The sequence below is a fragment of the Leptospira bouyouniensis genome (genome assembly GCF_004769525.1).
GTDB lineage: Bacteria > Spirochaetota > Leptospiria > Leptospirales > Leptospiraceae > Leptospira_A > Leptospira_A bouyouniensis.
On sequence record NZ_RQFT01000003.1, the window covers coordinates 805,736 to 921,078 of the forward strand.

Genomic DNA, 115,343 nt, shown 5'->3' on the forward strand with positions numbered 1-115,343 from the left:
TCCTGAAAGACTCCTTGATTCTTTACAGGAATTTTTTAGACGAGCCATTCGCATATAAACGCTAAATTGCTTATGAAAGTTTTCCATCTGGCCGTTTCGAAAAAAGGATTTTCGAATATTGAATCAAAAATAGTAAAAAACAAATCATCCAGCCAATCCCTGATATATAATATGCATATTTAAATTGATGGAACAATGGTAAAATTACTCTGATAAGAACGGATAGATTGAGTAATACATATGCAAAAACTGTTAAAGGTGAAGCGACAATCGATCTACCTGTATGGCCCAAACTCACTCTTGTGATCATCCCATAAATGAAAACTCCAAGTCCGCCAACAGTGAGGCTATGAATTGCAGAAGACACTGGAAATAAATTAATGCCTGAAAGACTATACAATAAAAATCCAATACATACCCAAAAGTATCCAAGATACAAAATCCAAAGGATTGGTTTTTTGTAAGATTTCCATGGTTTCCAAGAAAGATAACGAATGGTATTAGCAACAAATAATAAAAAACAAACAATAGATGAAACCAAAATGAATATTTGGAAATCTCGTTTATGGAAAAATGGTATACTACCCCAATTTGTATTTCCAAAATAACCTTGTATTAGTTTTGCGAAATAAAATAGAAACGGTAAATAAACTAGAAGTGTTTCTATTTTTGGCATACGTTTGAAAGTATATCCTTGGATCACAACTCCAGAAAAAAAAGGAACCACACGTCCACCTATGATGAGAATTAGAAATAAAACAACGAAGATACTAAGATGTATATAGAGTAGGGTATGTTCAGAATATAGAATTGAATACGCCGATAATGTACTCAAAATATGAAAGACAGTGAAAACTACATAATGGTATAAAATGGGCCGGTTGTGTTTCTGGGTAGGAACGATTAATTTCGGAAGAAGTAAATATATAACTAAGATGTCTGAACAAATATCAAATCCAAAGGATAAGTATCCAAAAATTCCAAATGAATAAAAAGAAAACCTTCCTAATAACCAAAACATAACTAGATAAAAAAGGTTTTCACCTTTTAATATCGTAGTATTTGTCCAATTTTGAACTGCAGTGAATAAAAAACCCAAAACAATTGCTTTGGTAAAACCAAAAACCATTTCATACGAATGCCAGTAGATTGAATTAATTTGAATTGGATTTGTAATTATATTCGAAAGTACGAATAACCATAAGCCAAGAATGAGGGTTCCATATACGGAACCAAACCAAAAGAAAGGACGAAATGCAGTGTTCCAAAAGCTGAATTGAAAAAAAGAATTCTTCATACTTCGATACTAATCAAAATTAGTATCATTTCCTTGATGCAAATCAATTACTATGCTAAAATTTTCAATAGACCTTCTTTATCGAGGATTTTAATTTCCCCTCTTTGAGTATCAACCAAACCTTGGTCTTTAAGCTGTTTCAAGATCCTAGAAAAAGTTTCAGGTCTAAGGTATAATAATGAAGCCATTTGAGTTTGTTTTAAGGCGAGAGAATCTGGAGTTCCATAAAATAAAAAATGAGCTACTCGTTGCATGGCATCCATGGTCAACCCACGATTGATTGCCAGGTTTAAAGTTTCAATTTTATTCATCAAGGAGTGCATTAGAATATGGTTAAGTTCAATATTCGAGTTTAATCGAGTTTGAACTTCAATAAGCGGCATTCTAATGATTGTACTTGTTTTTGTAAATCTGGCAGATGCAGGGTAAGGAATCCCTTGGATGACAGCCCATTCAGCTATGATACTCACTGGTCTAAAAAAAGTTAATGTTACTTCATTCAAATTTCCATCATATTTAAAAACCTGAAGATCACCATTTACTAAAAGATCCATATAGGCAACATCATCACCTGAATGGAATAAAAATTCGTCCTTTTCGAATGATAGTTCTTTGCATCCAGAAAATGCTTTTAGCAATGATTCTGGACTAGGATTTGTAATATATTTTTTGATCATTGAAGAGATTAAGATATTTACTTTTTCTTTTTAAAGTTTGGAATTTTAATTTCAGTTTCTTTTAAAAATTTCCAAATGCGTTTTAAAGTGACTCTCCAATCTTCTTTTTCTGATTTTTTCGAATTGATATTCGGATTTGATGCGATTTTAGATTCTTGAATAGGTTGTAATTCTGAGACAGGTACAATTGCTGCTATTCCTAAATCAATTTTTAAATACTTTTTTTTGATAATTTTGAAATCAATTTTAGCACCTAACAAACGCACAATTTCTAAGATAATTGCCCACTTAACTTTGATAGGTGTTAATTGATTGTAATTTTCAGATAATTCGTTAAATAACTTTTGCGCAACTTTTGAATTGTTATGAAAAAGTAAAAAACGGAAATGAACATTGCCTTTTAAGTCCTGAGTTATAATTAAGTCATTATGATTGAATTCTTTGAACGGTGGAAAATCTACGAGACGTACGACTACAGAATTGATTAAATCTAAACTATTATGAATTTCGGTTTCAGGATTTACTTTGATTGAGTAAGTAATATCATCTTCAGGGATTACATCATTGATAAATGAAATAAAGTTCACCTGTTCTTTAAATGGAACTTCTTTCAATACTTCTAATCTGGAAAGTTCGATAATATCATCCATCACATTGTCTATCGACGATTGGACTTCAATTACTTCTTTTACAAGGTTTTTATCTTTTGTTTTTTGGTTGGACTCTCTGTAGGCTGCAAGTTTTTCCTTCATTAACTTCAGTGGCCCTGAAATCATCGCATCCATATAAAAAAATATTTTTTCTCTAAGTGAATCTGCTTCTTTTAATCTTTCATATCGATTCTGAAGTTTTCGTTTCATCATCAAAAATTGAAAACGAAGTGCTAAGGTCATCAAAATCAAATACACTAAAAAGCTGGTTTCAAGCGAAGATGGAGAATTTAAATAACCTCTTTCAATTAGAATTTCTTTTAGAATTGAATAAAGTAAGTATACTAGAGCCAACAAATGGATCGTAGATCCTCTTTTTTGTTCTCGAAACTTTATAATGGTTACGTAAATCGCATAACCGATCACAGCAAGTAGATGGATATCCCAATATCCAATAAAATTATACCAAAACACTGGGTTTTGAATGATCAGAAATACAGCGATAAAGAAAAACTGAAACAATAAGTAGATTCTTTGGTATTTGAATAGTTTTAATTCAAAAAAATCTTGGATAAATTGAATAAAACCATACGGTAGTATTAATAAAAACGAATATTCCAGAAATTTTAAAACGGCGAAATGATTAAAAATTAAAAATCGGACTTCGTTTTTGCAAAGTTCATAACCGGAAAAGATAAGTGCTAAAACACTGAAACTAAGGTATTCTTTTTTATCTCGTAAGTTAAAGAAATTGATAAAGAAAAATAATGCGATGAATAAATAGAATCCAACAAATATGAGTTCTACCAATGAATCATATAAGTTACCATTTAGGGCTTCTTCATATGTAAGAATTCGAATTGGGCCAGTGATGATACCTGCTGATGTGGATAATGAAGAATCAATTTTAATAATAAGAACATTTTCACCTTCGAGCAATAAATCGTGAGGGATTGGATAAATTCGAGGTCTACCAAAAGCATATTCTTCTGGGTCTTTACCGAAAGCAGAGTTATTTTTGCCAATGAGAACTCCATTCACAAAAACTTCATCGGATTGGTATACTTTTCCCAATTGAAGTGCTAATGATTTTTGGTGTTGTTCCGTGGTAATTTCAAAACTTTTTCTTATCCAAATGGATCCTCTATAAGATTTGTTTATGTTGCGAAAATTATTAGGAACCGTTATGATATCTAAATTATTCGGATTGAATTCTGGATTTAGAAGATCTGCATTATCATTGAAATAAATTCCCCAGTCTTCTCCGTCTAGCCTTAGTACGACGGTGTTTTCGTCTGTTGTACGAGAACAATTGAACGAAATCAAAAATAGAAAAAATAAGAGAATACGATAGAATGGTAAGGATTTCATTTTTTTGGCTTTTCTGGGATACGAATTGTAAACTTAGCTCCCATTCCTTCGCTTGATTTTAAACTAACAGTACCCGATAAAAAGTTTGTAGAAGCTTCAACTAAAGTTAAACCAATTCCTGCTCCTGGAATTTCATTTTTTTTGTCTCGGTATCCTCTGACAAATTTTTGGAAAATTGTTTCCATTTCCAATTGGCTAAGACCCATACCTTCATCCATTACAATCAATTGATGAAAGCCATCTCGATTATAAAACTCTATATGAATATCAGTTTTGGGATCAGTGTATTGGTATGCGTTTTCGACTAAATTTCTTAAAATACAGAAAAATAATTCTTTTGGAAAATAAATTTCCAAATCATTTGGTCTCACATCAATAAAAGCATTTTTTCTATGTTGACCTAGATGATTTTCAACACTAGCAACGCAATTTTTAATCAATTCAGAAACAGAAAAAGTTTCATAAAAAGGAATATATGTTTTTTCCTCTAGTCGCCTGAGTAATATTGCTTCTTCGACCATATAACTCATGTATGATATGTGGTCTTCAGCTTGTTTGATCGGATCTCCACTTTGTTTTGGAGTAGAAACAGTTTTACTTTTTTTCTTAGCAGCTTTTTTGGTAGATGGTTTTGTTGCTTCTTTAACTTGCGATTTACCCTGATTGGTTGTAATATTATCAATCGCAGTTTTGATTTTTTCCATTCCGGATTTAAATTCTGAAGACAAGTTGATGAGAAAGCCAGTTTTTACCCTTTCCATTTGGATGAGTTCTTTTTCTTGGCCTATATAGTTTTCCAATCCTAGAACGATATCATTCGACAATTGAATCGAAATCATAACTAAGAATATTAAGAATCCTAAGTATAAAGTTCCTGGCATCGAAATAATAATCTCTAGTGCAGAAAGACTATCTATTAAGATCGTAGGTAATAAACATGCGATTCCAATTAAAATAAATTTTACTTTTTTAATATTTCTAGTTCCGTTTTTAACAAACAAATAAATCACAAGTCCCATTGCAATCGGTAAGGCATAATTGAAGAGTGCAATGACTAATATCCATGTCTTAGGATTTCTAAAGAATAAAGTGATGATAAATAAAACTGAAAGGAATATTTCATATACAAGTAATACCATATTTCGTTTCATTTTTAGGTATTGGTGCATAAAGTTGATGAAAAAAACAGGTAAACATATGAGAACTAAGAGCTCTACAACATAAGACCATGTAAAACTTTGGAATAATATATCTCGGTGCTGGGTTCGAATGAGAACATAAATACCCATAAAAATGGAAAAGAGTGCAAAAAAGAAATTTTCACCGGCTCTACCGCGAACAATGGAACCTACTAAAAAGTAAATTCCCATAAAAATAAAAACATACCCACATACCATAGCAAACAGTTCTTTTGAGAAAACTGATTCACGTAACAAACGTTCTTTGGCTATTGTAGGTGCTTCTTTTAGCCCATTCAAATTGGTAGCAGCATAAATCCGAATTGCCATTACATTTAAACCAGGTTTTAGTAAATGGGTTGGCAGAGAATAGATTCTAATCTTTTGAAAATCAACTTCCATTCTAGGAAGTACAGATCCAGTTTTATCAATCAAAGTTCCATTGAGGTAAAATTCATCAATATCACGAATTCGCCCTAATTGGATAGCAATTGGTTCGACTGGAGTTGTATAATTGTCAGGTAAATAAAATGAACAGCGATACCAATGATATCCTGTTAGGTTCTCGGTTTTAGATATGCCGTAATCTGGGACAGATCGTTTTACCCAAAATGTTTCCTCAACTGACTCATCACGCCAATCTAAATTGTCACCTTTGCGAAAATACCAATCTGATTTTAGAACTATAGGTTTTTCAAAAGAGGAAATCATGGTTCCACAAGGTTCAGCCACCAAACTGAAAACAGTTGGTGAAAAAAACAAAGAGAACCCAAATAAAAATTGGAATAAACGGGCTTTCGAAATCATATTGGTTCTACGTTTCGAATTGCCTCTTCGATTTCTTTGAGCTGAGTAGAAATCCTTGCGTCGATAGCTCCCACATCTGTTTCGATGATCACACCACCACGATCCACTCTTGAATCTTCGTAGATATTTACCTTTCTGAGTGATTCCATTAATTTGATGAGTTCATCTTTATGAGCAGTTGTCAGTTCAAGGTCAGCGAAGTTCACACGAATATCGATACGATCTCGATCTTTAATTCGTTTCATCGCCTCTCGAATATTATTGAGTACAATTTCTTTACGTTCAATGATTTCGTCTTTGATTACTTTTCTAGCAATCACAAGAATCATCTCTACCATTTGTTTTTCGGAAGCAGCAATCATTTCTTCACGAATATCAATTGCCTTTCCTATGATGGTTCCCAATCGGTCAATAAGTCGTCTCACTTCCCCTTGGCCTTTTTTGAATCCAACTTCACGACCTGCATCATACCCTTTTTGGTATGCCTCGTGTTCGATCTCAGCCTGTTTCATTTCAGCTTCTTTGATCATACGTTCGACTTCCATCTTCGCACGATCTAAGATTTGTTCCGCTTTAGCACGACCAGAGTCTTCTTCTAGTTTGATTTTTTCTTTAGAATCTTGGACCATTTGGAAGGCTTTGGTCCTTCCTTCTTCTTCAATGGCCTTCGCTTGTTTTTTTGCGTCTTCTAATAATTGGCGTACTTGTTCTTCAGTTTCTTGGCGATACCTTTGGAGCTCCGCTTCGATCTCTTCAATCGATGGACCTTGGTATTGTTCGATGATATTCCCTTCTTGGTCTATCTCGAAGTCTTCTTGTTCATCAGTTTTATGAAATTTTTTGTACTTATCAGGAAGTTGGATTTCAACTTCTTCTTGTAAGTCGGCAATTTGAATGGGTTTAAAAACTAGTTTTGCCATATCCTTACTTCAATCTCCAAAGTTTCACTTTGCCTTCATCCATTGCTTCCCGCAAACGATCCAAGATTCCCTTTTGGGCTTCTTCAATCTCTGCTAGTGAAACAGGACCTAACGAATCCCATTCGATCTTTATCTCTTTCACAAGCCAAGATTCCAAATTGGAATATACCTGGTCACGAAATTCAGTCTCTACCCCTTTTAGCGCACATGCAATGACAAGAGGGTGGATCTCGGAAAAAAATCGAGTGAGACTTGTCCTTCCTAAATGAAGGAGGTCTTCCAAACGAAAGTAGTGTTCTACTATAGTTTCGGCATATTCTGGGCTTTTTTTCTGAATTCGTTCAATTAAATTTTGAGATGGCAAAAAAGGAAGTCTTGTCAGGATTTCACCGGCGGTTTTGGCTTTCCGGCTTCGGATTTTGGAGACCGGCATTTTTTTCTCGATCAGTTCCATTTTGAATCGTAGGAAACGTTCTAATTGGTCCCTTTCTCTGTCGGAATGGAAATCGATTCCAGCGAGTGCCAAAATGACTTCTTCGCGGAGGGATTCTGGGTATTCCGCTAGCACTTCCGATGCGGTTTCTGGATCCGAAAAACTCAGAACTCTTGCCACCACCTCTGGTGATTCATCTGAACTTAGGTTTCGTAACATCTCCGTTGAAAACTTTGGGAGTTCTGCCCAAATTGGTCCAACCCGCTTGGCATCTTCTTCTTTTAGAATTTCTTCAATTAATGAGTACAGTTCATTCGATTCCGGCGGTTCTTGTGCACTGTTGGCTCCATTCGGCATTTCAAGATTGCGGGAAACATTGTAAACATTCCCATTTCCACCAGTGATTGGTGTTTTTCCTTGGGAAAACTCGGTTTTCATACCATTTTCATTTGGATATCCGTGGGATGTGGGATTCCCATAAGGAATCGAAGTAGAAACAGTGCTACCCATGCCGCGAACCGCTGGGTTTGGTTTCCTTTGGTTTGACTGGATTCCTTTTTTTTGAAGGAAATTGGTGAAAGATAATAAGATGTCTTTTTCTTGGCCTTTGGTTGGTGAAGGGTTCGTTTCCACTTTCAACAACAAGGATTCAATTTCGGAATCTGTTAAATGGGCGAACACTTCATCCGGTAGGTACTGGCCTAAAATTTGGTATGCAAGCGCAGCTTTGTTGGGTCCGGAAGAAGATGCCATTTAGGAGACATAATAGCTTAAGGAGTACTTCGTACAAACTAAAAAATATTATTTTTTTCATTTTGAAAACTTCCTTTCCAAATAACCGTCGGAAATGTCTCTGAAGGTTAGGGATGACCCTTCAGAATCGCATCACTCTTTGTCTCGTTTTTCTAACCATGTCATGCCAACTTGTGTCTCCATCCCAGGAGATAACATCTGGAACGTTGGACCTCCGGTTGTTCCCATGGAAAACGGGAAAGGCAATCACACTCCATGGAGAGTGGAAATTTTATCCAAATGAATTAGGGGAGATTGCACCTGATGCGAATTATACTTTTTTGCCTGTGCCAGCACTTTGGAATGAAGTGCCACTTCGTTCCGGGCTAATAGATGGCAAAGGTTATGGTACGTATGTATTAGATATTCTTCTTCCGAGTGATTTGCAGATTTATTCTTTGTATTTACCAGAAGTGAGAACAAGTTTTCGAGTAACTGCTGCTAATCGAACATTACTGTCGGGCCTACCTGGCAAAGATAAAAGCTCAACGATTCCAAGTGCACAAGGACAAAGTTTTACTTTTGTCACAAAGGATCACATCCAAATCAAAATTGAAGTCAGCAATTTTCATCACAAGGAAGGTGGGCTACCGAACGTTCCCATTTTTGGAACAGCAGAAACTGTTCAAAACTATATTTTGGCAGAAAGTACGGTAGACATAGCCCTTACAGGTGCCTTGTTTATGTTTGGTTTGTATCATTTTATTTTGTTTTTCTATCGTAACAAACAAAGAGAAGCATTCTATTTTGGATTCTTTTGTTTGGTATTTGCGATACGTTTACCATTTATAGGAAGTAAAACCATCTATGCAATGTTTCCCAATATCCCTTGGGAACTTGTGATTTATGTAGAATATGCTTCCGTTTTTGTTTTGGGAATTTTGTTTTTGTGGTTTGTTGATGGTCTGTTTCCTCGTTTCATCGAAACCAAAATCATTCGATACTTTAGTGCCTTTGTTCAATTCATTCTAGCATATGGACTTATCATCAAACCTGAATTTTATACTGAGTTTGAAGTTGTATTCCAAGTATTGGGAATAGTATTCGCAGTATTTTTAGGAATACGTTTGTACCAGATGGTGGTGAAGGGATTACCTGATTCACATATATTCTTTTTGGGATATCTGATATTGTTTTTTGGATTTGCGTATGATGTATTCCTTGCGTATGCAGGTGAAGGTGAATCATCCTTATCCCAAATTGCTGTGTTTTTGTTCTTTGGTGTACAATCCACAATAGTTACACTACGTACGGAAAGGACCTTCCGAAAAAAAGTACTTTTGAAAGAAGAGTTCGAATCGATCAACGAACAATTCATCCTTACAAATAGATTCTTCGCAAAATTCATTCCAAGAGATTTTTTAACCCATTTAGGAAAAGAAAGTATCGAGGAAGTGAAGTTAGGTGACAGTAGTGAAAGGGAAATGACCGTTTTGTTTGCGGACATTTGGGAATATTGGGATATCATTTACTCCATTCCTCTCGAAAATCGAATTTTGTTTACCAACTCCTATTTAGGTAGAATCGGACCTTGTGTAAGAAAAAACAATGGTTTCATTGATAAATACATCGGTAGTGCTGTGATGGCACTCTTCGATGGTGGAATCCAAAATTCGATCAAAGCTGCCGAAGACATTCAGTGGGAATTGGAAAAATACAATGAGAGGCGAAGGGGATTTGGTTATTTGCCATTACATGCAGGCATTGGAATCCATTCAGGCGATACTATGCTTGGGATTTTAGGGGAAGAAGAAAGATTAGAGTCCACAGTTATTTCCGATACAGTGAATTTAGCCAGTCGTATCCAAGGATTAACAAAAAAATATAATGCAAGAATTCTTGTGAGTTTAACCTCACTCATGTTACATGAAGATTTGGATACAATTCCCTATCGAATTTTAGATTTTGTTCGAGTCAAAGGCAAACAAGAAACTGTGATGATTGCTGAAGTTTTAATTCCAGGAATTGACTCTATTTCCGATCAGAAAATTGCTTACAGAGAACAATTTGAAGCGGCCATATTTGATTATGAGAGAGCAGATTTTGTTTCAGCTTTAAATGGATTTCGAGAAGTACATACAAACAATCCGGAAGACATAGCCGCTCAAATTTATATCGAAAGGTGTGAATATTACCAAACAGCTGGAGTTGGACAAGATTGGGATGGGGTTTCTGCATGGGAAAAATAAAACCACTCCAATCATTTCTTTTGATTGTAATTTCTATTTTATTTTTTGGTAATTCTTGTGATTTTAAGAAAGCGAAGGATGCAGAAAAAGGATATTTTGAAATTCCAGATTCCTATATTCAAAAACATAAAAAAATATCATTAAATGGAGAGTGGGAATACTATTGGAACGAATTGTATGGAGAGTCTTTATTTCAAAAAATAGAAGAGAATAAACGAGCCTATGTTAAGGTTCCATCTTCATGGAACTCCAGTCGACCTGAAGGTGAGGGAGGGGATGGGTATGCTAGCTTTCGTTTGGTAGTGAAAGTTCCAGATCCTAACATTCGTTATTATTTAAGAGTACAACCTGCAACAAGCGCTTATGAGTTGTACATCAATCGCCAAAAAATTGCTTATTCAGGTGTTGTTGGTACAGACGAACTGTCTGCAAAACCAAAATACCAAATCCAGTATGTATCTTTTCAACCAGAATCTTATGAGCAAGAAATCATATATGTTGTGAGTAATTTTCACCATGCTCGAGGTGGATATCGCAAACCCATTGAAATGGGTACCAAAGAAGTCATCCAAAATGAATCATTAATGTATTCCGCTGGTGAAGTTTTTGTTTTTGGTGCGATGCTTACAATGGCACTTTACCAACTCACTGTGTTTTTCTTTCGTCGTCAGGAGAAAAGTTCGTTATTCTTTGCTTTTTTTTGTTTATTCACAGGAATAAGATTAGTTGTCTTAGATAATTTTTATATTATCTATGCTTTTCCAGATTTTTCTTGGAATTGGATGCAAGTATTGGATTATACTTCTGCTCCACTTCTTGTTTGTTTTTTCTTAAGTTATTTAAGAAGTTTATTCCCTGGTAAATCAGAAGTGCCGGATTGGATGTTAAAATTTTGTTGGAGTTTTAGCATTGTATATGTTTTGTTTGTGATACTCACCGATCCAAAACTCTTTACTACAACGAATATTATCTCACAAGTTTTTATTTTATTTTTTAGTGTTTGTTCCTTTTACGTAATTCTCAGGATATACCGTCAGAGAAAACGTGATAGTAGTTTGGTTTTTTACGGATCTCTCATATTGATGTTAGGATCAACTCACGATTTGATGGCTGGTAATTATTGGTTCCAAGCACAACCTCTAATGCCTTTTTCATTGTTTGTATTTTTTCTGTTCCAAAGTATTTTACTCGCAAGAAGGAATGCTCGTTTTTATTCCTCAATGGACACTTTGACGACTGAACTCATTGAAGTGAACAATCGACTTGAATCATCTAACCAAGTTTACTCAAAATTCGTTCCTTTGCGACTCATCCAATTGTTTTCTAAAAAAGATGAATCAAAGGTAAAACGCGGTGACTTCATTGTTAAACATATGTCTGTTTTATCTTCTGATATTCGCGATTTTACTGCGATATCAGAAACACTGAGTCCTGAAGAAACTTTTTTATTTTTGAACGATTATCTCAGACAAGTTGGTCCTATCATTCGCTCTCACAATGGTTTTATTGAAAAATATGTTGGAGACGCCATCTTTGCTTTGTTTGAGAAGCAACCAGAGGATGCCCTCTCTGCCGCAATACAAATGCACAAAACTATCGATAAGTGGAATAAGGCTAAGCATAACCATCGTGTTGGTGAAATTCAAATTGGTGTTGGAATTCATTTTGGCGAATTGATGTTAGGAATTGTTGGAGAAGAACAACGAATTGAATCGGCTGTATTATCTGATTCCATGGGTGTCGCCAATTCCTTGGAATCAATGACCAAAAAATATGGGGCTAAGATTATTTTAAGTTTGGATGCACTTTTGGAATTGAAAGAACCAGATTCTTATCCGCATCGATTATTGGATTTTATAAAAATACCAGCCAAACAGAAGTTAATTGGTATTGCTCAAGTTTTGGTAGAAGGTGTGGAAGAATCCTTTTCCTTAAAAATCCAAACCAAAGAACAATTTGAGGAAAGTGTCAATTTGTTTTGGGATGGAGACTTTGGTGCTGCGGAACTTGGATTTTCTAAGGTACTAGAGAGGGATCCATCCGACAAAGCCGCTCTACTTTATTTGGAACGAGCCAAACTTTACGTGCAAAATGGCCCTCCCCCAGGGTTCGGGAAGGGTTTTTTGGCATAAAAAAGACATAGAATCGCCTAGAATCTCGAAAAAGTTCTTGAATTCCCTCTCTAACTGAACGAGAGTCAGTAATACGGAGATTCCCATGACCCAAGCTACTCTTTCTTCGGCAAATGTTAGTAACACAGCCGTCATCCAAACCAAAAGTTTTACTCCCAAAGACATCGATAGAATTTTTAAAGCACAAAAGAAAAAAGCTCTCGAACTTCGTTTGACGAATTTCAAAACACGAATTCAAAAACTAAAGAAACTAAAAGACGTTGTTTTAAAATACCAAACAGAAATACAAAAAGCTCTCCATTCTGATTTTAAAAAATCTGCAGGGGAAGTGGATATCACAGAAATTTTACCTACAATTGCTGAAATCAACGATGCAATTCGACACATCAAACATTGGATGCGCCCAAAGAATGTGATGACACCTCCGACACTTCTTGGTGCCACAAGTAGAATTGTGTACGAACCAAAGGGTGTTTGTCTCATCATTGCTCCTTGGAACTACCCATTCCATTTAGCCATTGCACCTCTTGCTGCAGCGATTGCTGCTGGAAACACAGTGATGTTAAAACCATCAGAATTTACACCTAATACAGCGAATGTAATCAATTCAATGTTAGGTGAGATTTTTTCAGAAGAGGAAGTTGCAGTTTTTGAAGGGGATGTTAGCGTTGCGACTGCTCTTCTAGAGATTCCCTTTGATCACATTTTTTTCACAGGTTCCACTCCTGTTGGTAAAATTGTAATGGCTGCAGCCGCAAAAAACCTTACGAGCGTTACCCTTGAGTTAGGTGGAAAATCTCCTTCAATAATTGCTGAAGATGCAGATCTAAAAGTAGCGGCTGAAAGAATTATGTGGGGAAAGTTTTTAAATGCTGGGCAAACTTGTGTAGCACCTGATTACCTACTCATTCCGGAATCGAAAGTAGAAGAGTTTGTAAAACACGCAAAAGATACAACGGAAAGTTTCTTTAAATCAAAACCTGAGAATTTTGCGGCTAGTACAGATTTTTGCCGGATTGTGAATGCAAAAAACTTTTCGAGAGTTTCTTCCTATATTGATGATGCTGTGAAAAAAGGAGCAAAAATTGCTTATGGTGGTGAGGTAAGAAGTTCTGATAACTTTATTGCACCAACTATCCTAAATCACGTTCCTCTTGATTCAAAAATCATGGAAGATGAAATTTTTGGACCATTGCTCCCTATTGTCACCTATAAATCGTTAGATGATGCAATACATATCATCAATGAAAGACCAAAACCATTGGCATTGTACATATTTACTAAAAAAAGGAGCACTTCTAAATATGTACTTCGAAGAACAAGTTCAGGTGGTGCAGTGATTAACGATGTGATTTTACACCTTGTGAATCCAAATTTACCATTTGGTGGAGTAAACCATTCTGGGCATGGTAGTTATCATGGAATTTTTGGATTTAAAACTTTTTCTCATGAAAGATCTGTTTTACAAACACCAAAAGCATCCATTGCAAAATTGATGTATCCACCTTACTCTGGTTTTGTGAGATTGATGGTTAAATTAACAACTAAATTTTTTGTTTAATAACGATTAAACTCCTTCAAAATCCAATCACTCCCGGGGAACTCTCGGGGGTGACTTCCTAAAAATCACTACAATACTAAATTAAAAACTCTTTGGTAAAAAGATATTTTGTTTGATTCTAATTCACTGATAAATATCAACCTGGGTTTTTCCTCAATTGGTGTGACAATACCGGTGAGCCTTTTTTTGTGGAATCATGCAAAAGGATTCTTCCGCACATTTAGATTCTCTTCGAATCACATGGTTAAGTGAACCATTTCACCTTGGAATTCCCATCATTGACCTCCAACATGTGTGGCTTGTTCATATCATATTGGAATTAGAAGAGGAGATAGTAGATGCAGAAAAAAATGATACAGATGTGGAAGTCCATTCTTCATTTCGAAAGGCACTAGATTACGTTGCTGAACACTTTGCTCTCGAAGAAGATATATTAGAACATTTTAATTACCCTAATTTTAAAGAACATGTACAAGGTCATAGAAAATTTGTAGAAAAACTCACAGAAAAATACTATGAAGCTAAAAATAGCCAAATGGCTGCCCTTGGGATTTTGCAAATTTTAAAAAAATGGTTATTCCAACATATCTTACATGATGATACAGATTATGCTGAATTTTTTAAAGCGTCAAATGTTGATTTGAAATCATATTGCAACCAAATATTGAAATCAGGTAAATATCCAATTTCAAAAGAACAACTTTTGATTTATCAAAATATTGTTCAAATGGATACAACAACTATATCACTACATGAACAATCAATTGATACAATCCAAGAAATTAGAAACATTTGGAAAACATATAATTTATCGACTGGAATTCCCATTATCGATTTGCAACATATCTGGTTGTTAAAGATGATTGTAGAACTTGATCACTCATTAAAGTTAGGTGATGGATCAAGCGAAACATTCCATAAGGTGATCGCAGAAGCGATAGAGTATACTAAAGATCATTTTAGTGTGGAAGATAAAATTATGCGATATTTTCGGTATACTGATGTTGTCCAACATATGAACCAACACAAACGGTTTATTGAATTTATCAAAATGAGAAATGATGAATACAAATTAGGAAATCCAAGGGTGGGATTACATTTAGTGCAGGATCTTAGGAATTGGTTACTTTCTCACATTGCTTTAGAAGATAAAAAAATTGGGATAGCATTTGAGGCGAGAGTGCGGGAACTTTCCGAGTTCACAAAAAAACTCCATCAAACTGGCGAAATTGGCATCTCTCGTGAGCAAAAAAATCTCTACAAATTGGTTTTACAATCAGCCCCAGACCCACTGGATTAAAATCTGACGGAATTTGAATTGCCAGGTTCATTTTCTGTGAAAATCCTGTTATCATACCATGGAATACGAAGTCATCATCGGTCTGGAAGTCCACGTCCAGCTCAATACCAATTCAAAAATATTTTCCACTGCCACAAACGAATTTGGTGGTAGCCCCAATACTCATATTTCGCCATTATGTGTTGCACTTCCCGGCACCTTGCCAGTGTTAAATGAAGTGGTACTTGAAAAAGCCGTGAGAGCTGGTGTAGCTCTTGGATGTGAAATCACACAGTTTACAAAATTTGACCGTAAAAATTACTTTTATCCTGACTTACCTAAAGGGTATCAAATTTCGCAATTTGATAAACCGTATGCTACTAAAGGTGGAATTCATATCCAATTGAAAGGTGAGAAAGAAGAAAAGTTTCTTCCTCTCACACGGATCCATATGGAAGAGGATGCGGGTAAACTCATCCATTCACATGATCCTTCTATCAATCGTTCGTATGTGGATTACAACCGAGCCGGAACACCTCTCATTGAAATCGTTTCCGAACCAGACCTTCGTTCATCAGATGAAGCATATGTTTACTTAAATGAATTAAAAACCATTCTCCGTTACATTCAAGTTTCCGATTGTAATATGGAAGAAGGGTCCCTCCGTTGTGATGCAAACGTATCCATTCGTCCAAAAGGAGAAAAAGGATTTCGCACACGAGTTGAGATTAAAAACTTAAACTCATTCAAAGCCGTAAAACAAGCGATTGATTATGAAGTTGAATGGCAAAAAGATGTGTATTCTCGCGGAGAGTCATTCAAACAAATGACAAAACTTTGGGATGCAACCTTACTCAAAACTATTCCAATGCGCTCAAAAGAAATGAGCCATGATTACCGATATTTTCCTGAACCAGATCTACCTACGATTCAAATTTCGGATTCTTTTATTGAAGAGATCCGAAAAACTCTTCCTGAACTCCCTAGACAAAAAAAAGAACGTTATAAAACTGAACTTGGACTTCCGGAGTATGATGCAGAAGTTTTAACAAGTGAACGTGAAATTGCAGAATACTTTGAAGAGGCATTGGTCATATCAGGTGATGCAAAAAAAACTTCGAATTGGGTCAAAGATGAAATATTAGGGATTGTGAATAAAGAAAATATCTCAATCCAAGAATTTGCAATTGATCCTGTTCGAATTGGTAAACTTGTGAAACTCATTAACTCTGGTGAAATCACAGGAAAAATTGCCAAAACTATTTTTGAAGATATGTTAACTTCAAAAGACCAACCAGAAACTATCGTTGAGAAAAAAGGTCTGAAAGTGGTACGTGATGACAAAGCCCTCGAAGAAATTGTCATACGTGTGATAGAGTCACAACCCGAATCTGTGGAAAGTTGGAAAAATGGAAAAGACCGAGTCCTCGGTGCCATCGTTGGTGGAGTGATGAAGGAAACAAAAGGGAAAGCCGATCCAAAACTTGTAAACGAATTGATTCTTGCCAAGTTAGGCCCGTTAGGTGAAAAAAAGAAGGTGTAAACCTTCTTAGATTTCTAGTTTATGAACAGATCCAAATTCCACTGGGGATTTAAATGCTTCCTCATGTGGAATTCCTTGAAGCCGACAAAACATTGCCCGAATGGGTCCTGAATGACAAACAACAATCAACACATTTAATTTTTGTTTGTTTGTCTCTTCCCATCTTTGTCGTAAGATTCCATTTTCTTTCCAATCATCCAAAAACAAGTCCACTCGGTGGATGAGGTCAGTAAAGGCTTCTCCATTTGGTGTTCTGGCATTCACAAAATCCTTCATCCAGGGAACGGTTTCTTTTCTGGGAATTTCTTCCCAAAGTTTTCCATCCCAATCACCGAAATTCATTTCTAACAATCGTTCATCGGTGTGAATCTCTATGACTGATCGGTTTTGTTCAAGATAGTATTTGTTGTAGAGGGCATTTGCCAGTTTTAAAGCGCGTGGGGCGGGGCTAGTAATAAAATGATTAAAGTTAGGTGGCAGATAAGAGAAGGTAACATCTGCCGTGTCTTCTACTGGGTATTTGAGTGGGAAATCAGTTCTACCATAACAAGTTCCTTTTGGGGCAATGGTTTCTGGATGGCGAACTAGATAGAGGTCCATAAAAACACTCCTGAAATCCAAATACAAGTTTCAATCACTTGTTGGACAGCACCCAAACAATCTCCTGTAAACCCTTGGATCCATCTTTTCATCAACGAAAACATATATACATAACTTGGAATGATACAAAATAAACTGAATAAAAAATTGGGATGTAAATACACTAAAGTCAAATATGGGATCACTCCAAATAGACTTGCAAAGAGGATTTGTGGCCAAGTGATTTCCTTTGCCATCGGTTTTGCATACCCTTCTTCCTTTGCATATGGTAATAATTTCATCATAAACACAGATAAAAATCGACTGAAACTATGTGCAGATACAAAATACAACCAAACACTGAGCAATTGAAATTGAATTTTGGCATTCAACATAAAGTTAAATCCATTTTTTTCATACAACTGAAACGATTCTGAAACTCCCAATACTTTTAACAATACAAGGAGTGAGATTCCAACAGCGCCAAAACTACCCACACGACTGTCTTTCATGATCCTTAGGATATCTTCACGTTTCCATCCACCACCAATCCCATCACAAAAATCAGAAAAACCATCTTCATGAAAGGCACCGGTTAGGATTAGCAAAAAACCAACCGAAATCGTAAATGAAATCGTTGTTCCAAATAAAAATTGGAATATTAAAAAAACAAACAACTGTAAGCTGCCAAGTAAAATGCCAACAGTAGGTGAATATTTAATCGATTGGTGTAACCATTCTTCCTTAAAACCTACCCAACCTGGTGAAGGGATTCTTGTGAGAAAAGACATACAAACAAAAAACAATCGAATTTCTAAAAGGATGAAATTCATTTTAGATTAAGCCTTTGTATCAGAATCACTAACTCCCGCGTCGGCAAAGGATGCCATTTCATTCAAAAATTTAACACTAAGTTCAATAAGTGGGTAAGCGGCCAAAGCACCACTCCCTTCCCCTAATCTTAAATTGAGTGTTAGAAGTGGCCTAATTTGATAATGATTTAAGACAATGATATGACCTTCTTCATCTGATACATGAGAAAAGATTGCATAGTCTTTCACAGTAGGGCTTAGATGATATGCTAGTAAATAGGCAGCTGTCGTAATGAATCCATCTACGATAAAAAGATTTTGTTTGGATGCGGCTCCGAGCATAGCACCTGCCATCATGCCAATTTCAAAACCACCAAACTCTGAGAGGATTTCTAATGGATCACTTAGTTTTCCTGTTCTTTGGTATGCTTTTTCTAAAATTTGGAGTTTGATGTTTTTTCCTTCAGGATTGAGACCAGTTCCTTTGCCCACCAATTTTGAAAGTGGAATTCCTGTTAGATGAGATAAAATTAATGAGGCAGAGGATGTATTGCCTATCCCCATTTCTCCAAATAAAAATACATTGGTATCATTGTATTTTTTATCAGAAATTAAATTGATACCGTTTTGCAAAGATTGTGAAGCTTCTTCTTTAGTCATTGCAGAAGTTTTTAAAAAATTAGAAGTACCGTTTCTGATTTTTATTTGGATCAACTGATTCGTTACATCATCCCAATCATGATCCACTCCCGCATCAACCACTTCTACATCGATATCACTGTGTTTGGCAAAGACATTGGCACAAGCACCACCACGCAAAAAATTAAACACCATTTGCCACGTAACATCTTTAGGATAAAGTGATACAGGTTCCTCCGTGATTCCATGGTCACCAGCAAACAAAATGAGTTTCGGATTTTGTAATTTTGGAGTCATGGTGTTTTGGATTTCTGCGATTTGTTGTGCTACTGATTCCAAAGCGCCCAAAGAACCTAATGGTTTTGTTTTGGTATTGATTTTTACACGAATTTGGTCTCGCAAAACGGGAGTTACTGGGGAAATTTTTGGTAGGGAAAATAAGGACATAGACAAAACCAGTTTATCGATTGGGTCTATGGCTTCCATCGTTTTTGGGCTTGGATGGATTTGGCAGGTTTGGGAATTGGCATTTTGGGCTGAAAAAAATCGAAAATCCTTCCCTTCGGGCGCTTTACGTACGAAGGCATCGGCTTTACTATGTCACCAAGCCATGGAAGATTTTGCCCACCTGCATCTACACACTACTTATTCCATGTTGGATGGTGCCATCAGAATCAGTGATTTGATGAAACGAGTGAAAGAACTTGGCATGAGTTCTGTCGCCATCACAGACCACGGGAACATGTATGGTGCGATCGAGTTTTACAAAGAGGCAGTCAAACACGAAGTAAAACCTATCATTGGTTGTGAGTTTTATGTAACACCATCTCGAAGTGCAGAAACAGAGTTAGATGAAATTGCAGATGGAGGTGCTTACCATATCATTCTCTTATGCAAAAATGAAGTTGGATACCAAAACATCATCAAACTGGCAAGTCGTTCTTTCACAGAAGGATTTTATCGTAAACCACGAATTGATTATGATCTGTTAGAAAGACATAGCGATGGACTTGTTTGTTTGACGGCATGCCTTGCCGGTGAAGTCAATAGAAAAATCCTAGAAGGAAAAGAAGACAAAGCGTATGCGTTAGCTGGTCGTTTGCACGAAATCTTTCGCAGAGAAGATTTTTATATGGAAATCCAAGACCACGGAATTCCAGAACAAAAAATTGTCGCAGAAGCTGTCATTGGATTTTCGAAACGAACTGGTATCCCACTAGTCCTTACCAACGATTCTCACTTTTTAACAAAAGATGATAGAGAAGCTCAAGACATCCTATTACGCATCGGAATGAGAAAAAACATTGATGATGAAATGCGATTTGGGTTCAATCAAAACTTCTATGTGAAATCTCCTGCTGAGATGAAAGAACTTTTTCCCAATCACCTTGATGCATTTTATAATACACTTGCAATTCGCGATAAATGTTCTCTCAATTTTCAATTTGGAAATCCTTTACTACCTGCTTTTGAAGTTCCTCCCGGTTATGATACAGACAGTTACTTAGAAAAACTGGTTTGGGAAGGGATTGTAGAAAAATACAAAGAGATTACCCCAATTGTCAAAGAAAGAACCGAATTTGAAATGCAAACCATTCGGAATATGCATTTCGCAGGTTATTTTCTCATTGTACAAGATTATATCAATTTTGCAAGGCGAACGGGAATCCCTGTAGGACCTGGTCGTGGTTCGGCAGCTGGTTCGATCATCGCTTACGCTCTTGGAATCACAAACGTAGATCCAATTCGTTACAATTTGCTCTTCGAACGATTTCTAAATCCAGACCGAAAGGATATGCCTGATATCGATACAGATTTTTGTGTCGAACGCCGAGAAGAAGTGATCAACTACATCAAACACCGGTATGGTGAAAATCGAGTAGGGCAGATCATTACCTTTGGATCACTTGCAGCAAAAGCAGCTATCAAAGACGTAGCACGTGTTTTTAATGTTCCTTTTTCAGAAGTTAACGAGATGAGTAAATTGTTCCCGAAAAAATTGGGAATCACAATCCAAGAAGCAGTAGAAACTTCAAAAGACCTGCGTGATATTGCTGAAAAATCAGAATTAAACAAAAAAGTATTCTCCATTGCCCAAAAACTTGAGGGTAACTATCGTCAGGTGGGAAGACATGCTGCTGGTGTTGTCATTGCACCAACTGCTTTGGAAGAAATTGTTCCGCTATCAACTGTTAGTGAGCCGGGAAGAGATGGTCGCTCCATTGTCACTCAGTACGACAAAAATATGTCGGAACAAGTGGGTCTCATTAAAATGGATATTTTAGGTCTAAAAAACTTAACAACAATCCATCACGCTACTCAACTCATTCAAAAACGCCATGGCATTTTACTTGATTTGGATAAAATTCCTTTAGATGACCCGGCTACTTTTAGTTTATTGCGGAAAGCAAATGTTCTCGGTATATTCCAGTTAGATTCTTCCTCAGGGATCCGTGATTTATTTGCGAAAGCTCAAGTGCAAAAATTTGAAGAAATTGCCGCCTTGCTTGCGTTATACCGACCTGGACCGATGGGATCCGGGATGTTGGATGATTATTTAGATCGTAAGAACGGTAAGAAAAAAGTAGTATTCCCTCATGAAAGTTTAGCGGAAGTCTTAGGTGAAACTTATGGTGTCATCGTTTACCAAGAACAAGTAATGGGTATTTCAAGAATCATGGGTGGATTTTCCGTCGGAGATTCGGATGTTCTTCGTAAGGCGATGGCAAAAAAAGACAAATCCAAACTGCCAGCCTTAAAAGAAAAATTTGTTAAAGGTGCCGTCGAAAAAAAGATTAACGAAAAGTTAGCAACCGAACTCTTCGAACAATTAGAGAAATTTGGTGAGTACGGATTTAATAAGTCCCACTCGGTAGCTTATGCATTTGTAACTTACCAAACAGCATACCTAAAAGCAAATTATTCGATCGAATATTTAACTGCTTTGTTGTCAGGGGATCATTCCAAAATCACTGATGTAGTAAAATACATTAACAACGCCAAAGAGATGGGAATTCGAATCCTCGGTCCTGATTTACGTGAATCAGGAATTTCCTTTGAAATCACTGACGACAAAACGGTTCGTTTTGGATTATCATCAATTAAAGGTGTTGGGGAACTGGCCGCTCAAAATATCATCCACAATCGAAATGAACTTGGTGGTTATAAACAACTGAGTGATTTTACAAAAAAATTGGATACTCGTTTGGCCAATAAAAAAGTTTTAGAGTCACTAGCACAAGGTGGTGCATTTGATTCTTTTGGTTATTCGAGAAAAACAATTTTTGAATCTACAGATATTATTCTAAATTATGCGAACAAAAAACAGGCAGAAGAAAAAGAAGGTCAATTTTCTTTGTTTGGTGGTGCCAATGGTGGCACTGAAGAAAACTTAAATTTACCAAAAGATGGAATCGAATGGAGTGGAGACGAACTTCTTAGAAGAGAGAAGGAAACAACAGGTTTATATTTATCTGGCCACCCATTGGATAAATTTACTGAACAATTAAAAACACTTAATCCAACTTCCATCGAAAACTTAGAAGAAGTCCGACCAAAATCAAAAGTTGAAATTGCAGGTGTCCTTTCTAAGAAAGTAGTCAAACTCACTAAGAAAAAGGAAGAGTTTGTAAACTTCATGTTGGAAGACCAAACTGGTGAGATAGAATGTGTTGCCTTCCCAAAAACCTATGCAGAATTCAAACATCTGTTTACCGAAGACAATACAGTTTTTATCAAAGGAATTCTGGAGCGAATAGATGCCGACGAATCTGAGTTAAAAGGTCAGATCATCGTCAATAAACTTGAAGAATTAAACTCTGTAACCATTGAGAAGAAAATGGAAAAAACACTCCATTTGACGATCAATATGAAAGAGGATAAAAACAGAGATGTGATTTTAAAACTTCAGGACATCCTTTCTGTTCATAGAGGTGCTTCATCGGTATTTTTTCATTTGGTTGGAAACGGAGATGAAAAAAAAGTCATACGTGCTCATGATCATTTCTCCATCGAGATCACATCTGATCTTATGAAAATGTTAACCGATATTTTAGGGAAAGGTGCTGTTCGTTATACAGTAGGGGAAGAAGTGAGAGTATACGGGTAAATTCTGTGGAAACAGAATCGATATCACTAAATGTATTATTTGAGTTTTTATGGATGGGCTCTGGAGCAATTTTTTGCATCATTTGGTCTTTATCTAATTTAGTCAACAATCACAAAAAATCAGACCTAATTTGGTCATTCATTTTATTTTCTACAGGCTTATGGCTGTTAACTGGTGCATTTATGTTTACCGGATTTTATTTATTTTTACCTTCAGTAGTATTTATTCATATTCCTTTCATATTTTTGTCTGCTTCGTTTTTATATTATTATCTAGAATATTTATTTTTAGAAAAAGAGATTCGATTCCATTGGATAGGGTTTCTCCCGTCCTTACTTGCAATCGGATTATTATTTCCATATTATTTAGAATCAGAGGAAGGAAAGATTCAAATCTTAAACACAATTCAAGTTTCAGAATATGGATCTATCTTAAGCGGACTTAATTTAGGGATCAAACTCTCTATCCTTTTGTCAGTGGGTATTTTTCTCATACGAGAATGGATTCCCAATGTGATGTTATCCATTTTTTTTACCAAAAAAGCAATATATTCCCTCGTTTTTATCCTTTTGGTTTGGATTGATTTATTTATTGGTAGTATTGGGTTTAGTTTACAAATTCCATTCTTTCGAAAGTTAAGTGCTTACCTATTACCAATTCTTATGTACTTTTATTACTTCACCCGTGAGTTGTGGGAACCTTTTGTATCTGATGTTAGAGATAATATACAAAAAAACAAATATGAAAAATCCAAGTTGGTTTCCGTCCCGCTAGAGACAATCGATCAGAAATTGTATGAATTGATGATAGAAAAAGTTTATTGTGACGAAGACTTAAATTTGTCCAAACTTGCGGATATGGTTGGAGTAAAGTCAGGACAATTATCTGAATACTTTCACAAGCGATATGGTTTTGGATTTTATCACTATATTAACCAATACAGAATTGAAGAAGCAAAACGTTATTTATTGGAACCAACAGAACGAACCATTCTTTCCATAGCAGATGCAGTGGGCTTCAATTCAAAATCCACATTCAATCGTGTGTTTTTAGAAAAGGTGGGAATCACTCCTACTGATTTTCGCAAACAATCAAAATTATCTTAACGCGAAGTCTCAAAGAATTCTAGGGGACGACAAAAGAATTTCTATCGGTTACCCTTTGTCCTAAAGAGGAACTTAAATGCGAACCATGATAGATTTTTATTTAGATCTCCCCAAAAAATTTGGGCACAAAAATGCATTTGCAACACGAGTGGGGTCTGGTGTTTACCAATTCAAAACTTATGAAGAATTGTTAACAGATGCAAAAAATTTGGCATATGGACTTTCTGAATTTTTATCAGAAAGAGATAAAGTTGCCATCTTTGCCGACAATTCTTACAATTGGATCCAAACGAGTATAGCCACAACTTTACTTGGTGCAGTGGATGTACCACGTGCATCTGATGTTACTGACCAAGACATTTTATATATTCTCAATCATTCCGAATCGAAAGTATTGTTTGTAGAAAATGATTCTGTTTTTGAAAAAGTCATTCGATTGGAAAAAGATTTGGAATATCTTAAAGAAATCATTTTGTTTGAACCACCCAAATCAAGTAAAGTACTCAAAGCCAAAAAAGTCAGAATTTTTACCTTTCAAGAGTTAATCACGAAAGGGATACAAAAATCAAAAGAAGATCCAACCGATTTTTTATTCGAAAACAATACCATCAAGGAATCTGATTTATTCACAATGATTTATACTTCCGGTACAACTGGCACACCCAAAGGTGTTATGCTTACTCACGGAAACATTTTATTCCAATTGAATCACCTCCCATTGAGTTTGAAAAAAGGAGATAAAACTTTATCGATTTTGCCGATTTGGCATATCTTTGAACGAATTTTTGAAATTTTTAGTTTGTCCTATGGAGCATGTACATATTACAGCAGTGTCCGTACACTCAAAGAAGATCTAAAGTTTGTTAGACCCAACTTTATGGCATCAGCTCCTAGGTTATGGGAAAGTATTTACTCAGGTATATTAGGTACACTGAATAAATCAAGTAAGGTGAAACAGAAGATGTTTCAAATCTCAATGTTTTTTGCCGATAAATTTTTCAATTCCAGACAAATCATTACAGGGAATGTATTGGATATCCATCCCATTATGTTATGGAAACAAATGATTCGGTATTTATACCATTTGGTTCGATTCTTTATCGTTTGTATTCCCTATCTAATTTTAGATTTTTTAGTATTGTCAAAAATTAGAAAAGCAACTGGTGGGGAGTTACGAGGTTCTGTTTCGGGTGGAGGTGCCCTTCCGTTTCATGTCGATGAATTTTTTAACATGATTGGCATACCTGTACTCGAAGGGTATGGGATGACAGAAACTGCGCCAGTTCTAGCAATGCGAACTTTTGAAGAAATCATCCCAGGATCCGTTGGAAGGATATTTCCGAATACACAACTTCGACTTGTTGATTTACATACTGGAGAAGTGTTTCTAGATACCGAACTAGGTAAGTTTGTTTATGGAAGGAAAGGGGAGATCCATGTAAAAGGAAAACAAGTAATGGCTGGTTATTATAAAAATCCTGATGCAACTAACAAAGTGTTGGTGAATGGATGGTTGAATACTGGTGATTTAGGTATTTATACTTCCAATCACCATTTAAGAATTGTTGGTCGATCCAAAGAAACCATTGTTCTCCTTGGTGGAGAAAACGTGGAACCTGTTCCAATCGAATCAAAAATTTTAGAATCGGAATGGATTGACCAATGTATGGTGGTTGGTCAAGACCAAAAGTATCTTAGTGCACTTGTGTATCCCAACTTAAATCGTTTTGAAGGAATTTCCCAAACTGATTTTTACAAACAAAAAGAAGTGATTCAAAAAATGGAATCGGAAATCAAATCAAAGATTAATGCACAAACTGGATTCAAATCATTCGAACGAGTAGTAGGTGTGATTGTGATTCCAAAAGCGTTTGAAGTAGGAGATGAACTCACGGCAAAGTTGTCGCTCAAGCGACATGTGATCACTGACAAATACAAAAATGAAATCAAATCACTTTATGAGAATCAATAGTATCCTTTCGTGGTAAATTTACTTTGGATTGGTAGTGGAATTAATTTCCACCACTAATCCTTGTAATGTTGATACTAAAGTTTCTTTCTGACTCATGCCCGGAAAAATCTTTGGTTTGCACTTTAATCGTATTTTCTCCGGCTTTTAGATTTAGAACTCCTACAAGATAACGGTCTTTGAAAAATAAGTCATCAAAACTATGCCCGTCCTTAGTTTTCCATTTAGAACCATCAAATTGTAAAGACTCAAAATTAGCTTTTTTATAAACCTCGCCATTGAAGAAATATTTTACGTCTCTAATCCCTCTCCGTTGGCTATTTTTGATTCCACCATCTAAGATACTCACAGTCAATGGAAAGGCTTTGGAAACATTGATATTATCACCATCATTCAGGTTAGTATAGTTTTCTCCCACATGGATGAATAAATTGGCGATTTGTGGAGGCATTGTATCCTCAACCGGTGGCAAATTGGAAAGAGGATCAAGTAAGGTTTTCCCATAATCTTTTCCAAGTACAAAATGTAAGTGTCCACCTGTAGAATGCCCAGTATTTCCAGAAATTCCAATGGCATCACCTGCTTTCACGGGTTTATGATTTTTGACTAGTTCATTTCTTGTACCACCTAAGTGGTAATATCCGCTCACATAACCATTTTTATGTGCAACCCATACAATATTCCCGGAACCCCTTTCTTCTTCAAACGGGTTATCTTCCGCATAACGAGAGTATAAAATGAAACCGTCGCCCATGGATCTGACGGGTTGCAAAACAGAAGATATATCTAATCCATTGTGGAAATGGTCTTTTCTGGATTCGCCGAAGGTACTCGTGATTAGGGAGGAAAGTTCCAATCCTTGGATCGGCCAAACAAATTCAAGTTTCCCTTCGGACTTCTGTCCTTCCGCTAAAATAAAACTTGCCAGAAGAGTCAAAATCACAACAATACGTTTCATGTTATTAGAAGTCTCTTTGTGGGTTCTTTTTTAGGAAAGTAGTTTATGAATCAGACTTCTTATTCAACTGAAGAAATTTTAGAACTTGTCAAAGAATGTGGGACAGGAAGCCAAAAAGCGCTACAACAGTTTTTTGACCACTACTCTCAAGATATTTATAATTTCCCCATTCGTGTCTTCCATCTAACGGAAGATGATGCTTCTGATTATTATATTTACGCCTTTGAACGTTTAAAATCTGGCAAACGTTTCAAAAGTTTCGTTGGAAAATCCAGTTTTAAAACATGGTTTTTTTCCGTATTACGGAATCTACTCATCGATTGGCAACGGACCAAACGAGAAGTCAAAACCCAGACTATTTCCAAGGTCAACCAGGAAGGTAAAGAATACAGCACCATTGAAGACGAACCTGACAAACGAGCCGATGCTTTGGCTATTGCCCTTGATGTCACTGACCAATTCCAATCCGTACTTTCCACAATCAAATTGGAAAACAGGATTGTTTTTAAATTGTCCTTTGTGTATTACCTGCATCTCGATCCCGAAGAATTACAGTACATAGCAGCCAAAACAAATCGCCCAGAAATTGAAATTCGCGATGAAATTTTAAAACTTAGGGAGGAATTATCCAACAGAGAAGAGGAAAATCTCAAAATGGAGGACAAAATCACTTCCTTGTATTTGAATATTCTCGATTTGAAGGAACAAAAAAAACAAAAAGCGCAAGGGGATTCGGTAGAAGCACAATATTATAAAGAACGATTGGACCATGCACTTGCGAAGAAGTACGAACAACGAAAAAAACTCATCGAGAAAAAACAAAAAGGCCACTTCCTCGTTCGCACCCCTTACCGTGAAATTGCCAGAATCTTAGGGATTTCCGAAGGTGGAGTGAGCGTAACCTTGCTCCGGGTACTCGAAAAAATACAAAAAAAAATGAATTCTGTAGCAGAAGAGTCGTGATTTCCTTCGTCATACAGTATACAGTGGAGGGGCCACATGGAAAATCAGGACTTTAACGCAGAATCATTAGAATTGGCTCGGGATTTATTCCTTAAGGGCGAATATCCTAGTGAGGCTGAGTTGCAAGATCACCCACAACTTTGGGAGGCCTATTTATATTGTGAAGAGACTTTCTTCCATCAATTACGCAAGGAGGCAATCAAAGACAATTCCCTTGCGGAAAGATTTGCCCTCCAAAAGGCAGAATCCACACTCCACCGTGCCCAATTGCCCTTCCCAGGTTTCTTAAAAGAATACACAAAGAATAACCTCAATTCACCAGAAAAGAAAGACAGTCTCATTGTCCGCCTAACCCAGTCGGGGATACGGGTAATCGACAGCCTCATCGAATCTTTCCAAATCCATGAGAGTTTGGAGCTTGCTCCATCACTTCGGTCTGCTTCTGCTGAAGTTCGTTCGGATGACACGAGTTCTGTTATCTTCGAAGAGACGACAAAAGAAAACCAAAAGTTCTATTACCAAATTGTGAAGGAAAACGAAGGTGAAGTTTACCTTTCCGTAAAGGCTGAAGGAATTCACGGGTTCCAGCAGGTGAATTTACGAAGGGATGGAAGGTTCATTCTCTCTAACAAAATCAATTTGGACGGCAGTGCTAGTTTTTCAGGGTTAACCCCAGGCAGTTATACCATCGAGTTTGTAGGACCCAACCATTCAAAATCGTTTGACTTGTCTATTCTCCTAGGATAGCATTCATGAGAGAATGCTTTCTCTCATCATTGATCGTGTAGGCAATGTAAATATCTTCAATGTTTTGGAAGATAATTTACCTGTAGAAGAATCGCATATCCAATCTACGTTAGATGATGATTTAATTTTGGAATACTTGGGAGAGGTAGAACGACTTGTCCATGTATCACAATCCGTTTTATCAAAACCAAACCAGATTTTAAATGCAGATATATTACAAGACTTAAAGGTGTTAGGTGAGACCTTTTATCAACAGTTTTTCCCTACTTCCATCATTGAAAAATTAAAAAATACAAACAAACATAGCATCCATTTTAATATTGATCCCACACTTGCCCTTGTACCTTGGGAACTCTTACATGACGGAACTAGATTCCTTTCGGATAAATTTCGTGTAGGAAAAACGATCCGAGGTGGATTACATAGATCCACACACCATGAAAACCGAAAGATCAAAATGCTTATCATCGCTGATCCAACAGAAGACTTACCACATGCCCAAAAGGAAGGGGAGGTGTTGTTCTCTGTACTGAGTCAAAAAGTACCAAACCATCTTTTAGAATTAGAGTTTATCGGTGGCAAACAGGTCACAAAACTTAAGTTACTTTCACTTATCAAGGACAAACACATCATCCATTATTCCGGACACCTACATTTTTCAGATGACTCACTTGAAAATGGATGGTTATTGTCTGATGGAAAAGTTTTAAAAGCAAGAGAAATTAAATCTACAGGAATTGATACAGATTTAGTATTCTCTAACTCTTGTATGTCGGCAAAATCAGCAGGCAAAAAATTAAACACCAATATTCTAAATCAATACGCAGGTGCTTTTTTAACAGCTGGGATCAAAACGTTTGTTGGAACCAATTGGGAAATCTTAGACAATGAAAGGACAATAGATTTTACTGTACGATTTTATACTTATTTGTTTTCCGATAAATCAGTAGGTGAGTCCCTATTTCTTTCCAAGGAATTCGCACGAAGGAATTATCATGCCAACGATTTGACTTGGGCAAATTATTCATTATATGGAAATCCAGACTTTTCGATGTTTGTGAAAGATAGAAGGAATTTCCATTCAGCAAAGATTCTAAATCCAACTGCAGTCTTAGAATTTTATCCAACACCTATCTCGCTTGCGTATTCTAAATGTGCAAATTTAAACAAATCCAAAACAACTGATAAATCAAATCTTTTAAATTTGATTCGTTTGTTCGAAGCAATCAGTCAAGTAGTCGGAATGATTATTTTTAGTGATCATACTTCCCATGCAATGAACAAATCTATCCCAAATAATTTAGATGATGCGGTCACACTTAGAAAGTGGTGGGAGCTTGTTTATAGTTGTGTTTGGGATTTTCAAAAGTTAAAAATCACAAGTATATTTGATACTGCTCTTCCTGTTTTACATGAACAAAAAGAAACAATTTTTAAAATACTTGGATGGATGGAGGTTTGGGAACAAGCGGACATCAATTCCGAAGAGTTGGAGTCCTACCAAATCATTCTTCAATTTTTCTTAGAAAATATGTTACTCGAATTTGCTGAATTGGAACGAATTAGCATTTTACTAGTATCTGAAAACAACAATCCACATTTTTATTTTAAAGGGATCAAACCTTCTTATCTATTCCCTGTTTCTCATGGTTCCAAAGAAAAGATACTAGATCAGTTGTCTCATCAAAAAGGAAATTTGGTTTTGTTACACGAAAGTCGTAAAATGGTAATCCCTTTCCAAACTTATTTCAAAGAAAAAAAAGAAACTGGTGATTTGGAACTTGTGTTCAATGGACTCATCCCATTTGTGTTAGGAGCTAAGCAGAGTTGAGTTTATGCCATCCGGAAAAAGGGAATGTTTCCTGTGGCGCTTGTTGTGGACTTTTCAATTTAAAACTCACAACCAAAGAATATACAAACTTACTCTTAGAGCGAACCAACGAATTTAAAAAAACTGTCGATTTTAGTATTCGGCATAGTTTTCCCATTTATCGAAAGGATAGAGAAACAAAAGAAGGTTCCATTCCAAAAAAAGATGAGATGACTTATAATTGTCCATTTTTGGGTTATGTTGATGAAACCAAACATAGAATAGGTTGTATGATCCATCCTATCTTTACAGGTGATCCTAAAAGCCAAAATTTTTCTTTTTACGGAACGTCAATTTGCCAAGCATATGATTGTAAAACAAAAGAAGGTGCCCTTGCCGATTTATGGGAGGATTTGTTTGTTGAAATTGCAAAAGATTCAATTGAATTTTCTTTTTTATCAGCAGATCACATTTTTACATATGCTGTGGAAAAGTTTTTTGCACATTCGTTACTCAATACAGAAACCATGTTCCATTTAAACAGATTGGAGCTTATGGAATTATTTCGGATACGCTTAGAAACTTCTGCTTCAAAAAATTTTACATCATTTGAAATCAATTATGATATTTTTTTAACTTTGGAATCGGTAGAAAGGTATTTGTCTTCAGAACTTGGTTCGGAATGGAATCAGTGGAAATTAGAGTGGGAAAAGAAAAACCCGAATAGAGGTGAAGTATCCGGGTCTTTTGATAAGTGATTTGGATTATGCTTTTGATGTAACAGTTGCTACTTTTGCTTTTGCATCTGCTACGACAGTGTTTGCTTTTCCAATGATGGTTTCTACTTGAGAAAGTCCTTCTTGAACGTATTTTCTAAGGTTAACAGAAACTTCACTTTGGTCTTGAGCACCTTTCGCTGCTAAGTTTTGGAATTCTGCATTGATTGTAGAGAAAGCCTTTTCAGCCTCTACTTTTGCAGTATTCACTGCGCCTAAGATAAAGTTTAATCCGTCTTTTACTTGTTGTTCCATTTTCATTTCTCCTTTTTTCGGTTTTCTGTTGTGCAATGCACTATTCTTTTTTGTGCGATGCACATCAATCCGTCAACCTGTTTTTTCATTTTTTTCCCGCACCGCACAAAAAAAATGGAAAGATGTCCCAACCGGAATTTTTACCCATTCAGTGGAAATCCACATTTCTCTCCCTTCTCGACCAAAGGGCCCTCCCTGGGAAAAAGGAATTTTTGCAAATCCATACAGTTGAAGATACAATTGATGCGATTCGTGATATGGCTGTTAGGGGAGCGCCCGCCATTGCCATTTCAGGAATCTTTGGACTCACATTGGGTGCGAAAAAAAAATCTGGGAACATAATTCCGGAAGAAATTGATTCACTGATCAATCAAGTGTTTGAATCAAGGCCAACGGCAGTGAACTTAAGCTTTGCACTCCAAGAAGCAAAAAAACGGGTAGGGGAGGAAACTGATTGGGAATCAATCGCCAAAATTTGGGAATCATTTGCGTTGGAGATGATGGTTGATGACCTGAAAGCGAATCAGGCATTAGGACAAAATGGAGCAGAATTATTCCCCAAAGACCAAAATCAAATTCATATCATCACTCATTGTAATACGGGTGCATTAGCGACCGCAGGTCATGGTACAGCCCTTGGAGTGATCCGAAGTCTCCGCGACCAAGGAAAAAAAGTTGTGGTGTATGCAGATGAGACGCGGCCTTTCCTTCAGGGCTCAAGGCTCACCGCATTTGAGATGTTAGAAGAAGGCATTGAATGTTATATCATCACTGATGGAATGTCTGGATGGTTAATGAACCATCGAAAAATCGATGCCGTTCTTGTTGGATGTGATCGAGTTGCTGCAAATGGCGATACTGCAAATAAAATTGGGACTTACAATCTTGCGATAGTCGCACATGAACACAATGTACCATTTTATGTTTGTGCGACAAAGGATAGTTTTGATTTGAATTTAAAAACGGGTGATGAAATCCCTATCGAAATGCGAAAAGAATCAGAAGTTACACAATTTGATTTTTTAAAAACTGCCGATGGAAAGTATTTATTGCCTGAAGGAAAAACCTCACCCATAGGTGCAAGGGCTCTTAATCCTTCTTTTGACATAACAAAAGCAAAATTTATCAAAAACTTTATCACAGAAATGGGATGTTTTGTACCTGGGGAGATTTTAGTTCGTCTAAAAAGTGTATGACGGAAAATGCGATTTTAGGTGGTGGCTGTTTTTGGTGTACGGAGGCAGTTTATCTACGAATTCCAGGAATTAGTTCTGTAGTCTCTGGTTACGCGGGAGGAACAACACCTAATCCAAGTTATAAAGAAATTTGTACAGGTACTACTGGTCATGCAGAAGTAATCAAAATTGAATACAACCCCGAGATTATATCTTTCTCAAAAATTCTCGAGATTTTTTGGGCATCCCACGATCCTACTACCCTCAACAAACAAGGGAATGATGTTGGGACACAATATAGGTCTGTGATTTTTTATTTAAACGAGAAACAAAAAGAATTAGCTGTCGATTCAAAACGCAAACATGCGTATTTATTTCCAGATCCTATTGTCACGGAAATCTCACCTGCTCCGACTTTTTATCCAGCAGAAGATTACCACCAAAATTATTTTACACTAAACCCACAGAACCCGTATTGCCACTACGTGATTTTTCCAAAATTAAAGAAATTGGGATTAAAGTTAAATTAAACTTTGGCTAACGATGAGTTAGCCAATTTGTTATTTGCCTTTGAAGGCAGTGAGCATTGCTTTATCTTGGTTTGGAAAAAAATTCATGACAAACGAAGATTGAGCTTTTGTGATTTTTTCCACTTGCCTACGGTATTTGATGACTGCGCCGGGATGGGCGGTGTTTCGTACGACAACCTTCACGTTGTCTTGGTTGTAACGAGCACCTTTGAGTTCTTCAATTTTCGATTTTAATAATTCGACAGTTTTGTTTTTTTTCTGATACGCATCAAAGATCTCTTTGAATTTTTCTTTTCGTGCATCATCTATTTTTCCACGTGAACGTTGCACAACTTCTTTAATTTTTTGGATTTCGGGGACAAGGGCTTCTAATTCTTTTTCCATTTCAGCAAGACGTGAACTTCCTTCTGTGAGGAGCCTATCGTTTTTGTAATGGAAACCAACTTCAACAACTGTATCCATTTGTGCAGATGAACCCAAAGAAGAGACCGTGATGCCTTGGTACGATATAAGATCACTTCCAATGATGGAGGAAGATTCTCCCGTTAAAATAATGTTCCCAAGGCAAAGGATACGACTTCCTAAAATGAAGTTTTCAATGATACAATCACCATCAATTTCAAGGTTTGCATTTTCTACGAATTTGGCACGAAGATCACCTTTGATTCGGATAACACCTTTTCCTTTTGCTTTGACTCCACCCTTCACTTCTAAGTCTTCGCCTACAACAACATCTGAAGACTCCACGTTTCCATCTAAATAAAGAGAACCTTGGCATTTGACGATGGCGCCTTCTTCGATTGTACCTTTTACGCGAATGGTCCCTTCGAAATTAATATTCCCAGTTCCAAGCCCGATGTTACTTTCGATATTAAGTTCTGGAGATACTGTGAGCGATGTGTCAGTTGAAAATACAACTCCACTGAGAGAGGCAAAGTATTCCTTTAGTTGCCTTCCAGGTTTTTCAGGGTCATCAATAGTTTTTGGTAATACATTTTTACCTAGGGTGAGTCTTGGTCTATCAATTGGATTGGGGTAAATCGGATTCCCTAAAACATCTGTACCTTGTTCGCCGGCCACTCCTTCAAATAAGGTAGCAAGTTTTTCACCCTCTTTGACATGTACATATTTATTAATGTTACGAAAATCAGCGGATCCATCCTCTTTTAAAACAACACGTTGTGCTCTAGGGAAATAAAATTTAACCCAACCACTTTCCCCTTGTTTGGCGGGGATTCCCTTACCTACTACGAATGTGAATTCTTCTTTTACTTTTGTTGGATCTTTTAATATTTTATCAATTTCTTGAGCCGCTTGGTCCACATCTTTCATCAAAATGCGATCACGGTGAATGGACATGTTGTCAAGGGCTTCATAAATGAGTATATTGCTCATCGAACCTCCTAACAACCAAATCGGTTTTGCTACCAAAGTTGCTGTTAAACGATCCTCGGAGATTTGGATCTTAAGTCCCCGTTCCGGATTGAAGTCCGGTGCATTTTTTACGTCCATTCTGACTATAGTATCGGCAGTTTTTTTAGGAGAAACGACAATTTCTGTAGCGTTATTGGTCAAGCCAGTGTAGAAAACTTCCAAAAGTTTGGAGTAGGGCTGGGACTCCGAAGATTTGGGAGTGGAGGGGGAGGCTGTCACCGTGGGTGAGGGCGGTGGACGTCCTATGGACAAAAGGGATTCCTTTGCCTTTTAAGAGTTTGGCTAGTTTTTCGGATTCTGTTGCTGAGATAACAGGGTCCGTTTTTCCATGGAGCAGGGATACCGGTCCTGCCAAAGTTTCCAATTGGTAATAGGGAGACAGTTTTTCCGGTAATTTTTCTGGAACCGTATCGAGAACTTTTTTTGCCAAGCCGATCCTGAAATTCCTGTCGGCCTCTACTTGGTGAAAAAACTCTTGTGCTTGTTTTGATGATCGATTTAAGGAATCAACAGATTTGGCATCATTTCCCATTCGTTTGAGACCATTGTCAAGTGCTGCTTCATAATAAACGATTTCTAGTTCTTCCGCAAGATTTGGTTCAAACCGATGGAGCATATTGTATAAAATCACAAACACTGCATAGGGATCCATTTCATAGTGAGAGAAAACAAATGGAACTGCATCGAAAAAATTACAGTATCCTCCGATGAGCATACTGGTTTTGATTTTGTTTCGTGTATTCGACCTTGATGCAGCAATAAGACCCATACCAGCAGAAAAACTTGCAGATAAATATCCTAAATTTTCTCCATCAAACAATTGTTTGTTTTCATATATTTCCAACATCAGGTTTTGAATATTAAAAATGGTTTGTTCTTCAATTTTTAAACCTTTGACTTCTGGTAACTCGGGTAAGATCACACTGTGACCAGTATTAGCTATATTTTCAGCTAAATCAATGATCCTAGGATCATCAATTCCCATTGCACTCATTCCATGTTGGATATAAACACCAGGCAAAGACTTTGGATCTTGATCCTTTGGATAAAAAAGAAAACTGCGACGACCTGTTTTAGAAAAGGTAAATTCTTTTCTAGTGAGGGATTGTTTCTGTTTTAGTCCGGCATAACTCAGAATGAGTGGGAGTGCTAAAACATAGGGTTTCATTCGACATTAGTTTTTGGGAGTAGGGAATTTTTCCAACAATAAAATGAGATACAACCTTCCCATATATTCATCCCCTCGCCGATCCTTTAAGTTAAAGATAAGGATGTATTGGCGGAAGTGTTCAAGAGAAATGGGAACAAGTTTATGATTTAAATTTTCGGGTGGTAAGATATCAATTTCGTAACGACCCAGACGCATCTCTGTAATCAATTTCCCTGAAATTTGATTGGCAAATTCCATCATGATAGATGATGAATGGGCTCTTGAGGTGGGATCAATCTGGAATGCTTTGGCTATTTTTGGAAGAAGTTTTAATTTGGTATATCCATCAAGTGCTAAATAAAGTTTTCCATTAATATCTCCCACAAATTCCACGAGGGTGCAATTTTCGAAACAAAGCCCCTCATTCTTGGAAGGTCCATAGGCTTCTCTTTCGGCAAAAACAAGTAAGGTTTTGTAAAAATGTTCCGGTAAAACCTGCGAAACCGTTAGGATAAATTTTTCATCGATCAGTGGATCCATTTAAGCTGCGTGGTAGAGAATACTCTCTTCCAGAGATGTATAGGCTCTTTTGATCCAACTATCAAATTTTAAATCTGGAATAGATTGATTGGAATAACCAAGTGCGACTTCTGAAGGATAACCCAACAAATCGAGCTCTTCTATGAATTGTTGGAAAAAGGATGAAAAGTTATCAAGTCGTTCATTTGGAATGAGAGCTGCATAAAGGTTATCTTCCAATTGGAATAAACCAAGTCCAATGACTGTTTGTTTGATGCCAAGATGGTGGAGACCAATGGCAAGTTCTGATTGAAAATTCGTATCGATGAACTTAAACAAAACAAGAGTTTTGTTTTCAGAAGCTTCGAATGACGATTTTGCGATTTGATAAAAGTGAGAGACAGTAAATAACTTCGTGAATGGGTGTTTTGTTACTTTTGCGTATTCTCTTTTTGCCAAAATTTTTTCTGACAAATTGGTTGATTCATCCCAAAAAACTTGAACTTCTTCCTCTAACCAACTTTCCTTGGTAGCAAAACACAAAAAACCGAACAAATTTGCATTGATTGTGAGCGGTACATATAACTTACGTTTGTTTTTTGATATCACAGGCAGTGATTCTCTAATTCGACTTTCTTCCCAATCATTCCATTCTACTGGGTTATCATCTGTTTCGACGAGCATCTCTGATTTTTGCCAAAAACATTCTTTGAAATCTTTTCCATCAAAATATACATATTGAATCGAAGAAAGTTTGGGGCTTGTAAAAGAAAAAGGGAATTCCTTCACCGTATCACAAAAAAGATTTCGTTCTTCCAGTCTTACAGATTCTCGAGCGAACAAAATCGGATCAATTTTCCAAATGATTTCTTTTGTTTGTGTTTCTTGTTCGTTGGCAATGGAAAGATCTGGTGCTGTTGTCTGATTGGTATCAAATAAGGCATCTGGTTCCGATTGAATTTGGTGTTCTTTCAATGGATCAACATCATTGTTTGTAATCGAATCTTCTTTTGAAAGATTTGGATTGGAAACATTTGGTAAGGATTGTAAATCCAAACTATATAAAAAAAGTGTGAGCAATAAAGATGAAACGGCGAGTAGGGTAAAACTTACCCAAGAAAAATAGAAGAGAAATTGTAAGGTCACACCAATCGTAAAAAAAATTGTAGGAATTGTATATCGTTTCATGGTAGCTTGGCCGTTACTTAATATAACGGGTAAAATGGGGATTCTCTGAAATGATTTTCCTATTCCGCTAGGAGCAAATGAAACTCTATTCCGAATTAGCAGAATACTATTTTACCATTGAAGAACCTGGACGTAAGTTTTCCGAAGAAATCCTCTTCCTCAGGGAAACATTTAAGCGACATAAAATACATACTGTCTTAGACATCGGTTGCGGAACCGGCGAACACATCAAAGAATTACAAGGAATGGGATTCAAACCACTTGGTGTGGATGGATCACCTCGAATGTTGGAAATTGCAAAAGTTCGATTCCCACATTGTTCATTCGAAGTTGGGAAAATGGAAAATTACATCGCTAAACAACCTGTAGATGCTGTAATTTGTTTGTATGGAACGTTTAATTATTTGGTGAATGACGATTTAGTACAAAATTTTCTTAGAAATTGTCAAAAAAACTTAAAACAAGCAGGTCTTCTTGTTTTGGAAATATGGAATGCAGATCCTATCCATAGAATCAAACGTAAACCCATTACTACCGTAAGCAATGTAAGACAAGGTACAACCTCCATTCGCAGGAACCGTGGATTTCGGTTAACAAGAGCAGATGACGTGGCCATTGTAGAAGTAAATTATGTTTATAATTTAAACCAAAAAGATTTAAAAGACAAACATACGATGAGAGTTTTTCATTTTCCTCAAGTGAGAAATTTCTTAGACGAAAACAAATTTGACATCTTACATGTTTATAGCAATTACGATGGTGAAAAATACATCAAAACTGGTGCAAGGATGCTCATCGTAGCCAAAAAGAGGTCTTGACTTTCTTTTTTTGTACGTTATCTCATTCTATCGGGAGAACGTATGTCCAATTCAAACCATTTCCAAGTGATCGTGATTGGAGGAGGGCCTGGTGGTTATGTCGCAGCCATTCGTGCAGCCCAACTCGGCTTACAAACATGTGTCGTAGAACGAGATAAATTAGGTGGAGTTTGTTTGAATTGGGGATGTATTCCCACCAAAGCTCTGTTAGAAAGCGCCCATGTTTTAGAGCATCTCAAAGAAGCTTCGAAATTTGGTATCTCTGCTGAAAATATCAAGGTGGATTTTGAAGCCGTGATCAAACGGTCACGTTCTGTAGCCGATCAAATGGCAAAGGGTGTGGAGTTTTTAATGAAAAAAAACAAGGTCACTGTGGTGAATGGTGATGCTAAATTTTTAAACTCCAAAACAATCGAAGTGAAATCAAATACTGGCGAAATTTCTTCGTTGTCTGCAGATTATTTTATTTTAGCAGTTGGAGCCAAAAACAAAGCTCTTCCTTTTTTACCTTTTGACGGCAAACGTGTGTTATCAGCAAGAGAGGCGATGATAGAGCCAAAAGCCATAACCAATTTAGCGATCATTGGTGCAGGTGCCATTGGTGTAGAATTTGCGGATTTTTATGCTAGTATGGGATCAAAAGTCACCATCATTGAATACCAAGACCACCTTCTTCCTAATGAAGACAAAGAAATCTCAGCAATTTTGGAACGAAGTTTTAAAAAACGAGGGATTGAGCAGTATTTGAGTTATGGTGTGGAAACAGCGTCTGTTTCAGACAAAGGTGTGGAACTTACGTTACTCGACAGAAATTCTGCCAAAAAAGAAAAATTAAACTTTGATAAAGTGATAGTTGGTGTTGGGATCTCACCCAATACAAGTTTGATTGGCCTAGATGAAATTGGAATTAAGTTAAAAAATGGATTTGTTGAATTTTCGGGTAACTACCGTTCTACTGTTGATCATATCTATGCTATAGGTGATTGTATTCCGACTCCTTCACTTGCTCATGTTGCAAGTGCCGAAGGGATTCGGGCAGCAGAAGACATTTCGGTTCGATTGGGAAATCCTCATCATATCCAAATCCATTCCCTTAATTATGCATATATTCCAGGTTGTACTTATTGCCATCCAGAAGTGGCAAGTGTGGGCCTTAGTGAAGACAAAGCAAAAGCGATGGGTCATGAAATCAAAGTGGGAAAATTTCCTTTTTCAGCTAGTGGTCGAGCACAAGCGCAAGGGGACACAACGGGTATGGTGAAAATCATTTCCGATGCCAAACATGGTGAAATTTTAGGAGCTCATATCATTGGCCCTGGTGCTACTGAACTGATCGCTGAGCTTACATTAGGTGCCAATATGGAAATTACAGTGAAGGAACTCGCAAATACCATACATGCACACCCTACGCTGGCAGAAGGGATTATGGAAAGTGCTGCAGCTGTTCTCGGTGAGGCAATCAATATTTAAGCGAGTGGTCCAAGTATGGGAATACAAAAGTTTCTGAGTTCTAATCGAACTTTGCCTATCAAGGTGTATTCTCATATAGATTCTAGCGATTGTTAGATTCATTATCTGATGAAAGAACCTATTGAGACTATCTTAGATACGATTGAACATCGTCCTTGGCCGATACCGAAGCATCCATGGTTTTGGTACCAAGAATGGAATGACGCTATTTTTTTACACTACCAAGTGGAACCAAGTAAACTTCGTTCCTTAGTTCCAATGCATTTGGAATTGGATCAAATTAACGGGGAACATTGGATTTCTGTCGTTGCCTTTACAATGGACAATGTGCATCCAAGGCACTGTTTCCCCTTCCATTTCCTTTCTACCTTCCACGAAGTGAATTTACGCACCTATGTGAAAAAAGACGGCAAAGTGGGTGTGTATTTTTTGAGTATCGAAGCAGAGAAATGGATCCCAACTCAATTTGCAAGGATGACATCAGGATTACCTTATCGGCATTCAAAAATCCAACGAGCAAAGAATTTGGTCCAGCTGGATGGGAAACGGTGTCGGATTGAAATGAATTTTCAAGTGATTCATCCAATCAAACATCCAAACCAAAAAGAACTTTGGCTGACAGAACGTTACTCATTGTATCGAGGGAAGGAGGTGAAGGAAAGTGCAATGGATGTGCACCACAAACCTTGGGAATTGTTTCAGGTGGAGATCCAGAAACTAAATATTGGTTATACGAAGTTTGTTGGTCTTACTGATTTTTTAAAGCCAGATCTAACTCATTATTCGCCTGGTGTGCAGGTGCTTGCTTGGTTGTAAGAGAGGAATTTGAGTAAAGTATAATTAATATAAATCAATTGGAATAAACTGACTCATCATTTTGAAATGTTTGTCCATAGTGAATAAGCAGGATTTGTTTTGAATCACATTTTGAAGTATAATTAAATCTGGAATTCCAACATGATTAATTCCATTTTTAAGATTGAGTATTTGAATTTCTCTCAATTGTTTCCAATCAATATTCATTTTGAAAGATTCTATGGTTTCTAATAGATGAATCAATTCAGACTTTTTTTTGATTTTTATGAACGGAATTAGCTCTGTCAAAATGATTTCGTTCGTATAAATATTTCCATTGTCTATGAGGCTATCTATTTCTTCTGAGATCTTTGAATTTGAATTTCGAAAGTATTCAATCCAAATCGATGAATCGATAAGAACAAAACTCATCTTTTTCTGAGTTGGTTTAAGTTGATTTCGAGATCAAGATTCCCTCTGAAATTTTTTAATTTTTTTAATTTTTCTTTTCGAATTAGCATTTTTAACCCTTCTTTGATCACATCTGTTTTTGTTTTTGAGTGGGTCAGTTTCATAGCCTCTGCAACCAATTCTTCAGGAATATCAATTGTAGTTCTCATTCTATGCATAAATTAGTTCCTTTCTATGCATAAGTCAATTTTTTTTTACGGATTCTGTCTCATTTTTTGAATCGTCTGGATCCATCAGGATTCAATCGTTTCCGTAAACAATCAAATCCTGATTCGGAGTGTTGAAATGTGAAAAGAGAGTTTGTTCGTTTACGTAACTTACTGTTCTACACAAACAATTTTCTTTGCAATATTACACGTGTCAGTTGTGGTTTCAACAAGTGTTGTTGTACTCGCACCCACAACTCCTGTGACTCCACTCACTCCCACATTGGAACTAGTCCAATTCGTACAATTCACATCATTGGCTAAGTTTCCACCGGTAATCGTCATTCCTGTCCAAAAGCGAGTGCCATTCGTACCGAGGGCAAAGTTCATTTGCATGGTGGTATTGGAATCTCTAAAGATTCTGTTGGAAGTGGTTGTTGCACCCGTAGTATTCAAAGTGTCAGTACTATTCGAATAGAAGGTATTGGCTTTGAATACCCAATCGGTATACGTCATTGTTCCAGTCGGATTTCCCAATGCCTCTCTCACACCGGGGATGGAAATCATTGCTTTATATGTTTTGCCACGAACTCGATCAGTGTCACCATTACATGATGCATCAGCACCGACAATCCCACCGCTTCCAATGAAACCACTTCGTGATGAACTAGTTAAATATATATGACACCTTGTGGAACAAGGAGCGGTAGCCGTTTGTGCGAGGAGGAGAGCGAGTAAGGTGGTGTCGTCGTTATTATCTTTCGAAGTTTTGCAAGCACCTAAGAGAGCACTAAAAAAAACAAGAAATACCAAGAAATACCGTTAGGTCTCATTTGTTTGCCGTGTTTCATAGGATCAAATTTGGAAGATGAATTTTACAGTGGCAAGAAGGAATTGAAGGTAATGGGAAGTGGCAAACGAAAAAATTTGGAAGTGGGGAGGGGGAGATTTACAAGCTTGGATGCAAGTGGGATTGATATCCACCTAATGTCTGTCCGAGGAAGGGGGTGAAAAATCCCCTGTGACTAAAAACATAGAAGTGTTACCAATCTGTCTCCTACAAAGTGACTTATTGTGCCGAAGCGATGCGGTAAGCCGAATTGAGTCACATTAGTTTACTTTAAAATTATTTTTCAAAGCAACTTCCTTTAATTTCTCATCCAAGGTGCAGAAAATCAAATCTTCAGATATCAACTTCTTCACATACATCGCTGTCGATAAATGGATCGCATCTAGTGATTTTAACTCAGAAATATTCTTTTGTTTTTTGAATTCATTTTTTATATCTGAATCAATATTTTTGAGGTTTATATTTGAAATTAATGTTTCAATGAAATTGTGAGTCTCCTGATACCAGGTATTCTCTAGATATTTTTTGTTTTGGTTAAAAGTATAATTTAAGCTTCGAAAGGCTTCGATTTCGATTAAAATGGAACTAAAGAGATGATTCGATTTATTTATTTTTTCTAAATTTTTTTCAAAACCATTTTCTGAATAAACGATATTGAGTAGAAAACTAGTATCAATGTAAAGTGCCAAACTATTCTCGATCCTCTAGATAAGCCTTCTTCCATGATTTTGAGATTGCATCTTTATGTTTTTCATTTAGACGCAATGATTTAGGAACATTGATAATGCTTCTTTCTTTTGCTGGTATCAGGGAATTGTTAGCAATCGATTCTTCTATGAAGGCCTGAGTTAAATTTTGAGATTTACTCAATTTTTTCAATTCTGCAATGGGAGTATTTCTATCCATTACGATAATCGTTTCGCCATTACGGACAAAATCCAAATAATTGCTTAGGTTGTTTTTTAAATCCTTGATACCCACTGATTTCATGTTTAAATAGTGGCCATTATAGCTACTTAGTCAATTCAAAATTTCTAACTTTTTATATCTTCTTTTCATTTTTAAACAATGTAATCTAAGGAATATTGACTTCTTGATCAAGGATTCTTTAAAATCAAAATCAAATACCGGATTTGATTGATCATGAATAGTATTTTGAGAATGCCACCTTACCTCTATTTGCTGAAATTCAATTTTCTATTGCGCCAGCGATTGCTGCGGAAATCCTTTCGCAACGCGAAAGATTGGAGCATAAAGCGCGGTCGCTTTTCGAATTGGAGTAACGTACACCAAACAAGTGCGAGGCGCCCTATCTCTTTCTTAAAATTGTCATTTCAATCTATGATTCAATTGATTTCTAAACTTTGTTTCATCCAGTTCCAAGTTTCTTCTGGTCGTTCGAAGGGAAAAAAATGTGTAAAACCAGGAAAGATGTTTACACTTGATTTGGGATGGACCTTCGCAAGTAAGTTGGCATACTTTGGACTGCAGACTTCGAATTTTTCAGGAATGGCAATGTGATTTTCAGTTTTGATACCGTAAAAATTTTTAAAAACATGGAAGTGGGCATGCCCAAAAATTTGTGCTTCGACTCTTGGGTCACAACAAAGTTTCACTTCGTTTTCATGACCTGTTTGAACAAAACAAGAGTTTAAATAATCTTCGAAGATTGAAGGTTCAAAGTTTGCAAAGGCAGGGAATTTACGAAAAGTCCGCCTAACAAGATCTATGGATTTGAAATGAGTTCTTCTTTTTTTTGCACCCTTTGCAAGTGGGTTCTCTAAAAATTTGGAGAGTAGGATGAGTTTCCAACCAAGGATCACAGGGTCCATCGCTAACACTTTCGCAAATCGTTCGGGTTCTTTTTTTGCGGCAAGAAGTGAGGATGCTCCTCCAAGGGAGTGTCCGATGATGGTTGTGTTTGTGATCGATTCATGGTCGAGTAGTGAAAGGATTTGGTCACGGAATACATTCCAATTCTTGAATTGCAAAGTGAATTCGGAACGACCATGACCTACAAAGTCTGGTGCGATGACTCGGAAGTGTTTTTTTAATCTTTCAAAATAATACTGATAACAACCGGCGCTATAACCATTAGCATGACAAAAGATGAGTGTGGGCCCACTTGTTTCTGAATCTAAATAAGCGGTTTCCCAATTTTTGTAGCGAAAGGATTTTGATTTCATTTTTCTATTTGACCCTTCCCGAATTCTATCGGATTTTGTCTCTATCCCATGCAATTCCAAGTCATCCTCTTCTTCTGTATAGCTGTATTCTTCAATGCATTGGCGAATATTTTAATCAAAACTTCTTCCATGCAGGACAAACAAGTTGTACCTGGAGAAGGGTTTTGGAAACTGGTATTTACTGTATTCAATCCTTATTTCATCGCAGGGCTTGCCAGTTTCGGCTTGGCATTGTTAGGTTATCGATATGTTTTAGGAAAGGGTCTAAAGCTATCACTTGCCTACCCAGTTTTCACTTCGAGTGGATTTATCATAGTCCTGATTGCCTCTTCTATATTTTTCAAAGAACGATTAAACTTTACCCAATGGCTTGGAATTTCCTTTATTTTAGTGGGTGTGTGGCTCACCGCCTTGCAAATGTTTGACGTTAACTCTTGAACCCAAGCCGTTTTTTTAGAACTCTATCTACATTAAATCGCTTTCAGTCTCTTTTTGTTTTTATCCTATTTGTATTCGTTTTCATTACTTTTTGCAAAAAAGAAAATTCTGTTTCGGAATCGAATTTGGAACAGGGAAAGTATGAACCAGAAACTAAGGGAAAGATAACAAAAAATCTTCCCCAATCAAAACCAAATGTCATATGGATTGTGATTGATAGCCTGAGGGGTGATATCATTGGAAATTATAATGTTACACCTAACTTAGATTTGTTTGCAAAAGAAGGAGTTACATTTAAATACCATTTAGTGAATGCTGCCTGGACGAGACCTTCCACTCTTGTTTTTTTTACGGGAAAATTTGCATCTGCAAATCCAGTTAATTTTTGGGATTATCCTACAACTAAATCGGAAGTGGAAGCCTTTTATCGATCAGAAAAAAAACCACTACCAAAACTTTTAAAAGGAGCTTTATATTCTACTTATATGGTGGGAAATAATCCATTTCTCACAGATAAGTTTGGTCTTGGTGTGGATGTTGGATTTGATTTTTTATATGATTTTTCCAATTATACTGAAGATACAAAAAAAATCACAAAAAAAACGTTGGAAGTTATCGATGAAATTTCTTCTCAAGAAAATCCTTTCTTTTTGTTTTTAAATTATAACGACCCACACAAACCGTATACCCCACCACCAGGATTCACAAGTCGCATACAAACAAAGGAAAACTTAGACGAACGAAAGTTAAACTATCTTGGTGAAGTAGCCTTTGTGGATGAAGAACTGGGAAAAGTTTTTGAAATCATAAAATCAAAAGGACTTTGGGACAACTCCCTCATCCTCATTACTGCAGATCATGGGGAAGTGATGCATACCTCACATGCAATTTCACCTTTCACCGGAACCAATACCTATTATGGACATGGTCAGGATTTGTTTTTAGAAAACATCCATGTGCCACTTCTAATCAAATTACCAAATTCCAAAATACAAAAAGCAGTACAATCTATGACTCGTTCTATTGATTTGTATCCGACTATCCTTGATTATATTGGAATTCCAATACCTAAATCCATTCATGGGTTGTCTCTACGACCAATTTTAGAAGGTTTAGAGACCACCAAACGAACATACTATGGAGAAACTCGCTTTACGCAAGGGTATGGTGAAGGGAATGAATTTTTATTACAAAGGTCTTACCGGTTTCATGAATTGGGAAAATTTTGGCAAGGGTCAGTCGGAAAGGAATTTTATTTGTATTTTGATACAAGGACCGATCCAAACCAAGAACATCCCATTCGGATCAACCAAATGGAATCTATCAGTGAACTGAAGTTAAATGCCACATTGGAAAAAAAAATCCAACGCTTTTGGAAACAAATACGTTCGATGGAACCAAAACTTCCATTATACCATCTTTGGATCAACCCAAGTCAAACAGAAACAGAAATTCAAATCACAATTCCGAATGGCATCATCCGCTTGGCGGCACTTCCATCGACCGTGGCGGTAGAAGAAAAAGGAAAATCAGTAAAACTCAAATCTAAGGAGAAAGTTCCCTTCCAGATTAGTTTTGAAGTATATCCTGATGTAAGTTTTCCTGAATTTAAAGTTTGGATGGGTACAAACCAACTAACAAAATCAGAGATCCTTGTTGGGTATTTTGGAGTGAATCTTTCTGCTTGCTCAAAAGACTGTGATTTGTTATACGAATCACAATCCTTTCGCCCTATCATAAACCCACATACAAAGGTACATTTTTGGAAGGAAGGTGGACAAAAAAAATCTTATGAAAACAAACAAGAATTGGGAACTGATGCACTTGATATCTTAAAAAAACAAGGGTACGTCCAATAATCAAACGATTAAAAGAAGTCTGTATTTCACAAGATTTTCTAATCGTTATCCAGGTTAGTGACAGAAAGATTGGGTAAAGTTTCCCCATTAAAACCAGTCCCACCACCGGAAAGAGATCCAAACAAAATCGAATAAATTGTATTTCCATCCATGATACCTTCATCCACTCCTGTGATCACAATATTTTGGAAGGTGTTCCAATCGGTGGAAGTAAAAGTGAAACTTGGGACAGAAGTAGTTCCCTCTGAAACATTTGAGCTTGTTACATTGATTGTCACATTTGAAGTTGGTCGTGCTCGTAATCGGACTTGGAATCTAGACTGGCCACCAGATTCCGTTGTGATTAAGTTAGGTGAAGTGACAAGCCCACCTGAAACATTTGGTGACGTCCCACAAGCAACCATAGGATTTGGATCTGTACAGGGAACGATATCATATAAATTGTAAATGTGGACACCTGGAATGGGACTAGGTGAGAGTGCACTGTAAATGGTGGATGGTGAAAATCCTGTCCCTGTTTCGCTTGATGTGATTTGTGGTGTGATGTTATAGTTAACATCCAATACATCAGAAGTGTTTTGGCCAACAATCGTAACCAATTGACCTGTTCCAAAATTAGTGGGAGTAAAAGTCAAAGGCGCTGTAGGAAATGAGACAAGCCCACCCGGTGTAGCTGCAAAATTAATTGTCACATCAGTTGTTGGTTGTGAATTGAGATGGATATAAAATTCAGAACTTGCTCCAGATTGAGATGTGATCACTGTGGTCGGAGAAAATCCCGAGGTGGTGAGTCCAGAAGCATCGTTGTCATTTAATGTGAGTTCAGGGTAATTTGACGAGGGATAAGGATTCACACCATTATAAAATCCATCAGTCGAAGAAAGAACACCTACCTCAATTGGGCAAACTACATTCCCATCATCGACAGAATCATCATATGGTGTGACGGTGATTGTGTTGTGCGATCCGATCGTATTCCAATTGGCATTTGTGATGGTCAGAGTGTTAGTTGATATTGTGTACTGTGTAACTGTCGGTCCTGTAAATAAAGTACACGGAAAACTTGATGGAATCGAAATTGGTACCGTAACATCATCAGTAGGGGCTTGGCTGAGTAAGATATAAATGGAAAATGATGCGGCATTTTCTGCTCGAACCATAGACTGTGGAGTGATAACGGTTACAGGATTTTCTGAGACACTATAGTTAATTAAGTTAGCGGTAGTACCATTGCTTCCTACAAAACTATCATACCAAGCGGGAAAGGATCCCGTTTCGGCTCCTGAAACGGTAATATTATAATTTATATTTCCGTCGCTTAATATGTCCGATACTCCAACAATTTCCACAGGAACAGATGTGCTCCAATTGGTTTCATTAAAGACAAATTGTTTCGAACTAACAGGTGTACCACTGTCATTGATCATCCCTTCAGTTGAGTCAGATGTCGTTAAGGTCACGGTGACAGAATTTCCTGAGACAGGCCTGCTCCCTAAGCGCAAACTATAAAAAGTAGAAAAACCAGATTCTGTTGTAAAGTAAGGCTGTCCTGTATCCAAGGTGAATAAAATTTTAGGAGATGGATTGTCGTTATCAGTGATGTTGATAGTAACATCATTTGGATTTAGACCTTCATAGTCTGTCCCCGAACCAGAAATAGCACCTAATGTAAGTGTATGGGTCCTTGTGTTGGATTCATTAATGGAATCGTTGACCACAGAAATTGTCACCGTTTGTGGTGTTGCATAATTTGTATGTGTGAAAGTAAGATTTGTTGGGGAAACTGTATATTGAGTGGAATCGGGTAAGGAAAATGTCTCAGCTGAAATCGGGATGGTAATAGAACCACTTGCACACGATGCCAAGTTCCCTGGAGTATCACAGGGCGCTGCATTCAATCGAACGGTAAATGTTCCATCGGCATCACCTTCTGTTAGGTTCATTGTGTTAGTAGAAAAAGTAAATCCTTTTGTATCATTGTCTGTTATTGTGACCACCAAATTTCCGTTTGTGTCTGTATAACCTGGAACTGCCCCTGTGGGATACAATCCAGTAAAATAAGAACCACTTGCCTGTGGGATATGGATCGTCACTGGGATATCTCCATCATCAAAAGAGTCAGTTACTGACCTGATCGTTATGGTTTGAGGGACGTCCCAACCACTTTCACTATTGTTTCCCGTATAACTTCCCACTTGTCCATTAGTAGGTGTGAATGTGAGTGTACGGGAAGCAGCCACTCCTGATGAGCTATTGAGTAATACAGCTTCGGTACCATCAGAAGAGGTAATAGGACCAATAACGACGTTAGCATTTGGTTTTAAAGATAATCGTAATTCAAATGTGATGGTTGATGTTCCATTTTCAACAATAGAAGATGCAGATAAGTTTTGTATTCGCACTAAAGGTTCGTTACTATCAGTATTTATCGCTGTTACTGCAGGAATCGATATGGAATTGTATTTAGGATCGGTAGAGGATGAATTCGAGAAATTGATATTTACATTCTGATCTCCATCATCAATTCCATCTAACACCGAAGTGATGGTGACGGTTTGAGGAGTATTCCAATTTGCAGTCGTGAAAGACAACGAAGTAGGGGAGACTGTGATTTCTGAAGTGTTACTAGATGAAATTGTTGGAATGGAGACAGTTTGTGTTGGTTGTGAATTTAAAACCACTGTAAATGTCTCGGTATAAGGAGTTCCATTTTCATGTACAACAAGTCCTCCAATCGGTGTGACTGTAATCCCTGCAGTATCATCATCTGTGACTGAGAAACTTACTTGTGTAGGTGGAGTGATCGCATTGTATACTGGATCAGCACTTCCTCCTGTATCCACAGATCCAAATTGTAAAGTTACAGTCCTTGTATCTTCATCAGTATAGTTATTGTTAGTTGTCACTTGTACTAATTGGTCAATATTCCAATTGGCATTCGTAAACACTAATGTATTTGTATTTACATTAGTGATCGTATTGTTTTCGTTTATACCCGTTAAAGTAACCGTAGATCCAGGAGGCGGTTGGGAAGAAAGACGAATCGTAAAATTAAGGATCCCTCCATTTTCAGAAATAGTCAGACTCCCAGGGGAGGTGAGTATAAATCCTGGGACATCGTTGTCTGTATTGGTAATAGATGGAAAAACGGGGCCCGCCAAACCGTTGTAATCTGTATCGGCAGAAGTTGCGGCACTTGAAACGATAGATACCGTTTGCGGCCCATCTGCAATATACTCATCCACTCCAGTGACAGTTACGATTTTTGGGGTGAACCATTCCGCTGGTGCAAATGTAAGTGTATTTGGACTTGTAGTTGCCTCAGTACTTGGAGTTGCAAGAATCGAAGGAATGGTAACTGCATTTGTGGGGAGTGTATTCAATACAATACCAAAACTGATCGCTCCACCTGCTTCCGTCGTAGTGAGTCCTGAAAGATTAACAACGGTAAAACCCGCGATGTCATTGTCTACATTGGTTCCTGTGATGACAGGTACAACCTTTCCTAAATATGCTGGGTCCATAGATATTGTTGCATCAGCAGAGATTTGAAAAGTACTATTATCAACACTAAAGTCGTCAACACCAGTGACGGTCACAGATTGTGGCACATCCCAGTTGTTAGGTGTAAAAACTAACTCTATGGATTCGACCGTAGCTTCTGTTGTATCATTGGAAACAAAATTACGGATGTAAACATCTTGCATAGGTCGTGTTTGTAAAACATAAGAAATTTGACCTGTTTCGCCAGTCTCTGAAGTGAGAAGTCCAAAAGATGGGCTTGCAGCAACTCCTGAAGATTCATTATCTGTATTTACCAAAAGGAGCACAGGTAGACTCCCTGCGGAAAAGCGTATATCTGATGTTAAAATATTTCCAAGCTGCACTCGATAATTTTGATTTCCATCAGATAAAATATCATCTACACCCGCCAAACGTACGATATGTGGAGAATCCCAATCATCTTCCGTAAAATTGATAAAAGTATCAGACAATAGTACACCCTCTGTTGGGTCGGAGATGGTAATTGGTCCAATTCTCACTGAACTGTTTGGTTCGATGTTCAAACGAAGTATGAATTCTGCTTGTTTTCCATTTTCACTCGTGAATAAAAAATTGGGAGCTTCGTATATGACAGAACCTTGTGCGGCGGCCGAAACAAAAAAAGATCCGAACAACATCTGTAAATTAACAGGAGTTACCGATTGGCAGGAGACGAAAGTCGTGGAGAGTAAGAGGAGGATATGAAAGAATCTATGTTTGAACAGCAATCCGAATTGTCCTCTAATGAATCCCATTTAGGGTTCTCCCTCTATATTCTACGAGAAAAAAGCCCCGATTTAGAAAAAAATTTCCAGGATATGCAATAAAACATGAAACAACAAATTGAGAATTCGAATTCCAAAGGACCACTTTCAGGAGTGAAAGTAGTGGACTTGTCTTTACTCCTTCCAGGTCCACTTTGTTCCCAACACCTTGCTGATATGGGGGCAGAGGTTATCAAAATTGAAAACCCGCGTGCCTATGACGGTTCGAGAGCCATGTTCAAAGGGAAAACAGGTTACCCTGCACTCTTTATGATGCTTAACCGAAACAAAAAAGCGATCACGTTGAACTTAAAACGAGAACAAGCCAAAGAGATTTTATTCAAACTATTAGAAGACGCTGATATTCTTTTAGAAGGATTTCGTCCAGATGGAATGGATAAAATGGGAATTGGATATGATGTGTTAAAAGAAAAATTCCCACGTTTGATTTACTGTGGAATTTCTGGCTACGGGATAAGTGGCAAGTACGTAGACTTTGCAGGACATGATTTGAATTATTTGGCCATCTCTGGAGTATTAGACCAAACAGGAAATCCTCCAAGACCTGCAGGATTCCAAATGGCAGATGTTGGAGGTGGAACACTCACTGCACTTTCGGCGATCCTTGCGGCATTATACTACCGAGAGAAAACAGGCAAAGGACAACGCATCGACATTTCCATGACAGATGCATCTGTCCAATTCATCTCACTTTATGGTGGAATATTATCAGCATCTGGTGTTTCTCCAGAGGCAGGAAATGATATCCTTTCTGGTAAATTACCAAATTATAATGTATATGAAACAAAAGAAGGTCGTTATGTTGCACTCGGTGCTTTGGAAGATATGTTTTTCCAAACTTTTTTACGTGCAGCGGGGATGGAAAATTTAACAAAGGAACATCCGATGGTTGAGGAAAATCTTTCAATCATTAAACAAAAGTTAACTGATTATTTTAAATCCAAAACTTTTGCCGATTTACAACCTATTTTTGATAATACGGATGCTTGTCTTTCTCCGATTTTGAATATGAAAGAAGTGTCAGAAGATCCACATATGAAAGAGAGAGGGATGGTGCTAGAAAGGAATCATCCTAAATACGGACCGATTCTACAATTTGGATCGCCATTTCATTTTTCAGAAACTCCTTTTGTGTACCGAAATGACCCACCAGAACATGGAGAACATACGGAGGAAATTTTAATGCAATTAGGGTTTTCAAAAGACAGTATTTCAGGTTTCAAAAAAGACAGAGTCATTTAACCGGGTCTTGCTTTTTTTTGCGAACTTCTGTACTTTGTCCTAGGGGAGAGGTATACTCTCCCTTACACGAAGCTATATGAAATTCTTACAAGTATCTGACCTACATCTTTCCATTTCCACAAAAAAAGAAGAAATTTATTCCTTAGCGGTTCTAAATGAGATTGTTGAAACTGCCGAGTCCAATGGGGTTCAAAAAATTTTCATTTGTGGGGATTTGTTCAATACCTTCCCTGATTTGGAAGCTCTCCGTGCACCTTTTTTAAAAGTTGTGTCAAATTACTCTGGCACTGTCTATTTTTTACCAGGGAACCATGAAATCTTAGATAAAAAAGGAAATAACAATGCTTATGCGGCCTACGACTGGTCAAAGAAAGTGATTGTTTTGGACTCTACTCCCTTTACATTATGGGAAGAAGATGGAATTGAATTTGTAGCCATCCCACACCAAGATAACTATTCTGAAATTTTATTAAACCCACCTTTACCCAAAAAAACCGCACTCCGAATTGGATTTGCACATGGAACCGTTTCGGGAATGAGTTTCACTGGATTGCAAGAAGAAGAGGAAGAAGGTGGATCTTACTTAGATCCCAATTTGTTACAAAGTTTGGATTTGGATTATTTAGCCATAGGACATTTACATCGTCACCGTATGGGGACTGTAGGAAAATGTAATGTGGGTTATGCGGGGTCTTCACGAGTTTGGCGAAAAGGTGAGTTTGGTCCAAGAGGTGGAATCTTCATCGAGATCGAGAAGGGAAATGTTCGAACAGAATTTGTTACTTGGAAGTCAGCAGGCCAGTACCGTGAGATTATTGTTTCTTTAGATACAGATGGAAATCCAGATCTAAGTGTAGATGAGTATTTGAAAGACACATCTCCCAATGATTGGATATGTTTTCGATTTGTTGGTTACGTCGATTCAATGGACGGCAAACAAAAATTCCAAGAAATCATAAACCAGAATTGGAAACACAAATTTCGGATTTGTGAATTTGATCCTGATGAATCTCAAATTGTTGTTATCCATCATATCTCTGAAAATCAATTCATCAAACAATTTCTTGATAAAATGAACGAAAGAAAAAACCATATGGATCCTGATCTCTGGCGACACACTCGGGTCACAGGCATTCGATTTATCTTGGATGGGGGGAAAGTGAAATGAAGTTAAAAATTGAAAACTTTGGAATTTTTAGCTCAAAAGAATTTCCCATTCAAAAAATCACCGTATTTACAGGGCCAAACGAATCAGGAAAAACTACCATTTTGGATGCCTTTGTTTCTGCTCTTGTAAAAGTCACTGGTACAAAAAAGTACGGAAAACTATTAAATGAAAGATACCAAGAAAATAGAAATTCAGATTTGGGGATCGAAAAACAAAATTTAGCACCGAATTTATTTTTAAATTCATTAGTGATTCGTGAAGGGAATATGGAAGTTGGTTCAGATAGTGAACTGACATCGGTCATTGAACAATCAATCTTTGACAGTGGTTACAATCCAAACCACCTAAAGGAAATGGCAGAACAACAAGTTTCAAAAACTGGTGTGCGAAAGGTGGCAAAGGATTGGAATTTGACCTTATCTGAGTTAGATGCCGCCAAACGAAAACTCGATGAATCAGAAAGAAACTTAAATCAAATTTCAAACCAATTTGCTGAACTTCCTATTTGGGAATTGGATAGGCAAAACAAAAAAGTTGAAATTGAAAATTTTGTATCTGAAAAAATCAAACTACAAAAACAATTCGAAGAGTTAAAACAAAAAGAACAACATGCAGAAGCAGATCGAGTTTATCATCAGATTTTACAATGGGAGATGTTGTCCCTAGAGAAAAAAAACGATTCAAAATTTTTACAAAATGATTCTGAAAAACAAACAAAACAACTCGAAGAATCCATTCGGTCTAGTAATCAAAAAATTGTTTCGACAAAAGAAAGGATAGGAGAATTAGAAGAAAGGAAAACTGCTTCTAAATTGAATTTGTCTAGTTTAGAATCTAAATTCCTAAAACTAGAATCATACTTTCCATTTTTTGAAACTTGGAAAGAAGGTTTGCGTAAATTCCAGGAGGATTTCCCTGTCATACCACGAACCATTTGGAATCCGTTATACAGAAGTTTGGCGATTATATCGTTTTTTATAACTCTTATCACAATGATTGTGATACTTTTTTCTGATTTAGGGTCTTGGTTTTATATTCCACTTGGTTTATTTTTTGGATTATCATTGTTTTTTGGTATGAAGATGAAAGAAACGATACTGGAAAAGGATGAATCCAAATGGAATGAAATGATCCGTCGAATCGCCAGTGAAATGGAAACCAAAACATTAGGAGAATGGAAACCTGATTCTCTTCATTTGGATTCTTTGTTTTTATCATTCCAAAGGTATGAAAGAGAATACACAAAACTGAAATTTGAATTACAGAATTTAGCAGACATGGTATCCAAATTCGATGCGGAATTACAAATCCACGAAAACCAATTCAAAAAAGAAAAAGATATTTTGGAAGTAAAGGAAAAAGAACTTTCCTCCCTCTTTCAAAAATTAGGTGTGAACTCATTAACAGAACTCAGTGAATCATTGGTTCAAATCCGTTTGAAAACGGATAAAATCAAAACTATAGAAGACACACTTAACCTGGAAGTTAAAAAATGGGAAACTGAAGGGATCGAATCACTCAAACTCAAACTAAAAGATAAAATGAGTGATTGGGAGAAAAATGGAATTGGTAAACAATTCCAACCAGAAGACCGAACCACCAAACAACGAATCGAAAATCGTATTGGAGAACTATCCGAATCGATTCGTAGTTTGGAAGTTAAGATTATTGATCTAGAAAAAAAATTGGATACTGGGAAAGCCGTATTAGAATCCCAAATGGTTCCCGGCCAAAAAGAATGGGAAAACGCTAAAAAAAATCTAGAGTCCAAAGAAATAAAGAAAGTTGAGTTGGAAAAAAATTTCCAAGCCTTTGAAATTCTCATCGATATTTTTGCCGAGATGCAAGCTGAGAGTACAGATAAAATGTCTTCATTAGTTCGTTCCCTTCAAGAGAGAATGGATTCTATCAAAGGTACATTACCATCAAAACAAATTCAATGGAATGGTTTTTCAGATGAAATACAAGTCACAACTGATCCGAGAGAAGGACAATTTTCGTTTAGTCAATTGTCAACGGGAACGAAAGAACAAATTTCTTTTGTATTAAGATTGGAATATGCGTTTCGGATTGGAAATCAGTTCAATATCCCTTATTTATTGTTAGATGAGCCATTTAGACATATGGATGTGGCAAGAAGAGATGTAGCTTTGGAATACACATTACAATGCATTTTGAACGCAGATAATGATTGGCATGTTGTATTTTTTAGTTTTGATGAGGATTTGGTTTCAAAAATCAAAATATTGGCAGAAAAGTTAAACCTTCCCTGCCAAATCAATACGCTAGTTAAACCAGTTTCTTAGCTTCAGCTAGTACGGTATCATAGTTTGGTTCACTTCCAATTTCTGGAACTAACTCTGAATATCGTACGACGTCATCTTTATCCACGACAAACACAGCTCTTGCGGAAAGTCCAGCGAGTGGTCCTCCAGAGATATGAGTTCCATAGTTTTTGGAAAAAGAAAAGTCTTTGAACTGAGAACCTGTGATGAGATTATCAGAGTTAATCCCTTCTGTTGTACAAAATCGTTTCATCGCAAATGGTAAATCACCTGAGACGATGAGCGTTGTGATTCCATTTTCCTTTGCGACTTTTTCATTGAATTTTTTGGTTTCAATGGCACAAACGGGAGTGTCGAGGCTTGGAACCGCCACAAGGATTTTTACCTTTCCTGCTAAATCTTTTAATGTAATATCACTTAAATCTTGTTTGGCGACCCTAAAATCAGGTGCTTTGTCTCCTGGTTTTGGGATCGATCCTTCGAGAGGAACTGGGTTTCCTTTGAGTGTTACTTGTGCCATATTTTCTCCTATGTTTCTTTTAGACTGGGATTCATTCTCTTAAGTGTTTCTTTCTTGTGGAAGGATTTTTTCCATCCAAAGGAAAGATTCTGCCAGTTCTCCCTTTTGGATGGTTTCGCTTAAATGTCTTACCTGGGTAAGAATGGTAGCTGGAGATAGGTGGGTGAGCTCGCTAAAAGCATGTAATTCTTCTTCGTTCAATTTTCCATCAAAGGAAGAACAGATTGCAAATACAGAAATCGGCCATTTTTTTTCCTTTTCATTTAACAGTAAAAAGGATCCTACAAATGATTCCCAATCATCCAAGTTTTGTAGGTGTTCTTTATTTTTCAAAAGGCTAAGTAAACCGAAGAGTAAATATTCAAAATTTGGATGGAAGGTTTTGGTATACACAATCGAAAGTGCAACCGACCGAAGCACAGATTCAATTAGTTTTGGATTTCTATCTTCTGATTTGATTTGATGTAATATTGAATCTGCAAGTTTTCTTGTGATGATTCGTTTTCTGAGTTCAAATAGTATAAGATAGGTTGTAACACTATCCCATAAACCTGTAATGGGTCCTGAAATGTATTCAATCAAAAAACGTAAACTTGTCCTTCCCAAAATTACCTTTAACAAAAGTTTTGCGATAATATTTGACAAAAATACCTTACTTTTATAAAGTATGGTCCTAAAAAATAATGCCCTCTCATTTAAATGTTTATACGGATCAATTCCATACAAACGGATCCTTGGGTCGGGGATTTCCAAGACTAGTCTTGCCATCATACCAGGGATTGGTGTGATGAGTTCTGGTTCGTCAGCCAGTTCCACATCGGCAGCCTTTGCCATTTGATACGACAAATAAAACCCCAATCGAAATAGTAAGTAAAATTCCAGTACAGTAACAATTGTTAGCAGAGAAAGAAACCCAAACAAACCTTGGTAGGATAAGGAAGGAAACGAACTAAATGAAAAAGCTGGTAAATAAAGGGAAAGATACACAAAGGTGATGGAAGGAAAAAAACCAATCCAAAAAGACCAAAACCAACCATGGAAAAGGATTTTTCTGGAAGTTTGGGAAAAGCTGACAGGTTTTTGTCTTTCTTGTTTCGCGTTTGTACGCAAGGAAATGAGGACACGGCGTCCCCATTGCTCTAAAATTCCCGGTTTGTAACGATCTGTACTCATTTTTTTGCAACCAGAATCCCCGATAAGGACTCAAATTCCATGGAACAGGAATTTTCTATGACGACACAAGCTGAATTCAAAGTCAAAAACCCAATAGATTGGGTCACGACCATATTTTTACTCACTTCCCCACTCGTTGGTATTTTCGGAACTTTGTATGTTTACCTTTACGATACAATCCACTTAGGCACTTGGGCTCTCTTTTTGTTTTATTTTTTTGCAACCGGAATGGGGATTACTGTAGGTTACCATAGACTATTTTCTCATAAAGCCTATGAAGCAAAAGCTCCCATCAAACTTTTGTTATTGTTGTTTGGTGCTGCTGCTTTCCAATCCACAGCACTTGAATGGAGTGAAGACCATAGAATCCACCATAAATTTGTAGATACAGATAAAGATCCATATTCTATCAAAAAAGGATTTTGGTATGCACATATTGGTTGGTTGTTTCGTAAACGTAACTATGTCCAACATGGTGTCCAAGATTTAGTAAATGATCCTTTGGTACTTTGGCAACATAAACATTTTTATACAATTTCTATCTTTATGTGTTTTATCCTACCAGGACTCATCACAATGTTGTGGGGAAGTTTTTTAGAAGGATTCTTTGTTGCTGGTTTTTTACGATTATTCGTTGTCCATCAATTTACATTTTTTATCAATAGCGCATGCCATGTTTGGGGAGAAAGAACATTTTCCAAAGAACAAACTGCTCGTGACAACTGGATCATCGCATTTTTTACGTTTGGTGAGGGATACCATAACTTCCATCATGAATTCCAAATGGATTATCGCAACGGGATTCGATGGTATGATTATGATCCATCCAAATGGATGATCAAATTCCTTTCTTATTTTGGTCTTACCTATAACTTAAAAAAAGTTTCAGAAGAAAAAATCTTACAAAAGACAATGTTCATCAAAGAAAAAGAAACCATTCGTTTGTATGCAAATCTCGGGGAAGAAAAACTAAAATCTTGGTCCGAACAATTGGCACATTTAAGAGAAACTGCAATCGCTGAATTCCAAAAATGGTCAAAAGCAAAACAAACTGCAAATGAAACAGAAGCTGGAGTATCGAAACAGAAGTTTGAATCTACAAAAGAAAACTGGGAAAAACTTTTAAGTAGACCACTTTATTACTAATCTTTATCCTCTTACCTCCCTAAATATTTCTTTAGGGAGATTTGGTACATCACCTGGACCAACTAACGGTAAGTACACCATAAATAAAGTTCGACCAGGTGTAGATTCTACTTCGATCCTACCTTTATGTTTTTCGATGATCCCTTTTACGATCCCAAGTCCAAGCCCAGTTCCCTCACCTTGGTCTTTTGTTGTAAAAAACGGATCCCAAATTTTATCCTTAATTTCATTGGGGATACCCGATCCATTGTCTTCAAAACTAACCAGCACATATTCCTCTCCAATCCTACTTGAGGAAATGATAAGTTTTGGATGTTCAGTTTTTTTCATCGCATGGATAGCATTTGTGATCAGGTTTGTCCAAACTTGGTTTAGTTCATCCAAATTACAACGAACAGGTGGAATGCTACCATAATTACGTTCAATTTCCACACCATGTTTGATTTGGTTTTGCATGATGACCAATGTATTCTCTAACCCTTCATGAAGGTCAGCAACTTCATATGAATTTTGACCTAAGTGGGAGTAGTATTTCAAAGCCTTTACAATTCTAACGATATTACGAATCGCATATTTGATATTTTTTATATTTCGTTGTAAACTTAATGTATTTTTTAACATCTCAAATGTTTCTTTTCCACCAGATTTCCAGATCCTTAAGAGTTCTTCTTGCATATGCATCAAATGTTGGTCTATGAGAAAAGTAGCAAGATCGGTGGCATCATTTTCTGGCATACCATCTTGGATGAATTTTAGTTTTGTTTCTCGTTTTAATTTAAATTTGTCTTTGGGATCGATTTTTGTCGTTGGATCTTCTTTTACAAAACTAAATAAAATATCCAAATAAAGAGATCGAAAATCTGGATTTTGGATGAGGTGAGTGATGTCACCTAAGTGAGATAATACGAAAACTAAATTGGCATCCAAATTATCAGCTGCACCGTTGATGACTGCTGCTGGTGTATTGATTTCGTGAGCAATCCCTGCTACCATCACCCCAAGTGATGCCATTTTTTCGGATTGAACCAGATGGGCTTGTGTTTCTTCCAATTCCTTGGTACGTTCTCTCACTTTTGCTTCAAGTGTTTCAGTTAAATTTAATAACTGTTGGTAAATCATGGAATTGGAAAGTGACATGAGAGAAACCGACAGAATTTCTAATATGATTTCAATTTCTTCTAAGTCGTAAACTTTTCCTTCCTTGTGTTTTCCAAGTAAAATAAATCCGACTAAACTAGATTTGATTGAAAGTGTAGCAACTAACTCCGATTTCGTGTCTGAAAAAAAATGTAAGGCTTCTTTTGCGATTCTTTCATGATTGGAGGACACAAAATTGATAAAATTTTCTTTGATATGGATTCCTTCTCTTTCAGATAACCATAACAAAAATGGATTGAACACTGGGATCGAAGGTAAGTCAGAATGTTTTTGGTTTTTGGATTCGAGGAATGGCCTAGGTCGGAATTGGCCTTCTTTTTCATCCCATGTGTACACTTGTACAAACTCGGCAGGAATTTTTGAGGCTAAAAATTGGCTGATCGTTTCGCTGATTTGGTCAGGGTCATTAAACGATATGAGTTCTTCTTTGAACTTTTCAAGGGCAAAGAGGTTTTGTAATAATTCATCTCTTTTTTTGGGTTTTTCTTCGGTCACGATTTGCCCTTTGGGAAGGTGGAAAAGGAAGAGTGATAAAGTAATAAATCCCATCATTAAGACAGAAACTGTGAATAAATAGGAAACTTGAAATAAAATCAGTCCGTAAGCAATTGCAAACCAACCAAAAGAAGAAAGTAGAATGATACTATTACGAAAGAAAACTTGTATTTGCATGTGGATTGTATACAATGTAAGAACTAGATAATTTTGGTGCAGATTCCACTTGGGTAAAGAACTATTTACAATCGCTCGTATCTTCGGTGCTTATTACGAGATTTATTCGGAAGAGACATCGTATGCCAGGGCTGTACTCAAAGGCAAACTCCGCCTTAAAAATTCAAACGAACGCCATCCGTTTGTGGTGGGTGATCTTGTTCGTGCGGAAAAATCTTCTGGAGAAGAGTGGGTCATTTCAGAACGTTTGGAGCGAAAAAATTATCTCACTCGTAAAAGTGACAAAGGCGACAGTCATGTGTTATGTGCAAACCTTGACCAAGTTGCCATTCTTGCCTCTTGTAAAGACCCAGAAACCAAACCTGGATTTATTGACCGGTTGCTTGCTGCTTCCTACCAGACAGATATTCCTCCCCTTATCATCTTTACCAAAAAAGATTTGGTAGACGAAGAGGAAATCGAAGACAGGGAAACCTACTATAGTCAGTTAGGTTATGATGTCATGAGTGTATCTCTCCTCTCAGAAGAATCTATCCTACCACTTTGGGAAAAAATTAAAGGCAAACGTACCTTTCTTTGCGGAAATTCCGGTGTTGGAAAATCCACTTTGATGAACCACCTTCACAAAAAAACGGTGCAAAGGACAAATTTAGTCAGTGGATCAACAAAAAAAGGAAAACATACCACTACCAATTCATTTGCACTTTTTTTAGAAGGAAATACGGTCCTAATCGATTCCCCAGGGGTCAAAGAATGGGGCATCCTCCATCTGTCTCCCATTGAACTTTGGGAAAGTTTTCCCGAATTGAGAAAAGTTAGGGAAACATGTCAGGAAATTTATTGCTGTGAACTCGGTTCTGAATGTCCAATGCGTAAATGTATGAACGAATCTATGGATGAAACCCGTAGAAAGAGCCTTGAATCCATGATCGAAAGTTTGGAGAATCCTTACCGGGTCACCCGCAGGGACCATTGGACAAAAGCAGTCACAAAAAGATATTAGGGAAAAGAGTTGCCAAGGCTTCAGTTGTTATCTATTTTAAGAAAGTTATTTCCGGAGGAAGGAATATGAAACGTACAATCATACAAAAATTGTCGGTTTTGGGATTTGTGGCGATTTTTGCCATGTTTGCCGCAGCTTGCCAAAAAGACTCAAAAGAGACTGTAACAACAGTTACAGATAAAAACCAACCAGCCAGTAATGTCGTCATCGCTTTCGTAAAAGGGGATGTGGTAGTTTTAAGAGAAAATGGTCAAATCAAACCAAGTTTAGGTGATACCTTAACTTCTCAAGATACAATTGTGACTGGTCAAAACGGATCGGTTGAACTTTTGGTGGGAGAAGATGGTGTTCTCAAACTCAACAAAAATACATCACTTAGCGTAAGCCAAGCGTTTGCCGCAAACGATGGATCACGTGAAACAGAAGTGAACATGCAATACGGAAAACTCGTGACTGTTCTTCGCAAAGAAAGAAAAACAGAATCGTTTAGTGTTGTGACTCCAACTTCCATCGCGGGTGTTCGTGGAACCATTTTCCTAACCAATGTAGAAAACCCTTCTGCTAAAGGTGGAAACGTAGCATGTGGATCTTCAAACTGTGTTGTAAAATACACTGTACTTGACGGAGCCGTTGCTATCCGTAAATCGAACTCTGATAATGAAATCGTAGTCGACAAACAAAAGTCAGCTGAAGTATCTACTGACACAAAACTTTCTGACAAAATGATCAAACCGATGGACAAACAATCCTTAGGTGAAATGAAAGAAATGTTAGTGTTTGAAAATACAAAAATGTTACAATTTGAGTCCCTTGCAAACGAACTCAAGTCTAACAACGAAGAACTTCAAAAGATGAACCTTGGTTCTTCTGTAGAGGAATTAGAGAAAGCTGCAAAAACACGTGAAATCACCAAATCAAAGTCAGACGAAGTGATCACAACAGCAAAATCAATTGAAGATTCTAAATACATTAAAAAAGATGTGCAAAAAGATTCACTAAAATTAGCTCCAAAAGAGAGTTTTGATAAGACGAAATGAGATATGTTTATTTACCGGTCCTTTGTTTTTTAGTCGGTTATTGTTCTTCGGTCACAAAGATCGAAACACTCAATCGAAGTTTTACAAAACCTAAGTTTGTCACTCCAGATCTTGGAGAGTCTGAACCCCTTCCTTCGGGTAGAGATTACAGAGAACGACTGGTAAATAAACCCACCCCAAGTTTCACTCTCCTCTGGAAACAAATTCCAGAGGGGTTTTCTACTTCAGATTTAGCCCTCATTGAGGAAAAAATACTTTTTCCACACTCAAAATTAGGAGTGTACCAAAAATCACCGCCTAAACCCGATGCTAAATTTTTCGAGTCAAACGATATCGATTTAGTGTTGGAACTCAGATTGTCAAAAGCATTAGAACGTTTGACCGTAGATATCCAATACAAAGACCCAGTTCTCTCACAAAACTTCGGTAAGGCTGTTTTTGTATACCAAGAAGAAAAAGAGCCAAAGTCCAAATCCATAAAGTCATTTGATGTTTTTCATGGTAAAAAACACCTGCTTCCATTAACAGAGTTCGTACCTTCATACTTTTTAGAAATTTCCTCTCCATCTAACGATGATTTGCGGTCTTATTTTACTTCTTCCTTACAAGGTAAGGTGTCTGTTTTTTCAACATCCCCCGGAACGATCATATACCTCGACGGAGTGGAAGTGGGAAAGGCTCCCCTTTTAAATTATTCGCTAATCAATGGTAAACATACTTTATCTTTTGCCAAACCAGGTAAAGACCAAGTGAAACGAAACATTTTGATCCGTGCTGGAAAAACAACAAGAGTGTTCCAAGAATGGAATGATGATATTTCGCAAGGAACCGTTGTGGTATCTAGTTTCCCTCCAGGTTTAGATGTTGTGATTGCTGGTCAAAAAAAGGGAAAAACACAATATGCCGAATCCGGCGTACCTTATGGTAGTTATCCGATCCAATTCATTCGAACAACACCTGATTCCCATTTTGAATATGCAAAAGCTGGAATCAAAATCCGTCCAAAACAAATCACATCGATAGCCTTACCAATTTCCTTGGAAGATGGAGTTGGTTGGGAATCGGAAGAGTTTTGGAACCTCACTTCACCTTCACCTAACTTCTCTGCCACGTTCCCAGGGAAATTGACATTTGCAAAAAACAAGGACCTTCCCAAAGGATGGTATGGTGTGTATTCGGAAGATTTGATTCCTGATTATTTGGAAGCCGAACTTGTGTTAGACTTAAAAAAAGAGTATAACGGGGCGGTTGGGTTATCGATCCATGACCATAATCATAATTCAATTTTGGTTTATGTAGACCAAACCGATTTTCATATTATAAAATTTTCACAAAATGACTTAGAAGCTCCTGTTCGTTCTTCCTTTCGATGGAACAAAGAAGATGAGTTAAAAGGTCGAAGTATCAAGTTTTCAACTGATCTCGAGAAAAAAATGATCCGTTTATATTTGGGTAATAAGATGGTAGAAGAATTTCCATGGAGTTTTGAAACATTTTGGAATTTAGGTGTTCTTACTCCACATAATGCTCCTTTGGTGGGTGTTCCACTCAGAGGTTTAAAGATTCAATACCCAGATATGGTTAAGTTCGAACAAAGGTTCCAAAAATGAGAAAATTTAGCATTCTATGTGTTTTGCTTTTAACTTTTATTGGCTGTCGTTCCCGTGATTTCCAGGCAGTCACAGTAAAGGATACTGTAGTAGAAAAATCGGCGGCATCTGATCGACAAAAAATTGAAGAAGCACGTGCTCTCATTGCGGATGGAAGTAACGAATTCCAAAAAGGAAACATGGATGTATCATTGGAAAAGGCAAAATCATCCATCCAAACATTTGAACTTGTGGAAGGTTATGCATTACTTGGCGCATCCCAATACCAACTTGGTGATTATGAAAATGCTAAAATTGCATATGAAAAAGGTAATAACTTAGACCCCCAGAATGAAAAAATACTCATCGGTTTAGGAACTGTCCAATCGACACTTGGGGAAAACGAAGCAGCACTCTCTACATACCAAACGTTAAACAAATTAAAACCAGACGAATCTATTTATACATACAAAACGGGTATCCTTTTAAAAAACTTAGGCCGTTACCAAGAGAGTTTGGTGACTCTCAAGTCGTTGGAAGACAAACAAGATTTTCCTTATCCTGTAGAGTTACTCAACCAGCTAGGTGATGTATGTTTAGAGCTAAAAAAATATGATGAAGCAGAAAGTTATTTTGCAAGGGCTGAAAAGTTAAATCCAGAATTAAAATCAGCAAAAGACGCAAAGTTATCTACAAAAATTGCCTCTCTCATCCAAAGAGGAAATGACTTCTTAAACAAAAAAAATTACGCGGAAGCAACAGCCGAATTTAAAAAGGCAGCTGAGTTACAACCACAAAATGGTTCTGTTTGGTCATTTCTTGGAAACGCGCAACTTTTAAATGGTAAATTAAAAGAGAGTGAAGAGAGTTTTAAAAAATCAATTTCCCTTTCTGATACAAATGCAAATGCGTATGTAGGTTTGTGTAATGTTCTCATTCAAACTCATAACTATTCAGATTGTTTAAAAACTTCTAAACAAGCTCTGCAAAAAATTCCTAAAAATGCAGAAATTCGCAACAAACAAGGAATATGCGAATGGAAATGGGGTGAAGTTAAAAAAGCAACACTCAGTTTTCAAGATTCCTCTGCATGGGATCCCAACTTCATTGAACCTAAAATGAACCTTGCCTATGTACTCATTGATTCAGGTCGTTTCGATGAAGCATTAGATGTACTTAAAAAAGCAGAAACACACCCTAAAGCAAAAAAAGAAGACATTCGCAAGGCAAAAATCCTAGCAGAATCTCAAAAATTCATCGTAAGTGGTGATTCTTTTTTACGCCAAGGCAAACGCAAACAAGCGTTTGATGAATATGGGAAGGCGATGGGTGTTAATCCAGAAAACCCAGCGGTTCAAAATGCTTATGGTCGTGCCTATTTCGCCTTTAGTGAATATAAAAAAGCGGAAGGATCCTATTTGGAAGCATACCGATTGGACAATACCAATCCTGGTGCATTACAAGGCCTTGCACGTGTTTATGCAAAGACTGGTGAATCCAAAAAAGAAAAAGAATTCATTAAAAAATTAGAAACCTTATCGGCTACTGACCCTTTCAGTGCGATTACACTTGGTCGGATTGCAGAAGATGCAAGTAAATGGGATGAAGCAGAATCCGTTTATATGGGGCTTAAGAAAAAGTTTCCTAACAACGATGCAGTGGATTACCGTTTAGGAAGTTTGTATTACAAACGTGCCGTTGAAGAAAATGCAAAAGAAAATTATACAAAAGCAAATGAGTTTATTCAAAAATCCAAAAAGTATACGAAGGATATTCCTGAATTAATCGAAACTGAAAAAACAGTTTCGGAAAATTCTCGTTTTGCGGAAATTTTACCTTTAGTCAAAGAAGGAAATACTCTTTTTAATCGTAAAAAATATATCGAAGCTGTAACTCCATATCAAAAGGCTTATGACCGTGTTCCTAAAGCCTCACTGCTCGTAAAAATTGCTGAGTGTTATATCGAAAAAGGCGAAGAAGAAAAGGGTCTTTCGATTTTAGAAAACGCAGTCAAATCAAACAAAGAAAATGCAATTTCTTTTAAAGAAGGGATTTATTCTTTTTATTATAAAAAAGGTGAACTCAAACGAGCTGAAGATGGATTTTACGATATTTTGAGAGAAAAACCAGATTCGTATTACGCCTACTATATGTTAGGTCTTGTCACCATGAAACGCAAAAATTATGAAGCGGCAATTGGTGAGTTTGACAAAGCCATCCTAGTGAATCCAAACTTTGCTCCAAGTAATGTCGCGAAGGGACTTGCATATTACAAATTAAACCAGATGGATGCTGCCAAACGTGAGTTTGAAAAAGCAAGGGTTAAGGATTCTGAATTTGGACTTTCTTCATATAACTTAGCGATTGCATATTTTAATGAAGACTTAACAAACGAAGCAAAATCTATCCTGGAATCTATTCGGAAGTCCGACCCAGATTTTATGGATGGTGAAATCCAATTGGCTTATATCTACTTCAAAGAAAACAAATTGGATGAAGCCGAAAAAACAATTGATCGTGTTTTAAAAGAAGAACCTTCGGCAGAAGCTTTGTTTGCTCAGTTCCGAATTTTGGATGCAAAACAAAAACAATCTCCGTCCGAAAAAAACAAATCCAAACGTAATGCGGTCAAAGAAAAAATCTTACGTGAATATGGTGAAACAAAATACGCAAGACTTCTCCCTTCTGATGCTTTGGACGATGAACCACTCCATGTCACTGACTTGAATTTATCAGGAACACCAGTTTCGACTCCCATTGTTTATCCAAACCGTATCATTGTAAATTATGGGACTGCTCTTGTAGGTTATGACCGAATGACAAAAGAATTGGTATGGAAACAATACACTTCCACACCGTTTCAATTACTTGTGGCAGGGAAGGAATTGGTTGGAATTTCGAATGATACTGCGACTAAAATTTATCCTGAATCAGGGAAAATGACTTTCAAAAAACAGATATTAGCTGGTTGGAAAGTCAAACAAGGTTCCGCAGATTCCAATGGATTTTATCTTCTATTAGAAAAAGACAAATCGCCAAATCGAAAATTGGTACGAACTAATCCAAATTTGGAAATCCAAGAAGAATGGAATGGAAATGATTTCATTGGATTTTCAATAAATGGTGAAGGAAAACTATTTGTAATTCGAGACACAAAAAAAGAATTTTTGGTCCAAGTTTTCACACCAAGTGTTCCCAACGAAAAAGAACCAAAGGTATCACCTCCAATCATCAAAAAAGATTCAAAAGAATCGGCAAACTTCCTTGGTTGTTTAGAAGAATCTTGTTTGGTTCAACTAGGTGGTCAAATCTACGAAGGTACCGAAAAAGCAAAATTATATGCAATTGGGAAAACTGATTCTGTTCGGTCTGTAGTGAAAAATCCAGACTCACTCCTTGTGAATACAGAAGACACAACCTATCTTTGGAAAGGTGGATCGAAATGGAAAGATTCCTATAAAACAGAAGGGGACTTTTATTTCCCAATGGATGGATTAGTCGTAGAAGGAAGATCCAAAGAATTACTCCTGATCAAAGGAAGAGAAAAAACATCTGTTCCATGGAAAGGAGAACGAGATGGACTCCGGATCAGTACCATCACGGTCGATTAAACTGCTCAATTAAATCCCCGGATTCACAAAGATCACGGGGAGATCTATTAATGATCAATCATTCAAATTGGTTTGGTTCGTTTTAGATAGTAGATTCTTTTCCCTTCATTTCTTTTTTCAGCTTCGAAGAAGGAAATGGGGAATCCAGGCCTTTCAAATTCAAATTCTTTCTCCTTCCAGATAAAATTAGGAAATTTTCGAAACAGAGAAATGGTTTTTCTAGCATAGGGACCGTAGTCAGTTGCAAAAAAAAGTTCTCCACCTGGTTTTAACAAAGTGTATATTTGTTGTAACATATAGGACTGCATTAGTCTATTTTTACGGTGTTTTTTCTTGGGCCAAGGATCGGGAAAGTTGATGATGATTTTGTCAAAAATTTCTTTCTCAAGTAACTCATCAAAAAACCATTGGAAGTTAACGGTCATATAACGAATATTCTCTAAACCCAAGGTTTTTCTTTGTTTTTCAGTATGGATGATTCGGTTTACCTTTTTTTCCATCAGTAGGTAACCTGTTTGGTGGTCATTTTTTGCCAATTCAATGGCAACTTCACCCCAACCTGATCCAAGCTCTAAAACAAACTGTTGGATCGAATCTGGGAAAGATTTTTTTAGATCGATTTTTTTTCCACGTTCGTTAGGTTGCAGGAGATAGTCTGACTGATAGGAAGTTTTGGTAGTAAACTTCCAAAGTTTTTCTTGGATTTCAGGATTAACTAACAATTGTATTTCTTCCGATGATTTAATGTCAGGATTTTAAAAAGGAACTAAATGAAAATAACTCTTTTTGGTGTGCGAGGTTCTCTTCCAACGCCGATTTCAAAACAGGAACAACGCGAAAAAACCGTAAAGATTCTGCACTTGGCAAAAGAAGAGTGGAAAAAAGATCCAAACGGATTCTCTGAAGAAGAGTTTGTCAATCGATTGCCCATCCCACTTTCACAAGACTTAGGTGGCAATACGACATGTGTATTCATTGAAGGTGAAGGTGGGGAAAGAGTCATTTTGGACATGGGAACTGGGCTTCGTGTGCTAGGCAACCAACTGGCTCCGGAAGCATTTAGTGGCCAGGAAATGGATCTTCATTTCCTGGTTTCTCATACACATTGGGATCATATCCAAGGATGGCCTTTTTTTAAACCTGGTTACTCACCTTCAGTAAATATTCATTTTTATTCCTGTATTCCCAATTTAGAAGAAAGGTTGGAAAGACAACAACACCCTGAAAACTTTCCCATCACCTTTCAACAAATGGCATCTAAAAAACATTTCCATTTATGGAAAGAATTTGAATCGTATATGTTAGGTGGTTTAAAAATTATTCCATTTGGTCTTCGCCATCCAGGTTCCTGCACGGGATACCGAATCAGAGAAGGAAATAAAATCTTTTTATTTTGTACAGATGTTGAATACCGCGAAGAGGATAGAGAACATTTATTAAAAATGAAACCACAAATCGCAGGGGCAGACCTCATTATCATCGATGCCCAGTATAGCACTTCGGAAGCTGAGAAAAAAATTGGCTGGGGACATACAGCTGTTAGCAAAGCTGTTGAATTTGCGGAGATGATGGAAATTCGTTCTGTTGTTTTAACTCACCATGAACCAGACCATACCGATCATGAAGTTGCAAGGATCATCTTGGATGAAGCAAGGCTTCAAAAACCGGGTGGAATGCAAGTTCATATCGCACATGAAGGGCAAAAGTTTATTTTATAATCTAAAAGAATTTATTCATTGATTAGATAGTTGGAGTGATACCCTTTTGCTTCTCCTGAGTATTCAGGACACTCTAACTTTAGTTCGGCGAGCCAATGGATCTGGTAAGGTTTTGCAAAAAACAATTGGATAAAAAATCTTAAAAAAGACGAAATATTTTCCAGTGCACTCATGGTTGCAATTGGCCGAGTTCGTTTCACATTCAATTTGCAAGTGTCATTCTGAAAGTATAAAATTTCTGATTTAGGGATCGTATAACCAGACGTAGGTTCTTTTTCCCATTCTAAAACTTCAACTCGTTCAACGGTTCCTTCTAAAATAATTGTCCCAGATGGGTTGAGAACGGCGACTCGACGATAAAATTCTCCAGGGAAATTGGAATTTCCAAGAAAACCACCGGTGAAAATTCGGTAACCATCATTTGTTCGTGATCTGACTAGTTCCCATTTTTTTGAAAATTGGTACACGGCCTCGTTGGTTAGGATATGTTCCAAACCTCCTACACCTTTTACTTCTTCGATTACATCCTTGTATCGAATGGTGCCTGTGACAGTGGAGTATGAAAAAGGAATATCTGCTTGCACAAATTTTCCTTTTTCCATCAAGGGAAACCTTCCCTTCGAAATCGGAACATTCCCACGTCTTGGTTTGTAATCTAATTTGATTTCCCAATCACCATAATTCATATAAAAGGAATAAATTCCGTTTTTATATTCCATCCAATTTTCACCACTTCGTTGGTAAAACTGACCTTTTTTGAATTCGTATTCCTCGGCATCAAACTCTCTTGTGGAATAAAAAACAGGCTGGTCTTTTGCCTTTAGTAGTAGCGATATACCGTTGTTAAATGAACCGGGTCCAAAATTACTCACTAAAAAAGTAGCAAAAAGATTATACTTCTCGTTTCGAAATGTAAAGTTCCAACCTTGCAAATAACCTTCGTCTAAGAAGTGTTGGGTTTTGAAATCTTCGGCAGAAATCTTGTTTGTTGGGAAAAACAATAAGCAACCAAATAGATTGATTCCTAGGAAAACGATACGCCAATGCACCGCCAAATCCTATTGCGACCCTGAAAAAGAAGCAAGATTTTTCTTGGGGATTTCCTTTAAATTGAAAGCAGGGATGGAACCGAAATCCCAAAAAGATCCCCCAAACAAACGAGAGAAAACACCGGATGTTCGTTATTGCCAATTTGTTTGAGGCGTTCCCTTTCCTCCGCAATGCCATCAATATGGATCCATGTTTGCGTTTCTTCATTTGGCAAAATTCGACAAGCGACTTGGTATTCGAATGGTCCAAGCCTTGCAAAAAAAATCTGCACCGAGTTTGGGTCAGAATCGGCAAGTTGTCTGCGAAAAGCAAATTGGTTGGATTTCGTTTCGCCCCTCATTTCGTAATAATGGTTTAGAATTCGCAGGATGTGGAGAAATTCTTCTTTTTTAGTCACAAGTTCTCGCCAGGTTAGGTCGTCTTCGTTCATACAAAGGAGTGGTAAACCAAAGCGCCACATGGTTCTAAAAAAGGATTCGCACTTGAAAAATACTTTCCCCTATCCAAGATGAACGAAACGGACATGGTCACGGAGATATTAGAAATATTCTGGAAAGAGAAACTTCGTTTCGCCCAATACTGTTTTGATGAATTGGCTACTTTAGATGCCAAATCCTTCCAAAAAAAGAGATCCAGTGGAAAATCTCCTGAATGGGTTTTACAACAAATGGTCTCCTATGATAAAACCTTTCGATTTTACCTTCCCATATCATTGAAGATTAGTAGTTTTTTCTTTTTTCATAGTTTCAAAGACCAAGAAATTGAAAAGGATCTTGAAAACATTCGGGATCGGTACACTCCACCAGCATTTCCTCCTCATTTTTGGGAAATCCATATTTCCGATGCAAAAGAAATCAATATCAAAGCATTAGATCCAATCGTGAAACAACATTGTGAGTCATGGAAGGAAGTTTTGTTAGAATTGGAATTGAAACTTTCTCACATTTCTGAAACCGATGCGTACAGAAAAAGATATACATCCCTCACTGGAATTCATACTATTTCAGGAGCGATTAATAATTCGACTGAGTTTTGTCACTACCTTTGGAATGCGTACATGACAAATACAAATTAAGTATTATAAATTTGAATCAAAATGGATAGAGTTTAGGAGAAATCAATGGGAAAAATTAAAGTAAAAACACCGTTAGTTGAATTAGACGGCGATGAAATGACAAGAATCATCTGGAAAGAAATCAAAGATCGATTCATTCACCCTTACTTAGATATTACATTAGAGTATTATGACCTCGGTGTCGAATATCGTGATAAAACGGATGACCAAGTGACTGTTGATTCTGCAAACGCAATCAAAAAACACGGAGTAGGTGTAAAATGTGCGACGATTACTCCTAACGCAGACCGAGTCAAAGAATACAACCTAAAACAAGAATGGAAATCACCTAACGGAACTATCCGTGCGATTTTAGATGGAACTGTATTCCGTAAACCAATCATCATCAAAAACATCCCTGCTGCAGTCAATTCTTGGAAAAAACCAATTGCTATTGGTCGTCATGCCTATGGTGACATTTATCGTGACGTGGAAATTTTAGTTGATGGACCAGGAAAAGTAGAACTCGTTTACACAGATGCATCTGGAAAAGAAAAACAAAGACTTCTCGTAAATGAATTCAAAGGTGCTGGTGTTGCCCTTGCTATGCACAACTTGGATGAATCAATTAAGTCTTTTGCGAAAGCATGTTTCACATATGCGTTATCAGAAAAGATCAGCATCTGGTTTGCAACAAAAGATACCATTTCTAAAAAATACCATGCTCGTTTCCGCGATATCTTTGATTCTATGGCTAAAGAACAAGAAGCTGCTATGAAAGCTGCTGGTATCACATATAGTTATTACCTCATTGATGATGCTGTCGCACAGATCATGAAAAACGAAGGTGGTCAACTTTGGGCTCTCATGAATTATGATGGTGATGTGATGAGTGATATGGTTGCTTCTGGTTTTGGATCTCTTGGACTCATGACTTCTGTTCTAGTATCTCCAGATGGAAAGTATGAATACGAAGCAGCTCATGGAACAGTGACTCGACACTACCGTAAGTACCAAAAAGGTGAAACTACTTCTACAAACTCTGTGGCATCTATTTTTGCATGGACTGGTGCTCTTGCAAAAAGAGGTGAACTAGATGGTACTCCTGATGTAGTGAATTTTGCCCTCAAATTAGAAGAAGCGATCATCGAAACAATTGAAGGAGGAGAAATGACAAAAGATCTACTTTCTCTTTCAACAGCTGCTAAAAAAACAGAATTGGATACCTTCCAATTTATGGATGCAGTACAAAAACGTTTGGATGCAAAACTCAAATAACAAACAAACATCACCCTGTCTTTTGACAGGGTGATTCACTTTATTTTCTTGCCAGCTTTGTTTTTCCTTATCCAATAAACATTCCATGTCGGATTCAACCAAATCTCAACTCGATTCATTTATGGATTGGTATCTAGTTGAGATGCCTAAAATTGATTCACCTGCTTTATTATTTCATACCTATATTCAATATTTACAATCTTTAGGTTTTCAAATCATCCGAGGGAATATGGGTACTAAAACATTACACCCTCAAGTCGAAACCTTAGCATACCTTTGGGCTCCCAAATCTCAAAAAGAGTTAGTGGATATCCAGATAAATCCCTTATTCCATTCGAGTTCCATTTATGAATTTCCTGACTCTTTCATACGGGTAACAAAATTTCGATTGGGTTCTATCCAATCCTCTCAATTCACTGCGAGTCCAATCCAATATGTTTTGACTGCGAAAAAAACTTATTATTATCAGTTCGAAGAAGGTTATACAGGTGAATTTCCATATCCAATTTTGGAAGAACTTGCACCTTCTGGTGCAACGGGTTATATTGCAGTCCCGGTGATTCAAAAAGGAAATAGTTATGCTTTTTTAAGTTTGTTAACCAAAAAACCATTTGGATTTGATACTACAGAATTAGATTTTTTAACTAAGTCATTAAACTTAATTGCACTTAAGTGGTGGACCTTTATTCAGTCGGAGCTCACCGAATCATTGTTAAGCATCTATTTAGGTAAAAGGACTGGTTCTACCGTTTACTCTGGTAAAATTTATTTAGGTGAATTAGATAATATTCAATCCGTAATTTGGTTTTCTGATATTCGCAATTATTCTGGAATTAGTGAAACACTGACTCCTAAAGAAGTCATCCATTTGTTAAATGATTATTTTGGAATCGCAATTCCACAAATTGAAAAATTTGGTGGAGAAGTTTTGAAACTTTTAGGAGATGGTATCCTTGCCGTTTTTCCTTTTAAAGAGAAAAACAAACTTGTTGTTGGTAAAAAAGTATTGCTTGCCGTACGCAAGTTAGGCGAAGAGTTGTCTAGGTTAAATAAAGTGAGGGAATCTGAAGGTAAAATTTCAATCCATCATGGTGTTGGCTTACATTCTGGAGAAATATTATACGGGAATATTGGATCTTTAGATAGACTGGATTTCACTGTGATTGGAGAAGCTGTGAATCTTACGAGTAGGATAGCAGGTATGTGCGGAGAATTAGGTAAAGCTGTTTTGGCATCTGAAAATCTAGCACACCAAATTCCTGTTCGCTGGGAAGAATTGGGAGAACACAAATTGAAAGGAATCAGTTCGCCTAAAAAGATATTTGCCATCTCCGAAAAAAAACAGTCGATTTGAACTTAAATATTTAATGTATGTTCCTATATTTCCAAGCGGAATAGAGAACGATCCATGAATCTTTTAGGAAATTAAATTTCGAATTTGCAATTTCATTCCAATCAATTGGGAATTCTGAAATTGTAAATTGATTTCGATAAAAAATTACAAGTAACTGTGTATCCCATAACCAACGTAAATCGGTTAACTTATGTTTGATCTTTGTATACGCAGATTTTTTGAAAATTTTGCAACCACATTGTGGATCATACATTGGGACATCGAAGATTTTGTTAAAATAATAAGAAAAAAGACGATTTGCAATATGACGGTAGAAAGATTTTTTTACGTTTCTACCCATCATCGGAATTCGAGATCCTGCAATCAGGTCGATTTTTTTGTTTGTGTCAATTGCATTCCATAAACGTTCGACTTCGTAAGCCGGCGTAGCTCCATCGGCATCTACAAAACCTACAAAATTACCTTTTGCAACATCAAGTCCAAATTGTATTGCTCCTCCTTTTCCGATGTTCGATTCATAATGCAAAAGTTGGATTTTTGGATTTGAAAGATGTGATTGGATATTTTGTTTTAATTTTATAAATTCACGTTTTGGACTTCCGTCATCAACTATGATAAAATCCACGTTGGAATTCCCTTGAAAGGTTTTGACTAAGGTATCTAAGTATTTCGGTAAACGATCAAATTCACAATAACTAGGTATGACGATACTTAGATGATTCTTTTTCATGGATTCAGAAAGAAATTTATTTCTCCTTGATAGTTGTTTCGAATTTGTTTCTTCGATCAAGTCATTTATCGATGGAATCAGATACAATTTGTCCTAACGGACGATGACCCATTTCCCATTGATACGACTGAGATAAATTGGTATGGATCCACTTTTTTTTGATGAGATCACAGGTTCCCCTTTTTGGTTTGTGATTTCGAGGATTTGTTGGTTACATAGTAATTTATATTTGGTTTTGATCGGATCCAATTTCCAAGTTGATCCGATTACTTTTGTCATACCTTGGATCGACTTTAGCTCATCTGCTTCGACATATGGATAATAGCGTACTTCTGAAGTGTCTTTGGCACGGAAAAAAGTTTGGGCTAATATTTTTTTAGCATCTTTCGAATTCAAAACTTTTGTGAAATCTTTAAGAAAGGATATGGCAGAAGATTCCAATTCGCTTGTAAGGCTCAGTGATTCAGCTTGTTTCCACAATCCGCTAGGAGGTAAAAATGGAGGTTCAAATGAAATTTCTTTCCACTCTCCTAACTTAATTGGTTTGGTTTCATCCCATTGGAAATGTTCGAATAATACACCTTCATCTGGGAATTGACCTTTTTGGCCTATGATCAATTTCACTTCAGCTTCTTTCGGAAATGACGAATGACCATTGTTCTTTTTGTTTTGTTTGCGTTCAGACAATCGCACTTTTAATTTATTTGTCCCTGGAATGATCCAATAATTGAAAAGACTAATAAGAATATAATATGTTTCATAAGAGTTTCTCCAATGTTTAAGTAAGCGAGTATTCTATTCAAAAATGACAGAATTGTCGATGCGAAAAATTGATAAGTTAGGTTTTTGAATTAAGTAATGATTTGAAGATTTGAAGTTAAGGAAGAAATTTATTTCCCTTTCGATCGAAGAAAAAATTAATATGTCCAACAACATCTTCCACATTGTCCGCAAACATATATAGGTAAATCGCATTAGTAGTCCACTCAACAAAGGAAGTATTAAAACAGCATGAAGCAAATAAAATGATTCCAAATTCATTTTTTGGCATAAAAACATATGTATTTATGTTATCAATTTTCAGAGTACACAATGTGAGAAAAATCAAACAGAGTGTGATGATCGGAAACGAATGTTTATGATTGGCTTTTTCAAATACAAACATGGTGGAGTAAAAATTATTTTCCAAATCTATTTGGTTATGCGAAATTTGCCAATTCTTTTATGGACCTGTTCGATTCGTAAGTCGAAGTGATGGATTAGAACCACAAATAAAAGAAAAAGGTAAGACCGAGTAAGATTCCATACAACCATTCATCTCGTTTTCGAAATACACCACCAAAAGATTGATTCGTTGATTTTTTTTGGTATGTCAGGTAACAAAAAAACAGAAAAAAATGTAAAAAACCAAAGATAGCGATCCAATGTTTTACATAGGGCCACTTGACCCTGAAAATTATTAGAAATAGAAAGGTGAGAAGAAATAAGTATAAAATCAATTTGGTTTGTCTTGAAAGTTTGAGTTTTAGTTTCTTTGATTTGGACATTGCAGAAGCAGAAGATTCGGATTCTTTTCCATTTTGTAAGATTCTTTTTTCCAAAATGACTGCAAGAGATAGAACCATCAGTGCAAAATGGAAAATTAAAAATACACGATGTAAAAAATTCAATTCCTGACCAAAAGTAAGTTTAATGAAGTGGGGCGCCAATTCTGAATACAAATATGGGCTTAATAGAGAAAGTATCGGAGTTAATAAAATAGTCCCACAGACAATTCGAATGTTCATTCGTAGATTGAAGATTCCAAATAAGAATACCACAAGTAAAGCAGGAGTAAAATGTGAACTTTGGTTTGATAATTCGATGAAGAAGTTTTTCTTAGAGTTAGGATCAATAAGTAGGATCGCAAATGAAGTGACAATCAAAGAGAAACCTAAAAGAAAAAATCTACCTGATTGCATTTCTTTTTTATCTGATAATGTGATTCCTTTTTTCTCTATAAAAGGTTTATAAAAATCAATGGTAAACAAAGTGGCAGCCGAATGTAACATTGAGTCAATGCTCGAAAAAATAGCACCGAGTAAACCAGCAAGGATCACACCAATCAATCCATAACCAACTGGTACAACAAGGACAACTAATTTGGAAAATGCTTCGTCAGGTGCAATGGTAGCCGTTTCTCCAAGAGAAGACCAAATTTGAAAGGCAGCAACTCCTGTTAATATAGAAAAAAATGGAACGGTAAGTTTGAGTAAACCACCCACTAAAATTCCAAATCTAGCTTCCCTAAGCGACCTACCACCTAATGTTCGTTGAACTACATATTGATTTGTATTCCAGTAAAATGTATGTAATAAAAAAAGTCCACTAAGGGCTCCGGTCCATGGAAGGGTTGGGTGGTTTGAAGGGAGGTATAAATTCATTTTGCTGAGTCCATCAACTCGATTTTCTTCTTTGGCAAGTAATTCCCATAGTCCACCAACTTCTGGTCTTGTAATGGAAAGGTATGCGAGGACAATCCCCGATGCTAAAATCAAAATAGTTTGAATGACATCTGTATAAACAACCGACTTTAAGCCACCAAACCATGTGTAGATGGTTGAAGTAAAGGCAATCCAAATGACAAGTTCGGTATAAGTAACTGATAGACCTAGATTTTGTAAAAACGGTAAAAAACTTCGGGCTCCAATGTATAAAGCTCCTGTAAGTTGTATTGTGATGAGAATGAGTGAGATGGCAGAATAAATCCTACCGATTTCCTTTCCAAATTTTTCCTGTAAAAATTGAGATAAGGTGAAAAACTTCTTACGTCGAAAAATTGGTAAAAATACAAAAGCTAATAAAACAATCGCAGGAATGGAACCAAATTCGTAATGGCTCTGAGCAAACCCAACCGAAAAACCAATCCCTAACATTCCTACCAAATGGTTTGCAGAAATATTGGTTCCAAAAAGTGATCCTGCGATTCCCCACCAAGGTAGACTTCGGCCACCAAGGAAATAATCGTTTGATGAGGACTCTTTTCGACCAGCAATCATTCCAACACCCAATACAAGGAGAAAGGTAAGGCCAAAAAAAAGGATATCAATCGTTGTGATCATAAAACGGTCTAGAATGGAATCGCCAGCTTCGATTTATTTAAAAATAAATGCAAGCGATAGATTTTTTGAAATCCTCTTGTGTTCTCTTGGTATCTCCGTTTCCATAGGCAACAATGAATCCGATTCCAAACGCACCCGCCATTCGATCCGAAGATAACTCTGTAGAAGTTGCTTGGTTTTGTGACCTTTGCAATGGAGATTATGAATTTTTAGGAGTCCCGGATGGGGATTTACGTTCTAGTTTTGAACATTGCGCCGATATCATTCGAACAGCTGATGAATTGGGGTATCAAAATATTCTTTTACCTTCTTCTTACCAAACAGGGCAAGACACTCTTACTTTTGCTGCCGCTGCATCTCAATTCACGAAACAAATTTCTCTCCTAACTGCGATTCGGTGTGGGGAAATCCATCCTCCTATGCTTGCAAGAACTCTTTCAACATTGGATCATATGTTAAAAGGTAGACTCAATATTAATATTATTTCGTCTGATTTGCCAGGCACAATTAAAGATAGCAAAACAAGATTTGAAATCTCTAAAGAAGTGATCCAAATCTTACAGCAAGGTTGGACAAGAGATCATATCAAATTCGAAGGGAAACACTACCAATTTGATTTAACATCAGATCCAGTAAAGTCATATCAAGTGAACGGTGGACCATTATTGTACTTCGGTGGGATCTCTCCAGATGCAAGGGCGTTATGCGCAGAATTTTGTGATGTATTCCTTATGTGGCCGGAGACAGAAGAACGTTTAGCTGATACAATGAAAGATTTAAGTGAACGTGCTGCCACATTTGGAAGAAAGATCGATTTTGGATTAAGAATCCATTTGATCGTAAGAGATACAGAAAATGAAGCAAAGGAAGCCGCAAAACGTCTGTTATCAAAGCTTGATATTGATAAAGCCAATGATATCAAACATCGAGCTTTGGATTCCCATTCAGCAGGTGTATTACGCCAAGATGAACTAAGAAAACAAGCAGACTCAGAACTTTTTATTGAACCTATGATTTGGTCGGGCATTGGTCTCGCAAGATCTGGTTGTGGTTCTGCTATCGTAGGCACACCTGAACAAGTTTATGAAAAAATCCAACGATACATCAAAATGGGAATACGAGCTTTTATCTTTTCTGGTTATCCTTTAATCGAAGAATCAAAGTTATTTGCAAATAAAGTTTTACCACAAATCAAAACTGTTAATTTTGCGGAAGCCCAAGGTAGGAAACCAAAAGAAATTCCTATTACACCTCTCACTACAGGAGTAAGAAAATGATGGTACCTCAAATTGAATTCCCAAAACACAATTTTTCTATTTCAAGATTGGTGTTTGGGATTTGGCGATTGCATGAAGATCCACTTGGAGCATCGGTAGAAAGGATTTATGAAAAAATTCAAACATGTTTAAATCTTGGAATCGATACCTTTGATCACGCCGACATTTATGGAGATTATGAAAATGAAGAAAGTTTTGGTACCGTTTTAGATAAACACCCTGCAATCAAATCAAAAATCAAAATCATCACAAAATGTGGGATCCAAGTCCCAGGAGTTAAATTTCCTACCAAACATTATAATACATCCAAAGAACACATTCGTTATTCTGTAGAACGATCCTTACGTAAGTTAAAAGTTGATTGTTTGGATGTTGTTCTCATCCATAGGCCAGATCCGCTAATGGATCCACAGGAAATGAGTGAAGTTTTTGAAACCCTAATTAAAGAAGGGAAAGCGAAACATTTTGGTGTTTCGAATTTCACAACATCTCATTTCCAAATGCTACAATCAGTGTATAAACGACCACTTTTCACAAACCAAGTGGAGTTTAGTTTATTTCGCACCGAACCTATGTTTGATGGTATCTTTGACCAAGCAATTCAATATGGATTTCATCCCATGGTTTGGTCTCCTACGGCTGGTGGAAGAATTTTTTCACCTAAAACCGAGACAGAATCAAAGACTCATCAAAAGTTAGAAATGATGGCTAAAGAAAAAGGATGTAAGATCGATCAAATCCTTTATTCTTGGTTTCTAAATCACCCAGCTGGACTTGTTCCTATACTGGGTACAAATGATCTGAAACGAATACAGTCGGCTGCAGATTGTTTTTCATTTCCTCTATCACGAGTAGAGTGGTTTTCGCTTTTGGAAGTAGCAAGGGGGAAGGAAGTTGCGTAATCGAATATTTATTCGCCTATGGAAAGTCAGGCGACCATCAAATCTCAGATTGACAACAATAGAAATTTAAGAGCTGTTCCCGATAATCAAAATTTCTACAGTAAACAATTGCACGAATCGGAAAAGATTTTAGTCGTTATCTTAAATAAAATGTAAGTATCACAAAATTAGATTCTCGTTTCTTCCAGAGATTTCGGTGGGATGGACAAGAGAGGTTGTTTGTTATGCTTTCTGAATTGGCCCCCAACCTTTATTTCTCTGGAAATTCGCTAACTCGTGATTTGGCTGATGATTTAAATTCTTTTCATTCGATTGGATCTGCTGAAGAAGTTTGGGAAAGGACTGTGGAAACAAATGCGAGGATTCCTGAGATCATAACAACTTGGATTTTGGAATATCTCCCTGAGTCGCAAAACTTTCGTTTGCTCGCTCTTAATTCTCAAACTGGATTTGAAATTCCAAAAATAGTTTCTAAAAACTCTCTTCCTTGCCATCACGTTGTGGAATCTAACATGATTTTTGAAATGACCTTACATGGAGATGAATTATTTTACAAAACATTTGGTGGAAACAATTTTGAAAAAACATCAGCCATGTACTTGGGATACCCAATTCGTTCTGATATTGGAACTGTGATTGGAGTGATTGGAATGGTGGTAGAAGATAAATTTAAACATAAATTTAAAAATCTAAAACTAATCGATGTAATTGCAGACCAACTCAGCCAAGAATTGATTCGATTGAAAAATGAGAAACTAATTGCTGACACATTAAATACAGCTTCATTCATAAAAGATTCACTGGCAGAATTATTTCGGCTTCTTTCTTCTAAATCAAGTGACTTAACAGTTGTTTGTAGAAATTATTTACAAACAGGATTGAAACTTTTTGGATTACCATTAGGTTTAATTGCATCAAAAATTTGGAATGAATGGGAATATAGTCTTGTAGAAGGGAATGTACACGGGATTTTTGAAGGTCAAAGATTTTCAAATGAAGCATTGAAATCCTTTACAATGAATTCTCCATCTGCTGCTCAAATCCTAAGTAAAATTTCAGAAGATACTACTCTATATGTTAGAGACCATTTATTAGATTTAGAAGTTTCATGTCTGATGGAGTTTCCACTTAAAGTTCATAATCAAACCATTGGTGTATTGGGTTTTTATGGATTTAAAGATCAAACAATTGAATCGACTGAATTGTTTCAAAGAGTTTTTGAACTCATGGGAATCAGCCTTTCGATTACAATCGAAAAAAATAATATTGATCTATTGTCAAAAATAGCTATTTTGGAAAAAGGATTTCCAACTAACTAAAGTTGTTGGTATTCTAAGTTTTCATACATAAACAGGCAATTACTGGGTATCAATTATTTTTAGTGAATATTTGTTAAACGAAAGAGCGCTTCTTCTTCTGAATTTAGAAAAAAAACATCCTTTCCTGAATTCATTTCATAGATAAAGTCCTTTAGGCTTTTACTAGAATAAATTGAAAAATCACCTATGATTGCCAGTTTCATTTGGTAGTTGATTATTTTTTGAAGCACGTTCCCGGCAATTCCTGTTTTTAAATCAAAGAAACTTTCGGCAAAATGAGATTGTCTCAAAACAAAACGAGCGCAACCCGATTCATATTGAATGGTGGCAAATAAGTCAAGAGCCGAGGATCCATCTGTAATTAATGTTTCTTCAGAGTCAACGACTGCGATGTCAATATTGTTTAGGTTAATTTTACGAACATTCATTGATTAGTTTCCATTGATGTTAGCCATCTGGTTTTAACTAAGTTTTGGTCCTTTATTGCAAAAGATATTATGTCCAATTCCAATTGGTTTTGTGTGACCGAGCAGATGTAAATCCAAAAACCTTTCTATGTATGTATTTTCTTTTTTATCTGGCTAAAAAATAAATTTGACAATTAATAGTAAATAACTCATAAGTTATATAACTAGTTAGTTATGCAAACACTTGATGCCACTTTTTCTGCCCTTGCTGATCCCACAAGACGGGCTATTTTAATGTACCTTGCAAAAAAAGATCATACCGTAATGGAACTAACCAAACCATTTCGAATGAGCCAACCTGCGATTTCCAAACACTTAAAAGTATTGGAAGAGGCTGGACTTATTATTACGACAAAACGAGCTCAGGAGCGCTTGCGTCGTTTGCAAACTGCACCTCTGAAAGAGGCAGTGGATTGGATGGAGAAATACCGTTTGATGTGGGAGACTCGTTACAGGGCCCTTGACGGACTACTAGTAGAATTACAAAAAATGCAAACCAAAAGAGGGAAGAAAAAATGAAACCTAACAAAAATGAAGTGAAGATGGAGAGAAGAGGAGAAACAGAAGTTGTGTTTACAAGGTACTTTGATGCACCAAGACAATTGGTATTTGATTGCCACACCAAACCGGATTTAATGCGTCTTTGGCTCATTGGACCTGAAGGTATGGTTCTTGAAACTTGTGAGCAGGACTTACGAGTTGGTGGGAAATATTTATATTTATATGCAGATAAAAACGGAAACAAATCTGGAGTGTATGGAACTTTTCGTGAAGTCGTAGTACCTGAGAAGTTAGCAAATTCAGAAAATTATATTTTGGATATGTCAATTTTTAATCCAGATGCACCGGAAGATCCTAATGCGACTTTCGAATCACGCACTTTTACCACAGAAGGGAAACGGACACTTATGACGCATCTTTGTCGTTATGCGTCACCAGAGGTATGTCAGATGATGGTTGAAACTGGTGCAGCGGATGGAATGGCAGAATGTTATTTGGAATTGGACAAGTTATTGGTTAAGATGGAGTAAGAAGAGAATTAGAAGTAAGAAGGAAACAATAAAATCAACAATATTGCATAGTACCTTCTCCTTTATTCGCAATCCATTCATTTCAATTGGATCATTAATTTTCGATTACTGTCTTTAATTCTTTTGAATGGAACATATCGATGGGAGATATCACTGGCTCAAAATAGGGGATTTGGTTTCCATATCGTTTTTTCATCAAATTTTGAACTGGTTTAGAGCTAAGATCAAATTCCTTGAGGGTTTTTAAATCTCCAATTTTTAAACCCGTGAACTTTTCATATAGTTTCCAGATAAGTTCAGTACAATAGATTCGATCATTTGACCATTCAAAGTACAAATCGTAGTGTTTTCCGAGTAATGAATTGCCATAATCTTTCATTTGTTGAATGACTATTGGTGTTAGGATTTTATTTGAATGGTGAATCCGTTTGATCACATAGTGAAGATTCTTACCTCGTAGGATAAAAGAATGTAAGTCAGTCAATTTAACCGGTTCGATTGCTTCTAAAACTTTGAATTTATCTCCATATTTGAAAATGATTCCTACATGAGTGTATCTGGAATTAGTTGCTAATTTGATAGCAGTAGCTTGTTCGGATTTCGATTCATGAAAAATAATATCTCCTTCTTTCAATTTGGAAGTATCAATTTCCTTTCCTAGAATCGGATGTGTTGTAAGACAAAAAAGTAGAATGAATAAAATTTTTGATATCATAAATTAATAGGACTGCTTCTTGAGCGATTTTCAATCTTCGATGTAAATTGTTATAGAATTTGAAAAATAATGATTCATATCATTTGATTGGAATTCTCAGGATAAAATCTATGATATTCTGATACTAAAAATGTTACTTTCAAAATCAGCCTTAGTTTGATTTTTCTATTATTCCAATCCTTCCCAACCTACCAAGGAATCTCTTTTTTGTCTCGAAAGAACTTACCGGTTGGACCATTCTCGGGAAGTGTTGCAGCCCATACGATAGTCTCTGCTCCTTTTTCAACAGGCCTTGTTGCATTCGCACCACCCATATCAGTTTTCACCCAACCAGGACATACCGAATTGATTTTGATATTTTTTCCTACACCTTCTATACTAGAAAGATTGGTGAGAGCATTGATCGCTGTTTTTGAAATCCGGTAAGCAGGGTATCCACCTCCCATATCAGATAGTTGTCCCATACCTGAACTAACATTGACAATACGGCCGTAATTATTTTGGATCATCATTGGTAAAAAAACCTGAATCAATCGAAAAGGACCAAAAAGATTCACAAGTAGAGTTCTATGAAGGTCCTCAGAAGTTGTTTCAAAATAAGAACCAGGGTCCATAAAAATCCCTGCATTATTCACAAGGATGTCCAATCTACCAAAACTTCCCGTGATCATATCCAAAACTTCGTTAATGCTTTGTTCTTTGGAGACATCGAGTGAAACAATTTCTCCTTTGCCAACTGATTTAACTTGTTTTAAAGTTTCTTCTGCATCCGATTCATTCCTTGAACCAATCAGAACATAAATCCCTTGTTTAGCGAGATCAATGGAAACTTGTTTCCCAATCCCCCTGTTTGCACCTGTAACAAGCGCTATCTTTTCATTTGACTGGTTCATGGGAAACTCCTTTACAACATTTTGATTTTGGACTTACTAATAAATAGTTTATTTTGCCTTAGAAAGTTCTTTTAACCAGGAATCAATTTGTGCTTCGATAAAAACTTTATCGGTAATCACCCATTTAGAAAGTAAAACATGCATTCCATTTTCAACAGCCACCTTTTTATTAAGAGGGTTTGGTGTTTTATCTAATCCAAAGTTTGCATAACCTTCTAACATTTTGGGGACACTTGCAGTAGGATCTTGTTCTTTTTCATTTTTGTAATAGTATAAAAGAAGTGTTGGCGATGTCACTTTTCGAAACACATCTGGAACTGCTGCATAGTTTTTTAAATCGTTCACACCAACAAGGGCTGCGAAGTATTGTTCAGGATACCAGTAATTATTTCGTTCAGGCAATACTTTAGGATTGTTATGTACAGATGCTCTTACTTTCCCTTTGAGAAGATGGATAAAAGTAAGTCCACCAGGGTAATTAAGAATATTCAAACTTCCATCGACTGGTGCATAAAATGGATTCGCAAGTACTAGTCCATCTACTTCTTCCGGGAATTCCGATGCAAGCCATGTCGCAAGTAATCCTCCCATAGAACTTCCAAATACAATCACTCGATCTCCTTGTGATTGCATCATGTATAATGCTTCTCGTGATGCATCTAAGTAGTTATTAAAATTTTGGTCTCTTTGGTCTTCTTTGTTTGTTCCATGACCTGGAAGACGAAGTAAATAGGTATTGGCTTTATATTTTTTAGCCAATTTTTCCATTACCTCTTCGCCTTCAGCACGAGAAGCGCCGTATCCATGGATGTATAAAAAAGCTAAGGGAGTTTTTTTCCCAAAACTGATATAACGTTCTTCGTTTCCAGGTCTGTGATTTTTACGTTTACTTTCTTGTAACTTCTCTTGGAAGTAAACATCAAAGTTCGCATAACTCAAGTTTGCTTTCGGTTGGTAATTGGGTCTTCCTGCGCAAGAAACTAGAACAAAGGTTACAGTGAAAAGAAAGACAGTTGTGAACTGTCGGAGGTTGTGGAATAAAGAACACGATTTAGCCATACAAATGGAAAATATTACAGTGTTTTTGCTTTCTTGTAAAGAGAGAAAAACCCTTGGCACAGGAAGGGACGTACGAAAAAAGGTAGTAAATACCCATTCTCAGAAGGAACATCCCGGAATGTATACCCAATTCACAGAGCAACAACTTGAAATCAGAGATTTAGTTCGTAACTTCGTCAAAAAAGAAATCCCGCATGAAGTAGCCTTGCACTGGGATGAAAAAAACCAACACCCAACGGAACTCATCAACAAAATGCGTTCCGAACTTGGAATCAATGGACTTGTGATTCCTGAAGAATACGGTGGATGGGGACTAGGTGCGATTGAACAGTGTTTAGCCATCGAGGAATTATCCCGTGGATGCCTTGGGATCGCACTAGGATTTGCTTACACAGGTCTTGGAATTCTACCTATCCTAAAAGGTGCCACTCACGAACAAAAATTAAAATGGCTCCCTGAAATTGCGGACGGAAAGTTCGGAGTTTCTTTTTGTTTGTCTGAGCCAGGTGCTGGTTCTGACGTTCCTGGTATGACCACTCGTGCTGAGAAAAAAGGCGACAAATGGATCATCAACGGAGCAAAACAATGGATCACTGGTGCATCAGATGCCCAAGCCTTTACCGTATTTGCTTATACTGATAAAAACCGTGGAACACGTGGAGTTTCTTGTTTCTATGTTCCTCGCAGTGCTAAAGGTCTCACTGTCGGTAAAAAAGAAGACAAACTCGGAATCCGTGCCTCTTCTACTCACCAAGTGATTTTCGAAGATTGTGAAGTGGGTGAAGACGCACTCGTTGGAAAAGAAAACCTCGGTTTCGTTTACGCTCTCCAAACTTTGAATGCTTCCCGTCCGTTCGTTGCGGTTATGGGAGTGGGTGTTGCACAAGCAGCACTTGACCATGCAGCTCGTTACGCGCGTGAGAGAGAACAGTTCGGTGTGAAAATCGGAACATTCCAAGCAGTGCAACACATGTTAGCTGATATGTCTATCAAAGTAGAAACTGCAAGAGAAATCACCTACAAAGCAGCTCGTCTTTCTGATGCAAACGATCCTAACCTTCCAAAATACTCTGCAATTGCAAAAGCTTATGCATCTGAATGTGCAGTTCAGTGTGCTACTGATGCAGTTCAAATTTTTGGTGGATACGGATACACAAAAGAGTATCCAGTTGAGAAGTTAATGAGAGATTCAAAAATCCTCACCATCTTCGAAGGAACGACACAAATCCAAAAGAACGAAATTGCCGCTTACGTAATCAAAGAAGCAGCATCGAAAAAAGACTAAGATAATTTCACTTTTATCTTTGAAAGGGAGCCTCCAGAAATGGGGGCTTTTTTTTTTGGGTGGTACAAATGGGATGTAGGTATCCCCGCCCTGATTGGGTGGGGTGAGTCCACCCGCCACCCAATGGCTTCCTCCTACCACAACCTACAAATTTCCTCCATCCAAAAATTGAATTTGCAAATTTAATTTTTAAGAAGTTCATATTTCTCCATAGATGGACCAAAATTTTACAATCCGATTAGTAACCGAATCAAATTTCCACTCCCAACTTTGTATCGATTCTCTTTGGGAAGAAATCCAAACAAGGTATGAATTCCAAGCGCCAAATCCAATGGTATTCTCCGATTTTTTACCTCCTAATGGTAAGTTTTTTATTGCGCAAGAGAATGAATCAAACGAAGCCATGGGATCGGCCGCCTATTCAAAGTTTAATGATGCTAAGTGCGAACTGGATGCAGTATATGTTTTTCCAAAATTTCGAAAGATGAAGGTCGCCACATCACTGTTAGTTGCAATAGAAAAGCAAGCTGGCTTGGATGGGTTTACTTCGATGGTTCTCCGAGCAGGAAGTCCTCAACCCGAAGCATTAGTACTGTACAAAAACTTTGGGTTCAAAGAAATCCCTGCATTTGGAAAATGGGTTTCCGATCCCACAGCCATTTGTTTTGAGAAAAAAATAATCTAATTTTACTTTGGCTGCCCGGGCGGGCTCGCTCCGGGGTTCGCTTACGCTCCCGTCCATTGTTCGTTATCACGAAACAATGGACTAAACCCTCCGGATCCCTGGCAGGTAGTGTTGACAACTGATGAACTTTTTTTCCTAAATCCAAATTCCAATACTACATTTGTTAAAAAAAATGGCTGACTTAAATCTTTAATTTTGAGAAACTCTAAGTCCCATTTTGGTGCGGGAAGTAAAACAGTGAATTCCTCCTCTAATGATCCAAATTTTGACAATTCACTCAAAAATGAAAACTACCTACTCATATTCCGACAAATGGAAACCTTAGGAAAACTTGGTCATTGGGAATTTGATTTTATCAACCAAACGATCCACTGGTCCCAAGGAGTATTTACCATTTTAGAAATGGACCCTTCTACTATGCCCGTATCATTAGAGTTAGGTTACAATTCAGTACACCCCGATGATAGAGAAAAAGCCAAACAACATATGGAAGATGTCATCACCAAAAGGATTCCATATAATTTGGAATGTAGGCTTATAACAGCAAAAGGAAACATCAAATTCATCCATAGCCAAGCAGAAGTGATTCGTGACGAGTCCGGGATCCCTTTACAAATCGTCGGGATTTTCCAAGATGTAACTGAAAGAACTGAATCATACTACAAACTTAAGCAGCAGGAACTTAGGCTAAGTTCCATATTACAATCTGAACCAGAATGTGTGAAAGTTGTTTCTCCCGATGGAATTCTCATCGAAATGAATCCAGCTGGACTTAGTATGATCGAGGCTGATACAGCGGAGGATGCGATTGGTCAGCGAGTTGAATCACTCATCGAACCATCGGATCTAAAGTATTACCAAAATATACATGAAAATGCACTGAAAGGAATTAAGTCGAGTGCACGATTTCGGATGATTGGAATGAAAGGAACACATCGTTGGATGGAAAGTACTGCAGTGCCTCTTACGAATCAAAATGGTGAAATCACATCTGTTTTAAGTTTAACGCGCGATATCTCAGATAAAGTCATAAACGAAGAAAAATTAATTCGTATCAAACGAAACCAAGAAGCACTAATTAATAGTACGTCTGATCTTATTTGGTCAATTGACACTAATTATTGTTTAGTGGCGGCAAACCAATCGTTTTTAGATGTTTTAAGTTTTTTGCAAAAAGTTCCAGGAAAAGAAGGAGACAATGTACTTATAAAAACAGCTGGAGAAGAATTTTATTACAAGTGGAAGGAGTATTATGAAAGAGGCCTTTCAGGTGAAGTATTCACAGCATACGAAAATTTTATCAGTCCTATCACAAATCAAGAGGAACATAGGGAGGTTTCTTTTAAACCAATCCGAAATGTTGACGGTCAAATCACTGGCCTTGTTTGTTTTTCAAAAGATATCTCGAGTCTGATGCGAAAAAGCAAAGAACTTTTGTTAAATGAAAAAAGATTTCGTGTTTTAGTTGAGAATGGTGCTGATGTCATCATGATATTAAACCCAAGAGGCCAAGGAAAATATGTTTCACCTTCGATTACGAAAGTGATGGGATATACTGAAAAAGAAGCTTTGAGCCTTAGTTTGTTTGATGTTGTTCATCCCGATGACGCCCCTAAACTCAAAAAAAGACTTTTTGAAGTTTTGGCACTCCCACTTGGCGCCTCCTTACAAAGCCAAACTTTTCGAGCCAAACATAAAGATGGATCTTGGAGATATGTAGAATCGACACTTACTAATATGCTTTCAGACGAATCAATCGGTGGGATCGTAGACAATTTTCATGATGTGACTGAAAAAGAAACACAAATGGAAGCGATCCAAACCCAAAACCAAAAGTTAAAGTCCATCGCTTGGACACAATCACATGTTGTAAGGAGTCCCTTAGCAAGGATCATGGGAATCATTGAACTCATACGAACCGGAAGTTTGACTCAGGAAGAAGAAAAGAAAAGTTTACGATATCTCTTAGAATCGGCAAATGAATTGGATGATGTGATTGGTGACATTGTCAGAAAATCACAAGAAGTCATTCCTCCTGAATTTAATTCCAAAACCTAAGGATTTTCACTTGCCACTTTTATGAATTTGGTTCTAATTCTGTCACCATGGTTCTTTCCACATTTGTATCCGATTTATTTCTATCCTTAGTTTCGCTCTACGTAGCGTTTCGTTTTGTTGGCAAATCCGCGATCCCTGCGCGTTCCGCTTTATACGGTTTTGCGATCATTGGAATTTCCGCAGGTTTAGGTTCGATTCATTTTTTAGGTTTTCATTCATTAGATGATATCTATCGATTCTTTGTGGGACTCTCAGGGTGTTTGGGTGTTCCTCTTCTTGGTCTTGCCTATTTTCATTTTTCATTTCGTTCCATTTCAGAAAAAACTTTTTTTCTATTCATCGCGATTCTCTTTGTTTTGTATTTACTGTTTTCCTATTTGTTTCCGTTACCTATTTACTCGACAATCGTCGGCGGAATAGCGATGGTGATTGTACTCGTTAGTTCAATCATCCGGTTTCCTAAACATGCAAATGCTGCGATTCTAGGTATCGTTGGTGCAGTTCTTTTTATTGTCGCAGGATTGGTCATCGGAACAAAAGGCTCTACAGGACCAATCCTGAACGTTGATATCTTTCATATCCTTCTTGCGATTGCAAATTATTGTATTGGGCAAGGAATTTCAAAATTAAGCTAGAACTATAAAGATACATACAATATGTTAACTCTGAAACGATATGGCAACATCTCCTTCAGAGTCTACATTAGAAAAAATTTTAAAAATTCAAACTGAGTTAACGGCTGCTAAACCTGAAGTTCCTCTCTTATTAGATCTCATCACACTCCGTTCCAAAGAATTAGTTTCAGGTGATGGTGCTGTTTTTGAATTAGTGGAAGGGGAAGATTTAGTTTATCGTGCTGCAAGTGGCTCAGCATCCAATCAAATTGGACTTCGTTTAAAAGTAACAGGAAGTTTCTCAGGATTAAGTTTACAATTAAAAGAGTCTTTGAATTGTATAGATTCAGAAGAAGACAACCGAGTCAACCGCGAAGCTTGTCGAGTTGTCGGCCTCCGCTCTATGATTGTAGTACCATTATACTTTGACATGGAAGTTTTAGGTGTTCTAAAAGTATTAAGTGCAAAACCAAAGTTCTTTACAGACGCTGATGTACATTCTCTGAATATGTTGTCTAGTACAATCGCTGCAATTTTACACAATGCTTATCGATGGGCGGAAAGAGAAAAAAGATTACAGTCAATGTCATACCTTGCAAGTCATGACACACTCACAGGGATTTACAATCGATCTGCGTTTTATGATTATCTAAGGAAAGGAATTGTAAGGATTCAGTCCAATCCTATTTCACTCACAGTTGCAATGTTTGATTTAGATGGTTTAAAACAAGTGAATGACACTTATGGTCATGCTGCAGGTGATTTTTATATCTATCAATTTGCAAAAAGGCTTTCTAATCTTTTACAAGACCATGATATTTTAGCTCGGTTAGGTGGTGATGAATTTGGGTTGATTCTAATGAGTCCTGAACCAAAAGAATCCGTCTTTTCTTTTTTGTCAAATATCACAAAACTTGTAGAAGGCGAAGTGCTCTTTGAATCCATTCCACTCCAAATCAAATCCAGCTTAGGAGTATCACATTATCCTGAAGATGGGGAAGACTTGGAGTCTCTTATCAGAAAAGCAGATGAACGGATGTATTTAGACAAACGGGAACGAAAAAAGAACCAAACGAGATAAAGTTCAAGATGATCCATTCGATGGATCATTAGTTTTCACGATTTGGAATTGTGATCTTCCTCTTTGGTTTGGTCTAACGATTATAGATGCATCACACTTCGAGTTTATTTTCACCACTTGTCCTCCCAAATGGAATCACGCTGGCCAATCGTTTGGTCAAAGCCGCGATGGAAGAAAATCTATCCAATGAAAATTTAGAGCCAGATATAGCGCTTTTTCAATTATACGAATCTTGGTCAAAAGGTGGAGTCGGAACTATCATCACGGGGAACGTGATGGTGGACCATCGAGCTATGACAGGGCCTGGAGGAGTTGTATTAGAGTTAGGAACTAATTTGGAAGGGTTTAAAACATGGTCGTCCAAAGCAAAAGCTGCTGGTGGAAAAATCATCATGCAAATCAACCACCCAGGTAGACAAATCTTGGCAAAGTTAGGTGGTAATGTTTGGGCCCCTTCAGAAGTCTCAGTTGATTTAGGAAATCTTTCTAAACTATTGGGAAAACCAAAAGCGATGACAGAATCTGAAATTTTGGAAACGATTGAACGTTTTGCCAATACATCAAAATTAGCAGAAGACTCAGGTTTTGATGGCGTACAAATCCATGCTGCACATGGATATTTAATCAGTCAGTTCCTTTCTCCACTTGTAAACCAAAGGACCGATCGATGGGGTGGGAGTTTGGAAAATCGCTCTCGATTCCTCATTGAAGTAATCCAATCGGTTCGTAAAAATGTGAATCCAAATTTTATTGTCGCAGTGAAAATCAATTCCAGTGATTTTCAAAAAGGTGGTTTTCAGTTGGAAGATGCCATCGAAGTCATTAAAAAGATACAAACGTTAGGTGTTGATTTTATTGAAATTTCAGGTGGGAATTATGAGGCTCCTGCGATGCAAGGAATTTCTCGAGATGGATCTACTTTAGCAAGAGAAGCATACTTTTTAGACTTTGCTAGGCAGATAACAAATAAGGCTACCGTTCCCATTATGGTAACAGGAGGAATTTCAAGAAAACAGATTGCCGAATCCGTTTTGGAATCTGGAATTTCACTAGTTGGAATTGCGACAGCCCTTGCACTCAATCCAAATTTACCTCTCGAATGGAAAGAAAACCGCGAATCTTTCGTACGTTTGCCGATCCCAAAATGGAAATCCAAAACACTTGTAGGACTAGCCACCATGGTAATGGTGCGCTACCAATTACAGAGATTATCGCAGGGGAAAAAACCGAGTTTAAAACTCATTCCTTGGTTTCGATTGTTGATGGACCAAATCCGATTGTTTCGATTAACAAAACGATACCGAGCTTGGATGGCGAATTTAGATACTTCAACCCTACACTAGGCAATCGGTTGAAGGATTTTACTCATCATTGACCAAGAGTAGACCAATTTGTTTTGGTCTACTCACCAATACAAATGAATCCTTATATGACCTTATGTTTGTAATATCGATCTCGGAAAACTAACGCAATTTTCACAAGGAATACCAAAGCGGGTACTTCGATCAATGGTCCAATGACACCAACAAATGCGGCACCACTTCCGATTCCAAATACACCAATCGAAACAGCAATGGCCAACTCGAAGTTATTACCTGTAGCCGTAAAACTCACAGCTGCATTTTTCGAATAGTCCACTCCTAGTTTGTAACCCATCCATAAACTTAAGAAAAACATAATGATAAAATACATTAGTAGAGGAATGGCTACTCTTATAACATCATCTGTAAGATTTACAATCATTTCTCCTTTGAAACTAAACATTACGATAATGGTAAAGAGTAAGGCAATCAGTGTGATTGGCGAAATGAAAGGAAGGAATTTTGATTCATAAAAGTCTTTGGCACCAAACCTTTCAAAACCAAATCGTAATAAAAATCCGACAAGAAATGGAATTCCTAAATAAATCCCCACTGTCTTTGCAATTTCTACTATTTCGATGGAGACTGTCGTTGCCGCCAAACCAAAATATGGTGGAAGAATTGTAATGAATAGATAGGCATAAAAACTATAAAAGAATACTTGGAATATGCTATTCAGGGCAACAAGTGCCGCACCGTATTCTCTATCACCCTTTGCCAAATCATTCCATACAATGACCATTGCAATGCAACGTGCGAGTCCTATGAGAATGAGACCTGTTCTGTATTCTGGTTCATTTCGTAAAAAAAGAATCGCAAGAAAAAACATAAGGATAGGTCCCACTATCCAATTGAGAAGAAGTGATAGGCTTAATAGTTTCCCATCTCGGAACACCTTTCCCATTTCTTTGTACTTCACTTTGGCTAAAGGAGGAATCATCATTAGGATAAGCCCAATGGCTAAAGGAAAATTCGTTGTACCAACATTGAAAGTTGAAAACGCTTCAACTGTTGATGGCATATATTTTCCAAGCGAAACACCAATGGCCATTGCACCAAAGATCCAAATTGTCAAATATCGATCTAAAAAGGATAATTGTTTCATTTAGCAACAACCTGCAGATTCTTTTTCTTTTTTTAATCCACTCGTATTACAACAAGAAGATGAAGTCAGCTGGATGTTTAGATTTTCATTCGCAATTTGTTTTATGTCTTTATCTAACTTTGGTAAACCACATTTAGAACTAGCTTTGCATTCTGTGGCACCATCGATCAAATATACCACCAAGTTTGTTTCTTCAATTTTAATATCGGAAACAAAGTATTGTCTCATTGCTGATGATGAATTACCAAATTCGATCCTCAAAATCGCATTTTCCGGGATCGATATTGCTTTTGAAACCTTAGCATAGATATTACTTATTTTTTTTAGACTCATCGATTCTGTTTCTATATTTTCGTTTGGTTCTAAAACTTGTAAGATGATTTCCTTCCATGTATCTAGGTTACCACCACAATCAACAGATTCAATCGTTGCCAATTTAAATTCCGTGATATGGTAGTTAGGGTAGATCTGTTGATTGTTTTGATAAATGAATTTCAATTGTAATTCAGGATATAATTCCAGATATTTTTTAAATTCCATCCAAGTTAAAGATTTCATCGAGTTCTCCATATTACTTTAATTCCTTGTTTACAAAGTTTTCACAATAGTTTCGAATTTCTTCCCTAGTATCTGCAAATGCTTTCCAAATTTCTTCATCAGTTCCTTGTTTTTTCGATGGGTCACTGAAGTTATGATGAAAACGTTTTGCATCACTAGGAAAGTAAGGACAGTTTTCTTTTGCATGGTCACAAACTGTGATTAAAAAATCGAAGTTAATGTTTTTATATTCATTAATGTGATTTGAAGTGTGGTTTGAAATATCAATTCCTACTTCTTTCATAGTTGTGATTGCCTTCGGATTCACTCCATGAGTTTCAATTCCAGCGCTATAGACATTGGCTTTATCTTTGGCATAAAAACGCATCCAACCTTCAGCAATTTGACTCCGACAACTATTCCCTGTACAAAGGATTAATATATTTTTTTTCATCTTAACAACAGCCCTCATTTTCCTTTTGATATTCTTTGATTGAATTGATACATTTGATAAACCCATCAGACATTTGGTAAAAATGTTCCCAATCGATGCAGTAACAAGAACTAGTTCCTTCTACTGATCCTTTCACTAACCCACCTTCTTTTAGTTCTTTTAAGTGTTGGGATACCGTGGATTGGGCTAAGGGTAAAACCTCAACAATCTCGCCACAAACACATGTTTGGCGTTTAGCCAACACTTCTAATATAGCAATCCTTGCAGGGTGAGATAAAAGTTTCGCAAACGTTGCAAAATTTTGGATCGATTCCGGGAATTCTGATTTTTTATTGGATGCCATAGTATATCGTAAATATACGATTAAATAAATCTAAAAATTCTGTCAAGGGGAATCTTGGACTGCCGAGACCATCGGAAGAGAGTTCTAGGCACAGGAAGCGGAAAAATGTGACTAGTGATAAGATTATAGTGATGGGGAGTCGCCGTAAACCCTGAGTAGGAACCTCCGAGATTGTCTCGGAGATTACGGTTTCCTACCAAATGAGAATTTTGGAAGGATAAATCCTTCCTTTGGCAAAATTACCATTAGATTAGATCCCAGATCCATCTGGGATGACCACAGGATCGTCAGAAGTGGGAGTGTCTGGTTTGACATCCGCTGGAGTATAACCATGGTCATTTGGTTTTTGTCTACTGGAATCAAAATCGGAAGTAGACGGTTTGTGGTTTCCTTCTACCGAAAACAACCAACCATCTTCTTGTTTTTGAGAGACACCTTGTTCGTGAGGGAAAGTATCAATAGGACGAATTGTGATGGATACATATTGTATCAACCGTTCATCTTTGATTGGATCTAAATACGCCAAACTATCGTTACGCCATCTGTTTTTAGCTCGAGGTTCTCTTCGGAAACTTTTCATTACCATATCGAGTTCTTTTGCATATTTAGCATATAAAACTCGGGTGGTTTTTGCTTGGATCACGAAATACATTCCACCTTTTTTATGGAACAAAAACCGATTCGATATTGTTTGTTTATTTTCAGTATAATGCAAAACAACAAATACAGATTCGTCAAAACCAGCTATTTCGTTTTCTAATACTTTTTCACGAACTAACTTTAAATCAGGATATTTGATTAGAAATGTATCTACTGTTTCTTCGATAAAACGATCAATGTCGTATTCTTTTGTTCGGCGGGCAACATCAATTTGTAAGATTGCCTCTCGATTGGTTTTTGCAATTTGAATCCGAACAGTATCTGCATGGCGTAAAACAGACTTTGCCCAACCTCTTGGGTATTCAAAAGCAAAACCTAGTGAGTCTTCAACCCAAGTAGCTGCTTCAAGTCCCGCAAATGTTAGACATAATAAAAATAAGAGGCAAAGTCGCTTTTTCATACTTACAATATCGGCCAATCATCCTATCATTATTGATAGTCGAGTAATCCTTTTCGTAAATCTGATTTTGGAAAATATCCAATCTTTTCCCAGGAACCGGCATCATAAATCGCAACGGATTCGAGTAAAGGTTGGAGTGGGGAACCATGAAAGGGTTTTTTACGGATCCAACTGATCATGCGAAATAAAATGTCGATGAGTTTGGACCAAGACCCTGTGACAGGAATTGGCAATTGTCTTTTTTTGGTGATCCCTAAATCTTGGAAGGTCCGAATTACAGTTTCGATAGTTACCGCTTCTGGATGTGAAAAGACATAGAGGGATTCTGGTTTTTTTCCAGCAAAACAATGTTTGGTCCAAAGATAAATCGCTTCCGTGGCATCTTCGATATGTAAGATCGATTTTTTTCGAGTTGGTGGGATTTTTGGGTACACCCCTCGTTTCATCAGAGACTTTAATTTTGAGATAAAACTTTTAGTACCTTTTCCATAAATACTTGCGAGTCGGATCACCGAATAGTTTTGCCCACTTTGGAAAATAAAATCCTCGGCTAAAGCTTTTGTTTTTGCATAAATGGTTTTCCCAAACCGCTCGCTATGCAGTGTTAATTCCGTTTCTTTTGAACCATAAACAGATATACTACTCACAAATCCAAAATGTGGAATTTGTTTTTGGATTGCAAATGACACTAGTTGTTTGGTTGCATTTACATTGATTTGGTAATAAGTGGCTTCATCTACTTTTGCCCCTGAAACAACAGCTGCTAGGTGTAAAACCAAATCGATTGGTTCTTTAATGTTCAAATCACTCAAATCATTTAGATTTTTTAAATCGCGTTCGTAAAACTTAAAATGTTTATGATGGCGAATGTTTTCAGGAAAATGGGAATGGTTTGTTCCAATGGCAATGATTTTGTAATCTGGAATTAATTTGCCAATCAATGCCTTGCCAAGAACTCCGCTTCCACCTGTGATGAGGATTGTTTTTGTCATATAATAAATACCATTTGGAACCAACCCACAAGTGCACCGAGAGCTGCACCAACTAGGATGAGTAACATTTCATCCTCTTGGAAGGCAGATCGTAAAATAGATTCAAATTCTTTTGGAGGAAGGGCTGACATTCGGTCACCCATCATCTTCTCTATTTGTAACGATTCTCCTAAATATGCTTCAAGATGGAATGCATTTTCAATTGCATTGTCTGCCATTGCGACTGAAATTCTTTCTTTGGCAGCATCAAATTCATTAATTTTGCCTGTTGCATATAAGGCAGGTTTTGCAAGGAAAGTAACTGTGTCCACATGACCACTCACTTCATTGCGAATGATATCGATGATTTCTTTTGAAGCTTTTCCAAAAATAAGTTCCGAGAGGATATTTTTAGGTGTGAGAATTTTTTCACTCACAAGTTTTGCGTATAACCTAGAAACTTCGTTTTGCCTTTTTAAAAACAATCCTTGGTAAGTCCAAAATCCCAATACTTTTTTGGGAATAAGTGGTCGAAAGATCATTTCAAGTGCCAGGTAATTCGTTAAATAACCTACGATCACTCCTTGGATGGGGAGTGTCCAAGATAATGGAAAAAAAATCATAAAGACCATTTGGATAAGTCCAAGTAAAAATCCAAAATAAAAACCTGAACGTTCAATGAATTTGAACTCTGGGGCACCAACCTCTTGAAAGAGCTCTACCACCAAACTTACGTTACTGCCAGATAATTTCTTTAAAACTAATGCTTTCACATCGAATAAAGAATCAATATCCGCTTGGAGTTTTTTAATTACCTTGCGAATGGTGATTCCACTTTCTCTCCTAACTTTATGGTAAATTTCTTCCTTTACCAAGTCAGGAATGATGTCCCAAAGTTTAGGATCAAGACTATCCGAAAATTCTTTGATCGTATAACGAATGCTAGAGTCGAGTGCAGGTAAAAATACAGTTTCTGCTTTTTTTGGATCTACTTTTAGAAATACTTCTTTGATATTGAGTAGGCGTTCTGTGATCACATCCACAGATTTACTCGCCATTTTGTGTGCTTTTCTTGGAATAATGCCCTGCCAACCTAAGTAGGGTGGGAAACCAATAAATTGGATGGGGTAAAAAGTCATTTTCAAAGCCAACCAATTGGTCACCCAACCCACAAACCCATATGTAAATGGGATCATGAGCAATTTCCACCCGCCGACCGAAAGCCAAGAATCCCACATATTTGCTAAGAATAGGCTTTGTTTCAGAAAGGAATGGGCAATCGAAATTCGTTTTCCTGTCTAATTTTCCCTCAAAAGGTGTAAAAAACGAAATTTTTCTCCGATACCCCTAAAAAAGATTTGCTTTGTGTACGGAAACAAACTACAAATGGTACACTTTGGGAGTTCTTAGGAATTTCCCGAAGCGATTTGAAAGGAAGTGACGGTTTCGTCACAAAGCGAATTTGATTAGAGGGTAAGTCTATGCGCGTTCGAGGGTTCTTCACCATTCTCGTTCTCATTTCTATTGTTTTTGTAGGTTGTTCTCGTAAAAAGAAATCAATGCCGTTTTGGTTGTTATTGGGTACTGGCGGAGCCGTGTCGGATAACAATGATCAAACGGAACTCCCACCTGATTCGAATGGAGTCCCTCTCCCACCACCTGGCGGTTCTGTCGGTGTGACTGATCCCGAAGAAGTTCCAAATAATGAATCCGAACAAGAAGTACCAAATCATGGTCCCGCTCGGGTCATAGGTTCCATTGTCCCAGTTGTTGCAGGTGTACCTGCGAATGTTGTTTGTGGCAATCCTGGAGCTCCATCTGCGCCCGCTTGCGTGGATCTTACTTTAATTTCTGTACGCATCGAAGTTGCTAATGGTGAAGTCAGTACACTTGTTGCGTCAAAATATGCAGAAGCCAATGGAAGTTTTGTTTTTGATTTATCTGACCTTCCAAATAATAATTACCGAGTTCTCATTAACACCGGTTATGGTTTAAATTATACTTACCAAGATTTTTCTTACGTTTACGACCCGACACAAACTCCTTACACCCTTGTTAACGTAGGTAATTTACTTGCGGAAAGAATGTATTATGCACAAGGCCCTGCTCAATTTACAGGAGTTGTCACAAGTCCTGGATTTTCAGGAGATGGAGTGAATGTTCCAGCTGGACCTGTGGCTGGCATTGTTGTAAACATTGTTGATTCCAATGGTAATACGGTAGGAACAGGAGTCACCAACGCCAATGGACAATATGTAATTTCGATCAACCCTCTCCCTAACGGGAATTATACGATTGTGTATGTTGGTGATTCGGTTGAGGTTTCTGGACAACCTTTTGCCACTATCCAAGAATCTGTACATTTTACGTTTCCAGGAACCAATCCAAATACAGTTGCAGTTGTTGATTTAGGTATCACGAGTTTGCCATGGATGGCCGCAACGGAAAGTGATCTTTTACTTTCTGGTGTGATTAGAAATGGGGCCCTTTCAAGCGACCAGTCTTCTGTTTTTACCATCAAACTAAAAAATGAACATGGTGCTGTGTTACAAACAGTACAAATCACTGGGAATGGTAATTTTTCGATCGAAGGATTTGAACTCACTAACGGTGTCTATTATTTAGAAGTTTCGAACCCTTCCTTTTATACAACCACTCAATCTTTTTTGTTCTCAGCAGCTCCAAATGGTGGAACCAAATCGATCACATTACTTGATCCTATCCTAATTGTTGCAAAACCTTCCTTAGTCGTTGGGTATGTCAAAGATGCAAACAACAATCATATTCCTGGCGCTGTCATTAACGTTCGACCATCATCAAATCAACCACCATCGAACATTGTATACCTGAAAGATGATCCAATTTTAGGTAATGCGATCAAACTTTGGATTTTGGAATCTTTAAGTGTCGTTGCAGGAACCAATTGTGCTTTAAACCCTACCGGTTCGGTATGTTCCTGTGCTGTGAATCCATCGGCATCTTGTTTGTCTTCAGTGCAAGGTACAGGCCCGTGGGCTTACCAAACCTATGCAAACAAAATGTATGAGGTGAATCCAACTACCAAAGAAGTATCTTTCCTTGGTGCCAGTGGGCTTTGGGCATACTATATCTCTGCACCTGGTTTTGAAAACTATTGTGGAAATAATGCAGCACCTTGTTCCGCTAATCCTTTGCAAGTTAGTTTGAACGGCGCAACATATAATGCGGGAACCATTTCTATGACTTCGATTGCCACTCGCTCACAAATTGCTGGTTCGATTTCAGTTCGTGACAATGCACCTACAGCTAACTCAACTCATACGACACAATCAGGTTTGTATGTTGTGATGTTAGGGAATACAAACGATACAGGTGCGTCCCTTGTTCACATTACAACAACCTCATCGGGACAGTTTAGTTTTGGAGGTGGATCTTATGTTGTGACTCTTCCGCAAGTATTACCAGCACCATTTACCAATGATGATGCTGGAAGGGTTACTTATGCACTTTACCAATTGGGTACAGGTTCAGCCACCACTCTTTCGAATTCTCCGAGTGTAGCGCGTGCCAATGACAATACTGCACCAGTTGACATCATTGGTGGAACTGAATATAATTTCCGTCAAAGTTCCTACCAAATCATAGTGGTAGATCGTGTTGCACCATCCTACCAATTGAGTTATTTATCTTCGAATAGCCTACGAGTTGACACGTCTACAGTGGCAACTAATTTGTATGCATCAAATCCAGTGATCTTTCATTTGAATGGTGTTGTTCTTCATAGTGCAAGGGCAACTGTCACTGGTGTTGTTACGGATGCAGTGTCCACTTCGGTTGTGAGTGGAGCTACTATCACTCTTGGACGATTGGTAGGTGGAAATTTCACTCCGGATGTGAAGAGAGACTGTTCGGGTGCATTTGATTCTCCAAATTGTACTGTTTCCTCCGTTAGAACAGCTGGAAATGACCAAGTCATCGGATCTGTCACATCACAAGCAAACGGAAGTTATAGTTTTACTTTCCTTTCTCCAGGTTCTTATCACTTACGCGTAGAAAAAAATGGGATCACTACTTATTTCCCAGTCGAAGTAGGATCTAGCGGTGGGACTGTTGTTGTGAACACACCTGTGATTACCAATGATGGACGTGGTCACCTATCAGGATCTGTGCGAACACCTGGTGGATTTGCTTTCCTAGGAACGTATTCATTAGAAATCGTAGATCCTAATGGTGGGACAGTTCGCCCATCGGTTGGGGTGCAACCATCTTCAATCGCAACAGGGGCAACTGTTTTCTCCAATGCAAGCCAGTATACGATCTTTAATATCAATGCAGGTCGTTGGAAAATTCGATTTGTGTCAGCAGGATACCAAACTGTGGAAGGGATTGTGGACATCCAAGCTGATGTCACAACCAATTTCGATATCATTACCTTTGTCCCTGGTAGCCAAACCAGTGGAACCATATCGGGACGAGCATTATCTGCACTCTACAATACTGGAGTTTGTAACCTAACTGCTCGTATACGGCCAGGTGTCAATGTGAAGTCGGGCCCTTATGCAATTGATGCGAACGGTGTGACAATTCCATCTGTCAAAACATCAACTGATGGATCGTATGCCATCCCATCTGTACCTCCAGGTAACTATACTTTAGAAGTATCGGGAGCAGGAAAACGTGGGAATTGTACATCTATCCAAGAAAACTATTCTACGACATACAAAACTGTTGTCTCAGCTGGATCCGAAACTCCAGCTAACCAAAACATCTTGGTCACTCCAATATTAGGAGATAACGAGATGCGTGTGGTTCTCACTTGGGGAGCAAAACCGAGAGATTTAGATTCCCACATGCAATATGGAAACCAAGCTAACGATAGGATTGTATGGAATAATAAAACTCCTCTCGGTGGTGGGAATGGAAGTTTGGATTATGATATCACTACAGGTTACGGTCCAGAAACCATTACTGTCCAAGGTTCCATTTGGAACCAACCAAATCGTTACTACAGTGTGTATAACTGGTCTGGGGAAGCAAGTATGGGAATCTCAGGAGCTACTGTAAGAGTGTTCAAAGGAAGTGTTGGTGAAGTGAGAAACTATTCCATTGGGCCTAACCATTCCAATCGTTGGTGGAAACTTTTCTGTATCGCACAAGACAAATCCATCACTGATGTAGGAACGGGAAGTTGCCAAGCAACGAACTTTATCGAAAGATCAATGTATCAGTAAACAAAAGCTGATACACTCTTATCATTTGGCCATGTTTGGTGGTGAGAGAATATTTCTAATGAGAAAGGACAGTGATATGAAACTGTCCTTTTTTTTCGCTTACCGATAGGTTGAGGTCATATAGGTTTGAAAGATTAGAATCGGTGAAAACAGATTTTTTTTCTCCAAAGGCTAATACCTTTCCTTCTTTTAACAAAAGGATTTTGTGAAAATCCTCAGGGATTTCTTCGATTCGGTGTGTGATGAGAATCCGAGTCAGATTTGGATTTCTATTTTTCAATAATGAGAGAGAAGTCACAAAATCAATTCTTGCAGTCAAATCCAGAGCGGCAGTTGGTTCATCTAGGATAAGTAACTCTTTACCTTCACCAAACGCACGTAATAATAAAACCTTCATTTTTTCCCCAGAAGATAGGGTATTGTAGGCTTGGTCTGCTTTATGGACCAGACCAATTGTGTTTAGTAAGTTTATTGCGAGTTTTGTTTGTGTTGGTGTAGGTTCTTTATACAAACCCAATGTTCCAATAACACCCGTTAATACCATTTCCAAACAACTTAGCCTTTGCAAAAGGGTTTCTTGGTGGCCTGGTTGGACAATACCCATTTTGTTTTGTAAGGGAGCCATCGGAGTTTCGCCATAAGTTTCTCCAAACGCTGAAACAGTGCCTATTGTAGGCCAAAGGTAACCAAACAGTAGATTGATGAGAGTGGTTTTCCCAGCACCATTTCGGCCTATGATGGCCAAAGATTCTCCTTGGCTGAGTGAAAATTGAATGTCTTGTAAGATAGTTTTGTCATTGCGAATGAACGAAACGGAATCAAAACGGATCACTTCACTCATTCGTTTTTTTGTACAGTACCTCTACCTTATTCACAGCTGCGGAGAACACATCGATGTTGTCTAAATTAAACTTTGATAAAAGGTTTTTGTCAATGGCATAAAAACCTTTTTTCTGTTCATGGAAGTCAGCCATCATATTGGCCATATAAATGACTTCGACTAAATCTCTAAGTTCCGGTGGAGCCAAAAATGGTTTATGATGGTATTCAATTGCCACACGTAAGTCTTGTGGGAACTCCCATTTTTCAGCAAGTAATGCCCCTAATTGCGGGTGACTGAGCCCTATGGCCATTTCTTCTAAGAGAGTTGAGTTTCCTGAATCAACACCTCTTTGATAAGTTTCAATTTTTTTGAAAAAACCACGATCGACTGAAAGTAATAAAAATTTTCCAATATCATGTAACAGAGCGCATACGGCAATGATATCAGCTATTTTATTGGTATGATTATTTTCTGTCGCAAGGTAACGTGCATAATAACTGCAACGACTTGAATGTTCCCAAACATCCATCATTTTGCCGTATTGGCCATCCATAATCTTGCGAACACCCGATACATAGAGAAGGTTCCGTAGGTTTTTTAAACCAACAACTTTCACTGCTTGTAAGATAGAACTCACTTGGCTGCGGTTTGCAAAAAAAGCGGAGTTGGAAAGTTTGAGTAAATCAGCAGACAAAGCTGGATTTCTTTCGATCTCTTGTGAAATCATATGGAGATCTGAATCTGGATTATTGCAGAGTTGGATGATTTTGGTCAATGAATGTGGGAGAGGTGGCAGGCCATCAATTTCGTTGAGTAATTTGGTTTTGAGACTTGTTTGGATTTCCACAGGAGTTGTAACATCAGGTACAGAGAGTGTAGCGCGCGTTATCTTATCATTTGTGAAAATTTTAAATTTATCAGAACCGATCCCGGAATTTTTTAATAATAATTGGATGAGTACTAACCCTAATCCTGCCGACTCAGTACTATCGGAAACATCGGTGAAAGCATCAGAAAGGTCATTATAATTCTTAGCGACTTCGATCCGGCGATTGACCCGGGCCAATTCTTCTTTTGTGATCGGAGCGTTATTTTCAACGGCAAAATGAATGGATTTATCTTCCACTTTCATAAGCAAACTGATGTAATAATTACCGCCATCTAACCGATCTAATTGTTCATTCCACTTCATGATGATATTTTCTTGGAACCTTGACATTCCTTTTGCATAATCAGTGGCGTTTTGGATGTCCAATTTCTCACGACTGAAGTAGTCGCGTTTTGCATTGGCTTTGTTTGCGTTCATGAGGAGTTCTTTAAGGACAGTGAAAATAACTTCCACTAAATATAATTTGTCCATATACCCCATTACATGGACAAGTAATGCGTATATCTCCTGATTTTGTTCTTCTGTAACAAAATAAAAATTGATTCTTGATTCTTTGGAAGTTTCTAATTGAGAAATGATATCTTTAAAATTCACAAACGATGATTCCCGTAACACTCTTATAATTTAAATTCTTTTGGAGGCAATTGATATTTTTTTCCAAAGTGGATTCTATTTTGTCCATGCCCAATGATACTCTGTATTCATCTGTGGAGGAAAACAGAATGGATATGTTAGACCAAATGAATTTGCATTTGATGATGGAAGAACGATTAGAAAAAATCATAGAGGACTTAGAGAGAAGGCCTAAGGGAAAAACCAAAAAAACAAAAGATTATGATCGAATTCCTGCGAATCGCGAACGAGCTGAATGGAATTTACAAGAAATACCAATTCTATTCGGAGCTTAACCTGGTGAAAACCGCAACCAAGTGTTGAGGGTTTTTGAATGGATGATGCCGGATTGGTCTTGGTTGGCCCACTTTGCCAAATCCGAATTCTTTGGGGGAAAACCCTGAAACGAGACGAAGGTTGACTTTTTGGATTCTATGTTTGTAGTGAATGCTGTTAACTCGCTAAACATTTGAATTTTTGCTTTCTGTTTTGAAGTTAATACTTCCTCCCAAACGACTTGATTTTTTCCTTTTCTGACACCAGAGTACAGACGTTTGGTGAAATATTCTAAACTCTTTTTTCTATTAATTTGGGGTTCATAATACCTTTCATACCCTGTCGCCTTACAATGTGATTTCCCTTGTTCTGTTATAAAACTCACACCGCTCATCGCAAAATTTCGACCTTGAATTCCACTAGTGATAGATAATACCATTCCGAATAAATTTAAACTTGGGTTTTGGTAATGAGGCCAATCCATATTTTTTTCGGATTGAAAGAGAAATGCAATGATTTGATCCAAAGGATGACCAGTATTAACCAAAATTTTTGGATTTGGTAATTCAAATAAATAGGGAGAGCCACCTAACCAAGTGATGATGGGAATATCTTTAGGAATATCGAGTAAAAAGTGAAATACAGTCCCTCTTCCTGAATCAAAAGAAACAATATAGTCTGGTGTTATCTCATTTTCTAATAAAAATCCAACTGAAGTATCACTTGCAAATAAAGTCCAGTTTTGGCGTTGGATTTTTATTTTTTCAATATCTAATTCGAGGCCTGGACTTGCGCCTAAAAATAAAACGTTAGGTTGGTCTGATGAAAAAGATTGAAACCAATGAATATCCATCTGGTTCAATTTTACATTCAGTTTATTTTTTAAATAATTATGAGTCCAAAGTTTACGAAAATGATGGATTGTATTTTCATTGGTAGATTGTGAACTAAATTGAGAGAGGAATTGATTTTTACATTCTTTCACCAATTCTGGGAACAAACGTTCGTAACTCGGTGTTTCGTAAATGGTCCAAGTTAAATTTTTAATTTGATGTGAGGAGGAAGATTCGATCAAATTTTGTTTGATCTCTAACCAGTTAGGAGATTTTCCAGTGATGACGAATAAAGAGATACCTTTCGAAGATGCTTTTTGAATCAGTTCCTTTGTTTCATTTTGGAAGGCCGGTAAATCGTAAATTTCGGATAATGGTTCCCAGAACAAAAAGTGGGTATGGGAAGAAGGAGATTCCAATAAAGCACGAATGGAATGCAAAGCCCCTATCCCTAATACAATTGGCATTGTATCGGATTTGATTTGGCTTAAAAAACGAAACGCCTCCTTTTCAGGGGAGACTTTTGAGTGTAGATAAAATGTTTCGGATGTTTGGAAGTTATAGAGAAGGTTGTTTTGGAAAATGGGAAGTAGAGGGATGGGACTAACCTCTAATCCTCTTCTTCCTCATCGGCATCGTCATCATCGTCAGAGTCGTCGTCGAAGTCATCATCCTCATCGTCTTCTTCCTCTTCTGTATCATCGCCGAATTCATCTTCATAACCATCTTCAAATTCTGGTTTTTTAGCTTCTTCTTCTGGAATGAAATCTTCTTCGATATCTTCTTCTGCATGAGGAGCAAATGAAGTCCCTGCAGTGGAAGTGACTCCAGCAAGTTTGTCTTTTTCGGCTTGGAGTTGTGCCTTTTCTTCTGAAGAAAGGTATTTCCATTGCACCATATCATTTGTTAAAGCGTAAAGTGCTTGCACCGTAAGTTTACGGTTTTTCAATTTTTTAGGAAGGGTGATTTTTTCGATTTTATCGATCGCACTAAAGCCGGCCACACATGTTTCGTATTTCTTTTCCCGGCAAAGTTCTATTAAGGATACGATATCAAAATCTTCTTTCTGTGATTGGCTCATTTTTTATAAATTCCTGGGGGAGTGAGTGGAACGTTAGACCAGATTGGGGCATGGGGGTCAGATGTCAAGGGAAAGTTCGAAAACGGACTTTACAGACGTTCTCCTAGTCCAAACCATGGGGAAGGACCGTCCAATTTATGGGATTTATGAAAGCCTCCCTCATTTTATTTATTAGTTTATGTCTCATTAGTTGCGCCCCTGCGAAATCTTCCTACTTCGGAGAAGGGACGTTTGTTGGTGTTTCGGCTTCTGGGGAAGAAATTATCTTTGCCAACCTTGAAAAAGACCAAATTGCATTGAATGTTTACTCTCCCGATTGTGTACCCTGTTGGAAAGAAATCCCAGCACTGAACTTACTTCATTCCGAAATCCAAAACAAATTTCCGAACAAAGTTTTATTTATGGTTGTAGACCCTTATCAAATTGTTCCCGATATCACCGATGAACTTCCGTTTGGTCAAGTGTATCAGCTAGCCAAAGAAAGGATGAATTTAGAGATCAAAAACCGAAACATCCAAGTTCCGATAGTGTTTATGAAAAAACCATTTCGGGTCAAAGAGGGTGGACTTGTGACTGGAACTCCAGAAACACTTTTATTTGAAACAAAACCACTTAGATTATATTATAATTTTTTGGGCTCTATCTCTGAACTTTCGAACAAAGAATCAATTGAGAAAGATCCAAAGTTCAATTTTTTTCGATATCAATTTGGAATGGAATCTATATGAGAGCAGTGATCATTCGATTCATAGACTGTGAAGGACCTGGTATCATCGAACCAATATTGCGAGAAAAAGGTTATAGAGTCAGTTACCATAACGCATATGATTCACGAGTGCATTTAATGCCGGAGATCCATTTGAATTTTGATTTGATTGTGATGTTAGGTGGACCGCAATCAGTTGCCGATCCAACCAAACAGGACTTTTTTAAACCTTATTATGAAATTGTAGAAAATGTAGCGGCACTATCCAATAAAAAATTAATTGGAGTTTGTTTGGGCTCGCAGATCATAGCGCGTGCGTTAGGTGCAAATGTGAGGCCAGGTACAAAAGGCCCAGAAACAGGTTTTTCTGAATTACAAATATTAAAACCCGAACATCCAGTTTTTAAAGGGATAAATAGCGAATCCATTTTAGCATTCCATTTGCACGAAGACATATTTGATATCCCGGTCGGCGCAGAACATCTGCTCGCAAGTGAATTTTATGCAAATCAAATGTTTTCCTACAAAAACAAAATTTTCGCATTCCAAACCCATTTAGAACCTACACTCGGAATGTTACAGGTTTGGCAAAATGTACATAATGAATTTATCGCAAAAGGCACTGGCGATTTTTCAGATTTAGAACCCAAACAAAAAATAATGGAAGAAAGTGCAAAAATATTATTTCGCAATATTATAAATTTATAACGGACAAAACATGTTTCAAAAAATCTTAACCATTTTATTCGGTAGCAAATACGAAAGAGACTTAAAAAGACTCAATCCAATCGTAGAAGCAATCAATTCTTTTGAAGTTACTATCAAAGCAATGGATGATGAAACCTTGTCATCTCAAACTATAAAGTTTAAAGAAAGGTTGGCAAACGGTGAAACTCTCGATGATATTTTGCCAGAAGCATTTGCAACTGTTAGAGAAGTTGCTTATAGAACTTTGGGAATGCGTCATTTTGATGTGCAAATGATGGGAGGTATTTCCTTACATTGGGGAAATATTTCTGAAATGAAAACGGGTGAAGGAAAAACATTAACTTCTACTCTGCCAATTTATCTTAATTCACTTTCGGGAGAAGGTGTTCACGTAGTTACGGTTAATGACTATTTGGCGAAGAGGGATGCGAATTGGATGCGTCCAGTTTTTGAATTTTTGAAAGTATCTGTTGGTGTCATCCAACATGATATGGATCATGAAGAACGTAAAGTTGCCTATAATTCAGATATCACATATGGAACAAATAATGAGTTTGGGTTTGATTATTTAAGAGATAATATGGTGAGTTATAAAGAGCACCGAGTGCAAAGACAACATAACTTTGCTATTGTGGATGAGGTTGACTCTATTCTTATCGATGAAGCAAGAACACCATTGATTATTTCAGGTCCCGCAGAAGAGTCGACGGACAAATACCTAAAGGTAAACAAAATCATTCCAAAATTAATTGAAGGCGAAGACTTCGAAATTGATGAAAAAGCAAAAAATGTAATTTTATCGGAAGCTGGTGTTCACCATGTGGAAAAATTATTAGATGTCGAAAATTTATACCACGCAGAAAATATTGAACTTGTTCATCACGTACAACAGGCTCTCAAAGCGCATAAGATTTTTTATAAAGATAAAGATTATGTAGTGCAAGATGGTGAAGTCATTATCGTCGACGAATTTACAGGTCGACTTATGAAGGGAAGGCGTTATTCGGATGGTCTTCACCAAGCATTAGAAGCAAAAGAAGGCGTTCCGATCGCACGTGAATCCCAAACATTGGCATCGATTACATTCCAAAACTATTTTCGAATTTATAAAAAATTAGCAGGTATGACAGGGACAGCTGATACTGAGGCAGAAGAATTCAAAAAAATCTATAATTTAGATGTGATAGTCATCCCTTCAAACTTAAAAATTCAACGCCAAGATATGCCTGATCGCGTTTACAAAACAGAACGTGAAAAGTTTGATGCAGTTGTAAAGGATATCCAAGAAAAAGTTTCAAGAAAGCAACCTGTGTTAGTTGGTACGATTTCAATTGAAAAATCTGAAGTATTATCAAAACTTCTCTTTTCTCATGGAATCCAACATAACGTATTAAATGCCAAACAACATGAAAGAGAATCTGAAATTGTTGCCAATGCTGGTAAACCTGGAACCATTACGATTGCAACCAATATGGCGGGAAGGGGAACGGATATTGTACTTGGTGGTGCACCAAAGTATAAAGATGATTTAGAGAAATTAGATGATAAATGTGATTCATTAGGTATTAAAAACAAAGAAGAATTAGAAGTGATTTATAGTTTTCGTGAAAGTTTAATCAAACAAAAGTTTGATGAGGCAGAAGGAAAAATTTCAGACGTCCGTAATGATACAATCAAAAAAGAATGCATCAAAATATTAGATGATGCAAAAAAATGGAAAGTTGATCATGATTTCGTGATAAGTGCAGGTGGTTTGCATATCATCGGTTCAGAACGACATGAATCTAGAAGAATCGACAATCAACTTCGAGGAAGGTCTGGGCGGCAAGGTGACCCAGGTTCTTCTAGATTTTATCTATCATTGCAAGATGATTTGATGAGGATTTTTGGTTCAGATCGTATCGCTCGCATTATGGACACTCTAAAAATGCCAGAAGGACAAGAGCTTGAGCATAGTATGGTTTCCAATGCAATTGCTCGTGCACAAAAACGAGTGGAAGGCCATAACTTCGATATCAGAAAACACTTGTTAGAGTATGATGATGTGATGAATCGTCAAAGGATATATATTTACGGAATACGGAATGAACTTTTAGATAAAGGAAATATGTCCAAAACCGTTTTTGACTTCTTTGATGAAGTTGTAGAAAATCAAGTGATCTTATATTGTGAAGGTAACAATGCTGACGCTTGGGAAATAGATTCTTTAAATGAATGGTTACAAAGTTTAGGAATTGATCATAAAGTAGAATCCAAAGATTTCAAAAAAGAGTCTAACCCACAATTGAAGGTATTCGAAGTTGTTTCAAAACTTGTAAAAGAACTTTATGATTATAAAGTATCTTCGATTGGTGAAGAAATATGGAGATCAATTGAAAGGAATGTTTTCTTAGACATTTTAGACCATAGATGGAAAGAACACCTTTATGCAATGGACCATTTAAAAGAAGGGATTTGGACTGTTGGTTATGGTGAAAAAAATCCATTAATCGAATACAAACTGCAAGGTTTTAAGATGTTCGATCAGTTGGTAGACAATTTAAAAAATGAAGTCGTTTCTTTTTTACTAAAGATAGAAGTTACAGAATCAGATCGAAACCAAAATGATACTTCACCGAAAGAATATAAAAAAATAGGTCAAGAACAACGAGCAGAAGTGGACATGTTTGGAAATGAAGTAAAATCCAACAAAACTAAACCTCAAGTTTCTTCTACGACAAGTTCTGGTGGTGGATCAGAAAGAAGGTCAAGTCGCAGGAAGAAATAAATTTAGTTTATCTGAATTTTTAAAATGATAAGTCCAGTTCTAGATACTGTATGAAATTACTTTCTAGATTGAAAGTTGGACTTGTCATTTTTAATTGATTTAACCATATTTTCTTGTTAACATTACACTTTTAATTACCTGAGTTTGTGATTTCAGATGATTTAAGGATAAAGATTTTTGATCATTCAACAGATCTGGCTACCACTCCATCAATATCAGGTCCATTATTATAAGAATGGGGATAAACGTATCCAGAACCAGTATTTGGATTGGTAATTGCTTCTGCCGATACCATTCTTATAAATCTGAAACCATTTGTTTGGATATTTGTACGAGCAGTAGCGTCACAATTGGTGCCGGGTCCACCTATAATCAAATCATCAAGATTAAAACCATCCCCACCACCTAACAAAAAACCGCTTCCTATTGGCGTAAACAATTCTTCGAGAGTGTATGGTTTTGTTGCCATATTGTAGAGAACTGGTCTTAGACCTGCAAATCCTGGCCATGATGTAATTTTATTGCTATCGGCAACACTTGGATTATAGCCACTAAGATCAAATCCGCAATAATCTGTCCCATTAAAAGAGACATGTACTACCATCGGATCAAACGCATAACGATCGCTCGTTTCTGAAACTTTAAAAGGATTTTCATAAATGATAAAATCAGTACCTGCTACGTTTTTTACTGTCTTCCCTGCCCAGGATAATATTAAACTTGCACCTGCACCTGTTAGATTTAATGCATATACATCGAGCGATCCTGAAAATTCTCCACCTCCACAAATACCATTAATTGCTTTTGACGAATTATTAAATCCACTCACAGTCGAATTGGCAGAGACAACTGTATTTGCTATAGGAATTGCAGTCGGAAGAGACGTTGGTGGACATGGACCTACTGAAGATGAGTTAACATTGGGCATTGCCAGTAATGTAAGTAAAAGGTCATTATTTTTTTCCTTCTCTGCACATTGTAAATTAACCATTATGAATAAGAGAATAAAAATTTTTGATATTGTATGTATGTGACCCACGTAAAGTCTCCCTTCTGCCTTTACCCAATTGAATAAAGGCAAAATAATAGTGATTAAAATGTTCTAGTTAAAAAATTGAAAGCGAAGGAACCATTGCAACCAGCAGCTTTCGGATTTGTTGTATAAACAGTTCCTGATGCTTTTCTAGATGATAGATCTGCTTTCGTTTCAGCTAACGTAGATTTTCCGTTAAACACATCACAAATTAAAATTTCATTTTCAGATGTAATGGTCCAAATCAGAGCTGAAATGTTAGCGCTATTTTTTGGTTTGTAATATAGAACTCGTTCTGCATTACTAAATTCAACAATTTCAGCGTTTACTCGATATGTTGAAGTTCCCGAACCATTCACATAATCAACGTATAAATATCCTGTTGTGGTTCCAAAATTGGATTGGATAGAAACTGTATTGGATCCTGGTGTATTACATGTTCCCGCTGAACAACTAGCTTGAAAAAATGTTCCTCTAATTTCAATTTGGCCAGCTTCTTTTGCAGATGCTTCAGTTGTTTTAATTAAGCCTAATACTAAATTGTTATCAGCTACCGATTTGTCTACCTTGCCATTATCTGCGCATTCTATGAATATGAACACGGATAACATGACGATTGTTAGTTTTAGTAAAGTTTTCACTGAGATTCTCCTAAATCTTGGTTTGAATTTAGGGGAACACGAATTGGAAATAGATTTATCTTTGTCCGAAGACAAAAAAACTTAAAATCTATCGTTAGATACGTAAGTAGTATTATTTCCATACGGGTGCCCCGAGTTTACCTTCGGGGCCCCTTTACATCATCTGTTGTTAGAACAGAATTCTGTAAGTGTGCAAAGTTCCCAATCCACGAGAAAACATTGCGGGGAAGATCTGGCTTATCACTTAACATAGTTTATGCTATGTTTTATGCATCACAGTTGCGGGTCAGCACAGGAATTTCACCTGTTTCCTCCCTGAAGGTAAGGACACATTTGTCACCACCAGATTTTACGTCAAACAAATTAATTTGATTTTGTTTTATCTGAAAGGGTTTTTAGAAATGCGATCAATATTTCGATTTCTGCGCTTCGTAAGTTTCTGTTTAAGTTGTACGCATTCATTCGTTCAACAGCCTCTTTAAGCGTGGATACACTTCCATCATGAAAATAGGGAGGTGTCAAAGAAACATTTCGTAAACTTGGAATTTTGAATACATATCGATCGTTTGTATTGCCGCTAACTTCAAATTTACCAAAATCATTTGGATTGTATAATGAAGGAGATTCTAGTTTTGCAAAATTATTTCCTCCCATTGAAAAACCAGAGTGACAGTTTAAACATCCGATATCTATGAAAAGATTTAGTCCTTCTAACTCTTGTCGATTTAAAGCAAGTAAATTTCCATTTACAAAATCATCAAATCTAGATTTTGATACCAAACTTCGTTCAAATGCAGAAATTGCGATTCTCACATTATGAAGGTTAATATTTGGATCTTCAGGAAATGCATTCGAAAAAAAATCTACATAACTAGTATCATTTTGTATCCTTTGGAGTAATTCGGATTCTGATGTTAATGACATTTCCAATGGATTTACAAATGGATCAATGGCTTGGTCATAAAGATTATTCCTTCTACCATCCCAAAAGATAATAGAAGAAAATCCAATGTTCAATATAGTCGGTGTGTTTCTTCTCCCCAATTGACCAAAAGTACCCCTTGATGTCGATTGACGATCCATTCCTGCTGAGCGACCGTCTAACGGATGACAAGTGATACAAGCTTGTATTTGATTAGAAGATAAATTTTTATCCCTGAATAACTTATTTCCTAAATTAATTATTGGTTGAGTATCATTCTCTGAGCCAGGTGAGTGGTCTGGCATTGTACCAATTTGAATTTTTGTCAATGATTGTAAATTCATTGCATATGCTAAATCATTTGCAATTTGAAGAGATAGAATATTCGTTAGCTGATTTTTTTGACTGTATTGTTTTTTTGTATTTTCACATTGGAACAATATGGACCAAAAAAATAGAAAAAGTAATAATTTGAAAATTCTGAATTTTTTAACATGATTGACTTTGAGATGAATGCACATGACGACCAAACAAGGAAGCAATCCATTTTTGGGCAAATGTTTTTTGTTAATCCGGATTTAAAATTAAATCCGTTAGGTGGTGAATTAGAAATTTAATTGATTAATGAGTATGAAATATGTTGGCGATTAAAGCAATGTTAGTTGCAATCTCATTAATTTTTAAGCTTACTTGGTTCAAATCTTCAGAATTATTTGCAAGCTCTTGAGCACTTCCAGATAATGTGTTGACCGAGTTTACCATATCTTCGGAAGCTTTCTTTTGTTCTCGACTTGAAAATTCAATTGTTCTTGCCATATCCTCGAGACCGTTTAGTTCATTAGTTACACTAAGCAAACTATTAGATTGAGTGGTCATTTCTTCTTTTAAATGGTTTACGGCATAATTCATTCGATTTGATTGGTCTACGATTTCGCTAAGAGCATTGACTGCTTCCATTACATGATTGGTACCTTCGTTCACAACAACATGACTCTTATCGATTAGTCTCTTTATATTTTTAACAGATGATTGAGTTTTGTCTGCAAGTTTTGAAATTTCTTCTGCAACAACTGCAAATCCCATTCCTGCATCACCTGCTCGAGCAGCTTCAATACTTGCGTTTAATGCAAGTAAATTGGTTCTTTCGGAAATTTCTGTAATCAAATCTACAATTCCTGTGATTTCTTTCGTAACTGATCTAATTTCAGTCATGGTAGTATCTGTATTACGAATAGATAAATTACCTGAATTTGCAAGTTGGGTGGAATGACTTGCTAGATTTGTTAATTGTAATAATGCAGATTCAATGTTAAGTATTGAAGCTTTGATTGTTGCCATTTCCTCGGAAATGTTGACTATATTTTTGGTTTCATTCTTAATGAATTCGAACATAATTTCAAATGATGTAGTCAGTTCTTCTAAAGATGCTGCAGATTCTTCTGAAATAGAAGCTAAGGATGATGCATTATCAGATACTGAGATGGCATCATTTTTCAATTGGCTAGATAACTTTTCAGACTCACTTACAGATATTTTCAATTGATTCATGATTTGATTTAAATTTTCTAAGAATAAATTGATCGATTTTGCAATTTTACCAATTTCGTTAGTTCCAAAATCTGGTAATGTTTTGGATAAATCAGCTTCTCCACTAGTGAGTTCATTGAGTTTAGTGAGTACGGTTATCAATGGTTTGTTGATACTTCTAAAGATTAAAAAAACAAAAACTGTTGAAATAGATAAAGAAATAATGACTAATAGAATATTGAAATTCCTTTTGATCAAAAGTAACTCTACTCTGTCTCTTATCATTTTTTCCAAAAGTAAA

General features: G+C 37.0%; 98 protein-coding genes and 1 riboswitch (2 of these 99 running past the window's edge). Of the genes, 48 read left to right on the forward strand and 50 right to left on the reverse strand.

What is annotated here, in order from left to right:
- Positions 1-58, forward strand: the final stretch of a protein-coding gene (locus EHQ43_RS05455; protein WP_135770314.1) for a nitric oxide reductase activation protein NorD. The gene continues 1,751 nt to the left of window position 1, outside the view; only the last 58 of its 1,809 coding nucleotides appear in the window; its start codon lies beyond the left edge, outside the window; its stop codon occupies positions 56-58.
- A gap of 12 nt (positions 59-70) precedes the next feature.
- Here EHQ43_RS05455 and EHQ43_RS05460 read toward each other — a convergent pair whose 3' ends face one another.
- The 6 genes from EHQ43_RS05460 to EHQ43_RS05485 are packed head-to-tail and all read right to left on the reverse strand — an operon-like array spanning position 71 to position 8,086.
- A complete protein-coding gene (locus tag EHQ43_RS05460) occupies positions 71-1,297 on the reverse strand; it encodes an NnrS family protein (RefSeq protein WP_135770315.1) in 1,227 nt (408 codons plus the stop codon).
- A gap of 50 nt (positions 1,298-1,347) precedes the next feature.
- Positions 1,348-1,974 carry a Crp/Fnr family transcriptional regulator gene (locus EHQ43_RS05465; protein WP_135770316.1) on the reverse strand — a complete coding sequence of 209 codons (627 nt, stop codon included), beginning with the start codon at positions 1,972-1,974 and terminating at the stop codon, positions 1,348-1,350.
- A gap of 17 nt (positions 1,975-1,991) precedes the next feature.
- A complete protein-coding gene (locus EHQ43_RS05470) occupies positions 1,992-3,995 on the reverse strand; it encodes a 7TM-DISM domain-containing protein (RefSeq protein WP_135770317.1) in 2,004 nt (667 codons plus the stop codon).
- Complete coding sequence (locus EHQ43_RS05475; protein WP_135739752.1) at positions 3,992-5,980, reverse strand: sensor histidine kinase; 1,989 nt, start codon at positions 5,978-5,980, stop codon at positions 3,992-3,994. Before EHQ43_RS05475 ends, EHQ43_RS05470 begins: the two co-directional genes overlap by 4 nt.
- Positions 5,977-6,900 carry a flagellar assembly protein FliH gene (fliH, locus tag EHQ43_RS05480; RefSeq protein ID WP_002973208.1) on the reverse strand — a complete coding sequence of 308 codons (924 nt, stop codon included), beginning with the start codon at positions 6,898-6,900 and terminating at the stop codon, positions 5,977-5,979. The genes EHQ43_RS05475 and fliH overlap by 4 nt, the downstream gene beginning before the upstream one ends.
- A gap of 4 nt (positions 6,901-6,904) precedes the next feature.
- Entirely contained in the window at positions 6,905-8,086 is a 1,182-nt protein-coding gene (locus EHQ43_RS05485) for a FliG C-terminal domain-containing protein (RefSeq protein ID WP_135770318.1), read from the reverse strand.
- A gap of 113 nt (positions 8,087-8,199) precedes the next feature.
- Between EHQ43_RS05485 and EHQ43_RS05490 the strand changes: the two genes are divergently transcribed.
- The 5 genes from EHQ43_RS05490 (at position 8,200) to gatB (ending at position 16,829) form a co-directional block, all read left to right on the forward strand.
- Positions 8,200-10,314, forward strand: a complete 2,115-nt coding sequence (locus EHQ43_RS05490) for an adenylate/guanylate cyclase domain-containing protein (RefSeq protein WP_135739750.1) — start codon at positions 8,200-8,202, stop codon at positions 10,312-10,314.
- The gene (locus EHQ43_RS05495; RefSeq protein WP_135753283.1) at positions 10,302-12,446 is read left to right on the forward strand and encodes an adenylate/guanylate cyclase domain-containing protein; all 2,145 of its coding nucleotides are present in this window, start codon (positions 10,302-10,304) and stop codon (positions 12,444-12,446) included. Before EHQ43_RS05490 ends, EHQ43_RS05495 begins: the two co-directional genes overlap by 13 nt.
- 85 nt (positions 12,447-12,531) lie before the next feature.
- Positions 12,532-14,007, forward strand: coding sequence for an aldehyde dehydrogenase family protein (locus EHQ43_RS05500; protein WP_135770319.1), 1,476 nt, complete (start codon positions 12,532-12,534; stop codon positions 14,005-14,007).
- Positions 14,008-14,203: 196 nt separating this feature from the next.
- Complete coding sequence (locus EHQ43_RS05505) at positions 14,204-15,307, forward strand: bacteriohemerythrin (RefSeq protein WP_135770320.1); 1,104 nt, start codon at positions 14,204-14,206, stop codon at positions 15,305-15,307.
- A 58-nt stretch (positions 15,308-15,365) separates the two neighbouring features.
- Positions 15,366-16,829, forward strand: a complete 1,464-nt coding sequence (gene gatB, locus EHQ43_RS05510) for an Asp-tRNA(Asn)/Glu-tRNA(Gln) amidotransferase subunit GatB (protein WP_135770321.1) — start codon at positions 15,366-15,368, stop codon at positions 16,827-16,829.
- Between the two features lie 6 nt (positions 16,830-16,835).
- On the opposite strand, the gene EHQ43_RS05515 is transcribed toward gatB, so the two are convergent.
- Genes EHQ43_RS05515 through cobT form a run of 3 tightly spaced genes read right to left on the reverse strand, consistent with a single transcriptional unit; the run spans position 16,836 to position 19,306 of the window.
- The gene (locus EHQ43_RS05515) at positions 16,836-17,429 is read right to left on the reverse strand and encodes a histidine phosphatase family protein (RefSeq protein WP_135753280.1); all 594 of its coding nucleotides are present in this window, start codon (positions 17,427-17,429) and stop codon (positions 16,836-16,838) included.
- Positions 17,414-18,241: an adenosylcobinamide-GDP ribazoletransferase gene (locus tag EHQ43_RS05520; RefSeq protein WP_135770322.1), complete on the reverse strand. Its 828-nt coding sequence runs from the start codon at positions 18,239-18,241 to the stop codon at positions 17,414-17,416. The genes EHQ43_RS05515 and EHQ43_RS05520 overlap by 16 nt, the downstream gene beginning before the upstream one ends.
- A 6-nt stretch (positions 18,242-18,247) precedes the next feature.
- Positions 18,248-19,306 carry a nicotinate-nucleotide--dimethylbenzimidazole phosphoribosyltransferase gene (gene cobT, locus EHQ43_RS05525; RefSeq protein WP_135753546.1) on the reverse strand — a complete coding sequence of 353 codons (1,059 nt, stop codon included), beginning with the start codon at positions 19,304-19,306 and terminating at the stop codon, positions 18,248-18,250.
- Between the two features lie 163 nt (positions 19,307-19,469).
- On the opposite strand from cobT, the gene dnaE reads away from it, so the two are divergent.
- The 3 genes from dnaE (at position 19,470) to EHQ43_RS05540 (ending at position 26,045) form a co-directional block, all read left to right on the forward strand.
- Complete coding sequence (gene dnaE, locus EHQ43_RS05530) at positions 19,470-22,967, forward strand: DNA polymerase III subunit alpha (protein WP_135753545.1); 3,498 nt, start codon at positions 19,470-19,472, stop codon at positions 22,965-22,967.
- 5 nt (positions 22,968-22,972) lie between these two features.
- The gene (locus EHQ43_RS05535; RefSeq protein WP_135770323.1) at positions 22,973-24,073 is read left to right on the forward strand and encodes an AraC family transcriptional regulator; all 1,101 of its coding nucleotides are present in this window, start codon (positions 22,973-22,975) and stop codon (positions 24,071-24,073) included.
- Positions 24,074-24,149: 76 nt separating this feature from the next.
- Positions 24,150-26,045 (forward strand): AMP-dependent synthetase/ligase, encoded by a 1,896-nt coding sequence (locus tag EHQ43_RS05540; RefSeq protein WP_135739742.1) that lies wholly within the window; start codon positions 24,150-24,152, stop codon positions 26,043-26,045.
- A 40-nt stretch (positions 26,046-26,085) separates the two neighbouring features.
- On the opposite strand, the gene EHQ43_RS05545 is transcribed toward EHQ43_RS05540, so the two are convergent.
- Entirely contained in the window at positions 26,086-27,000 is a 915-nt protein-coding gene (locus EHQ43_RS05545; RefSeq protein WP_135739741.1) for a M23 family metallopeptidase, read from the reverse strand.
- A gap of 45 nt (positions 27,001-27,045) precedes the next feature.
- Between EHQ43_RS05545 and EHQ43_RS05550 the strand changes: the two genes are divergently transcribed.
- Genes EHQ43_RS05550 through EHQ43_RS05565 form a run of 4 tightly spaced genes read left to right on the forward strand, consistent with a single transcriptional unit; the run spans position 27,046 to position 31,278 of the window.
- On the forward strand, positions 27,046-27,963 hold the full coding sequence (locus tag EHQ43_RS05550; protein WP_135739740.1) for a sigma-70 family RNA polymerase sigma factor: 918 nt from the start codon (positions 27,046-27,048) through the stop codon (positions 27,961-27,963).
- Positions 27,964-27,999: 36 nt separating this feature from the next.
- Complete coding sequence (locus EHQ43_RS05555; RefSeq protein WP_135770324.1) at positions 28,000-28,710, forward strand: hypothetical protein; 711 nt, start codon at positions 28,000-28,002, stop codon at positions 28,708-28,710.
- Between the two features lie 13 nt (positions 28,711-28,723).
- A complete protein-coding gene (locus EHQ43_RS05560) occupies positions 28,724-30,541 on the forward strand; it encodes a CHAT domain-containing protein (RefSeq protein WP_135770325.1) in 1,818 nt (605 codons plus the stop codon).
- Positions 30,538-31,278, forward strand: coding sequence for a hypothetical protein (locus EHQ43_RS05565; protein ID WP_135770326.1), 741 nt, complete (start codon positions 30,538-30,540; stop codon positions 31,276-31,278). The genes EHQ43_RS05560 and EHQ43_RS05565 overlap by 4 nt, the downstream gene beginning before the upstream one ends.
- Before the next feature lie 6 nt (positions 31,279-31,284).
- Here the strand turns inward: EHQ43_RS05565 and EHQ43_RS05570 are convergent, their stop codons facing one another.
- Complete coding sequence (locus EHQ43_RS05570; RefSeq protein ID WP_135576483.1) at positions 31,285-31,551, reverse strand: sigma-54 down-regulated protein; 267 nt, start codon at positions 31,549-31,551, stop codon at positions 31,285-31,287.
- Positions 31,552-31,673: 122 nt separating this feature from the next.
- Here EHQ43_RS05570 and mtnA point away from each other — a divergent pair, with 122 nt between their 5' ends.
- Together mtnA and msrA are read left to right on the forward strand one after the other, a co-directional pair.
- On the forward strand, positions 31,674-32,747 hold the full coding sequence (gene mtnA, locus EHQ43_RS05575) for an S-methyl-5-thioribose-1-phosphate isomerase (protein WP_135770327.1): 1,074 nt from the start codon (positions 31,674-31,676) through the stop codon (positions 32,745-32,747).
- Complete coding sequence (msrA, locus tag EHQ43_RS05580) at positions 32,744-33,256, forward strand: peptide-methionine (S)-S-oxide reductase MsrA (protein WP_135739735.1); 513 nt, start codon at positions 32,744-32,746, stop codon at positions 33,254-33,256. The genes mtnA and msrA overlap by 4 nt, the downstream gene beginning before the upstream one ends.
- A 30-nt stretch (positions 33,257-33,286) precedes the next feature.
- Here msrA and EHQ43_RS05585 read toward each other — a convergent pair whose 3' ends face one another.
- Genes EHQ43_RS05585 through EHQ43_RS05600 form a run of 4 tightly spaced genes read right to left on the reverse strand, consistent with a single transcriptional unit; the run spans position 33,287 to position 37,547 of the window.
- Positions 33,287-34,768 carry a FapA family protein gene (locus EHQ43_RS05585; protein WP_135740444.1) on the reverse strand — a complete coding sequence of 494 codons (1,482 nt, stop codon included), beginning with the start codon at positions 34,766-34,768 and terminating at the stop codon, positions 33,287-33,289.
- 52 nt (positions 34,769-34,820) lie between these two features.
- Positions 34,821-35,858, reverse strand: coding sequence for an alpha/beta hydrolase family protein (locus EHQ43_RS05590; protein ID WP_135770328.1), 1,038 nt, complete (start codon positions 35,856-35,858; stop codon positions 34,821-34,823).
- Positions 35,859-35,864: 6 nt separating this feature from the next.
- Entirely contained in the window at positions 35,865-36,380 is a 516-nt protein-coding gene (locus EHQ43_RS05595; RefSeq protein ID WP_135739733.1) for a chemotaxis protein CheX, read from the reverse strand.
- A complete protein-coding gene (locus EHQ43_RS05600; protein WP_135753272.1) occupies positions 36,381-37,547 on the reverse strand; it encodes a hypothetical protein in 1,167 nt (388 codons plus the stop codon).
- Positions 37,548-37,624: 77 nt separating this feature from the next.
- Here EHQ43_RS05600 and EHQ43_RS05605 point away from each other — a divergent pair, with 77 nt between their 5' ends.
- From EHQ43_RS05605 to EHQ43_RS05615, 3 genes are all read left to right on the forward strand, one after another.
- Positions 37,625-38,365 carry a class I SAM-dependent DNA methyltransferase gene (locus tag EHQ43_RS05605; protein ID WP_135739731.1) on the forward strand — a complete coding sequence of 247 codons (741 nt, stop codon included), beginning with the start codon at positions 37,625-37,627 and terminating at the stop codon, positions 38,363-38,365.
- A gap of 42 nt (positions 38,366-38,407) precedes the next feature.
- Complete coding sequence (gene lpdA / locus EHQ43_RS05610; RefSeq protein ID WP_135753270.1) at positions 38,408-39,835, forward strand: dihydrolipoyl dehydrogenase; 1,428 nt, start codon at positions 38,408-38,410, stop codon at positions 39,833-39,835.
- A gap of 108 nt (positions 39,836-39,943) precedes the next feature.
- A complete protein-coding gene (locus EHQ43_RS05615; RefSeq protein ID WP_135770329.1) occupies positions 39,944-40,651 on the forward strand; it encodes a YqjF family protein in 708 nt (235 codons plus the stop codon).
- A gap of 24 nt (positions 40,652-40,675) precedes the next feature.
- Here EHQ43_RS05615 and EHQ43_RS05620 read toward each other — a convergent pair whose 3' ends face one another.
- The 6 genes from EHQ43_RS05620 to EHQ43_RS05645 form a co-directional block, all read right to left on the reverse strand.
- Positions 40,676-41,062, reverse strand: a complete 387-nt coding sequence (locus tag EHQ43_RS05620; RefSeq protein ID WP_135753268.1) for a PIN domain-containing protein — start codon at positions 41,060-41,062, stop codon at positions 40,676-40,678.
- Positions 41,059-41,250, reverse strand: coding sequence for a type II toxin-antitoxin system VapB family antitoxin (locus EHQ43_RS05625; RefSeq protein ID WP_135645518.1), 192 nt, complete (start codon positions 41,248-41,250; stop codon positions 41,059-41,061). The genes EHQ43_RS05620 and EHQ43_RS05625 overlap by 4 nt, the downstream gene beginning before the upstream one ends.
- A gap of 168 nt (positions 41,251-41,418) precedes the next feature.
- Positions 41,419-42,060: a Len family endostatin-like outer membrane lipoprotein gene (gene len, locus EHQ43_RS05630; RefSeq protein ID WP_135753267.1), complete on the reverse strand. Its 642-nt coding sequence runs from the start codon at positions 42,058-42,060 to the stop codon at positions 41,419-41,421.
- A gap of 297 nt (positions 42,061-42,357) precedes the next feature.
- A complete protein-coding gene (locus tag EHQ43_RS05635; RefSeq protein WP_135739727.1) occupies positions 42,358-42,786 on the reverse strand; it encodes a PIN domain-containing protein in 429 nt (142 codons plus the stop codon).
- A 1-nt stretch (position 42,787) separates the two neighbouring features.
- Positions 42,788-43,087 carry a type II toxin-antitoxin system Phd/YefM family antitoxin gene (locus EHQ43_RS05640; protein WP_135739726.1) on the reverse strand — a complete coding sequence of 100 codons (300 nt, stop codon included), beginning with the start codon at positions 43,085-43,087 and terminating at the stop codon, positions 42,788-42,790.
- Positions 43,088-43,443: 356 nt separating this feature from the next.
- On the reverse strand, positions 43,444-44,283 hold the full coding sequence (locus tag EHQ43_RS05645; protein WP_135770330.1) for an alpha/beta fold hydrolase: 840 nt from the start codon (positions 44,281-44,283) through the stop codon (positions 43,444-43,446).
- Positions 44,284-44,331: 48 nt separating this feature from the next.
- On the opposite strand from EHQ43_RS05645, the gene EHQ43_RS05650 reads away from it, so the two are divergent.
- Both EHQ43_RS05650 and EHQ43_RS05655 read left to right on the forward strand, forming a co-directional pair.
- Positions 44,332-44,721 (forward strand): DMT family transporter, encoded by a 390-nt coding sequence (locus EHQ43_RS05650; protein WP_135739724.1) that lies wholly within the window; start codon positions 44,332-44,334, stop codon positions 44,719-44,721.
- Positions 44,718-46,580 carry a sulfatase gene (locus EHQ43_RS05655; RefSeq protein WP_135770331.1) on the forward strand — a complete coding sequence of 621 codons (1,863 nt, stop codon included), beginning with the start codon at positions 44,718-44,720 and terminating at the stop codon, positions 46,578-46,580. The genes EHQ43_RS05650 and EHQ43_RS05655 overlap by 4 nt, the downstream gene beginning before the upstream one ends.
- Positions 46,581-46,618: 38 nt before the next feature.
- Here EHQ43_RS05655 and EHQ43_RS05660 read toward each other — a convergent pair whose 3' ends face one another.
- Positions 46,619-50,878 (reverse strand): beta strand repeat-containing protein, encoded by a 4,260-nt coding sequence (locus EHQ43_RS05660; protein ID WP_135770332.1) that lies wholly within the window; start codon positions 50,876-50,878, stop codon positions 46,619-46,621.
- 75 nt (positions 50,879-50,953) lie between these two features.
- Here EHQ43_RS05660 and EHQ43_RS05665 point away from each other — a divergent pair, with 75 nt between their 5' ends.
- The 3 genes from EHQ43_RS05665 (at position 50,954) to EHQ43_RS05675 (ending at position 55,624) form a co-directional block, all read left to right on the forward strand.
- A complete protein-coding gene (locus tag EHQ43_RS05665; RefSeq protein ID WP_135739721.1) occupies positions 50,954-52,150 on the forward strand; it encodes a CaiB/BaiF CoA transferase family protein in 1,197 nt (398 codons plus the stop codon).
- Between the two features lie 76 nt (positions 52,151-52,226).
- Positions 52,227-53,318 carry a metallophosphoesterase family protein gene (locus tag EHQ43_RS05670; protein ID WP_135770333.1) on the forward strand — a complete coding sequence of 364 codons (1,092 nt, stop codon included), beginning with the start codon at positions 52,227-52,229 and terminating at the stop codon, positions 53,316-53,318.
- Positions 53,315-55,624 (forward strand): ATP-binding protein, encoded by a 2,310-nt coding sequence (locus EHQ43_RS05675; RefSeq protein WP_135770334.1) that lies wholly within the window; start codon positions 53,315-53,317, stop codon positions 55,622-55,624. The genes EHQ43_RS05670 and EHQ43_RS05675 overlap by 4 nt, the downstream gene beginning before the upstream one ends.
- Here the strand turns inward: EHQ43_RS05675 and tpx are convergent.
- Entirely contained in the window at positions 55,608-56,123 is a 516-nt protein-coding gene (gene tpx / locus EHQ43_RS05680) for a thiol peroxidase (RefSeq protein ID WP_135739718.1), read from the reverse strand. The two genes, EHQ43_RS05675 and tpx, sit on opposite strands and share 17 nt — an antisense overlap.
- A 39-nt stretch (positions 56,124-56,162) precedes the next feature.
- A complete protein-coding gene (locus EHQ43_RS05685) occupies positions 56,163-57,296 on the reverse strand; it encodes an LBF_2804 family protein (RefSeq protein WP_208730894.1) in 1,134 nt (377 codons plus the stop codon).
- Positions 57,297-57,353: 57 nt separating this feature from the next.
- Between EHQ43_RS05685 and EHQ43_RS05690 the strand changes: the two genes are divergently transcribed.
- Entirely contained in the window at positions 57,354-58,442 is a 1,089-nt protein-coding gene (locus EHQ43_RS05690) for an acyl-CoA desaturase (RefSeq protein ID WP_135740442.1), read from the forward strand.
- A 3-nt stretch (positions 58,443-58,445) separates the two neighbouring features.
- Here the strand turns inward: EHQ43_RS05690 and EHQ43_RS05695 are convergent, their stop codons facing one another.
- Positions 58,446-60,272 (reverse strand): sensor histidine kinase, encoded by a 1,827-nt coding sequence (locus EHQ43_RS05695; RefSeq protein ID WP_135739716.1) that lies wholly within the window; start codon positions 60,270-60,272, stop codon positions 58,446-58,448.
- 49 nt (positions 60,273-60,321) lie between these two features.
- On the opposite strand from EHQ43_RS05695, the gene rsgA reads away from it, so the two are divergent.
- The 4 genes from rsgA to EHQ43_RS05715 all read left to right on the forward strand — a co-directional run bounded on the left by rsgA (position 60,322) and on the right by EHQ43_RS05715 (position 67,512).
- Positions 60,322-61,275, forward strand: coding sequence for a ribosome small subunit-dependent GTPase A (gene rsgA / locus EHQ43_RS05700; RefSeq protein ID WP_135753256.1), 954 nt, complete (start codon positions 60,322-60,324; stop codon positions 61,273-61,275).
- 65 nt (positions 61,276-61,340) lie between these two features.
- Complete coding sequence (locus tag EHQ43_RS05705; protein WP_135739714.1) at positions 61,341-62,312, forward strand: FecR family protein; 972 nt, start codon at positions 61,341-61,343, stop codon at positions 62,310-62,312.
- Positions 62,309-63,922, forward strand: coding sequence for an LIC10124 family lipoprotein (locus EHQ43_RS05710; protein WP_135770336.1), 1,614 nt, complete (start codon positions 62,309-62,311; stop codon positions 63,920-63,922). The genes EHQ43_RS05705 and EHQ43_RS05710 overlap by 4 nt, the downstream gene beginning before the upstream one ends.
- A complete protein-coding gene (locus EHQ43_RS05715) occupies positions 63,919-67,512 on the forward strand; it encodes a tetratricopeptide repeat protein (protein WP_135770337.1) in 3,594 nt (1,197 codons plus the stop codon). Before EHQ43_RS05710 ends, EHQ43_RS05715 begins: the two co-directional genes overlap by 4 nt.
- Before the next feature lie 62 nt (positions 67,513-67,574).
- On the opposite strand, the gene trmB is transcribed toward EHQ43_RS05715, so the two are convergent.
- Positions 67,575-68,234: a tRNA (guanine(46)-N(7))-methyltransferase TrmB gene (gene trmB / locus EHQ43_RS05720; RefSeq protein ID WP_135739711.1), complete on the reverse strand. Its 660-nt coding sequence runs from the start codon at positions 68,232-68,234 to the stop codon at positions 67,575-67,577.
- Between the two features lie 48 nt (positions 68,235-68,282).
- On the opposite strand from trmB, the gene EHQ43_RS05725 reads away from it, so the two are divergent.
- A complete protein-coding gene (locus EHQ43_RS05725; protein WP_135739710.1) occupies positions 68,283-69,230 on the forward strand; it encodes an MBL fold metallo-hydrolase in 948 nt (315 codons plus the stop codon).
- Between the two features lie 11 nt (positions 69,231-69,241).
- Here the strand turns inward: EHQ43_RS05725 and EHQ43_RS05730 are convergent, their stop codons facing one another.
- Entirely contained in the window at positions 69,242-70,252 is a 1,011-nt protein-coding gene (locus EHQ43_RS05730; protein WP_341867035.1) for a hypothetical protein, read from the reverse strand.
- An 83-nt stretch (positions 70,253-70,335) separates the two neighbouring features.
- Positions 70,336-70,710, reverse strand: a complete 375-nt coding sequence (locus tag EHQ43_RS05735) for an LIC_13246 family protein (protein ID WP_135740441.1) — start codon at positions 70,708-70,710, stop codon at positions 70,336-70,338.
- Positions 70,711-70,803: 93 nt separating this feature from the next.
- Here EHQ43_RS05735 and EHQ43_RS05740 point away from each other — a divergent pair, with 93 nt between their 5' ends.
- The 3 genes from EHQ43_RS05740 (at position 70,804) to EHQ43_RS05750 (ending at position 73,966) form a co-directional block, all read left to right on the forward strand.
- Positions 70,804-71,355 (forward strand): hypothetical protein, encoded by a 552-nt coding sequence (locus EHQ43_RS05740; protein ID WP_244242652.1) that lies wholly within the window; start codon positions 70,804-70,806, stop codon positions 71,353-71,355.
- A gap of 45 nt (positions 71,356-71,400) precedes the next feature.
- Complete coding sequence (locus EHQ43_RS05745) at positions 71,401-72,612, forward strand: NADP-dependent isocitrate dehydrogenase (protein WP_135753252.1); 1,212 nt, start codon at positions 71,401-71,403, stop codon at positions 72,610-72,612.
- Between the two features lie 85 nt (positions 72,613-72,697).
- Complete coding sequence (locus EHQ43_RS05750) at positions 72,698-73,966, forward strand: adenylate/guanylate cyclase domain-containing protein (RefSeq protein ID WP_135770338.1); 1,269 nt, start codon at positions 72,698-72,700, stop codon at positions 73,964-73,966.
- Positions 73,967-73,976: 10 nt separating this feature from the next.
- Here the strand turns inward: EHQ43_RS05750 and EHQ43_RS05755 are convergent, their stop codons facing one another.
- The 3 genes from EHQ43_RS05755 to EHQ43_RS05770 all read right to left on the reverse strand — a co-directional run bounded on the left by EHQ43_RS05755 (position 73,977) and on the right by EHQ43_RS05770 (position 77,797).
- Positions 73,977-74,696 carry a glycosyltransferase gene (locus EHQ43_RS05755; protein ID WP_135770339.1) on the reverse strand — a complete coding sequence of 240 codons (720 nt, stop codon included), beginning with the start codon at positions 74,694-74,696 and terminating at the stop codon, positions 73,977-73,979.
- Between the two features lie 93 nt (positions 74,697-74,789).
- Complete coding sequence (locus EHQ43_RS05760; RefSeq protein ID WP_244242653.1) at positions 74,790-75,383, reverse strand: hypothetical protein; 594 nt, start codon at positions 75,381-75,383, stop codon at positions 74,790-74,792.
- Positions 75,384-75,955: 572 nt separating this feature from the next.
- Positions 75,956-77,797 (reverse strand): SLC5 family protein, encoded by a 1,842-nt coding sequence (locus EHQ43_RS05770; RefSeq protein WP_135770340.1) that lies wholly within the window; start codon positions 77,795-77,797, stop codon positions 75,956-75,958.
- A gap of 113 nt (positions 77,798-77,910) precedes the next feature.
- Between EHQ43_RS05770 and EHQ43_RS05775 the strand changes: the two genes are divergently transcribed.
- The 3 genes from EHQ43_RS05775 to EHQ43_RS05785 all read left to right on the forward strand — a co-directional run bounded on the left by EHQ43_RS05775 (position 77,911) and on the right by EHQ43_RS05785 (position 81,295).
- Entirely contained in the window at positions 77,911-79,074 is a 1,164-nt protein-coding gene (locus EHQ43_RS05775; RefSeq protein WP_135770341.1) for an LLM class flavin-dependent oxidoreductase, read from the forward strand.
- The gene (locus tag EHQ43_RS05780) at positions 79,071-79,976 is read left to right on the forward strand and encodes an aldo/keto reductase (RefSeq protein ID WP_135770342.1); all 906 of its coding nucleotides are present in this window, start codon (positions 79,071-79,073) and stop codon (positions 79,974-79,976) included. Before EHQ43_RS05775 ends, EHQ43_RS05780 begins: the two co-directional genes overlap by 4 nt.
- Positions 79,977-80,200: 224 nt before the next feature.
- On the forward strand, positions 80,201-81,295 hold the full coding sequence (locus EHQ43_RS05785; protein ID WP_135770343.1) for a GAF domain-containing protein: 1,095 nt from the start codon (positions 80,201-80,203) through the stop codon (positions 81,293-81,295).
- A 59-nt stretch (positions 81,296-81,354) separates the two neighbouring features.
- Here the strand turns inward: EHQ43_RS05785 and EHQ43_RS05790 are convergent, their stop codons facing one another.
- The gene (locus tag EHQ43_RS05790) at positions 81,355-81,723 is read right to left on the reverse strand and encodes a DUF4180 domain-containing protein (RefSeq protein WP_135770344.1); all 369 of its coding nucleotides are present in this window, start codon (positions 81,721-81,723) and stop codon (positions 81,355-81,357) included.
- A 213-nt stretch (positions 81,724-81,936) separates the two neighbouring features.
- Between EHQ43_RS05790 and EHQ43_RS05795 the strand changes: the two genes are divergently transcribed.
- Complete coding sequence (locus EHQ43_RS05795) at positions 81,937-82,281, forward strand: ArsR/SmtB family transcription factor (RefSeq protein ID WP_135753245.1); 345 nt, start codon at positions 81,937-81,939, stop codon at positions 82,279-82,281.
- Positions 82,278-82,793, forward strand: coding sequence for an SRPBCC family protein (locus EHQ43_RS05800; RefSeq protein ID WP_135753244.1), 516 nt, complete (start codon positions 82,278-82,280; stop codon positions 82,791-82,793). Before EHQ43_RS05795 ends, EHQ43_RS05800 begins: the two co-directional genes overlap by 4 nt.
- A gap of 94 nt (positions 82,794-82,887) precedes the next feature.
- Here EHQ43_RS05800 and EHQ43_RS05805 read toward each other — a convergent pair whose 3' ends face one another.
- The 3 genes from EHQ43_RS05805 to EHQ43_RS05815 all read right to left on the reverse strand — a co-directional run bounded on the left by EHQ43_RS05805 (position 82,888) and on the right by EHQ43_RS05815 (position 85,520).
- Positions 82,888-83,508: a YiiX family permuted papain-like enzyme gene (locus EHQ43_RS05805; RefSeq protein WP_135753243.1), complete on the reverse strand. Its 621-nt coding sequence runs from the start codon at positions 83,506-83,508 to the stop codon at positions 82,888-82,890.
- Positions 83,509-83,696: 188 nt separating this feature from the next.
- Positions 83,697-84,401: an SDR family oxidoreductase gene (locus EHQ43_RS05810; RefSeq protein WP_135770345.1), complete on the reverse strand. Its 705-nt coding sequence runs from the start codon at positions 84,399-84,401 to the stop codon at positions 83,697-83,699.
- Positions 84,402-84,449: 48 nt separating this feature from the next.
- Positions 84,450-85,520, reverse strand: coding sequence for an alpha/beta hydrolase (locus EHQ43_RS05815; RefSeq protein ID WP_135739699.1), 1,071 nt, complete (start codon positions 85,518-85,520; stop codon positions 84,450-84,452).
- Between the two features lie 58 nt (positions 85,521-85,578).
- Here EHQ43_RS05815 and EHQ43_RS05820 point away from each other — a divergent pair, with 58 nt between their 5' ends.
- From EHQ43_RS05820 to EHQ43_RS05845, 6 genes are all read left to right on the forward strand, one after another.
- Positions 85,579-86,745, forward strand: coding sequence for an acyl-CoA dehydrogenase family protein (locus EHQ43_RS05820; RefSeq protein WP_135739698.1), 1,167 nt, complete (start codon positions 85,579-85,581; stop codon positions 86,743-86,745).
- A gap of 214 nt (positions 86,746-86,959) precedes the next feature.
- Positions 86,960-87,430 carry a GNAT family N-acetyltransferase gene (locus EHQ43_RS05825; RefSeq protein ID WP_135739697.1) on the forward strand — a complete coding sequence of 157 codons (471 nt, stop codon included), beginning with the start codon at positions 86,960-86,962 and terminating at the stop codon, positions 87,428-87,430.
- A gap of 237 nt (positions 87,431-87,667) precedes the next feature.
- Positions 87,668-89,488 (forward strand): PAS domain S-box protein, encoded by a 1,821-nt coding sequence (locus tag EHQ43_RS05830; RefSeq protein ID WP_135770346.1) that lies wholly within the window; start codon positions 87,668-87,670, stop codon positions 89,486-89,488.
- A gap of 47 nt (positions 89,489-89,535) precedes the next feature.
- The gene (locus tag EHQ43_RS05835) at positions 89,536-90,123 is read left to right on the forward strand and encodes a DUF6962 family protein (protein WP_135770347.1); all 588 of its coding nucleotides are present in this window, start codon (positions 89,536-89,538) and stop codon (positions 90,121-90,123) included.
- Between the two features lie 40 nt (positions 90,124-90,163).
- A complete protein-coding gene (locus tag EHQ43_RS05840; RefSeq protein ID WP_135753239.1) occupies positions 90,164-91,183 on the forward strand; it encodes a sensor domain-containing diguanylate cyclase in 1,020 nt (339 codons plus the stop codon).
- A gap of 86 nt (positions 91,184-91,269) precedes the next feature.
- Positions 91,270-92,526, forward strand: a complete 1,257-nt coding sequence (locus tag EHQ43_RS05845; protein ID WP_135770348.1) for an NADH:flavin oxidoreductase/NADH oxidase family protein — start codon at positions 91,270-91,272, stop codon at positions 92,524-92,526.
- 82 nt (positions 92,527-92,608) lie between these two features.
- Here the strand turns inward: EHQ43_RS05845 and arsB are convergent, their stop codons facing one another.
- From arsB to EHQ43_RS05880, 7 genes are all read right to left on the reverse strand, one after another.
- Entirely contained in the window at positions 92,609-93,649 is a 1,041-nt protein-coding gene (gene arsB, locus EHQ43_RS05850) for an ACR3 family arsenite efflux transporter (protein ID WP_135753237.1), read from the reverse strand.
- Positions 93,650-94,207 carry a DUF6428 family protein gene (locus EHQ43_RS05855; RefSeq protein WP_244242655.1) on the reverse strand — a complete coding sequence of 186 codons (558 nt, stop codon included), beginning with the start codon at positions 94,205-94,207 and terminating at the stop codon, positions 93,650-93,652.
- A 13-nt stretch (positions 94,208-94,220) separates the two neighbouring features.
- The gene (locus EHQ43_RS05860; RefSeq protein ID WP_135770350.1) at positions 94,221-94,640 is read right to left on the reverse strand and encodes an arsenate reductase ArsC; all 420 of its coding nucleotides are present in this window, start codon (positions 94,638-94,640) and stop codon (positions 94,221-94,223) included.
- Between the two features lies 1 nt (position 94,641).
- Positions 94,642-94,983 (reverse strand): ArsR/SmtB family transcription factor, encoded by a 342-nt coding sequence (locus EHQ43_RS05865; RefSeq protein ID WP_135753235.1) that lies wholly within the window; start codon positions 94,981-94,983, stop codon positions 94,642-94,644.
- A 250-nt stretch (positions 94,984-95,233) separates the two neighbouring features.
- The gene (locus EHQ43_RS05870; RefSeq protein ID WP_135739688.1) at positions 95,234-96,043 is read right to left on the reverse strand and encodes a hypothetical protein; all 810 of its coding nucleotides are present in this window, start codon (positions 96,041-96,043) and stop codon (positions 95,234-95,236) included.
- A gap of 29 nt (positions 96,044-96,072) precedes the next feature.
- A complete protein-coding gene (locus tag EHQ43_RS05875) occupies positions 96,073-97,035 on the reverse strand; it encodes an NAD-dependent epimerase/dehydratase family protein (protein ID WP_135770351.1) in 963 nt (320 codons plus the stop codon).
- The gene (locus EHQ43_RS05880) at positions 97,032-98,210 is read right to left on the reverse strand and encodes a DUF445 domain-containing protein (RefSeq protein ID WP_135770352.1); all 1,179 of its coding nucleotides are present in this window, start codon (positions 98,208-98,210) and stop codon (positions 97,032-97,034) included. Before EHQ43_RS05880 ends, EHQ43_RS05875 begins: the two co-directional genes overlap by 4 nt.
- A 285-nt stretch (positions 98,211-98,495) precedes the next feature.
- Here EHQ43_RS05880 and EHQ43_RS05885 point away from each other — a divergent pair, with 285 nt between their 5' ends.
- The gene (locus tag EHQ43_RS05885) at positions 98,496-102,224 is read left to right on the forward strand and encodes a Cna protein B-type domain protein (protein ID WP_135770353.1); all 3,729 of its coding nucleotides are present in this window, start codon (positions 98,496-98,498) and stop codon (positions 102,222-102,224) included.
- Positions 102,225-102,279: 55 nt separating this feature from the next.
- Here the strand turns inward: EHQ43_RS05885 and EHQ43_RS05890 are convergent, their stop codons facing one another.
- Both EHQ43_RS05890 and EHQ43_RS05895 read right to left on the reverse strand, forming a co-directional pair.
- Positions 102,280-103,065 carry an ABC transporter ATP-binding protein gene (locus tag EHQ43_RS05890; RefSeq protein WP_135753231.1) on the reverse strand — a complete coding sequence of 262 codons (786 nt, stop codon included), beginning with the start codon at positions 103,063-103,065 and terminating at the stop codon, positions 102,280-102,282.
- Entirely contained in the window at positions 103,058-104,530 is a 1,473-nt protein-coding gene (locus tag EHQ43_RS05895) for an HDOD domain-containing protein (RefSeq protein WP_135739683.1), read from the reverse strand. The genes EHQ43_RS05890 and EHQ43_RS05895 overlap by 8 nt, the downstream gene beginning before the upstream one ends.
- A 134-nt stretch (positions 104,531-104,664) precedes the next feature.
- Here EHQ43_RS05895 and EHQ43_RS05900 point away from each other — a divergent pair, with 134 nt between their 5' ends.
- Positions 104,665-104,844, forward strand: a complete 180-nt coding sequence (locus EHQ43_RS05900) for a hypothetical protein (protein ID WP_244242656.1) — start codon at positions 104,665-104,667, stop codon at positions 104,842-104,844.
- On the opposite strand, the gene EHQ43_RS05905 is transcribed toward EHQ43_RS05900, so the two are convergent.
- A complete protein-coding gene (locus EHQ43_RS05905) occupies positions 104,841-106,124 on the reverse strand; it encodes a 6-hydroxymethylpterin diphosphokinase MptE-like protein (RefSeq protein WP_135770354.1) in 1,284 nt (427 codons plus the stop codon). The two genes, EHQ43_RS05900 and EHQ43_RS05905, sit on opposite strands and share 4 nt — an antisense overlap.
- 143 nt (positions 106,125-106,267) lie before the next feature.
- Positions 106,268-106,738 (reverse strand): DNA primase, encoded by a 471-nt coding sequence (locus EHQ43_RS05910; protein ID WP_135739681.1) that lies wholly within the window; start codon positions 106,736-106,738, stop codon positions 106,268-106,270.
- A 146-nt stretch (positions 106,739-106,884) separates the two neighbouring features.
- Between EHQ43_RS05910 and EHQ43_RS05915 the strand changes: the two genes are divergently transcribed.
- Genes EHQ43_RS05915 through secA form a run of 3 tightly spaced genes read left to right on the forward strand, consistent with a single transcriptional unit; the run spans position 106,885 to position 110,919 of the window.
- Positions 106,885-107,466 (forward strand): TlpA family protein disulfide reductase, encoded by a 582-nt coding sequence (locus EHQ43_RS05915; protein ID WP_244242657.1) that lies wholly within the window; start codon positions 106,885-106,887, stop codon positions 107,464-107,466.
- Entirely contained in the window at positions 107,463-108,152 is a 690-nt protein-coding gene (locus tag EHQ43_RS05920) for a type 1 glutamine amidotransferase (protein ID WP_135770355.1), read from the forward strand. The genes EHQ43_RS05915 and EHQ43_RS05920 overlap by 4 nt, the downstream gene beginning before the upstream one ends.
- 10 nt (positions 108,153-108,162) lie before the next feature.
- Positions 108,163-110,919 carry a preprotein translocase subunit SecA gene (gene secA / locus EHQ43_RS05925; RefSeq protein ID WP_135770356.1) on the forward strand — a complete coding sequence of 919 codons (2,757 nt, stop codon included), beginning with the start codon at positions 108,163-108,165 and terminating at the stop codon, positions 110,917-110,919.
- A 181-nt stretch (positions 110,920-111,100) separates the two neighbouring features.
- On the opposite strand, the gene EHQ43_RS05930 is transcribed toward secA, so the two are convergent.
- From EHQ43_RS05930 to EHQ43_RS05945, 4 genes are all read right to left on the reverse strand, one after another.
- Positions 111,101-111,910, reverse strand: coding sequence for an LIC_13355 family lipoprotein (locus tag EHQ43_RS05930; protein WP_135770357.1), 810 nt, complete (start codon positions 111,908-111,910; stop codon positions 111,101-111,103).
- A gap of 101 nt (positions 111,911-112,011) precedes the next feature.
- On the reverse strand, positions 112,012-112,593 hold the full coding sequence (locus EHQ43_RS05935; protein ID WP_135770358.1) for a hypothetical protein: 582 nt from the start codon (positions 112,591-112,593) through the stop codon (positions 112,012-112,014).
- 206 nt (positions 112,594-112,799) lie between these two features.
- A riboswitch (cobalamin riboswitch) is annotated at positions 112,800-112,952 on the reverse strand.
- Positions 112,953-112,956: 4 nt separating this feature from the next.
- Positions 112,957-113,859 (reverse strand): cytochrome-c peroxidase, encoded by a 903-nt coding sequence (locus EHQ43_RS05940; protein ID WP_244242658.1) that lies wholly within the window; start codon positions 113,857-113,859, stop codon positions 112,957-112,959.
- 277 nt (positions 113,860-114,136) lie between these two features.
- Positions 114,137-115,343: the 3' portion of a methyl-accepting chemotaxis protein gene (locus EHQ43_RS05945; RefSeq protein WP_135770360.1), read on the reverse strand. The gene runs 848 nt beyond the window's last position; only the last 1,207 of its 2,055 coding nucleotides appear in the window; the start codon falls outside the window, past its right edge — the gene reads right to left on this strand; the stop codon is at positions 114,137-114,139.

Excerpts from the sequence above, each read along its gene's own strand:
- EHQ43_RS05550 (WP_135739740.1), top strand. The coding sequence starts at position 27,046 with ATGAATCAGACTTCTTATTCAACTGAAGAAATTTTAGAACTTGTCAAA.
- EHQ43_RS05675 (WP_135770334.1), top strand. The coding sequence starts at position 53,315 with ATGAAGTTAAAAATTGAAAACTTTGGAATTTTTAGCTCAAAAGAATTT.
- EHQ43_RS05540 (WP_135739742.1), top strand. The coding sequence starts at position 24,150 with ATGCGAACCATGATAGATTTTTATTTAGATCTCCCCAAAAAATTTGGG.
- EHQ43_RS05645 (WP_135770330.1), bottom strand. The coding sequence starts at position 44,283 with ATGAAATCAAAATCCTTTCGCTACAAAAATTGGGAAACCGCTTATTTA.
- EHQ43_RS05685 (WP_208730894.1), bottom strand. The coding sequence starts at position 57,296 with ATGAGTACAGATCGTTACAAACCGGGAATTTTAGAGCAATGGGGACGC.
- EHQ43_RS05470 (WP_135770317.1), bottom strand. The coding sequence starts at position 3,995 with ATGAAATCCTTACCATTCTATCGTATTCTCTTATTTTTTCTATTTTTG.
- EHQ43_RS05940 (WP_244242658.1), bottom strand. The coding sequence starts at position 113,859 with ATGAATTTACAATCATTGACAAAAATTCAAATTGGTACAATGCCAGAC.
- EHQ43_RS05795 (WP_135753245.1), top strand. The coding sequence starts at position 81,937 with ATGCAAACACTTGATGCCACTTTTTCTGCCCTTGCTGATCCCACAAGA.
- EHQ43_RS05745 (WP_135753252.1), top strand. The coding sequence starts at position 71,401 with ATGGGAAAAATTAAAGTAAAAACACCGTTAGTTGAATTAGACGGCGAT.
- EHQ43_RS05625 (WP_135645518.1), bottom strand. The coding sequence starts at position 41,250 with ATGAGAACTACAATTGATATTCCTGAAGAATTGGTTGCAGAGGCTATG.
- EHQ43_RS05670 (WP_135770333.1), top strand. The coding sequence starts at position 52,227 with ATGAAATTCTTACAAGTATCTGACCTACATCTTTCCATTTCCACAAAA.
- EHQ43_RS05750 (WP_135770338.1), top strand. The coding sequence starts at position 72,698 with ATGTCGGATTCAACCAAATCTCAACTCGATTCATTTATGGATTGGTAT.
- EHQ43_RS05875 (WP_135770351.1), bottom strand. The coding sequence starts at position 97,035 with ATGACAAAAACAATCCTCATCACAGGTGGAAGCGGAGTTCTTGGCAAG.
- secA (WP_135770356.1), top strand. The coding sequence starts at position 108,163 with ATGTTTCAAAAAATCTTAACCATTTTATTCGGTAGCAAATACGAAAGA.
- EHQ43_RS05920 (WP_135770355.1), top strand. The coding sequence starts at position 107,463 with ATGAGAGCAGTGATCATTCGATTCATAGACTGTGAAGGACCTGGTATC.
- dnaE (WP_135753545.1), top strand. The coding sequence starts at position 19,470 with ATGGAAGATTTTGCCCACCTGCATCTACACACTACTTATTCCATGTTG.
- EHQ43_RS05800 (WP_135753244.1), top strand. The coding sequence starts at position 82,278 with ATGAAACCTAACAAAAATGAAGTGAAGATGGAGAGAAGAGGAGAAACA.
- EHQ43_RS05845 (WP_135770348.1), top strand. The coding sequence starts at position 91,270 with ATGCATCACACTTCGAGTTTATTTTCACCACTTGTCCTCCCAAATGGA.
- EHQ43_RS05865 (WP_135753235.1), bottom strand. The coding sequence starts at position 94,983 with ATGGCATCCAATAAAAAATCAGAATTCCCGGAATCGATCCAAAATTTT.
- fliH (WP_002973208.1), bottom strand. The coding sequence starts at position 6,900 with ATGGCAAAACTAGTTTTTAAACCCATTCAAATTGCCGACTTACAAGAA.
- EHQ43_RS05770 (WP_135770340.1), bottom strand. The coding sequence starts at position 77,797 with ATGATCACAACGATTGATATCCTTTTTTTTGGCCTTACCTTTCTCCTT.
- EHQ43_RS05905 (WP_135770354.1), bottom strand. The coding sequence starts at position 106,124 with ATGCCAATTGTATTAGGGATAGGGGCTTTGCATTCCATTCGTGCTTTA.
- EHQ43_RS05880 (WP_135770352.1), bottom strand. The coding sequence starts at position 98,210 with ATGATCCCATTTACATATGGGTTTGTGGGTTGGGTGACCAATTGGTTG.
- EHQ43_RS05705 (WP_135739714.1), top strand. The coding sequence starts at position 61,341 with ATGAAACGTACAATCATACAAAAATTGTCGGTTTTGGGATTTGTGGCG.
- EHQ43_RS05560 (WP_135770325.1), top strand. The coding sequence starts at position 28,724 with ATGCTTTCTCTCATCATTGATCGTGTAGGCAATGTAAATATCTTCAAT.
- EHQ43_RS05840 (WP_135753239.1), top strand. The coding sequence starts at position 90,164 with ATGGCAACATCTCCTTCAGAGTCTACATTAGAAAAAATTTTAAAAATT.
- EHQ43_RS05855 (WP_244242655.1), bottom strand. The coding sequence starts at position 94,207 with ATGAAATCTTTAACTTGGATGGAATTTAAAAAATATCTGGAATTATAT.
- EHQ43_RS05900 (WP_244242656.1), top strand. The coding sequence starts at position 104,665 with ATGTTAGACCAAATGAATTTGCATTTGATGATGGAAGAACGATTAGAA.
- EHQ43_RS05485 (WP_135770318.1), bottom strand. The coding sequence starts at position 8,086 with ATGGCATCTTCTTCCGGACCCAACAAAGCTGCGCTTGCATACCAAATT.
- EHQ43_RS05825 (WP_135739697.1), top strand. The coding sequence starts at position 86,960 with ATGGACCAAAATTTTACAATCCGATTAGTAACCGAATCAAATTTCCAC.
- EHQ43_RS05835 (WP_135770347.1), top strand. The coding sequence starts at position 89,536 with ATGGTTCTTTCCACATTTGTATCCGATTTATTTCTATCCTTAGTTTCG.
- EHQ43_RS05495 (WP_135753283.1), top strand. The coding sequence starts at position 10,302 with ATGGGAAAAATAAAACCACTCCAATCATTTCTTTTGATTGTAATTTCT.
- arsB (WP_135753237.1), bottom strand. The coding sequence starts at position 93,649 with ATGAAACAATTATCCTTTTTAGATCGATATTTGACAATTTGGATCTTT.
- EHQ43_RS05520 (WP_135770322.1), bottom strand. The coding sequence starts at position 18,241 with ATGAATTTCATCCTTTTAGAAATTCGATTGTTTTTTGTTTGTATGTCT.
- EHQ43_RS05490 (WP_135739750.1), top strand. The coding sequence starts at position 8,200 with ATGACCCTTCAGAATCGCATCACTCTTTGTCTCGTTTTTCTAACCATG.
- EHQ43_RS05715 (WP_135770337.1), top strand. The coding sequence starts at position 63,919 with ATGAGAAAATTTAGCATTCTATGTGTTTTGCTTTTAACTTTTATTGGC.
- EHQ43_RS05505 (WP_135770320.1), top strand. The coding sequence starts at position 14,204 with ATGCAAAAGGATTCTTCCGCACATTTAGATTCTCTTCGAATCACATGG.
- EHQ43_RS05755 (WP_135770339.1), bottom strand. The coding sequence starts at position 74,696 with ATGAAAAAGAATCATCTAAGTATCGTCATACCTAGTTATTGTGAATTT.
- EHQ43_RS05640 (WP_135739726.1), bottom strand. The coding sequence starts at position 43,087 with ATGAAATCAGTGGGTATCAAGGATTTAAAAAACAACCTAAGCAATTAT.
- EHQ43_RS05710 (WP_135770336.1), top strand. The coding sequence starts at position 62,309 with ATGAGATATGTTTATTTACCGGTCCTTTGTTTTTTAGTCGGTTATTGT.
- EHQ43_RS05910 (WP_135739681.1), bottom strand. The coding sequence starts at position 106,738 with ATGAGCCAATCACAGAAAGAAGATTTTGATATCGTATCCTTAATAGAA.
- EHQ43_RS05500 (WP_135770319.1), top strand. The coding sequence starts at position 12,532 with ATGACCCAAGCTACTCTTTCTTCGGCAAATGTTAGTAACACAGCCGTC.
- EHQ43_RS05555 (WP_135770324.1), top strand. The coding sequence starts at position 28,000 with ATGGAAAATCAGGACTTTAACGCAGAATCATTAGAATTGGCTCGGGAT.
- EHQ43_RS05605 (WP_135739731.1), top strand. The coding sequence starts at position 37,625 with ATGAAACTCTATTCCGAATTAGCAGAATACTATTTTACCATTGAAGAA.
- lpdA (WP_135753270.1), top strand. The coding sequence starts at position 38,408 with ATGTCCAATTCAAACCATTTCCAAGTGATCGTGATTGGAGGAGGGCCT.
- EHQ43_RS05735 (WP_135740441.1), bottom strand. The coding sequence starts at position 70,710 with ATGAACGAAGACGACCTAACCTGGCGAGAACTTGTGACTAAAAAAGAA.
- EHQ43_RS05515 (WP_135753280.1), bottom strand. The coding sequence starts at position 17,429 with ATGGACCTCTATCTAGTTCGCCATCCAGAAACCATTGCCCCAAAAGGA.
- EHQ43_RS05570 (WP_135576483.1), bottom strand. The coding sequence starts at position 31,551 with ATGGAACAACAAGTAAAAGACGGATTAAACTTTATCTTAGGCGCAGTG.
- EHQ43_RS05820 (WP_135739698.1), top strand. The coding sequence starts at position 85,579 with ATGTATACCCAATTCACAGAGCAACAACTTGAAATCAGAGATTTAGTT.
- EHQ43_RS05790 (WP_135770344.1), bottom strand. The coding sequence starts at position 81,723 with ATGAATGTTCGTAAAATTAACCTAAACAATATTGACATCGCAGTCGTT.
- EHQ43_RS05780 (WP_135770342.1), top strand. The coding sequence starts at position 79,071 with ATGATGGTACCTCAAATTGAATTCCCAAAACACAATTTTTCTATTTCA.
- EHQ43_RS05725 (WP_135739710.1), top strand. The coding sequence starts at position 68,283 with ATGAAAATAACTCTTTTTGGTGTGCGAGGTTCTCTTCCAACGCCGATT.
- gatB (WP_135770321.1), top strand. The coding sequence starts at position 15,366 with ATGGAATACGAAGTCATCATCGGTCTGGAAGTCCACGTCCAGCTCAAT.
- msrA (WP_135739735.1), top strand. The coding sequence starts at position 32,744 with ATGACGGAAAATGCGATTTTAGGTGGTGGCTGTTTTTGGTGTACGGAG.
- mtnA (WP_135770327.1), top strand. The coding sequence starts at position 31,674 with ATGTCCCAACCGGAATTTTTACCCATTCAGTGGAAATCCACATTTCTC.
- EHQ43_RS05615 (WP_135770329.1), top strand. The coding sequence starts at position 39,944 with ATGAAAGAACCTATTGAGACTATCTTAGATACGATTGAACATCGTCCT.
- EHQ43_RS05465 (WP_135770316.1), bottom strand. The coding sequence starts at position 1,974 with ATGATCAAAAAATATATTACAAATCCTAGTCCAGAATCATTGCTAAAA.
- EHQ43_RS05690 (WP_135740442.1), top strand. The coding sequence starts at position 57,354 with ATGACGACACAAGCTGAATTCAAAGTCAAAAACCCAATAGATTGGGTC.
- tpx (WP_135739718.1), bottom strand. The coding sequence starts at position 56,123 with ATGGCACAAGTAACACTCAAAGGAAACCCAGTTCCTCTCGAAGGATCG.
- EHQ43_RS05600 (WP_135753272.1), bottom strand. The coding sequence starts at position 37,547 with ATGAAACGATATACAATTCCTACAATTTTTTTTACGATTGGTGTGACC.
- EHQ43_RS05775 (WP_135770341.1), top strand. The coding sequence starts at position 77,911 with ATGAATCCGATTCCAAACGCACCCGCCATTCGATCCGAAGATAACTCT.
- EHQ43_RS05695 (WP_135739716.1), bottom strand. The coding sequence starts at position 60,272 with ATGCAAATACAAGTTTTCTTTCGTAATAGTATCATTCTACTTTCTTCT.
- EHQ43_RS05785 (WP_135770343.1), top strand. The coding sequence starts at position 80,201 with ATGCTTTCTGAATTGGCCCCCAACCTTTATTTCTCTGGAAATTCGCTA.
- EHQ43_RS05870 (WP_135739688.1), bottom strand. The coding sequence starts at position 96,043 with ATGAAAAAGCGACTTTGCCTCTTATTTTTATTATGTCTAACATTTGCG.
- EHQ43_RS05805 (WP_135753243.1), bottom strand. The coding sequence starts at position 83,508 with ATGATATCAAAAATTTTATTCATTCTACTTTTTTGTCTTACAACACAT.
- EHQ43_RS05810 (WP_135770345.1), bottom strand. The coding sequence starts at position 84,401 with ATGAACCAGTCAAATGAAAAGATAGCGCTTGTTACAGGTGCAAACAGG.
- EHQ43_RS05595 (WP_135739733.1), bottom strand. The coding sequence starts at position 36,380 with ATGGATCCACTGATCGATGAAAAATTTATCCTAACGGTTTCGCAGGTT.
- EHQ43_RS05930 (WP_135770357.1), bottom strand. The coding sequence starts at position 111,910 with ATGGTTAATTTACAATGTGCAGAGAAGGAAAAAAATAATGACCTTTTA.
- EHQ43_RS05915 (WP_244242657.1), top strand. The coding sequence starts at position 106,885 with ATGAAAGCCTCCCTCATTTTATTTATTAGTTTATGTCTCATTAGTTGC.
- EHQ43_RS05860 (WP_135770350.1), bottom strand. The coding sequence starts at position 94,640 with ATGAAAAAAAATATATTAATCCTTTGTACAGGGAATAGTTGTCGGAGT.
- EHQ43_RS05590 (WP_135770328.1), bottom strand. The coding sequence starts at position 35,858 with ATGAAACCCTATGTTTTAGCACTCCCACTCATTCTGAGTTATGCCGGA.
- EHQ43_RS05545 (WP_135739741.1), bottom strand. The coding sequence starts at position 27,000 with ATGAAACGTATTGTTGTGATTTTGACTCTTCTGGCAAGTTTTATTTTA.
- EHQ43_RS05585 (WP_135740444.1), bottom strand. The coding sequence starts at position 34,768 with ATGGACGTAAAAAATGCACCGGACTTCAATCCGGAACGGGGACTTAAG.
- EHQ43_RS05475 (WP_135739752.1), bottom strand. The coding sequence starts at position 5,980 with ATGATTTCGAAAGCCCGTTTATTCCAATTTTTATTTGGGTTCTCTTTG.
- EHQ43_RS05740 (WP_244242652.1), top strand. The coding sequence starts at position 70,804 with ATGGTCACGGAGATATTAGAAATATTCTGGAAAGAGAAACTTCGTTTC.
- EHQ43_RS05885 (WP_135770353.1), top strand. The coding sequence starts at position 98,496 with ATGCGCGTTCGAGGGTTCTTCACCATTCTCGTTCTCATTTCTATTGTT.
- EHQ43_RS05890 (WP_135753231.1), bottom strand. The coding sequence starts at position 103,065 with ATGAGTGAAGTGATCCGTTTTGATTCCGTTTCGTTCATTCGCAATGAC.
- EHQ43_RS05665 (WP_135739721.1), top strand. The coding sequence starts at position 50,954 with ATGAAACAACAAATTGAGAATTCGAATTCCAAAGGACCACTTTCAGGA.
- EHQ43_RS05660 (WP_135770332.1), bottom strand. The coding sequence starts at position 50,878 with ATGGGATTCATTAGAGGACAATTCGGATTGCTGTTCAAACATAGATTC.
- EHQ43_RS05460 (WP_135770315.1), bottom strand. The coding sequence starts at position 1,297 with ATGAAGAATTCTTTTTTTCAATTCAGCTTTTGGAACACTGCATTTCGT.
- EHQ43_RS05650 (WP_135739724.1), top strand. The coding sequence starts at position 44,332 with ATGCAATTCCAAGTCATCCTCTTCTTCTGTATAGCTGTATTCTTCAAT.
- EHQ43_RS05620 (WP_135753268.1), bottom strand. The coding sequence starts at position 41,062 with ATGAGTTTTGTTCTTATCGATTCATCGATTTGGATTGAATACTTTCGA.
- cobT (WP_135753546.1), bottom strand. The coding sequence starts at position 19,306 with ATGTCCTTATTTTCCCTACCAAAAATTTCCCCAGTAACTCCCGTTTTG.